The sequence below is a fragment of the Candidatus Chlorobium masyuteum genome, from assembly GCF_011601315.1.
Taxonomy (GTDB): Bacteria; Bacteroidota; Chlorobiia; order Chlorobiales; family Chlorobiaceae; genus Chlorobium; species Chlorobium masyuteum.
Map to the genome: position 1 here is coordinate 1 of NZ_JAAORA010000006.1, position 112,368 is coordinate 112,368.

The window sequence follows — 112,368 nt, forward strand, 5'->3', positions numbered from 1 at the left end:
CATCTCGAAAAAATGGACGATGCCGATTCGGAACTGGGGCTCGGTTATCAATCAGCTTTCCATTAAATTTGAGGGCAGAATTCCGTTATGACAAATGGCCGTTTACACAGTTTTCTGTACAGACCCTCTCCACCTTTACCTGAGCCTCCCGCCTTGAACACTAAGATCCTGAACTGCTTCCGCATGTTTACTGGTTATGAACGTCCCTGCTTCACTGTTATGCATTTATTTGCCCTGTACTTTTTCCTGCGTGAATGTAAACTCATGAGGCTCTCCGGCTACAGTTACAACAAGCTTAATTTCCTGGGGTTGCTGCACTACTTCAGGTAATGCAACTTTCACAATGCCACCCTGCCATGCACCTGGAAATATTGTTTCCTTTTTCAGAATTGTTGATGACAGGTTCTTCAGGTTTTCACGCCCCTCTACCTGCAAGCGAGCAAAGCGTGCTTCAGAATTTGCCTGTGCTGTATTTCGGGCGGCCTGTGCAGCAGCGGAGTTATAGGTGGTGCTTGAGTAGCTACCGTAAACATTCGCACTCTTGCCATAGTTAGAATATACCGAACCGGAATAGGTCCCACTGGTATTGGAGTAACCTGCATTTGCAGCATTCATTGAATCGGCGAAACCTTGCAACGCGGCTCCAACCGCAGCCCATGCTTGGCGTTTCTTTTCTTCAGCTATCAACTCATCGTAGCTAAAGACCTTAAGCATGCTGAGTTGGCCATTGGTATCTGCTGATGCAGTTATATGTTCTGTAGAAAAGAGGATGTCTTGAGATGTCCCGTTATTTACCGCTATGACGAAGTCACCTCGTTGGCCACTGGTAACGATTTCCGTATCAGGCGATACGGCTACGATATTTTGTTTTATTGATATGAGTGTCTTTCGACCATCTTTGAAGACTGATTTCTGTCCATCCGATGGCACTCCACTTAATCTTCCGTAGGTCGCACAGCCTTGCATTCCTACGATAAGCAATAGAATCCCTATCCTTGTGACTATTCTCATCAGAATCTCCTTTATTGCCACATATTAGTTATAAAGGTCTTCGTTAATCAGTATCCTAAATATCTTGCTCCTGTGAAGTTTATCCAATTTCCATCAATAATTGGCTCTTGAAATCCTTCTCAAACTAAGTGGGATTTTCTGCCTATGACAATCATGCAATTGAGAGAATGCTCCACGACACTTCATCACGTTGAAATCCGCTTCATTTCTCTGCTTGATGGGTCGTTGATAGCCATTCAAGAGATGAATTAGTTTTGGTAAAAGGATTTAGTTGAAGCAGTTATGAACGTCCCGGAACCACATTTATGTTATAAGCGAATTTAGGGCCTATTAGCTTTGAATCTATCGAGGTTTCGGCCTGTTGTACCAGCGTAGCGAATCAGCGGCCTTTCTTTTTTTTGCAAAAATAATTGCAAAGAGAGTGCTTTTCAGGTAAATTATGTCAAAGGATTGGGCTTTTCCCGGTCGACAATGAGGCTTTGGACTTTTTCCGAGGCCTTTTTGTTTTTATGGGAAAACTTTTCTATTCAGCTCTTTGCTTTTCAAGATTTCGTAGGTTCTGTTGGATTGAGTGGGCCGCAAGTACTGAAGTGCCAGTGGCCGCGCAACAAGGTCAGCTATTTGCAGGCCGGTTGAGTTGCTTGCTTTCGGTACAAAAACAGGCTCAAACTTCATTTTCTGAAAATCCGTCGATTTGTAATACCAGTCGCACTGATTGGCACAAATACGCCGGAACTCGAGCTCAAGCTGGGCATCTTCAATTTTTCCCCGTGCTTCGAGAAGCACATGTAATCGCTTCCCTGTCTCTCCCTGACTGCTCAAGTAGGTCAAAATCCTCTCCATACAGAAACGTAATGCCAACTCATAGGGGTTGAAAGGAGTGGCATACTTGCTCAGCAGTTTCGGTTTGTCAATGATTGATGTGATAAGCTGTATGGGTGCATCGGCAATGATTTGAGTAAGCCTTTCCAAAAACTCTTCTCGCAAGGCTCTGTTCGTTCTCAACGTTGCGAATATGCCGCTTTCTTTTCGGATATCCCGTTCATGCAGTATCACCTGGTCGTGACCCCATATATCAAGTTTCAACTTTTGAACAGTCGGCACAAGAAAGTTTAAATAATCGTGCTTGCTGATGATGCAAAACACCAGTGCAAACACGGGAAACTCCTTATCCAGCGTGACAAGGCCATGGTCGCCACTTTCATCGACAAAAATGAGATAATCGCTATAAGGAATACCATCCATCGGTAAAGAAATAAGGATTTATACCTTGACCTATACACAAAAATATTTGACTTACGGAAAGAAGACCCTAAGTATTATACGACTTTCATCCAGCGGACACCAGACAGCACCAAGCACCATTGCTTTATGTCGATCATTCTCCAAATGACAGGATTCGTCGCAGTAGATATTGAAAATCTCGCTCATAGTATCACTCCATCTCGGGAGAGATTGTTGTTTAAAAGTCTCCACTCAGGTTTTCATCCTAAAAAACTCATCGAACACACGTTCTGACATACTCATACACCGGCATCAAGCGATCAAAACCCTTTTGCATCAGTGTTTTTGCCTCCTCGACATCAGAGGGAAAGTTTGACCATATCGTCGTATAAATTTGAAGATGAGGAGATACTTCCATCATCTTGAGCATACCGCTTTTGGAAAGTGTTACTTCCTGTTTTGCTCGTCCTCTATGATTGTTTTGAGGATCAAGACAGGCATAAGCCTCATCAAGTGTTTTTTTCCACTGAAAACCGGTCATCTCTTCAAGCAAAATACCGCTACAACCAAGGCTTCGCTCTTCTATAGCAGGTCTATTGGTTACTTGCCACGCATCGCGAAAAAAACCAATGTAAATTTTATCTTTTTCAACCGGCAATGAAAGCAATGCTCTGCTTTTCAATTCGCCCTCAATGAATCTGGCGATTGGCCAATCATCATACTTCATGCCCTCAAGATTGACACCAAGCCTGGCTCGTTCCGGTTTATCCTTAAAAGTCGCAACATTCCATTGAACACCTTCGGCATCGTCACTCATACCATCGTATGGTTTGGATTTATCGCCAAATGCTCTTCCCGATACTCCCAAAATGGTTTTAAATGCATCGGTTAAAAGTTTGATAGACTTTTCAGTATCCATGCATTATTGATTATGTACCCGATTTTGAATTGGAATCTCTTTTTTCGTGTAGTAACGGTTCAGTTGAGCCATCGCATTTCGGGTGAATGGGTCGATGTCGGAAGCGTTAATAATCTCGATAATGTCTGACCACGTGACTGTGTTACTACCGGAAGCTTGCCGTTCCAGTTTGGCTTGCACCATTTTTCTTTTTTGGAATTCAGGGATAAGTTTTTCCCACAACTCAACAATCAACGGTAAAATGTCATACTGTTTGTAACCGGTTTCGTCTTTGCGGCCTTCGCCGGATTCGAGTTTGGCTTCGATTACAAGCATTGTTTTTGGGGAGACAAGCAAAATATCTGGCTTGGCGTTAAAGGCCCAGCGCACCTGCTTCAGCTTCTCCAGACCAGCGTTTTTCAGCTCTTCTATGCCCCAATGGCTTGGGCTCCAGAGTTTTTCTCTTTTGGGGGTGGTCCAGAAAAGCTCATGCTGATCAAGCGAGGCGAGTGGAACATCGCGAATTTCGAGGATCTTCTCAAGAACGACTCGTCTCAGGTTATGGGTGTCTTTTAAATACTCATCAGGTTTGCCAAGGTCGTACCAGTAATCTCGAAGCGCAGCTACTTCCACATAGACTTCAAGATTATCGGGATGAAGCGCTATATCACACTTACTTTTTGCAAGTTCAGCAAAACCAACTCTGACTGCCCTTGAAGATAAAAGCGCATGGGCAAACAAGAAGCAAAAGAACCGCTCTTCCCTGTTAACCACGGAATAAGAATTTTTGTTGAACATTATCAAGTTGAAATAGTTGTGAACTTCCCCGAGTTCTCTTTTAAATCTACGAAATTCAACCATGCGCACAACGTAAATTTATTGTACATTAAAGTATTACCTCTTCAACAGATATACCATCAATCATGGCTGGATACTCTTTTCTTGACCTGGCTTACGAGGTGCTGCTGCAATCTCCGGCTCCGCTGACCTATCAGGAGATATGGAACAAGGGAAAAGAGAGTGGGCTTACCGAAAAGATTCGGACGTCAGGTAAAACCCCATGGCAAAGTCTTGGTGCTCAACTCTACATTGAGGTGCGTGACAATGACCAGTCAAGGTTCATCAAGGCAGGTGAACGACCAGCCCGTTTTTTTCTTGCCTCACGCGAAAAAGAGTTGCCTTCTGATATCATATCGGTAATCGAAAAGGCAGAGGCCAAAACAAAGGATAACACTGTCAAATATCAGGAACGGGACCTTCATCCCCTTCTTGCCTATTTTGCCTATGCAAACCTTTCTTTCAACAGAGGCCGCCCGATCCTCACCAAAACGATCTTCCACGAAAAATCACAGAAAGCGGGTTATAACGAGTGGGTACACCCAGACATGGTAGGTTTTTACCTGCCTATAAAGGACTGGAAATCAGAGGTTATAGAGCTCAACCGGTTATCGGATAACAACTCACTCCGGCTATTTTCCTTTGAGCTAAAAAAACAGCTTAACAGGGCCAATTACCGTGAAGCCTTTTTTCAGGCAGTTTCAAACTCATCATGGGCTCATGAAGGGTATCTTGTTGCTCCGAACATATTGCAGAATGACGACTTCCTCTCTGAACTCGAACGCCTTGCCTCTTCATTCGGCATTGGAATCATCCATCTCGATCTCGCGGATATCGACGCATCAACAATTCTCTACCCTGCACACCGCAAAGAGGCTCTTGACTGGGAGACTATCAACAAGCTTTGCCTGCAGAACAAAGATTTTGAAAAATTTCTTCAGGATGTCAAGATAGACTTTGAATCAAAACGTCTCCATCGCTCGGAATATGACGAGGTGCACAAAGAGATCAAGGAGTACATCCGCTCGAAGTTGCACATTGACGTACTTGAATAGCTGCAAGAGCAAAAACACAATCACACAACACTCTTTCTGAAAAAGAGTTATCACTATTTTTTCCCGTAATACCAAGCAGTACCGCATCACCATGGCATCAAGCAATCATCAGGATCTCGCAGGATTTATCTGGAATATCGCCAACAAGCTCAGGGGCCCATACCGCCCACCACAGTACCGGCACGTCATGCTGCCCATGACCATTCTGCGCCGTCTCGACCTGGTGCTTGAGCCAACAAAAGATCAGGTACTTGCTGAGCTGGAGAGACTGAAAAAGAAAAATATGACCGGCCCGGCGCTTGAAGCCGCGCTCTCAAGAGTTGCCAACGGCGGCAACCGCAAGCAGGCGCTCTACAACACCAGCCCGTTCACGTTTCAGAAACTGCTTGGGGATGCTCCGAATATTGCTGACAATCTGATCTCCTACATCAGGGGTTTTTCACCCCGTGTCCGCGACATCTTCGAAAAATTCGAGTTTGAAAAGGAGATTGAAAAGCTTGACGACAGCAACCGCCTTTTTCTGATAGTGAAAGAGTTCTGCAGCACAGAGATTGACCTCTCACCTGCCAAGCTCTCGAACCTTCAGATGGGTTACCTCTTCGAGGAACTGGTACGAAAATTCAACGAACAGGCCAATGAAGAAGCTGGAGATCACTTCACCCCGCGCGAAGTTATCCGCCTCATGGTTGAGTTGATGTTCGTCTATGAGAATGAGGTTTTCAAAGCCGGAAAATACAGCTCCATCTACGACCCGACAGCAGGAACCGGCGGTATGCTCTCGGTTGCAGAAGAGTACATCAAGCGCAAAAACCGTGACGCCAACATTGAGCTTTTCGGGCAGGAGTACAACCCGGAATCCTACGCTATCTGCTGTTCCGACCTGCTCATCAAGGACGAAGAGATTGCCAACCTTGTCTATGGCGATACGCTCGGCATCAAGGATGCAAAAAGCCGAGCCTACAACTTTGTCCCGCAGGACGGCCACCCCGACAAAGAGTTTCACTTCATGCTCTCCAATCCGCCCTTCGGTGTGGAGTGGAAACCTGAAAAGAGTTATGTGGATGATGAAGCCGAACTTGGTTTCAGCGGACGTTTCGGAGCCGGAGTGCCGCGCATCAACGACGGCTCGCTGCTCTTTTTGCAACATATGATATCCAAATTCCACTCTTCCCCGCAGAGCGGTGGCGACGGATCACGAATTGCCATTGTCTTTAACGGCTCTCCCCTCTTCACCAGCGATGCCGGAAGCGGTGAAAGCAATATCCGGCGCTGGATCATTGAAAACGACTGGCTCGATGCGGTAATCGCCCTGCCCGACCAGATGTTCTACAACACCGGCATCTTCACCTACGTCTGGATTGTCACCAACAAGAAGCCTGAAGAGCGCAAAGGATATGTGCAGCTCATCGACGGAACCCGTCATTTCCGCAAGATGAAAAAGAGCATGGGCAACAAGCGCAACGAGCTCTCCGATGATCATATCAGTGAACTGGTAAAACTTTACGGCAACTTCCGGCAGAACGCTGAATGCACTACAGAGAACAACGGCAGTGAAGAGAAAAGAATATGCTCCAAAATCTTCCGCAACATCGATTTCGGCTATCTGAAAATGACCGTTGAACGCCCCCTGCGCCTCAACTTTCAGGCGAGCCCCGAACGCATTGAACTACTTAAAACCGAAACCGCATTCCATAACCTGATACTGAGTAAAAAGAAATCCGTCGAAGCACAGGCCGAGGCATTCCAGAATGGCAAAGTCTTACAGCAGGCTCTGCTTGAAGCCCTGCAAGGCATGGATAGTGAAACACTTTACCGCGACCGCCCTCTCTTTGCAAAAGCATTGGATGACGCACTGAAAAGTGCTGATATAAAAATTGATGCTCCGCTGAAAAAGGCAATACTCAATGCACTCGGCCAGCGTGACGAGAAAGCGGAAATCTGCCGTGACAGCAAAGGCAACCCGGAACCCGATCCTGAACTTCGCGACACGGAACTGCTCCCGCTTCCTGACGACACCTGCCTGCCGCTGCCGATCGGCTACGATAAAGACGCCAATAACAGCAAGCTCCTCAAGCTGGTGCAAAGCCACTGCGAAGAGTATCTCAAGCGAGAGGTACTGCCGCACGTCAGTGACGCATGGATAGACCACAGCAAAACAAAAGTCGGTTACGAAATCCCCCTCACCCGGCACTTCTACGTCTACAAACCACCCCGCCCGCTGGAAGAGATTGAGGCCGACATAAAAGCTCTGGAAGCAGATATTCTTGCCCTGCTCCGGGAGGTTGTTGAATGAGCCGCCATCAAAAATATCCGGCATACAAGAATTCCGGAGTGGAGTGGATCGGGGAAATTCCGGAACACTGGGAGGTAAAACAAACAAGACACGTTTTCAGGATTTTTAGTGGATCAACTCCAAAAAGCGGTGAAGAACTTTTCTGGGATGGCGATATTACATGGTTCACACCTGAAGATTTAGGCAATAACCAGCAAAACAATATCTCGGAGAGCAGAAAAAAAATAACTGAAGATGGCTATAAAAGCTGCGGCACTTCTCTTGCAAAAGCGAACAGTTTAGTTCTTTCAACTCGTGCACCCATCGGGCATATTGCTCTTTCAACAGTGCCGGCATGCTGCAATCAGGGATGCAGAATTCTTGAACCTGAAAACAGTTGTTCTGGATATTGGTATTACACCCTGTTATCAGCAAAACCAGCATTGCAAAGCTTGGGACAAGGCAGCACTTTTATGGAACTCCCCCGTCAAAGCCTTGCCAGTTTCAAATTACCATATCCCCCTCTCGAAGAACAGCAAGCCATTGCAAGCTTCCTTGACCGGAAAACAGCACAAATCGACGAACTGATTACAAAAAAAGAGGAGCTGCTCAAAAAACTCGACGAAAAACGCACCGCCCTCATCACCCAGGCCGTCACTAAAGGGATTGACCCGTCAGCGCCGATGAAAGAGTCTGGTGTTGAGTGGATTGGGAGAGTGCCGACACACTGGAAGGTGACACGTATAAAATTCCTATTTCCTCGTTTGTATTCAGGTGTAAGTGTCAATTCTGATGCATTTCCTTCTGACCAAGATTCGATTGGAGTCCTTAAAACAAGCTGTGTTTACGGAAACAGATTCTCTCCAGAAGAGAATAAAAAAGTAATTGATGAAGAGACGGAACAAGTCGCTTGTTCAGTAACCAAAGACAGTGTTATCATAAGTAGAATGAACACCCCGGACTTGGTTGGAAGCTGCGGTTATGTTGAGTTCGATTATCCGAATCTATTTTTGCCTGACCGACTTTGGATAGCACGATTCGAAAACCACAAAAAGATGGTCGGGAAATATGCATGGTACCTTATTATCTCAGATACTGTTATAAAACTTACAGGTGTTCTTGCAACAGGAACGAGCGGAAGCATGAAAAATCTTTCTCAGGATTCTTTTTTGAATATCGCCACAGCAGTACCCCCAATTGAAGAACAGCAAGCTATTACCAAATTCCTTGACAATACAACAGCGACAATAGATCGTCAGAAAGCACAAGTTACTGAAGCAATCGAACGACTCAAAGAGTACCGAAATGCGCTCATCACCGATACTGTAACCGGTAAAATGGATGTTCACTTGCATGGAAAAAAGTAAAGCCTGTCACCCTGAACAATAACGGAAACTGTACCATGAAAACAATAAAAATTTTCCTCGCCTCATCAAATGAGCTGAAACATGATCGCGAGCAGTTTGAAATCGAGATCAATCGTAAAAACAAAGCCTGGGCTAAAAAAGAGATTTTCCTCCATCTTGAAATCTGGGAAGACCTCTCTTCAAGAATTTCATGCACACGTTCACAGGATGAGTATAACAAGAAGATTAAAGACGCTGATCTTTTTGTGCTTCTTGCTTGCAACAAAGTCGGGATGTACACTGCCGAAGAATTTGATACCGCTTTCGGAGCATTCAAAACAACCAAGAAACCATTCATTTTTACTTGGTTCAAAGATCCGACGACAACCCCCGATCCAAGCCTGCAAGTATTCAAAAACAAACTTGCTGCATTAGGTCACTTTTATGCCACCTATACCGACAGCAATGACCTCTGGAACCAGTTCAATAAAGAGCTTGAGCGGCTTGAAGATGCGGACTTTAAGAAAAATGATATCGTTACCCGCACTATAAATCAAGGCAAAAAAAGTGTTTATATTGAAAACGGAGGTAATATAACTCTCACTGTACAGTAAACCATACCCATCATGGCTGAAGAGAAACGCGAAACAACATTGGGTGATAAATCAGTTTATATTGAAACATTTGAAAGCGGGAATATCAGCATACAAATATTTCAATATGATTCAAATGAAATAATTAAAGAGATAACAAGTGCAATTAATGAAAATACTCAACAAGAATTGTTTGTTATAATTCTCTGTGAAAACATAAATACTATAAGTCAAATTCCAGAACTTTCTTCAATTAGCAATTATTATAATAACAATTCTTTAGAATGGAAGCCGTTCAACGAAAAAACCATAACAGAGCTTCTTCTTGAATATGAAAAAGAATCAGGATATAAAGTTCGTTATTTAAATTTTAATTACGCTGAGACAACAGAAATCTCTTCAATCGTAGAATTTGAAGACGTTTTCCTGTCAAAAATAGTCATAATTACTGATGGCTTAGCTTTAGATGATAAAAAAATAAATTTCACAAATTCGATAGACCATAAAATGCATATCGGAGGATTTCTTTTACCTCTCGACGAGAACATTAATCCTAAAACTAAAGATTATTACAAAAAATATTGCGCTAATTTCTTCCCAAGAATGTGCGCGAGATATAAAAGCTATAATCAATCCTACTCTAACATTATTATAGAAGCAAAAGATAGTACACAATTTTTTAGGGGACTAACTTCGTTCGCAAAAATCCTAAAAATTAAATCGGCTAATTCCGGATCACTATTTGCTAAATTTAAAAACGAAGCATTAGACATACTAAGACCCGATGGGCGATGAATAAAAATAATATAATATCTTTTTACTCCTTCAAAGGAGGCTCAGGCAGAAGTCAACTAGTTGCAAATTTAGCCGCATATCTTTGCATATATGAGAACAAAAAAATACTTATTATAGATTGGGATTTAGATGCCCCGGGCATTGATTTATTCTTTAACTGTGAACGAAAAATAATCAATCGCGGCTTAATAGATGTTTTTGAAGATTACATCCACACTGTTCGGTCAGGCGAGATAATAAACGAAAATAATTTACCGATATTTGATTTCTCATTTAATATACTTTTAAACGGTAAAGGAGGAGAAGTCGACTTATTACCGGCAGCAAATTACAATAAAAGGAATTTTTCTATCGCAATAAATAACTTTGACTGGTTTGATTATTACGAAAACCTAGACGGCAAATACCATTTAGAATTTATTAAAGAAAAACTAAAAGAATCAAAATACGACTATATTCTTATTGATAGTAGAACAGGAAATAACGACTATCTTGGCATATGCAATATACAATTGCCTGATATAAACATAATTATTACCACACCAGCCCTACAAAATATTAATGGTGGATTTGAAATAGCATCACTTATTTTAGCGAATAAATTCACAAAAAACGAACGAGAGAAGCCAATCATACTGCCAATTCTTTCACGGCTTGATGCCTCTCATAGCAAGAAGTCAAACGAATGGAAAAATATATTTGTAAATAAATTTAAAAATATCATAAAAGAATCCCTAAACAATAATAGCGTCAACAAAGATATCTATCAATATATTCGAGATACATCTATTGATTATGTTATTGAGTTAGCATATGGAGAGACATTGATATTCGATAAGAAAAAAAAAGAAATAACTCCAGGCAGTATCCAAGAACAATTTATAAACATTTGGAATTACATAGAAAACAAACAATCTTTTAAAAAATTCCTTAGCATATCACCATTATTTCCTGATGCTTTTTTTGGACGCACAAGTGAACTAAAGGCAGTACGCGATATACTTTTTTCATCCGGAAATCTATTAATTATATCTGGTGAAGGAGGAATTGGCAAAACATCCTTCACATCAAAGTACTATCATACATATAGCGAAGAATATAATCACTTAGCTTGGATTTTTGTTGATAAAAACTTCGCTGATGCCATACTATCATTAGCACATGTGTTACACGTAACATTCCCTGATTTGATGACGAAAAATGATCGAATTAAGACTCTGCTCCCTGAAATGGCAAAACTGAAAAAGCCCTGCTTGCTGGTCATTGATAACGTAAATAACAAGGAAGATCTCGAAGCCTATTACCACTTCTTCGCGGAATTAAACAATTTTCATATTCTGATCACAACCAGAATATCATTTTTTTGGAAAGCTAAAAAATACACAATAACCCCTCTTGACAAAGAAGATGCATTCAAACTATTTAAAGCCCACTATCCAGCCCATAACCCTGAAGAAGATGGGTTACTAAATCAGATTTTGCAGGCAGTCGGATACAACACACTGGTTATTGAATTGCTGTCAAAAAACCTTAGCAACCTCAACAATCAGCTCCGCAAAAGATATACACTAAGTTTATTACTTGAAGATCTAAAAGGAAAAGGATTATTTGGAATAAGCCAAAGTGAAAAGATAAATACATCATATAATAACTATGGAATAAGGCTGCATAAAGAAAAACCGGAAGCAATTCTTTCGGTTATGTATAACCTCATGGAACTCGATGAGGTGGAAAAAGGTATGCTCTCGGTGTTTGCGCTGCTTCCGGCAGAACCGATAGCATATTCATCAGTTGAGGAGTTGTTGCCCAACATTGAAAATCTCGACAAAACTTTGCTAAACCTTGCCCAAAAAGGGTGGATAGAATTTAATGACAATTCCAACAGTTTTAAGTGCAGCCCTATTGTGCAGGAAGTTACCCGATTCCAGAACAAGGAAAAGCTTTTTGTGCATAGTGAACTTCTGATCACCACACTCACGAAAAAGCTTGATTATGAAGCAGGAACCGGCAATTTAGTAACAATCAGCTTTGATAAGGGAGCTCTTTATGCCCGATATGCAGAAAGCATACTTTGTCTTGCTGTTATTTTACAACATAAAGAAAACATAAGTCCACTATTAGGTCTCGTAGGTAATTTTCATAAAACAACAGGAAATCTCAACAAAGCTTTGACCTTTTTTGAGCAGAATGCCCAATTAAATAAAGAGCTCTATGAGGAATATCCACAAAATGTCTCCTTCAAAAATGGGCTCGCCATTTCGTATGAAAAACTCGGCGTAACTCACTCCGCTCTCGGCAATCTCGACAAAGCCCTGACATTCTTTGATGAACGATCCCGTTTAGGTAAAGAGCTCTATGAGGAATATCCACAAAATGTCTCCTTCAAAAACGAGCTCGCCATTTCGTATGAAAAACTCGGCGTAATTCACTCCGCTCTCGGCAATCTCGACAAAGCCCTGACATTCTTTGATGAACGATCCCGTTTAGGTAAAGAGCTTTATGAGGAATATCCACAAAATGCCTCCTTCAAAAACGGACTTGCCATTTCGTATGAAAAACTCGGCGTAACTCACTCCGCTCTCGGCAATCACGTCAAAGCCCTGACATTCTTTGATGATGAAACCCTTTTATTTGAAGAGCTCTACGAGGAATATCCACAAAATGTCTCCTTCAAAAACGGGCTCGCCATTTCGTATGCGAAGTTAGGGCTTTTCTACAGAGATGAGCGCGCCGATTGGGCAAAAGCTCGTCGATATTTTGAACAGGCAGAAGCATTTTTTAGTGAACTCGTAAAGAACTATCCCTTCTACGCTGAATTTCAAAAGAACTGGTCGTTGGTAAAAGATATTCTGAACGCCTTATAAACCTTATTTTTTGAGTTGGTAACACCACCCCTTATGCACAAAGAATCCGACTTCGAGCAATCCATAGAGCAATCGTTGCTGCTGCATGGCGACTATGTAAAGAGCGACCCGCTGGCTTTCGACAAAAAGCTTGCAATCTTTCCTGACGAGGTTATTGCGTTCGTTCAGGATACCCAGCCGGAGTTATGGGAGCGCTTCTCTGCACTTAACAACAGAAACGCAAAAGCTGTGCTGATCGAGAGCCTTGTACGGGAGCTGCGAACCAAAGGGATGCTCTCCATTCTTCGAAGCGGGTATATGTGTTTCCACACCGGTAAAATGGATGTTCACTCGTATGGAAAAAGGGAAAGCCTGTCAGCCTGAACAATAACGGAAACTGTGCCATGAACCTTTTACAATTAATAGATTTGGTTGCTTCGGGAGAAGATGGCGCCCGGCAGTTCAAATCCGATATTCGGAACGCTGAATCTCTGGCATCTGAAATGGCAGCTTTTGCCAATGCTGAGGGAGGCTCCATTCTCATTGGCGTTGCGGACAATGGCTCCATAAAGGGCCTTGAAAGCAGTGATGTTTCGCGCATCAACCAGCTTATCAGTAATGCCGCCAGCCATCTGGTACGTAGTCCGCTTACGGTACAAACTGAAAATATTCTCCTTGAAAATCGAAACGTTGTCATTGTTCTTACCGTACCCAAAGGCATTGATAAACCCTATTTCGATAAAAACGGTGTGATCTGGCTCAAATGCGGTGCTGACAAGCGACGAGTCAATACAAAGGAAGAGTTACGACGATTGTTTCAGATAACCAATCAGTTTCATGCTGATGAACTTCCCTCAAAAGCAGAAGTTGACTCTCTCGATAAGCTTCGTTTCAGGGATTTTCTTAAAACAACCTATCAACAGGAGTATCCTGAAACAGATGAAAAGCTGAAAAAGCTTTTGCAGAATATGAATCTGGCTACCGACACGGGAAAGCTGAACCTTGCTTGTGTACTTTTATTCGCCGAAAAACCGGAATGGATTGTACCTCAATTTGTTGTTAAGGCGGTTCGCTTTCCTGGCAATGAAATCCATCAAAGCGAGTATCTGGATATTGAGGATTTTACCGGAGCGTTAGGAGCCATTTTTGAGGGCGCGATGGCCTTTTTGATGCGAAACATGCACAAGGTGCAGGCTGGGAGGGGAATCAATGCACCCGGAACCCCTGAAATACCGCCGGTGGTCTTTGAAGAACTACTGGTTAATGCCCTGATACACCGCGATTATTTTGTAAGCGCCCCAATCAGACTGTTTTTATTCGATAATCGAATTGAAATTATCAGTCCGGGTCACCTGCCCAACAACCTGACTGTCGCCAAAATCAAAACTGGTAATTCCAATATCCGTAATCCCACTCTCGTCTCCTATGTTGCAAAGGGTCTGTTACCATACCGGGGGCTTGGTTCTGGAATCAAACGGGCAATTGATGCGTGGCCGGAAATTGACTTTATCGATGATCGTGATGGTTGTTTGTTTACCGCCATTGTTCACCGTAAAACAATTGACGGTTCGGTAGAAAGTTCGGTAGAAAGTTCGGTAGAAAGTTCGGTAGAAATCGATAATCCTGTGCTCGAACAGTTCAGACTGAATCCTGAACTGACTCTTCATGCATTGGCGAAAACGCTGGGCATTTCATTGAGGGCAACTGAAAAAAGGGTGGCTAACTTGCAGGAAAAAAAGCAATTAAAACATATCGGCCCTAAAAAGGGCGGTTACTGGCAGGTACTTTAATCGTATGCTCTTTCAAACATTTCAATCCAGACCCCCTCATGCACAGAGAATTGAACTTTGAGCACTCCATAGAACAATCCTTGTTGCTCCATGGCGGCTACAGCAAGGGCGACCCGTTGGCTTATGACAAGAAGCTTGCGATCTTTCCCGATGAGGTTGTAGCGTTTGTTCAGGATACCCAGCCGGAGTTCTGGGAGCGGTTTTCAACGCTCAACAACGGGAACGCAAAAGCTGTGCTGATCGAGAGCCTTGTGCGAGAACTACGAACGAAGGGAATGCTCTCCATTCTCCGGAGTGGATTCAAGTGTTTCGGCAAAACAGTGCGAATGGCCTTCTTTGCCCCGAATACCGGCATGGACCCTGTTGCGCAGGAACGGTTCAATAAAAACCGGTTCACCGTAATCCGCCAGCTTGAAACAGAGAGCGGAGCTATCCCTGACATGGTGCTTGCAGTGAACGGCTTGCCGGTGGTGTCGATGGAGCTGAAAAATCACCTGACCGGGCAGAACGTAGTACACGCCAAACAGCAGTACTGCGATCGTGATCCCAATGATCTCCTCTTTGCCTTCAAGCAGCGCTGCCTTGTCCATTTTGCGGTGGATACCGAAGAGGTCTGCATGACCACCAAACTTGAACGGGGAAGCTCGTACTTCCTCCCCTTCAACAGAGGATACAATCACGGCAAAGGGAACCCTCCGGTTGAGGGTGAGCTTCGCACTTCCTACCTCTGGGAGAAGGTTCTGGTAAAAAAGAGTCTGATGGATATTCTCGGGCGATTCCTCCACCTGCAGGTTGAGGAAAAAACTGTTCCCACCGGAAAAGGGCTGAAGAAGCTTCAAAGCGAAAGCATGATATTCCCCCGCTACCATCAGCTTGATGTGGTGCGCAAACTTGCCGAACATGCCAGGCAGCACAATTCAGGGCACAACTACCTCATCCAGCACTCTGCGGGTTCAGGAAAATCGAACTCCATTGCCTGGCTTGCCCACCGGCTTTCAACCCTGCACGATGCCGGGAATGAAAAAATCTTCCATTCAGTGGTGGTCATTACCGACCGTGTGGTGCTTGACCAGCAGTTGCAGGATACCATTTTCCAGTTCGAGCACAAGCAGGGTGTCGTGCAAAAGATTGACGAAAACACCCAACAGCTTGCAAAGGCACTCGCTGACGGCGTACCGATCATCATTTCAACCATACAGAAGTTCCCGTTTATCACACAAGCTCTTGCAACGCTTGAGAAGAAGGGTCAGGGCATCGACATCTCTACTACAGGCAGACGGTTCGCCGTGATTGTGGACGAAGCACACAGCTCGCAGAGTGGCGAAACCGCCATGGAGCTAAAGAAAATTCTGAACCGCGAAGGAATAGAATCGGCCATTGCCGAGCAGATACTCGACATGAACGATGAACCTATTTCAGACGAGGCCAAACGCTCCATGCTGCTGGAGCAGATCAAGCGCACGAAACAGCCGAACCTGAGCTTTTTCGCCTTTACCGCGACACCTAAGTTCAAAACGCTTGCGGTGTTTGACGAGCCCGGAGAAAACGGCACCTCTCCGTTCCACCTCTACAGTATGCGTCAGGCCATTGAAGAGGGGTTTATTCTTGATGTGCTGAAGGGATACACCTGTTACAAACGATATTATCAATTGGTCCGTACGGCAGAGGATGATCCTGAACTGCCGAGAAGAAAGGCGGCGCGGGCACTTGCCCGTTATGTTGACCTGCACGACTATAACATTACGCAGAAAGTTGAAATCATCGTTGAGCATTTCCGCACACACTCCCGCCACAAAATCAGCGGTCAGGCCAAAGCTATGGTGGTAACCGGATCGCGCGAACATGCCGTGCGCTATAAACTCGCGTTCGACAACTACCTGAAAGCAAAAAAATATCACGACATCAAAACGCTCGTCGCTTTCTCGGGCGAACTCTCTCTTAACGACCACCCCGGTATCAGGTTTACCGAAACACAGATGAACCATGGCATCAGGGAACGAGAGCTGCCTGAGCGGTTTGCTTCAGATGAGTATCAGGTTTTACTGGTGGCGGAAAAGTATCAGACAGGATTTGACCAGCCTTTGCTGCATACCATGTACGTCGATAAACGGCTCTCCGGCATTCAGGCCGTTCAGACCCTCTCACGCCTGAACCGCACCTGCCCCGGCAAGGAGAGTACCTTTGTGCTTGATTTTGTTAACGATCCGGAAGAGATCTACCTCTCCTTCAAGCCCTATTACGAAACAACCGGGCAAGGCGAAGAAACCGACCCGCACCAGCTCAATGAACTGGCACACAAACTCGACCAGTGGAAGGTTTATGACCAGTCGGAGGTGAACGCGTGGTGCGAAATCTGGTTCAGCAATCGTATGCACCCTACCGGTACCGAACATAAAAAGCTGAACAGCATCCTCGATGTCGTGGTTGAACGGGTTATCAAGCTTGAAGAGGAGGAGATTGAACTCTTCAAAAGCCAGTTTACGAGCTTCCGGAATCTCTACGGATTCCTTTCGCAGGTAATCCCCTATCAGGATTCAGGTCTTGAAAAGCTCTACACCTTCGGGCGCTACCTGCTCTCAAAGCTCCCTCGCGGGACAGGAAAGAATGTCAGAATAGATGATGAGGTGCAGTTGAAATACTACCGGCTGGAGAAGTACAGCGAAGGCTCCATTTCACTCCGGGAGGGAGATGCTCCCCCTTTGGCTGGCCCAAAGGAGGTCGGTACCGGAAGCGCTGATGAAGAGGTGCCGCTCTCCACGCTGGTTGAGCAGCTCAACGAAAGGTTCGGCACCGATTTCACCCCTGCCGATCAGCTCTTTTTCGATCAGGTGCAGGCTGCAGCCACAGAGAACGAAAAGATCCGGCAGGCCGCAGAGGCCAACACCCTCTCGAACTTCGAACCGGTATTCAACCAGCACCTCGAAACCCTGCTGCTCGACCGCATGAACGGCAACGAAGCCATATTCAACCGAATCATGAACGACGAAGCCTTCAAAACCTTCATTGCTCAGAAGCTGATGCACAACGTCTTCGAAAAGATAACGCGGCAGGCGGGATGAACAACTGAAGCTGGAGGCCTGTTCAGTTAAGGCAAGCTTTTTTCTCAAGCTTGCGCCTGAAATCAGACTCGGCATCAAGAGAAGAGATCATGGTATCGCTCACATTTGTAAGCCGGGCAAGATCGGCGCGAGGCAGAGAGCTTTGATCGGAAAACACGAGCACACTGTCAAATTTTGCCTGGGTTCTGAGCAGATGCTCAAGGATAATGGTAACCGTCTTTGCCTTATCCCGATTAGGAATACCAAAGAGAAAAACCGGCGCATCCTTTCCTTCGATCCTGTAGTCAATCGGATAATCTGAGGCATTTTCCATCCCTTCGTAGAGATAATCCTTTGTGACATTTTCAGAAGGAACAAACCTGAAGAGAGTCTCCCTGAGGTCTTCGTAGAATGTGGACTCTACCCGTGATCTTTTTAAAAACGTCAAGTCACTGATACTCGTAATCGCCTGCCCCAGACGAAAAATATCAGAAGCAAGTCGCTCAGAAGTCGAATCAATGCAGAGGGAACCATCATGTTCCTCAACAGATGTTTCGGACTTTATCTTCTCGTAAAGAGCGCCCCTCGTTCCTTCGCGGAACTTGTCGATATCGTGCTCATAGCTCAGATGCATCAAGGTATGACCCATATCGGTAAGCCTGAGCAGTCCCCCCGGCATAACCTTGATGTACAACTGGTACTGATCCCCGTCAGGAAATGTAAACGGAGTATCAACAGCAAGCAGTCCAGCGGTTTTTTCCCTTATCTGCACTTCGCTGCACATCGCCTTGCAAAGTGTGTTCTGGAGTATTTTTACATCAATAACCATCAATCAAACAAATCAATCTGGTTTATGCCGACTTCATCTGAAGTCATGCCCTCAATACGGCAATCCTTGAGCAGGCAATAGAGTGCTTCATTCAGATTATGGTATTTATCTGTCTCACAAGCAAATCCATCAGGTTTCTGGTTTGCTGCGATATATCTCTCTGCGGGGACTCCGGGACGATCATGATTTACTGTACTTTCGAAGGGTACCGAAACAAAATCGCTTACCTCATTCCGTTCTCTCAGAATGCTGTGCAATGGGTTATGATATGTTTCCCGGAGGTTTTCGAGGCTTGTGGGGATTGCTCTACCTTTCCCTCCCTTCACGGATACAATCAACAATCTCTTTCGTCGAAATTTGAGCTTTAATGGTTGGGGCCGATAATGATTGACGTATGGGCTCGCGATTAACCAACTTGGAGGAAATCCGGAAGGGGCTATCTGGTTGTATGGGCAAATTACGGGACGGTATTCACCGGTAACAGTTATCGGCACAAACCGCATTGCACAGAGATGCCTCCCACCGGTTCGGCATGACACGAACGCGAACATCCCGAGACTATTCGATACTTTGCAGGCCCTTTCCGTTTTCACCTTTCTCCAGTCAAGTAAGTAAGGCAACGCATTGTTCAGAAACAAAATATACGATTGCCCGCAAACCACGGAAAGAAATTCGGTCGTAATTATCCGGTAAATTTCAGGCCTGAAGAGATTTTGAATGTTGGATGATGGATTAAGAGGAAAAGGTCGGAGAGGATTCGGGAGGTGAGAAAGAGGAAATTACTCGGTTTATAGTGATTTATTCTAAATTATTATCGATATTCCGATAATAGCCACGGTAATTTCACAGACTCGCACAACCATGGAACAAGCTTGCTCGCTCGGTACCCGCATCAAATCGGTGCGTGATCACTTCGGTCTTCGCCAGGAGGAGTTTGGCGAAAAAATAGGGCTCTCCGGCAACAGGGTATCTGAAATTGAAAATGACAAGGGTGGCACCAAAGCCTCTGTTTTGATCTCAATATGCCAGGAGTTCCCCCTCAATCCGGAGTGGCTTCTCTCCGGGGAGGGATCCATGCTGAAAAAACCGGAAGAGAGCGGCATCTCCCCTGATGAATTCAGCCGGAGAATCACCATGCTTGAAAAGCAGATGCAGCAGTTCGTCATCAACACGATCGAGCCTGAAAGTCCCTCTCTTGCCAAAGTGCCGCTCTACAGCTCCGCAGTTCCGGCAGGGATGCCTGATCCCGCTTCGGATGAAATCGAAGAGTACCTTGATATGCCTGCATCATGGGCCCAGGGTAAAAAGAATATCTATGCCCTGAAGGTCAACGGTGACAGCATGGTTGATATCGGCATCATGCCGGGAGATCTCCTTATGGTTGAGGCGAGAACGACCGCACGGGACGGCCAGGTGGTGGTTGCCTGCATAAACAGTGAGGTAACCGTCAAAACGCTCTGCATCAGCAATACCGGCACCATCTCTCTTATGCCTGAAAACAAGCGCTATCCGCCGATAGCAATCAACCCGGAGATGGATTTCAGAATACAGGGTGTGGTTATGGCCGCAGTGCGCCATTACGCTTAGGCATCTCTATTACTTTGTTCCGAAGTAACGATAACGCAAGATCAGGAGACTGTCGTTAGTGGCCCATCGCTGTATATGCAAAAGGGGCAACGCTAAAAATCGTCGTGAGCAGTTTGAGTGCAAGGCGGATGGAGCGCAGATACCGGAGTGTACTCGTAGTACATGAGGATATCGAGCACCACCCAACGCAGCAATCAAATTGCGGAACAGATCTATAGCTGTGCCCTACATGTCCATGAGACGGATAAACTCCAGTGCCTTCTCTCTCATTTCATCCTCGCCCTCATCGGAGAGCGGTGTTGAGTAACGGATCGAATAGCCGTATTTCCCCATGTTCTGCACCAGACGGAACCAGTCGTGCGTCAGAACCCTAAAGGTGACAATCATCCCCTCCCCTTCTGAATCGGCATGGTAGAGGCCACTGCTGAGAACGGTGGCATCATTTTTCTCAATCGAGGCTATGACTTCGGAGAGCTTAAGGCCTGAGGAGGGCACGTCAAGCTCAAGCGTCAGGCTCTCCTCTCCGAGATGAAACACCTCTGCAATTTTCTCAAGAACCACCTTTTTTTCAATCGTTCCGGCGTAGCTGCCGTCATCACGGGTAACCGGAATGATGGTTCCGGGAAAGAGGAGCGCTCCTGGAAAAATGTCAAAGAGATGCTCATGAACTCCGATACCGCCCTGCTCCGGCAGCGCGAGATCGCGCAGCGAGAGCGCAGCTGTTTTTTTCGACTGGACTGCCGTCACAAGATCCGGAATCGTAACCATTGCGCAGACCTTTCCCTCATGCAGTACCGGCGCAGACGCAAGGTGCCCCTGACGCATAAGCGCGTAAACTTCAGCCGCAGGAGCATCATCCGTGAAAAACGGATAGGTGGTATCAAGACGGCGCTCTATACACTCACTCAGCAGCATGGTTCAATTTTTTCAACTCTGCGTTCATGGCGTCCCCCTTCAAATTCGGCGGCAAACCAGTTCTGAAGGCTTTGTTCAATGGTCGCTTTATCGCTGAAGCGGGCGGAAAAACAGATAATATTGGCATTGTTATGCTGCCGGGCAAGGGTGGCAAATTCAGGGTTACAGGCAAGGGCAGCACGAATACCCTTGACTTTATTGGCGGCTATGGAAACTCCGATTCCTGTTCCACAGAGCAGAACACCCTGATCAAACTCACCAGCCGCTACCCCTTGTGCAACCTTACGGGCAAAATCCGGATAGTCGACAGACTCTTCATTATACGGGCCCATATCACTGCACGCATAACCGTGCTTTTCAAGCCATGCGACAACGGTTTTCTTTGACTCAAAACCGGCATGATCACTTGCAACTGCTATTTTCATAATTCTTTGACTTTAAATTTGAACGATGTTTTTTTGATGGTAGATCGGCTTAAAAAGAGTGACTGACTGTTGATTTCCGGCGCATCATTATCAACAAGAGAGTAGGTTCCGTCGGCCTGCATCTGCCATGCCTTGACATTATCAGAGAGAATCAGGTCAAGATCGGATTTAACCGAACGGATGCATGCTTTGTCAAAAACCGGAAAGAGGGTCTCAACCCGGTGATCAAGATTTCTCGGCATAAGATCGGCACTGCCCAGAAAGAGTTCCGCCCTGCCTCCATTTTGAAAATAGTAGGCCCGGCTGTGCTCAAGAAAGCGTCCCGTAATACTGATAACGCGGATATGTTCACTGACTCCCGGAATGCCGGGTTTAAGACAGCAGATACCCCGGACAATGAGATCAATCTTCACCCCTTCACAGGATGCTTTATAGAGTGCGCGTATGGTCTGCGCATCGACAAGGGCATTCATTTGCATGATGATTCTCCCCCTGTCCGATTTCCGGCTCCACTCTGCCTCCCGCTCAATCAGTTCAATGATCCGTTTTCTGGTGTTGATCGGTGAGACAAGCAGCTTTTTATATCCGGTGTGCCGGGAATACCCGGTCAGGGCGTTGAAGAGCTCAGCGATATCATTGGCCAGACGCTCATTGACCGTAAAAAGCGAGTAGTCGGTGTAGATTTTACCTGTTACCGGATTATAATTTCCCGTACCAAGATGCAGATAGCGTTTCAGGCGGTGCTGCTCACGGCGCACAATCATGGTAAGCTTGGCATGGGTCTTCAGGCCGGGAAGACCATAGACGACATGCGCACCGACATCTTCAAGTGCCCTTGCCCAGACAATATTGTTCTCTTCGTCAAACCGTGCCTTGAGTTCCACAAGTACAGCCACCTGTTTACCCTCTTCAGCCGCCTTCATCAGTGCCTTGACAATCGGAGAGTTGCCGCCTACCCGGTAAAGTGTCTGCTTTATGGAGAGCACATCAGGATCCACTGCGGCCTGGTTGATAAAATCAACAACCGGCTGAAAGGAATCATATGGGTGATGAAGCAGCTGATCTTTGGCCTTGATGGCTCCGAACAGATCCTCTCCGTACTCCTCCTCAATCCGGTTATAGGGAACAAACGGTTCATCCTTGAGTTCAGGCTTGTCAATCTTCAACAGATCAATGAGACAACCCAGACCGAGCACTCCGCCGATCTCGTAAACATTGCGAGATGTCACCTCGAGATTTTTCATCAGCAGCTTTCTGACCGACTGCGGCATATCGGGAGTAACATCCAGCCGCACAACCTTTCCATACCTGCGTGAAAGAAGACCCTGCTCTATGGTTTCAAGAAGATCACCTGCTTCATCCTCCTCAATTTCAATATCCGCATCACGAATCAGCCGGAAGAGATGTGACTGGATAATCCTCATTTTCGGAAAGAGCTGCTCCAGATTATTCTCAACGAGATCTTCAAGCCAGATAAAGCGGATGATTTCGTCGCCCGCTTCAAATCCCTCGATATCATTCAGACGGAGCAACCGCGGCAGTATGCTCGGAACCTTCACACGGGCAAACTTCAACGCCCGGTTCTCTTCATCCTCCAGCTCTATGGCAAGATTCAACGAGAGATTGGACATGAAGGGAAAGGGGTGTCCGGTATCGAAAGCAAGCGGAGTGAGTACCGGAAATATCTCCTTTCGAAAATAGTGACGTAACACCTCCTTCTGGGATACAGAGAGTCCGGAAAAACGCAGAAACTCAATACCATGACGTTTCAGCGCCGGAATGAGGTCATTATAGAAGCACTCATTTCTCTGGCTGAGCTGCTGCAGTACCATGGTGCGGATCTTTTCAAGCTGACGTGCCGGAGTAAGTCCGTCAATGGTTCTGTCCTGAATACCGGCTTCATACTGATCCTCAAGACCGGCAACCCGGATCATGAAATATTCGTCAAGGTTCGAGCTGAAAATCGAGATAAATTTCACCCTTTCGAGAAGCGGGTGAAAATCGGGTTGTAACGCCTCTTCAAGGACCCGCTGATTGAAATAGATCCAGCTCAGCTCCCGATTGACATAGTAAGCGGTATCAAAAAAATCCGGTTGAACCCTCTCCGGTCTGCTCACCTCACTCCCTTGCAGCATAGTTAGCCTGAAATTATGTAAATCTGATAAATCCTTCTTCATGAACAACTCCGTCAAGGGGCTCATCCCATGGATCATGAGGCACTGTGTCAATCATCTGCATAGTGAAAGCAAGTCCGATACGCAAGGGGCGAAAACCCTCCAGAGAGAGCCGGTGAAGAAACCGGTCATAAAAACCTTTGCCATAACCAAGACGATATCCGCTTCTGTCAAAAGCAAGCAGCGGGATAAGCACAACATCAAGCATCGATTCATCAGCCTTCACCAACACTTCAGGTTCCGGCTGGCCGAATCTTGCTACCCTCAGGGGTTCACCTTTCCGGTAGAGCGCTGAACAGAGATCCTGATCCTGCACAACAGGAACAGCAAGCTGTTTATTCAGGAGGGTCAACGCTTCAACAAGCGGCCAGGTGTTCACCTCCGGTTGAGCGGGCAGAGGAATATAGAGATCAATAAGACGGGCACTCATAACCTCCGGCAGAGAGAGCACATGAGCGGAAATGGCTTCGCTCATGATACGCCTGCGCTCTAAACAAATCGCTCCTCTCATCTCCGCCATCAGGGCTCTTGTCACTTCTTTTGCCGCTGCTACAGAGCTCTCCCGACAGCCGGGAGGGTTCCACCCCTCACTCCTCATGATTCTTTTCCAATAATATGGAACAGATCAGCTACATTATAAAATGTAAAATAATAAAATAGTGTTCTTTCCTGCATGCCGTACTCCCCAGGAAAGGGCGCCCGGAACGCCATAGAGAGCAGACAACAGCATCACAATCCCAACCTGGTGAACGCGTGGAAAACCTGATCCTCCGAAACTCCATTCATCCCGGTGCCATCTATTGTGTCGGGAAAAACTATTCCGATCATGCCCTTGAGATGCAGCAGCTCGAAGCAGCGGCAATGATAGCTCAGAGCCGGCAGAGTGCGGAACCGATTATCTTTATGAAGCCCCCTACTGCCCTTGAAACTGATGGCATGATTACCATACCTGTTTTTCATGGCAGACCGCTTTCTGAAAACATGCATTATGAGGCAGAACTTGTGCTGCTTGTCGGCAAATCAACCGATGGCTGCTCCATTGAGGAGGCTGCAACTTTCATCAGCGGATTTGGTGCAGGACTTGATATGACCCTGCGTGACGAACAGCTCTCGGCCAAAAAATCGGGCAACCCGTGGCTCAAGAGCAAAGGGTTCCGCAAAAGCGCCCTGATTTCCGATTTTGTTCCCTTCAGTGAAGCGCTCTTTCCTCTCGATCTTGAAATTTCGCTGGAGCTGAACGGCAAGCCGGTACAACAGGGGGCGGTTTCAGAAATGCTCCATCCCCCGGCCATGCTTATTCATTATTTGTCGTATCTTTACGGATTAAGAAGCGGTGATCTTGTTTTTACGGGGACACCCGCAGGAGTAGGCGCCGTCAGGCCGGGTGATGCACTGAAATGCCAGGTTTCCCGACCGGGAGCCGGAAGCCGTGAAGTGGTTGCTGAACTGCGAGCCAACGTTTTCTGACACCAGTAAATAATTGAACCGGAACCATGAGTTATATTTTTCAGCAGGCCCGTCTGCTCAATCCTCTTGAAAAGCTTGACCGCACCGGATCCATAAAGGTCTCCGATGTAGGTATCATTGAAGCGCTCGCCTTCGATAATGACACGCTTCCCTCTTCACCCGAAGACCGGATTGTTGACCTTCGGGGCCAGATTCTCGCTCCGGGCCTTTTTGATATGCACTGCCATTTCCGGGAACCCGGTCAGGAGTACAAGGAGACGCTTGAAAGCGGTTCGGAAGCTGCGGCTGCCGGAGGTTTTACCGGGGTCGCCCTGATGCCGAACACAAAACCGGTTATAGACAGTCCGCTGGGCGTCGCTTATATCCGTCATCACGCCGCAAATCTGGCGGTCGATCTTGAAGTTGTCGGTGCGATGACTGTTGAGAGCCGCGGAGAGCATCTTGCCCCCTTCGGAAAGTTCCGATCCTATGGAGTAACGGCCATATCAGATGACGGAACGGCTATTCAGAGCAGTCAGATCATGCGGCTCGCTTTTGAGTATGCATCAAACTTTGATCTCCTCATCATTCAGCACTGCGAAGACAAATCCCTTACCCAGGGTGCGGTCATGAATGAAGGTGTTTTTTCAGCACAACTCGGTCTGAAAGGTATTCCGGACATATCCGAAGCCATTACCCTCGGAAGAGACCTGCTGCTGATGGAGTACCTGCAGAAGCACAAACTGCATGAACCGCTGGGAAAACCACGCTATCATGTTGCTCACATCAGTACCGGAGCCGCACTTGATCTTGTGCGCAAGGCAAAGCGTGAAGGACTGGCTGTGACCTGTGAGGTTACACCCCACCATTTCACCCTCTGTGATGAGTCGCTGTTTCAGGCTGAAGATAAAGGCAACTATCTGATGAAACCGCCGCTTGGCTCAAGGGAGAATCTTGAAGCCATTCTGCAGGGGCTGGCCGACGGAACGATTGATGCCATTGCCACAGACCATGCCCCGCATGCATCACATGAAAAAGAGTGCCCCCTCGACCAGGCGGCGTTCGGCATTATCGGACTTGAAACATCGGTTGGCCTTACCCTGACAGAACTGGTAGAAAAGAGGATTATCTCCATCTCTCGGGCCATTGAACTGCTCTCGGTCAACCCGCGGAGAATCATGAACCTCAAACCGATTCTTTTCGCGCCGGGCGAAGTTGCCAATTTCACCTTCATCAATCCCGAAAAGGAGTGGCGATGCACTCCGGAATCGATTCGCTCCAAATCATCAAACACCCCCTTTCTTAATCGCACGCTGAAAGGAAAATCGAGCGGAATATTCCACAAGGGGAGGCTTCTCTTTTCGGAACCGGAGCGGCACTGATTCCTTTATACAGATTACTTGCTTCCGGTTATTATTTTCATTACTTTCTTGTTCATTTTTGGCAAAATCTTTTAGTGCCGAGTATTAACAACAAGAACTAACGCACACGTCATGGCAAAGAAACAAACGTTTGGAGATAAAGGTAAAAAAACCGGTGTCAGCGACTTCAAAATGGCCAAGCTTGTTTTTTCCGTAAAATCCGAAAAGAGCAATGCATGGAAATTCGTTGAAAAACATGTCAGAATCCCGAATGGCGAGAATGAACAGCCTATTCTGGCAAAAGCTATCAGCGATTACGCAAAATAATTGCCCGGCAGATCAGTACAGGGCATTGCAATTGATGCCCTGCACTCCCTCCTTTTCCCGTCTCTTTTTTCACCGCCATACCCGAGAGTTCCGATATGCAGGGAACAGAAAATCCATCAGCGTGGTTCGAGGAGTGGTTTAACCATCCCTTCTACCTTCAGCTCTACAGTCACAGAAACAGGGATGAGGCTGAACGCTGCATCCTCACCATTCTCGCTCTGACAGAGCTTGACCGCAAGCCCTGTCACTCGGTTTCCGTCCTTGATATTGCCTGCGGAGCAGGCCGTCACGCTCTTGAATTTGCCCGTCTGGGCTACACGGTAACCGGAAACGATCTCTCCCCTTTTCTGCTTGAAGAGGCCAGAAAAGAGGCGGCGAACGGCTGCCTCAACGTACAGCTTACCGGCTGCGATATGAGGGCGATCAAGGAACAGGAGCGGTTTGATCTGGTGGTACAGCTCTTCACCAGTTTCGGCTACTTCACGACCAAAGAGGAGGACATGCTTGTTCTTCAAAGGGTTTATGACGCGTTGAAGCGCGGAGGGTGGTATGTGCTCGATCTGATCAACCCAATCCATCTTGAGCGGACGCTTGTTCCGCATTCATGCAGGATGGCTGGCGATCTGACGGTTAACGAGGAGAGGCGTCTGGAAAACGGGAGAATCACCAAAACCATCACCATCACCTCCCCTTCGGAAGAGAGGCTGAACTTCAGTGAATCAGTTAGAGTCTACGCAAGAGAAGAGATAGCGTCAATGCTGAGTGAAACGGGATTTTCACTCAGCACGATTGCCGGTGACTATGACGGCTCCCCTTTCGAAGCAACGCTTTCGCCGAGAATGATGCTCTTCTGCCGCAAACCTTAAAGCAGATTCCGATCGCGATACCATTCATAGGCATTTCGAATACTGTGTTCGTGCGGCTCAAACCGCATGTTTAGCTCACGAATTGCCTTGGACGAATCAAAATAGAGATACTCGGAGGCAACCCTGAACATGGAGAGGTTGAAGAGCTTCGAGATACTGTTTTTATTCTTGTACAGATCAAGAATCGACTTCAGTATCCTTGCCATCCAGAATGGGAGCGGAAAATGGATTTTCGGTGCTCCGGTAATCCTTGAAATCGTGTCGGCCAGCTGCTTGTAGGAGACATTTTCTCCCCCGATAATGTAGCGCTCGCCGGTTCTCCCTTTTTCCATCGCCGCGATGATGGTCTCGGCCACAATTTCAACATCGACAACACAGATACCGCCAAGCGGGTAAAAAGGGAGTTTCCGGTTGTAGACATCCTTGATAATACGTCCGGCATTAAAGTTTATATCACCGGCTCCGAAGACGAATGCGGGATTGACAATAACACAGTCAAGTCCTTTTTTGACGGCAGTTGCCACTTCAACTTCAGCGATATGTTTTGTTCTGGCATACTCCAGGCTGATTGAGTCAAAATTCCAGACAACCGATTCGTTCACCGGTTTTTTGTCAAATGCTATCCCGACGGCCGTTATGGAGCTGACATGAATAACCCGTTTAACTCCGGTAGCAAGGGCTGCGCGCAGAATATTTTTTGTTCCGTCAACATTGATTTTGTAAAGCAGTGCATTTTTCTTGTCGCCCATATAGGTAAGGCCTGCGGTATGATAGACAAGATCAATCCCCTTCATCGCCTCATGGATCGAGTCACTGTCTGTTATATCGCCATAGAGAAGATGAATGCGGTCCAGGACATCAGAGAGTGAGGTCAAATCAGAGGTTTTTCTGACAAGGACAAAGATTTCATCAGATGAGGCTGCAAGCTTGATAACAAGACGGGAACCAATAAAACCGGTAGCTCCGGTTACCAGAATTTTTTTATTCACGAATCAAATGCTTCAAAATAATTAACAAACCTTCATTTCTCTGTTCTGCATAATTCTGATAACCGGCCATTCCGGAACCGCACGTTATGCTGCTGTTATTGTGCGGTGCTGTTTTCTTCAACCGAAATTTCTCCGCTCACGATTTTATTACGAAGAGTCTCTACTTTTTCATGATTTGCCGCTCCGATCAGAGCCGAATTCTTCTCATTGTAGACGTAATCGGTATAGCGGTCGGCCAGACCGAAAACAGCAACCGACCCGCCTTTGAACGAGCCATCAAGTGCACGCTCAACCGTTTTCAGCACAGCACGATCCACAGCCTTGATCATGCTGCTCAACACAAAGCCCGGAGCATCCGGCTCCTGATCCCTGTCGGTGCAGATAACAAGCTTCCTGGTCTCTCTGGCAGCTTCAATGACGCCAAGACCGCTCGCTCCGGCGGCTTCATAGATGATATCGGCTCCCCTTGCAAATTGGCCAAGAGCCAGCTCCTTACCCTTTGAGGGGTTGGCAAAGGCACTCCCGGTCATACCGATATAGCCGGAAATAACCTTGATGCGGGGATCAACTGCATGAACACCGGCAATAAAACCGGTCTCGAATTTTTTAATAACCGAAGACTCCATTCCGCCAATAAAACCGACTGTTTTTGATTTGCTCACCAGTCCCGCCAGAGCGCCTGCAAGGTATGATCCCTTCTTCTCCTCAAAGACAATTCCCTGGAGATTAGGAGGAATAGCTGCTCCGGGCTTGCTGATATAATCGATGCATGCAAATTTCTTGTCCGGGAATTCAGCCGCAATCCTTGTGATATCATCACTGAAAAGCAGGCCCACTCCTATTACCAGATCAATATCCGGATCCGAAGCCATCTGGCGCAGAGCTGCTTCACGATCAGCTCCCTCTCCCTGTGGTTCAACATAGAGAAAATTAATGCCATGCTTCTTTTTGGCCATTTCCAGACCATTGTATGCTGAATCATTGAATGATTTATCCCCTCTTCCGCCTATGTCAAAAACAAGTCCAACCTGCAGTTTATCACCGGATGAGCTCTCTTTCCCCTGTTTTTCATCTGTTTTACCGGAACAACCGGAAAGAAGAAGAAAAAAGGTGAGCAGATAAGGAAGCAGATGTTTCATTGGAGTGGATGAAAAAGGTTGAAACTGCTATTAACTTGCTGTTTTCATGGCCTTGAAAATATGAAATTTTATCTCCATTTAAAACCCTGCTGGAACGGATGCCTGTTTTATCAATTCAGCAGCACGGTCTGCATCCCAGGCTATACGGCGGTTGACCTCGCGATACCGGCAATGAGCTTCAACAGGGTAAACGCAAGCGACCGGTAGCGGAGCTCTCCATCCAGACCTCTTACGGCGCGGATTTTCGGCACCAGTACCGAAGCAACCTTTTCCGGCTCTTCAGCAATGAGTTTCAGAATCCTCTGCGACGAAGCCGGAGCATCGACGAGCAAAAGGTCCGTCAATACCAATCCAGGGCTCAATTCATGAACGCCGATACCTGTTTTCCCGGCGCTTTTCAACTCTTTTGCAAGAAAACGGGTCAACTCCGCCACCCCCCTTTTTGAAGCCTTGTGAGGAACAGCACTTCGGGAAAATGCGGCTCCGGGAGATGAAAAACCCATATTGAAGATATGATAGCGCGCTTCGCCTGACAGGGGCTGACGATCCATAAGCCGGACCGCTTCTGCACAGAGCAGAAGCGAACCGCTCATATTGGTTGCTGATGTCTCAAGGATATCGGGCAGCTCCAGCTCCCATAACGGACGCTTCAGGCGGCCCGCAGTTCCGGCGTTGTTGATCCATCGGTCTACCTGACCGAGGCACTCGGAGGCAAACCCGGCAAAACTCCCTACATCTGCCGGATCGGCAACATCACAACGGAACCCGTAAACCTCTCTCTGCGGAAAAGATTTTTTCAGGGAGCAGAGTGCCCGGTCCAGTCGCTGCTGATTGCGTCCGCAGAGAACGACCCTGTCTCCGGCCGAAAGAAAAGCTTCCGCAAAAGCATAGCCCAGTCCTTTGCTGCCTCCGGTGATGACAATACCGAGAGATCCCGGTTCACTCTTCTCTTTATGCATAACGCTGATCCCTGTATCGCATATAGTTTCAACCGCTCACTCGTTTCGCCGATCAGGAGTGTACTTTGTTTTTCTCTTTTCGGACAACGAAAAGAGAGTACAATCCATTCATGGCGTCTCTGTTTTTTTTTCGGGCTGCTCACCTTAATAAAAAGCGGTGCCTTTATCGGAGCAGTAAAAAAATATTCCTCCGTATGCTCTAAATCGTTAGAATCTTTGCTGATATATGCTTATAATTAAAAATATGCACTTTATCAGCAAGACAGCCGCACCTTAACCTAAAATAAAAGGCTATCGCGTATGCCACCTGAACAGAGTAAGCGCTCACCATTTTGTGTGATTTTCCCCCTGAACAGATTCTCCAGATTACTGCGTATTGCTCTCCTCAGCGTCACCGTAGCCGCTGTGCAACTGCCGGAAACGGCTCATAGCGAGGTCACTTCCGACATCGCTCAACGGCAGGTATCGGATCAGAAATGCGAGCAAACCTGCAGGATCTCGGGATCCATGCAGAAATTTTTTGTCCATGTCACCCAGTATTTCGGAACCCGCTACCGTTCCGGCGGTCAGACTCCCGCAGGTTTTGACTGTTCGGGTTTCGTTCGATTCATGTTCAGCAAGGTCTTCAACATGGAGCTCCCCCGTTCTTCAAGAGAGATGGCCGCAATCGGCAATAAAATCGGAAAAAATGAGCTGCAGCCCGGTGATCTTGTGTTTTTTCAGACATCCGGCAGCCGTATCAACCATGTCGGCATCTTTATCGGCAATGATACCTTTGTTCACTCCTCCCTCACCAAGGGCATTACCGAAGACCAGCTCAAACAGAACTACTACGAAAAACGGTTTGCCGGTGCTGTTCGCCTGTTTGATGCCTATTCGGGCATAAAGCAGAAAAGCGCCAATATCGATAGCGAGCCATCCTGATATTCCGCGCTTCATCCCTTCGGGGATATCGGCTCCGGAGATTACAGCGATGACAGTGAGGTAAAGCAAACAATACTCATCTTTCAAACATAACCGTTACGTTCATGAAAAAAAGAGTGATGAAACGGGCAGTGCTTGTGAGTCTGCTCTCTTTATGCCTCTCTCCTTCTGCATTCGCCGATACCGGTGATGTCGCCGGTACACTCAAAGGGGGAACATTAGGGCTGGGTGCTGAAGTAACCGTCGGCCTTACCTCCTCCATCAATGCAAGGGCTGGATTTAACACCCTGAACTATGACGGAAGTACAACAGAGAGCGATATCAAATATGATTACACCCTGAAGCTCCAATCCATTCCGCTGCTGCTCGACTGGCATCCGTTTGATGCATCAGGATTCAGACTCTCATCGGGTGCCGTATTCAACAGCAACAAGGTGAATGCTACCGGTGCCCCCCAGGGGACCTACACCATTGGAGGAACAACCTATACCACTGCGCAGATTGCCACACTCAGCGGTGATGTTACCTTCAACAACGTTTCGCCCTATGCCGGAATCGGATGGGGAAATGCTGTCGGCACCGACAGCGGCCTCTCCATAGCGCTTGACCTTGGCGTCGTCTTTCAGGGTACCCCGAACGTTTCGCTTGCTGCAAGCGGCCCTATTGCCACTGATGCCACCTTCAAAACCAATCTTGCCAAAGAGACCACCGATCTTGAGAGTAACATCAAAAGTCTGAAGTACTACCCGGTTATCTCTCTCGGCTTGGCTTACAAGTTTTAATATCAGCTCCCTCTCTCAATGCATCAGAGGGAAGCGATCTCCTCTGATGCATTGACGCTCTTTTGCCCTCGCTCATCCTCCGGCATCACTTCATCGAATAATGAGCTCCTTCTGCGGGCTCAGATACCCTTTGAAATGGGCCAGCTGTTCAATAAATGGTTCGGATTTCACCCTGATGATCCCCTTGTAAGGATTGTCAAATGCAACAATCACCAGCAGAACCAGCGTAATGATACAGGCCAGTGCGCCGACCATCAATGACTGTGCCATGGAGTTACTTGTACCGAAAAGAAAACTGAAGCCGATGGTGACAATACCGCCAATAATCATGACACTCCACATGAATGGCGGAATTACCCCCTCCTTTCCTGCCAGAATTCTCTGGTTTCTTGCATCGCTGAAATCATTGAGGTTTGAAACAATCTCCCGGTACCAGATGCTCTCATATTCATTCTGCGGTCTGAGCCGGAGCGTGAGATCAAATATCCGGTGAACGGAGCGGAGTGCTTCAGGACTTGAATTGCCTTCAGCCATCATCGGCCACTCCTCATTGATAACCCGAGTGCTGTAGGCGATGATCTCCTCCTGGATCGCGGCTGCCTCCGGCCTTCCGCTGAAAGCCCTTACATCCCTGAATACCGATGCCATGCAGCGAACCTCTTCATGCGCCCTTGACTCTGCATCCCGATATAACTCCCACTCCACAATTACAACAAAAGCCAGCAGGACAGCATAGATAACCCCGACAACGGAATAGATAAAGCCTGCGACATCATTATGCTTTGAGAGTTCCGCCACCCCGAACCGCCTGCGGACCATCATCATGCAAAAGATCGAGCAGAACATGACAAAAGCTGTAATGCCGGCAATAAACAGAATGTCGTTCATCTCGCGAGAAGTTTATTTTTGAGAAAAGAAGCGCAATCCTTCATGTCATCATCAACAACAGTGTCCACTCTTTACCCCTTTTCCGCATGCAGGAGCGCATCGGTCAGCCCCGAGTTGCGAACACTCTTTTGCCTGACGGCTGAAGTAAAGAGCTCTTCATCTCCCCAGATCTCTACACCGGATCGTGCCCTTGTTATTGCGGTATAGAGCAGCTCTCTGGTAAGAATATCGGAGAGTGCCGGAGGGAGAATCAACAGAACCCTCTCAAACTCCGAGCCCTGGCTCTTGTGAACGGTCATGGCAAATGCGGTCTCATGCTCCGGAACTCTTACGGGTGCCAGCTTTCGTATTCCCCCCTCAGCCGCGGGGAAAAATGCACGCAGCTCACCCTGACTCTCCGGATCGGGAAAAAGAATTCCGGTATCTCCATTGAACAGCTGAAGTCTGTGATCATTAGCTGTAACCAGAAGAGGCCTGCACCGGTAGTCCGGTCCGGAAGCGGAAATCAGATTCGCACGGCGAAGAATCTTCTCAATCTCCCCATTGAGGCCGCTTACACCAAACGGACCGTCGCGAAGTGCACATACTATCCTGAAACGTTCGAACCGCTCAAGCGCCTCTGCGGGTGTCGTTGCTTCACTATAGCTTCGATATCCATCAACAACCTTTTCGGGCAGCAATCTGTTCAGCTCTTCAGGGGAGGTGAGCTGTTGCCATGAGAGCGTACCCGGTGGACTGCTTTTCAAGAGATGCATGGCATCCTCCCCTCTGCCGGCATTGATCAGGCGGCTCAGCTCTCCAATGCCGCTCTTCTCGCTGAAGCGGAAATTTTTTTCCAGCATCACCATTGACCGGCCAAGCGGTGAGGCAGTGCTCATCTCTCCGGCAGTGCAGATATCACCGAGCACCGCCCCTGCCTCAACCGAAGCGAGCTGGTCCCTGTCGCCAAGCAGGATGAGGCGGGCTCCGGGCCTGAGTGCGTGGAGAAGAGCATGCATCAGAGGCAATGCAATCATGGAGGCCTCATCAACGATGACAAGATCATAAGGGAGCCGGTTTGAGGCACCATAACGGAAACGGTGCGATCGGAAAGCTGTTCCGAGGAGACGGTGAATGGTAACAACACTCTCGGGGATGGCACTCCTAACACTCTCGGAACAGTCAAGATCACGACGGATATCACTCACCGAAGCCCTGAGTCTTGCTGCGGCCTTGCCTGTAGGAGCAGCCATGGCAATGCGCAGATTCAACCCGCCCTCCTGCATAAGCAGCAAGGCAAGAATCCTGACCACGGTCGATGTCTTGCCGGTGCCCGGTCCCCCGGTAATAATGCAGAGCTGCCGACGAAGGGCAATCGCTGCGGCTGCTTTTTGCCGGTTATCCGCACCGGGCACGGTGTCAGTGAAGAGTCGCTCAAGTGCTTCTGCGAGAAGCTCCTCATCCACACACCCTGCCGTGCCTTCCGCTTTTTCAAGAAGTGCAACGGCAAGATCATGCTCATATCGCCAATAACGATAGAGATAGAACCGGCTTTTTGTGTCAAGAATGAGCGGACGGAACTGCCCCGGAACTCCTGTTGTAGCGGTGCTCATCAAGAGTTCTCTCAACGCGGAAAGAGCGGGAAGATCAAAGCTTTTCCCCTCAACCGTGAGGCTCTCTCCGGCAAGATCTTCAAGATTGAGGCATATATGGCCGTTTCCGGGAGCATTGCTTGCCATGGAAATCAGCAGGGCAAACAACTCATCATCGTTTCCGGCAATACCAGAGATAAACCGGGCAAATTGGCGGTCAATCAACCGTTCATGAAACTCTCTGTTCACCCTTCATCCTCCCCGTCTTCAATAAGAATATCCGTCAATGCCTCAATCAGCCCGGCGGAGGGCAGATCGCGGAAAAACCCGGCTGACTCCCCCTCTTGCGGGCTGACCCCGCGTAAAAAGATGTAGATTACCCCTCCGAAATGTGAAGCGTAGGTGTAGCCTGCCACCCGAAGAGCAAGATAACGGTTCAGCGCTACGATGTAGAGCAGATACTGGAGCGGATAGAGATTCTCCTGCATGGCTCTTTTCAGGGAGTCACTGCGGTACTCTTCAACACTATTGCCAAGATGGTTCGATTTCCAGTCAAGCAGATAGTATCGGCCCTCATGCTCGAACACCATATCGATGAACCCCATAAGCATCCCCTTGACCTCCCTGAAATCGAGCACTCCGGCAAGGGCGACAAGATCAACACCTTCTGAAGAGAGGCCATAACGCTTCAGCACTTCACCGAGCGCTTTGGCGTTCACCTGCCTGAGCGGAAAGAAAAACTCCAGCTCCGTTACCCAGCTTCGGGGCTTGAGAGCGCCAAGCGTGAAAAAGCCGGTTCCCGAAGAGAGCGGAGTGTTGAGGACATCAGTGATCATCCGTAAAAGAACAGGGAGCCACTCCCCTGCAAACCCGTGCCGGGCAAGACTCTGTTCGGAAAGGAGCGCTACCGACTCCCCGGAGGGGGAGGCAAAATCAAGCTTTTCAAATATTGAGTGCATCATGATCCCCGCTCCCGCCCCGCGTGGAAACGAAAAAATGCTCCGCTCTCCACTCTTCAGTGGTGCGGCCTGCACCATCGCCCCCTCCCGGTCATCCCGGTCAGGAAGTTCAGTCGCTTTCGGTTCATGACGGCTGAAGGAGGTGAAACTCGAAACCCGCCATACACGTTCGATCTGACCCCTGAAGGAGTGTACCTCAGGAGTATAAATCTCCTCTCCGAAAGAAGCGGGAAGGTGCTCCATGGGCAGAGCTTCAGCCGCTTCAATCGTGCGAACCCCTATCGAACCCCCGGAGGCATCTGCAAGCTCTGTGAGCTGCACGGCCATCTCACCGGCACCGAGAGCGCGTATCGATTCGGTTACCGCCCTCACAAGCCCGGGCGAGCGTTTTGCCTCTGCTGAGGCGTGAAACAGATAGGTTAAGGGTGAGAGGAGTGTGCTCTCTTTTTTCCGTCCGTCAACAACTCTGGCACTGAAAAGATAGCATCGGTACTTGGCCCTGGTCAGTGCAACATAGAGAAGCCTGAGGTTTTCAGCCAGTGTCTCTTTTTCGGCAGCACTCCGGTTTTCAGCAATGGTGTCTGAACCGAAATCCTTTACCAGCTTTCCCTTTTCATCATGAAACTGCACAACATCCTTTCCGGCATTGATCCCGCCGAAGAGGAATGGCGCAAACACAACCGGATACTCAAGTCCCTTGCTCACATGAACGGTGACAATTCTGACTGCCGCCTCATCGCTTTCAAGTCGAATCTGGTACTCGTCGGCACTCTCCCCTGCGGCAATCCGTTCACTGAACCATGATGCAAGTGCTTCAACACCAAGCCGCCGCGCCTCTGCCTCCCGATGAAGCAGCTCAAAGCAGTGCAGCACGTTGGTCAACCGGCGTTCACCGTCGGAAAAGCGTAAAAGACGGGCGCGAACCGCTTCATTACTCATGAACTCACTGGCCATTGCCATGAAACCCCGTTCAAGCCAGATTCGATGGTAACGGTGAAAGCGCTCCAGACAGGGAATCCAGAGGGTCTCATCACGATTCAGGCGGTCAATATCGTTACCCGACAGACCGAGGATATCGGTCACCAGAGCCGTCCGCACGAGGGTTTCTGCACCGGGATCGGAGAGTGCTGCGAGCAGAATTCGAACCTCCTCGGCCTCGCTTGAAACAAAGATGCTCTCATCACTCCGCATTACTCCGGAGATTCCCCTTGAGCGCAGTGTTGATTGCACCATGCGAGCCTGACGGTGCGTACGGACAATAACGGCTATGTCACCGGCATTCAGGAAGCAATCCGGAGGAAAGGAGCTTCCGTTGAAACCGTTACAGAGCAGTTGCTCAATTTCAGATGCGCAGGCCTCGGCGGCAAAACGCTCCGCACTGCCGGTCGTAAAGGTGCCACTCTCATTTCCGGGCTCCATCAGGCAGATCTGCATCGGCCGCTCCCCTGCTCCAGCCTGGTGCTCAACAGATCCGGCCGCCTCCCGGCTCTCTCCGGGAGTGAGCGGATGATAGACAATACCCTCAAAAAGAAAAGGGAGGCGCTGCTGATCAAAAATGGTATTGAAGGCATCAAGCAGTGAGGAATCGGAACGCCAGTTTGAGGTCAGGGTAAAACGCCGCTTCTCCTCTACCTCTTCGGCGGCCCTCAGGTAGGCAAAAATATCTGCCCCCCTAAAGCTGTAGATCGCCTGTTTGGGATCGCCAATCAGAAAGAGCGGCGCACCGGAGCCACCGTAGATCTTTCTGAAAATCTCATACTGAACCGGATCGGTATCCTGAAACTCGTCAATCAGGGCGGCCCTGTATTGTGTGCGGAGTGCTGAGGCCAGCTCTTCGCTGTCGAGCGCATGATAAAGGTCAGCGAGCAGATCATCGAAAAAACGAACATTTTTAGCCTTCTTTCGAAGCGGCATATTCTCGTGATAAAAGGCTATAAGCTCGAACTTCAGGGCAACAAAGCGCTCGAAAACCAGCGCGTTCAAGGCTTCGCATAGCTGAAAAAGAGGGTGCTGAGGCGCACTGCCTTTGGGTTTGGTGCCTCCCGCAAGACCGCTCTCTGTGAACTTACCGAAACCGGTGAAGAGGTCATAGGGATTTGCCGCACGTACAAAGCGGTCCATCGAGTCAAAAAGATCCGGCAGCAGATCCGTCCGATAGTGCTCTCTTGAGCGGCTGAGTCCCTTGTCGGTCTGAAGCAGAAACTGCACACTCATACCCTCATCCCGCCAGAGATCTGAAATCTCATTGAAGCGCTGCATGCATCTTTGTTCGATGGACAGAATCTCCATCGGAGTGAATTGCGGAACAATCTCACCGCCTCCTGAGGAGTGCACCCCTTTGAGAAGTTTCATGAAACTCTCGGGAGAGCTCTTCTGCTGCAGGACAAAACCGAGAAGATCCGGAGTGTCAGAAAAAAAATGGTGCCGCCAGAAGTCATCGACAATCTCCCGCAACAGTTCACTCTCATCAGTTACAAGCTCGGTGTCGTAGAGTGAACCGCTTTCAAAGGCATTCTCCTGAAGGGCTCGGAGGGAGAAGCCGTGAATGGTAAATATCGCGGCCGTATCGAAAGCGGCAAGAGCCTGGTCGAGCACTCCCTTCTCCCTTCCGGTGCCGGCCTCCCGGGCTCTTTTTGAGAGCTCGGTCAGAAAGGGATCACCGGTGCCGGCTCCCTCCAGAACATCCAGCGCCTCGCGTATCCGGCTTCGGATCCTTGAGCGAAGCTCCTGCGTAGCGGCTTCGGTATAGGTCACCACAAGGATCTGCTCCGCCTTCAGCCCGGACTCCAGAAGAAGGCGAAGATAGAGCGATGCGATGGCATAGGTCTTTCCTGTACCGGCACTGGCTTCGATAAGATTCATTCCGGCAAGTTCAACACTGCCGAGTTCAAGCTGTTTCATACTCATGCCTTTTCTCCGCACTCCAGCATGGGAAGAAGCAGCTCATCGGCGATGGTTCTGAAACGATCAGTGAACGGGGGCTCGGAACCGAAGCATCGCTGAATTGCCGGATCGGCACCCTCACCGCTTGACAGGTAACCCGCACTCCATGCCGTGTCAGCCGCTTCAAGCCGGATGGCAACATCCTCTCCATATTTTCCGGCCCATGCAAGCGATGCCCCCGGAAAAAAGGGCAGCGGCTCTCTCTGACCTTCCCAGAAGTAGTCGAGCACTCGCTGAAGAAGCAACGGGGCATCCTGAACCGATCGGTATCGTTTTGCCTTATCCTGCATCACCAGCACACTCTCATGCGGGTAACCCTCCGGCGCAACGGCATTGAGCACCAGATGTTCAATCCAGCTCCGTATCTGATCTCTCGGCTTCATGGATGCACAGCGCACCTGCATCCGGCAGGAGGCGGAAAGCCGCTCAAGAGAACCGGTGAGCCGGAAAGTACCAAGATGAAGCTCTGCATTGAGCGGGGGAAGAGGAGCTCCTCCTCCGGTTTTCTGTCGCACCACTCCGCCAAAAGCCTTTACCTCATCAACCATCTTCCGGAACACCATCTCGCCGTGCCGGGCAGGAGGAAGGAGACCCCTGGCGCGAAAAATCGGCAGCAGACGTTCGGGATTGCCTGCCTGTAGCTCCTCATCGAGCAGCTCCTGCTTCATATAATAACCGTCAAGCCCGCCGACAGAGAAGGGTTCCCGCTCTTCCAGCGGCTTTATTGACCCTCCGAATCGTATCCCGAGGCGTTCGGAGAGAAAAAACGCCGCCGGGTTATCATAAAAACGGATCAACCGGTCAAGGGAAACGGTTTTATGCTCTTCGGAGAGCTCCTCTATCGGCTCATCAAGAAAGGAAACGGAGCTACTGTCTGCTGAAGCAAAACCCGCAAGCGCCTGAAAGTTCTCCCGTGAATAACTGAAAAGAGGTGACCCTTTGGTAAAATATGCCAAATTGAAGGCCTGGAGGCGATGGCGGACAACAAGGTGCTTTTCAGCACGCTCATTGCCGGAAAAGAGAAACCCCCTCTCTATGGCGTCGAGCAGTTCGCTTATGAGCACAGAGGGGGGAATTTCACTGTTATCCCGAACACTCTGACCCACATAGCTCAGGTAAAGCCGATCACGGGCTGAAAGGATGGTTTCAAGAAAAAGGTATCGGTCCTCGCTCCGTTTCGAGCGATCCCCCCGGCGGGGCTCCCTGGCGATAAGATCGAAGCCCGGAGAGCGATCCTGACGTGGAAATGCCCCGTCATTCATGCCCAGCATGGCAATAACCCTGAAAGGAATGCTCCGCATCGGCAGCATTGAGCAGAAGGTTATTGCGCCGGTCATAAACCCCAGACCGTGCTCCTCCTGTTCAAGATTCATCCGCAGCCACGAAAGCATCACCGCAGGCTGAACCTCCCCTGTAAAACGGGATTTCGGGCCAAAGTCGCTGATTGTGTTCACCACACCATGAATGGCCGCAAGTTCTCTTTCGGACTCATCATCGGCCATGATAAACTCATTGAGCATGGCAAGAAAGAACTCCTGCCACTCTTCAAGAGTACGCGCACTCCTGATCCGGATTGCAAGCCTTTCAATGGAATCGATAAAACCGGCAAGGATTCCGAGCAGTTCAATAACCCCTCCCTCCATATCTTCACAGGGAAGAATTCCAGCAAACAGCTCGCCGCTTTCCGGCATGGCGCAGCCCAGAAGGAGACGGTCAAGACCGGCCCGCCACGAGTTCTCCCGGTATGCGGGAAGATCCCTTGCCTCCCGGTCCGATTCGTTGATACCCCACCTGATGTTTGTTTCCTCAATCCACTCCCGTATGGTTTCCAGGCCGCTCTCTTCAAGGTTGAATCTTCGGCTCACCGGTGGAGTGGAGAGCAGGTCAAAGAGCTGCGGCGCCGTCATGCGGCTCCCCTCGATATCGAGCAGTTTGAGCATCGATGAAGCAATCTCACCCTCATTGAGAAACTTGCGATCGGCGATGGTGTATGGCAGAGCCGGAACCCCCTCTCCGCTCCGGCCAAATACCGTTGAAATATATGAAGAGTAGGCTTCAACATCCGTCAGCATCACAAGGATATCTCTGGGTTTGAGACCGGGCAGTTCGTCAAGCATGAACAGCAGGTTATCATGCAAAACCTCAATCTCTCTGAGCGGGCTGTGACAGGAGTGAATCTGCACGGAGCGATCCACTGCATCAACCTTACGCCGTACGCCATCCGACCCCGCATCAGCGAGATTGAGCATATCTGACTGCACGAGATGGAGAAGCGAATCCTCTCCCGGATCAACATAGAGCTCCTCCTCTACGACGGCATCATCGTTCAGCTCAAGAACCATCCCGGAAAAATCGCGGCCAATGGTGCCAAGTGAAGCAAGCAGCGGATTGCCTTCGGTATGCAAAGCCTTTTCGGCAGCAGGCATCCCGGCAACCCTTCTTCTGGAGACAATATCACCCCAGTACTCCTTTGTCGGGCTCAGGATAAAAAGATTGACGTCAACGATTTCCGAAACCGCAGAGAGCATCTCCAGATAAAATCCGGGAAGAGAGGAGATACCGAAAAGAGCGATCCGTTCAGGAAACCGGGCAACGTGACCCTGGCGGCTTCTGATCGTTCTGCAGAACTCATCCTTCAGGCTCCCCCGGTGTTTTCCGGAAGCCTCATCCACCAGCTTACGCCACAGTACCGCCTGCCACTCCCCGGCCCCGGAATCCTCCATCACCTCCCAGCCTGCAAGCAGGTCGGAGCGAAAAAGGGTGTACTGGTCAAAGGTATCGGCAATTTTACCGGCAAGCTGGAAGCATTTCAGACCGTTCCGGTCATCGGCAAGATAGTTTTGAAGCGGCCTGAATACCTCAAGCTCTGTCATCTCCCCGAGAAGGCGGATAATTTTCCAGGTCATCACCTCCTTTGAAAACGATGAACTGTCAGGTTGATCGAGCTGCATACACTCAAACAACCCGGTAACCATGGCATTTGGAAAGGGATAGTGACCATTGGCCCAGACTCCGAAACGACTGGCAAGCTCCATTGAAAGCCAGCGCTGCATACCCCTGCTCTGCAGAACGATCATCTCGCTCTGCAATGCAGAGGTCAACGGCTTGCTAAGCGTATCGCCAAGAGTAGCAACCAGAACTTCCATCCGGTTGCTTGTGTAGAGATTAAGTGGCATGGAGCAGGTTCAGGGGGTTTATCAGTTCAGAATGCACAATAACCACTCAAATTCATCTCTTCTTGACCTTCAGCATTAAACGGCAGTTACCGTAATACGATGGGTAAGGGAGGAGAAGCATGCAAAGCAAAATCTGCTCATTGCCCATCCATCTCACTCCGCTTGTATCAGCATAAAAAATAGATCACTTTGCACAAAATTGATGCTGAAAATATGGTCTGTATAACAATATTTATGGAAAAGGTATAAAATAATGGCAGGAGCGGCGTATTGGTTGCGTATAACGACAGCGTGAACTTTGAAAGTTTATATATATTTTGGTTTATTTTATAATAAGCGAGCACAATCACAGCATCAATGACGCTGCCGCTCCTGTCTCAAAACCGGTTTTGCAACAAACGAGCAGCGGATTTTGCTCAGGGAAAGAGGATCAGCCCGCTCCTGCACGTTCATAACAGAGGTACTGACACAATAGGTAATCGCCAATTTGACCTGATACATGCTTTTTCCTTAACCCTAAAAATATACACCCTATGTCTAAAGCCGAATTAATCGAGAAAATTGCCGCGCAGGCCAAACTGACCAAAGCAGATGCTGACCGGGCTCTCACGGCCTTTATCGGTATTGTAAAAGCCTCTTTGAAAAACGGTAACGATGTGCCACTTGCCGGTTTCGGCACTTTCGCAACTGTAGACAGGGCTGCTCGTCAGGGACGTAATCCCCAGACCGGCAAAACCATAACCATTGCCGCAAAAAAAGTGGTAAAGTTCAGACCCGGAAAATCGCTGAAGGATGAAGTTGGCGGTTAAGAGGAGCGTTTTGCAGTTTTTATAAAAAAGTCCATCATGCAACGAGGCATGATGGACTTTTTTTTTGCGGTGTTCAGCGCTCAGGAGGCAATGGAGATCTCTTTGACATACCTGGCCTGTAATCTCTGCTTGGAATCATCAAGCTCAAAATCCACTTCAGCATCCTGATTGAGAAACTTGAAGCGGTGTACGGAATCAATGGTGGAGTAGTGAACAAAAATATCCTCTCCCCCGTCAGGATTGACAATAAAGCCGTACCCTTTTTTGCCATCAAACCACTTTACGACACTTTTTGCCATAAGAGTACTATTTCAGATTGAATGAAGTCTATTGAACCAGCCCATACCCTCATGTATATCCCGCTTGCTCAACGAAGAGCGAACTGAAACAGGAGCGTTACAATCTGCTGCAGAAAAAGAGCGAGTGAGCATACCGGATAATCAGAGCGTCCGGATGCTCCTCATACCGCCCGCTGGTGCTTCAACTCGTTGTGCGTAACGTTGACCGATTAAAATTGACGATAAAAACAAAAGAAGTAAATACCGGTTATACGGCATATTGCATACCATATTCATTCAGTAGAGCATGGGCTATTGAGGATAAACCCCGACCGTCATCTACAACGAGTGCGGTCACGCTATAGGGAAAAATACCATTTACGCCATTATCGCGCAAGCTTTACGTACTCACACGCCAGTAAAAAGAGACGTACACCAAGCCTTTCGTTATGGAAAACCCGGTCAACAAATGGTGCGACTGAATTCCGACGTACTAACCGCCAGAGGGAACGTTTAGTGGCGGATTCTTGTAAATTATGGTAGAACAACGAAATATATGTTGAACTAATTTATTTGGATCAAACACGTTAAGAACGAGAAAATAATCTATATTGCCCTGCCTTTCATTCACCCTTTCCGCAGGTACGTTATTTTTTGGAAAGCTTGAGGGCTTTCAGAGAAATACTCAGTACAAGAGCTGAATTCACCACATTTACCTTTAAATCTTCACAGGAAACCCGGGTTCCTGAACAAAATGAACTACTCCAAAGAGTCAATTGCACTGCACCTCAAATCAAGAGGTAAAATCGAAATCCGATCAAAGGTCAGCCTTAAAACCAAAAACGATCTCTCTCTGGCCTACACTCCGGGAGTTGCTGCGGTCTGTACTGAAATCGGTCATGATAAAACCAAATCCTTCACCTTGACCAACCGGGCCAATCAGGTCGCGATAGTCTCTGACGGAACGGCTATACTGGGTCTGGGAAACCTCGGGCCTGAAGCAGCCATGCCGGTAATGGAAGGCAAATCCATAATCTTCAAGTCATTCGCAGATATTGATGCCATTCCCCTCTGCATAAACTCTACCGATGTCGACGATATCGTAAAATTCTGCAAGCTTATCGAGCCCAGTTTTGGAGGCATCAATCTGGAGGATATTTCCGCTCCGCGCTGTTTTGAGATACTTGAACGGCTTGAAAACGAACTCTCCATTCCTGTTTTTCATGACGACCAGGACGGAACAGCCATTGTCACCCTTGCGGCAATTATCAATGCCTGCCGTGTAACCGGCCGGAATCTGAATGAACTCCATATCGTCATCAATGGCGCCGGTGCTGCCGGTATTGCAATCGCAAGACTCCTGATCTATGCCGAAGTCAAGGATGTTGTGCTCGTTGATACCCAGGGCGCGATCTACGAAGGCCGGCCGGGAATGAATCCGATCAAACAGGCCATTGCCAGAGTCAGCAACAGGGCGAAGCATAAAGGTGATCTGCAGAGCACCATGACGGGTGCTGATGTTTTTGTCGGAGTATCAAAAGGAAACATCGTGACCGAGAGCATGGTGAAAGGGATGAAGAGTGAGCCGTTCATCTTTGCTATGGCAAATCCTACTCCTGAAATCATGCCTGATCTCGCATTCAGGGCCGGAGCATCCATTGTCGGCACCGGCCGATCCGACTTTCCGAATCAGGTCAATAACGCCCTGGTCTTTCCCGGACTCTTCAAAGGATTGCTGAAGACGGGTATCAAACAGGTCACACCGGAGATAAAAATGGCTGTAGCCTCCTCAATCGCCTACTCCATCAAGCCTACACACGACAAGCTTATGCCGACAGCTTTCAACAAAAAGGTTGTCGAAAATATTGTTGCCGTCATTTCTGAAATCTCGCTGAACAGCGTCATTGCTCCGGCGGCCTGAAAACAAACCGGAAAAGGTTCTGCTTGCAGACGGTCGTCACCTGTTCAGATGATCGTCTGCAGTGAACCGGTTATGCGCAACCTCGGAATATGTGGTGAGCATAACAATCATACATATAGTCGAAGTTACCATAACGAACAATTGAACAATTATTTACCATATGCAATTTCACTCTTTGGACATTATAGAGCCAATTTTAAAATCTCTTCAGGAAGAGGGGTATACAACCCCAACCCCGATACAGGCCGAAGCGATTCCGATTGTACTTCAGGGCAATGACCTTCTGGGCTGTGCCCAGACAGGCACAGGAAAAACAGCGGCGTTTGCCATTCCGATTCTTCAGCTGCTGAGCGCGAGCCATAGCAATGAGAAAAAACGGAAAATCAGAAGCCTTATTCTCACCCCGACCAGAGAGCTTGCCATCCAGATCGGTGAAAGCTTCAGGGCCTACGGTCGTCATACCGGACTGAACAATACGGTCATCTTCGGAGGGGTCAATCAGAACCCCCAGATTTCAGCCTTGAGAAATGGAGTCGACATTGTTATTGCCACACCGGGCCGACTGCTTGATCTCATGAATCAGGGATTTCTCAATTTGCGGGATGTTGAAATATTTGTGCTGGATGAAGCTGACCGCATGCTCGACATGGGTTTTATCCACGACATTAAAAAAGTACTGACCGTACTGCCAAAGAAGAAACAATCCCTCTTCTTTTCAGCCACACTGCCGCCTGAAATCGTCAAGCTTGCAGGTACCATACTGCATAACCCTTCCGAGGTCTCGGTAACCCCGATATCGTCAACAGTTGATATCATTCAGCAGCACATCTATTTTGTTGACAAGGGAAATAAAAACAGCCTCCTGGTCGATATCCTCAACAATCAGCGTATTAAAACTGCTCTGGTCTTTACCCGCACAAAACACGGTGCTGACAAGGTCGTTAAATTCCTTTCGCATCATAATATCCGTGCCGAGGCCATTCATGGTAACAAGGCACAGAATGCCCGCCAGCGAGCTCTGTCAAACTTCAAGAACCAGACTACCCGTGTTCTGGTGGCAACGGATATCGCCGCCCGCGGCATTGACGTTGATGAACTGGAGTATGTGATCAACTTTGAGATCTCAAATATTGCTGAAACCTACGTCCATCGCATCGGAAGGACAGGAAGAGCCGGAGCAAAAGGCACGGCGTACTCTTTTTGCGATGCCGAGGAGAAAGAGTACCTGCGGGATATTGAAAAACTTATCGGCAAAAAAATACCCGTTATTGACAATCACCCCTTCCCCCTGATGGATCATAATCCGGTCAAGGCACCGAAACAGAACGGGAGAGGAAATTCAGGCCACCCGGGTCCGAAACCTCCGGCCAAAACTGCGCCGAAACGCTGGTCATCCGGACCGGGACGCACCAGGTAACCGGGAAGAGTGGCGCGTTCCTCCTGAATAGAGCAGCAATCCCCGGCATCGGATTTTCTGAAATCCCATGCCGGGATATCTCTTCTCCCCCACCCCTCTCCTCTTTGTCCTATTGCCGGTCTGAGCGCAAGTGCATGGCCTTCAGGCACCATCTCCATAAATAAAGGAAAATAATCCACCAATTTGGTATTATTGAAAGAAGCGCTACGCTTCACCTCTTCAGGAGCCTGAACACCCGTTCATGAATAAAAAGAGAGTCCCTGCAGAGCCATCATCAGAACTCCGGCTTCTGGCTGAAAAACGCCTGCGGGACAAGCTGAGTATTGATCCTGATGCATTGACTTCACCCCAGGATATGCGCCGTATTATCCATGAGCTTTCGGTTCATCAGCTTGAACTTGAAATGCAGCAGGAAGAGCTTCGGCATTCAAGAGCCGAGCTTGAGAGCTCTCTTGATCGTTACACGTCGCTTTATGACTTCTCCCCTCTCGGCTATCTGACTATTTCCAATGAGGGCTCAAACGCCTCCGCAGGGTCACAACGTTCGTGTGGAGGCTGTGTACCTCAGCAAGAGTGATGAATGCCAGCTGATTCTCTCCGATATTACCGAACTTCATAAGCGGAGCCGTGCACTTCAGGCTATCAACAACTGCAATCAGGCTCTTCTGCATGCCCAATCCGAAGAGGAGCTCTTGCAGGAGATCTGCACCATTATCGTTGAAACCGGAGGGTACCGCATGACCTGGGTGGGTTATGCGCTGGATGACGAGGAAAAACGTATTCTGCCTGTAGCCAAAGCCGGTTACGATGCGGGTCATCTGGAGAAGCTCAAGGTCTCCTGGGCAGATATTGAACATGGACAGGGGCCCGGAGGGAGTGCAGTTCGCACCGGCAGGCCATTTACCACCCGGAACATGCAGGCCGACCCCCGTTTCGCTCCATGGCGCAGAGAGGCTCTGGCACGCGGATATATCTCATCACTGGGCCTTCCTCTGAAAACAGATGATCATGTATTCGGGGTGTTGAATATCTATTCTGACAAGACCGATGCCTTTAACGATGAAGAGACGGAGCTGCTCTCCTCCATGGCCGGCAATATGGCCTACGGAATCACGATGCAGCGAAACCGCAAGGAACATGAAGAGGCGGATCTCAAAATAAAGCAGAGTGAAGCCCGCTACAGAAGCCTCTTTCAGAACAAACATACCGTCATGCTGATTGTGGATCCGGATAACGGCAGTATTATTGATGCCAATCCGGCAGCCGTAACCTACTACGGCTGGACGCTTGAGGTGCTCTGCCGGATGAATATCAGTCAGATCAACATGCTGAGCGCTACCGAAATTCAGGCCGAAATGCAGCGAGCCAAAAAAGAGGAGCGTAACTATTTTATTTTCCGCCACTGTCGCGCTGACGGCTCTTTCCGTGATGTTGAGGTTGTAAGCGGCCCGATTACCATCCAGAGCAAGTCCCTGCTCTATTCGATCATCATTAACTTCACCGAGCGCAAACAATTCCAGGAGTCACTGATTGCCATCAATGAGCGGATGCATCTCATTATGTCGGCAACCAATGCCGGCACCTGGGAGAGTATGCTGGAAACCGGTACCAACATCTGGTCTGACGAATTATGGAAGCTCTTCGGACTCGAAGCGCACAGCGTTGAAGCTACCATTGAAAACTGGCTGCAGACCATCACTCCGGAAGACCGGGAAAAGACACAGAAGGAGTACTTCGACGCAATAGAGAACGGGAGTGAATTCAACAGCATCTGGCGTACACGTCAGGTTGACGGCTCCTTTCGCTGGCTGATGTCAAGGGGAACGCCATACAGGAATGCCAGGGGAAAGGTGTTCCGTTTTGCTGGTATTGTGATTGATATTACCGGGAGGAAAAAGGAAGAGGAAGAGAAAAACATGCTTGAGGCACGACTCCGCAAGTCCCAGCTCCTTGAAACCATAGGAACACTTGCCGGAGGCATTGCCCATGATTTCAACAACCTGCTCACCCCGATCCTCGGGTATACAGAAATGGGGGTAATGAGCCTGTCGAGTGAGGAGCCGATGCACGAATATTTCAATGAGACCATGCTGGCGGCCGAACGGGCACGGCATCTGGTATCGCAAATCCTGACCTTCAGCAAGTCTCACGAGAGCATTACAGCAATCGTAAGCGTTCAGGCCGTTATAGAGGAGGCCCTGAAACTTCTCCGGCCATCAATCGGGTCGGTATCACCAGGACACTGAATAAACCGGTTCAGATGGTGCAGATAGCATCAGCAATACATGAAGTGCTGCCGGTCACGCAAGGATCCGGTTCCCTGAAAAAGGGGCTCTATCTCGAAAAATGACGAAACGGGAAGTATCGAGCCCTCACGCTTCCAAAACGCCCGAACAGCAGGGAGAAGAGATAAAATCCCCCGAGTATCAGAATTATGGAGGGTCCGGAAGGGAGATTACAGCTGAAAGCAAGGATAAGGCCGAGCAGTGATCCGCTGACCGCCAGGACAACAGCGAGAGCAAGCATGCTTCGCAGATGTTGTGTCCAGAACTGCGAAGCAATAGCCGGAACAAGCATCAGCCCTGCCGACATCAGCGTCCCCATTGCCCGATAGTTTGCGACCATATTCAGTACGGTAAGGGTAATAAAAACCGCATGCACCACGCCTCCGTTTCCCCGTACGGTACGCAGAAATACAGGATCAAATGACTCGACAACAAGCGTACGATAGATCAGCAGAAGCGCCAGAAGCGTCAATGCACTGATAACCGCCATAACGGAAAGGATCTGTTCATCCAGTAATCGGGCATCACCAAAAAGAATATCCTCCAGATCCTGAGCCGTCCCATGCAGCGAGATCATCAACACGCCCGAGGCCACGGCTATCAGATAGAGCGCTGCAAAAGAAGCATCTTCACGCAAGGCGGTAAAACGCGATACCACCCCGGCCAGCAGTGCAACCGTCAACCCCGCAGCCAAACCACCGATACTCATTGCCGGAATCGACATGCCGAAGAGAATAAAAGCTGCCGCAACACCGGGCAGAATGGCGTGCGCCATAATGTCACCGAGCAGACTCATGCGGCGAAGGACAAGAAATACACCCAGCGGGGCACTGCTGCATGAGACCAGAACCGCTCCAGTCAACGCCCGCTTCATTGCGGGATCCAGCAATAATTCACTATGCACTCCGCTCCTCCCCGTTGATTGCACAGCGTTCAAGTGACTCCTGCCAGCTCCCCCTTCGTTCAAGCGCGGCTTCAAGATTTTCCTGACTGAGCACATCGGCAGTACTACCCCAGGCAATAAGCTCTCTGGAGAGCAGCAGTGATTGAGGAAAATGGGCACGAACCAGATTGAGATCATGCATGACGCAGATGATCGTAACGCCATTTCGACACCACTGTTTCAGCTGCTGCATTAATTCAAGGGTTGTATGACCGTCTATTGCCGCAAAGGGCTCGTCAAGCAGAATCAGGCGTGCGCGCTGCACAATAATGCGGGCAAAAAGCACACGCTGCCACTGACCGGTGGAGAGCGAAACAACAGGTCGGGAGGCAAACGCCGCCATATCAACCTCGGCAAGAGCATCCAGAGCCTCTTTTCTGTGCAATTTACCCATAGGTGCAAAAGCGCCGGTTCTCGACCAGTTACCAAGCAGAACAACATCAATAACCGAAATCGGAAAGGTACGGTCAATTTCAAACTGCTGCGGCAGATAGGCAATTTCATCAGGCTTGATGCCGCCAAAATCAATACGGCCGGTCATCAAGGGAACAAAGCCGACAAGGGCTTTAAGCAGGGTGCTCTTCCCGCCTCCATTGGGCCCCGCAACAGCCGTTAATGAGGCATCAGCAAACGAACCGCTGAGATGATGTACAACCGGATGGCGGTCATACCCCGCGGTTACATTGTTTATTGTTATGCTCACTGGCATGCGGTATAACTCATGGTTCAAGGTAAAAGCAAACCTTCAGGGCTCTCCCTGAACGGTATTGTCATAAACAGGCACCGGAGCGATTGGTAAAAAGGTAAAGTGATGGTAATTTAACAGCACGACACTCTTTCATTTCAAGCATAACACAGACTCAATTTTCATCAAAGGGAACCAATGAAGAAAAACATAGGGAAATATGATAAAGGCATCCGCATAATCATTGGCGTGTCGATTATGTTTATCGGCATCATAAACCAGTCATGGTGGGGAGCGATCGGCCTCATACCTGTTCTGACTGCACTTGCCGGATTTTGCCCCATCTATACGCTTCTGAAAATTTCCTCCTGCAACTCCTGTACGGTCAATGAAAAACCGGTAAAAACAGGCACACCCAAACCCTGACAAGCATAGCCACACTGCCTGACCCCTCTTTTTCATCGATCATAACGCACTCGATTCAGCAGTTACAGCCGGTTATTGGAACCCAGCTGTAACTGCTTCTTTTATCATGCTCCCAACCATACCCCCGAGAAAGCATGGCAGACACGAGCGCGCTCTGACGCCCCGCACACTTCTTCATCTGAATATAGAACACTAAATGTTCATAAGTCGCTGAATATCAAGCAGTTGCTCGTCAATTCGGTGGCAAAGCTTTACTGCGGTTTTAAAGGGTACCTGTACAATTTTATCCCTGGCAAGTCCGATCATGATATTTTTCTCTCCGGCAAGCAGGGCCTCAATAGCCGCAACACCCATTCTTGTCGCATTGATCCGGTCATCAGCTGTAGGGTTTCCTCCCCGCTGTATATGGCCGAGAATGGAAACCCGAACTTCCAGCTCCGGATGATCCCGGCGCACACGTTCGGCAATTTTCATGGCGCCACCGGTTTCATCACCCTCTGCAACAATGACAATTCCGCTGCTCTCCTTGTTTTTATAGCCGTGTTTCAGAAAATTATGCAGCTCTCCCCCCTCCGCACTCGACTCGGGAATCAGTATCACCTCTGCCCCGCAGGCAATTCCGCTGTGCAGAGCAAGCTGACCGGCCTCCCGACCCATCACCTCCACAAAAAATATCCGGCCATGCGAGCGCGCTGTATCCCTTATTTTATCGACCGCCTCCACAACGGTGTTCAATGCCGTCTCAAAGCCGATGGTGTAATCGGTACCATACATATCATTGTCTATGGTGGCCGGAATACCGACAAACGAAACCGGATACTCCTGTGACATCTCCTGAGCCCCTCTGAATGAGCCGTCGCCGCCGATGACCACAACGGCATCAATAGCAGCATTTTTCAGCTGCTCATAGGCCCTGCTGCGGCCTTCCGGAGTTCTGAAGGCATTACTCCGGGCCGTTCGAAGCATGGTTCCGCCCAGATGAATAATACCGCTCACATCCGAGGCATAAAGAGGCAGAAAATCCCCTTCAATCATCCCCTGATACCCCCGGCGGATGCCGATCACCTCAAGATTGGCGGCTATGGCGGCTCGCGTTACCGCCCGAATGGCAGCATTCATACCCGGAGCATCACCACCGGAGGTAAAGAGTGCAATCCTGCTGAGTGCCGATCGGTTCATCTTTTCTGCTGTTTTCATCGTTTCTTCGCTTGAGATCTGTTGTGAGTACCGCCGCTCATGATAGGGTGCGGCTCGGCGTTGTCAAGCCGCCTGGCGGATCCTTATTTTCTGGCGCCTGCCGATCGTTGTGCTGCCGATAGTTTCCCGCCATAATGACCGAGCAGCACCACCACCGGCAGCATGGATACGAGCAGTGCAATATAGAGCCAGTGCAGCATACCCTCCTGATGCATCACCCCGGGCACGCCCAGACGGATAGAAACTGTCGTAGTACAGAGTATAAACAGCAGAATGGAGAGGCGGATTTTTTTTATAAATATGGGCGCTTTTGCCGCCTTGTACTTCGTTTTCCAGTCATAAATGCCGGAAACAAAGGAGACCGGAATGGCCATCAGCACGATAACAAGCAGGTGACTGACGGTATGCTCAAAATACACATCGCCTGAAGAGAGTGAGAGCAGAAGAAATAGCACGGCAACGGGAATCAGACCGTTGCTGAAATGGGCAGCAATGGCATGCGGGAAGAGGGTCTTTTTCATCTCCTTGAGAAAGGCTTTGAGCATAGAGGCATTCGTTTGAAATGAAAAGAGCCGCCGGCGGCAAAAAAAACGTGTTGACCATCCTCAGAACATGGAGTGCTCACCGAGCTCCTGGCCTGCAAGCCCCTCCTGAAGTACCCGCTTGTAAAAATCGCGCAGGGTATCGCTGCCGTAGGAAGGGGTGATCTCTGCATCGTACTTGCCGGTAACCGGGTTCAGCACCAGCATGGACTCCGAACAGTAGTATTTGCCGATACGGGCAAACTCGGCCTTGTCCTCAAGTTTCGGAAAAATCCTGGCAAGCAGGGTCAAGACAGGAATGATAACATCAAACATCTGTATCGGCATGTTTTTGAACTTAGGCGGAAGACCGAGAAGTTCAAACAGCAGTTCGCCCTGCTCCCTGGCAGTAATAGCCCTGCCCGGTCCGCCGATGGGGAGAATCCTGTTTTGCTTTGAGGGATCATCAAGGCAATCGGCAATAAAACGGGCCAGATCCCGCTCGCTGATCGGCTTGCAGGCGGTCAATGCGCCGTTGCCGAACACAACATAGGGTTTTCCTTTTTTTACCGCTTCAACCTGACCGGCAATGGATTTGAAAAAAGCGGTCGGTCGCACAATCGACCAGGTAAGCCCGGACTCCTGAAGCTCCTTCTCGAACTTCAGCTTGGCTCTCTGGAACTCGAGCAGCGGCTTCTGGACACAGATCGCCGAGAGCAGCACAAAGTGCCCTGCTCCGGCCTCTTTGGCTGCATCAAGCGCATTGCGGGTTGCCTGATAATCGATATTCCATGAATCCTTCACTCCCCCGTTGCGAGAGGTCAGGCATGAGACCACAACATCAAAATGCTCGCCCCGGATACCGCTCTGCAAGAGTGAGTCAAGGCTGCTCACATCACCGAACCGTACTTCGGAGCCCTTGAGCTGCACGCGAAGCTCATCCGCTTTGGTCATGGCTCCGACCCCCGAGCGCTCCCGGGCAAAACTCACCACCTCATAGCCTCTCGATACCAGTTCACGGACAACAAATTTGCCGATATAACCGGTGGCACCGACAACAAACAACCGTTTTGGAGTTACTGCCTGAGAGTGGGATGAAGTATTCACGTACAGGAGATGGTTTTTAAATTCATTGCAGGAAACTTCCCTGCAAGCGAGATGCAATAGCTGAAAATACAGCTTATTATCCGCTCTTCAAACCCCCACGGCTCCGTTAATGCCCACTCATTCCGCTCTCCCGGCAACAGAGCCCGATGAGCTCACTCCGGATTCTCCGAACGAGAACAGGGAAGAGGGTGCAATCAATAGAGGGTAAAGAGTGTTTGAGTTCATGCAAACCGGATTCTGGTGCGGCATTGCCGTCAAATGAACACCCGGAACAGTGAAAGCATGCGCACAACTCGTTTAATGTGAACAACCGGGGAGATGAAAAAAGCACTCCTGATCACCACCCTTCTCCTGGGACTCCTTGCTTCGGGACTCTACTATCTTTTGAGAAAGAATAGTGTTGTGCCCCCCGCTGCGATCAATGAAAAAATCATCATCGATATTCCGCAATCCACCTTCAATATTCCGATCATTATTGAGGTTAAGAGCCTTGCCGACTACCTGAACCAAAAAATCACAGGAAAATTCCTTGAGACAACCCTTTTTCTTCAGGAGTCCGAAAAAGAGCAGATCCTGCTCACGCTCACCAAAGCCGGCAGCATAACCATCACCTCCACCGGCCGGGAACTGCTCTGCACCCTGCCATTGACCGTTGATGCCACCCTGCTCGACAGCCGGTTCGGCAAAACACTCTCCGGGCTCGTCTCCCCCTTTCACACCGGCATTATCCTCACGCTCTCAACGCCCATCGATCTCGACAGAAACTGGCGACTGAAAACGAAATTCACCATCAGGGAGCATCAATGGTTAAGCGAACCGGTCATCAAATTGGGACCATTCAAAAAAAACATCCGGAAGCAGCTTGATGATGCCATAAGCCTGAACAGCAACAGCCTGACATCAATGGTTGACCAGGAGATCAACAAGGCCGCCTCACTGCGAAAAACCGTTGCCCATGTTTGGCATGACCTGCAGAAGCCGATTCGCATCACCAGCTACCCGGCTCCGGTCTGGATACGGTTCAACTGCAACGATATCAGCGGCAACATCAAGCTGCAGAAGAGCGACATTGTCTGCTTTGCCAGCGTAAAGGCAAAAATGCTTCTTGTAACCGACACAACCGCACAGAGAGCTCACCTTCGTCTGCCGGATTACAGAGAGCTGGCTACCCGGGAGAAGCAGCCGGAATCGGATCTTTTCATCTATGCAAGCACCTCATTTGATGAAATCAATCAGCAGTTAAACAAAATACTGCACGGAACTGAAATCCTCTCAAAGGGATACCGCATCGCCATACTTGATATCCGAGCCTACACCTCGACGGAAGGATTAACGGTGGCGGTAGATACCGGAGGGGATCTTGATGGCCGTTTTTATCTGACCGGCCGTCCGGTTTTTGATATTCCGACACAGAGGCTGAAGGTGCAGAATTTTGACTTTACCGTCAACTCCGGCAGCCTGCTGGTAGAGAGAGGGGATGAGGTGCTGCACAATCTGTTGCGGGAACGTATTGCATCGAAGCTTAACCTTGGACTGGATACCCTGATTATGAAATTGCCCGCGCTCATCAACCATGCCATCGCAAAGGGAAAGACCGGGCGGACCATAGACCTCAGGGTTGAAAATCTGGCTATCAAACAGTGCGACATCCTGATGGGAAAGGAGATGATCCACTTTATCATCAACGCGGAAACCGAAACGACAATCAGGCTGAAAAAAATCAAGGCAGGCAGGCCAATAAGGATCCACTGAAAAGAGGCCTGGCGGCTTCACAATCCCGGAAATACCGGAGCTTCCCACTCATCGCACAGATCCCAGTCCCTACCCTTTATTTCGCCCGGCTGGGTTCCCCTCAGATAGAGTGTGCGGTTTGCAGGATCCTCTCCGAGCCACTCACAGGGCATCTGCAATCCCCCATGCAACCCTTCATAGACACAGAGATCCTTCCACTGCCGTACACCATCCTTTTCGGTGTAACACTCAAACCCCATCTTCCACCACGCTTTGAGCAGCGCATCCATCGCATCGGGGTTCATGGCACCATCACGAAACAGATGGTCATCAAACCAGACCCTGCCGCCGATCGCCCGCTTGTGATCGCTGAGGCATTGTTCCCACCCTCCGGGATACTTCTCTTCAATGATTGCAACAGGTACAATCAGATCGATAAACTCGGTCATGACAGCCATAACTGTAATCCTATACCTCTTCGCCGTTAATAAGCAGGATTACCGGCCGGTCATCACCCAGCAACTCCGTCACCTCCTGTGACCACTCACGGGAAGCAACTTCAAGTGCATCAATCACATAGTCCTCAAATTCATCAAGGAGTGTTTCTGCCCCGTTAAACTCTTCGGGTGAAGTAACCTGGATGAGAATACTCGGCTCGGCTTCCTTGCCCTCACCATAGGAGTCAAAGACGATGACCACGTCACCATCCTTTGAACCTGTCAACGGAAGCAGCTTCCCCTTTGCGATAATCTCCTGTCGTATGCGCTCCAGATCGGCTGCTACGGCGGCAAATCTTGGATCTTCATGAAGATGTATACGGTCACTCATTTGTTATGTTTTTACGTTAAAATCAATCATCAATATTTTGTAAAATAACCATTTACCGCCTAAAATCTATTGCAGGCGGAATATTGGATCAATCCTTCCCCCTTAAGTCAGCCCCCCTTCTCGCCTTGAGTCAGGACAACCTTGATCGATAAATATATATGTCGTAACTTTCTGATATATATGTCATAGACAAATCATCATTTATCCTCTTTTACCAAACATTAATGGAGGAATTATGAAAAAAGGATGGAAAATTCTCACCGGCATTGCCGCGGTGATTGTCCTTCTTCTTGCTGTAGTGATGTTTGCCACTTCGGGAATGAGGTCAACGGCCGATGACTTTTTCGGGTCCGTGAAACAGCAGGATATGACCAAGGCCCGGACCTATCTCTCCGAGGAGTTCAAGGCAAGTACCAATGAAGAGGCCCTGAAAGAGTTTCTGTCAAGAAGTGCCCTCCTGAACTTTAAGGAAGCTAAATGGGCCGAGAGCAGCATAAACGGCGGAAGGGGTGAACTCAACGGCACCATTACCACTGAAACAGGCGGCAACATCCCCATCAAGCTTATGTTCATCAAGGAGAATGATGAGTGGAAAATTTATGCCATGCAAAAACCGACCGCCGGTCTTCAGCCATCTGAATCTTCAGAAGCCTCTGCAGGAACCACACCGAAAAAATCGGCGACAACCGTTCCCGGCAAAGCTGAGCAGATAGCCCTCGCCAGACAGTCCATGCATGACTTTGCGCTCTCGATAAAGAGCAAAAACATGGGGCACTTCAGAAACACTATCTCAAACATGTGGCAGTCGCAGTTCACGACGGAAAAGCTGAACGAAGGCTATGCTCCGATAATCAAAGCCGATATCGACCTGACCGTGCTTGATCCCCTTGTGCCGATCCTTGACCAGGAGGCATCAATCAATCAGGACGGAGTTCTTATAATCAGAGGCCACTACCCGACAAAACCAAGTGTAGTCTCATTTGAATCCAAGTATATCTATGAAGGTGTTTCATGGAAGCTGATCGGATTTTTCCTCGATGTCAAATGATCCATCCTGCGATCTTCTGAAACACCCCATTTCCGCTCTCTTCAAGGCCGTCCGTTGCGTTAACGGACGGCCTTCCTTTTGTTGTTGATCACTCCACAAGCGCAAATGACTCATGACAGCTCTGCATGTGTATCGATTTTTTCAAATCTGTTGTAGGCAAAGGTGATGCCGATGGCAAAAAGCATTGCCCCGACACCGAGAAGCACAGCAATGTAGGGCGGAGCGGTAAGTGCGAGCCGTACAACCACCGTGGCCACGGCAAACCCGGAGTTACGAAATACAATCTGATAGTTTGAACTGTAGCGGAGCGAAACCAGTACCAGCAGCACATCGCTGAAAACAAGAATCGTGTAGAAGAGTGCAAAAAAATCAAATACAGGCTCCCCGCCCAGATAAAGGAGCGCATCGGCAATACCCATTCCGCTGAAAATGCAGAGAAGCAGCAGGGATACTAATTTTTTGGAGGAGATAAACTCGGTTGTAACGGCGATGCTTTGATTCAATACGCGGTGTTTCTGGAGTTTGTAATAGAGTCCGAGCAGGAGAAAGAGCAAAAGCGCGCCGCCGGCATAGGAGAGGATATGCATAACCGGTTCCGGGGCCTCTGCCCATATAAGCGGCTCTTTAAAGTAGATGATCTCCTTGAACGAGTGCCGCAGCAGAATCAGTGAAAGAATCTCGAACTGTTTGCCGACCGAATCTGAAACCGAGTTCGCAAGGCTGAATACCAGGGCAAGTACTTCAATGGCAAGCAGCATGGAAAAGGCAATATTGATGGCATAATAGTGGCTTGTGGGCAGAACTGAGGCTACGGCATCCGGAAGCCATCCCTGACGGCGAAGCTCGATCAGGAGAAGTGCTCCGAGAAACGTGACAATCAGGAGGTTGGCCGCTGCCCGTTCGGTGCGCTTGTGCTCCCAGAAGTGCTCCAGGCTGTCAAAGAGAATGTCAACCCGATTCAGAATTGTGATCATGCCCCCTCTCCCTGTTTGTTGAATCAATCGGTAACGCCCCGTCTCATTACCCCCTTACCTCATACCCCTGGATGGCAGCTTCAGTACTGCTAAAAATATCGATAACGCTTTGGCTGTTCCCCTGACCCTCCATTGCACTACAAATAATCGGCAGATAACGGTGTATCGAGAAATAATCAGTGAAGAAATAAACCAGCTTTTCGCCGCCAAAACAACACAACCATTGCAAGCCGGAAGATCATTTATACTATATTTACCCTTATGGCTGCAGGGCGCTTTTTTTTCAGGGAGCTGCCGGCAGTTTTACACCATTTTTTTTTACCGGTACAACTCACCTCATAAACATAAACAACCCTTCAATTATGGCAAACGAAAACGGCGGCGTCTTTTCCGACCTCTTTAATGCATTCGGCGCTCTGGTACAGAGTCTTGCTGACACCCTGACCAGCAGCGTATCTTCTGCATCGACGGTCGTCCAGTCATGCACAGAGCTCTGTGTCAACATCGTCACAAACACGGCCAACACTGCCCTGCAGCTTGTCCAGAATGTAGCAAACGGCATCTCTTCGGCCATCACACCGAAAAAGTAAGCACGTTCACGATGCCAACAAGCGCCCTTTTCCTCACGGTTCAGGGCGTTTGTCTTTTTGCGGCGCATAGCGCATTGTTCATATCGTTCTGCACGCTCTCTTATGCGCTAAAACCCACCCCTTCTGCATCCCCTTGAGCCCCGCTTCAATGTATCATGATATCGGCCGAAGCACGGGAACCTTTGCCCGCTTTGGAAGGTACTCTTTGTAGAGAAGGATAAACAATACAAAGACTCCCCTTTATGAAGCAAGCGATCCTTGAAGCAAGCCGCTCGTTCCTCAAAGACACTATCCGTCAGCAGGTCGATTTCTCCCAAACCGATCAGAACCGCCGGATTCCACCCCCGCCAATTGAAAAACCCTGCGGACAGGATGTTCATCCCATAGAGCTTCCGAAAATCGGGAGCCTGAAGGATATCGGCAATATCGACCTCAAAACTGCTATCGGGCGCCGCGAAAGCTGCCGCACCTACAGCGATCTCCCCCTCTCCCTTGAGGAGCTCTCCTTCCTGCTCTGGGCTACCCAGGGAATAAAGCTCAAACTCGATGCAGGCCATGCCCTGAGGACGGTCCCCTCAGCAGGATGCCGCCACGCTTTTGAAACCCTGCTCTGCATATTGAACGTAACCGGTCTTGAAAAAGGGATCTACCGCTACCAGCCCGTTGAACACCAGCTCATCCTGGAACAGCAGGTTGAACACCTGGAAGAGAGGGTAACGAGAGCCGCGCTCGGCCAGCCATTCCCCGGAGATGCCGCCGTCACCTTCATCTGGACAGTCATCCCCTATCGCATGGAGTGGCGATATGGTCTGGCCGCCCACAAGGTCATTGCCCTTGACGCCGGTCACGTCTGCCAGAACCTCTACCTGGCATGCGAGGCAATCAACGCCGGAACCTGCGCCATTGCAGCCTACGACCAGGAGGGAATGGACCGGCTGCTGCATATTGACGGAGAGGAAGAGTTCACCATCTACCTCGCCCCGGTTGGAAAGAAACGGTAACTCAAGGCATCGCTGCGAACACTTCAAGCTCCCTTTTCAGGGGTGAACCTTCGCAGAAGGTGCACTCCATGCGCTTCCATGCCGGAAGCACATCATGCTCGATCCACTGCCAGCGGTGGCGGGAATCGGTAACACTTTTCATGCCGGTCAGGGTTTCGAAATAACCCGAATAGGTTGAAAATGAGGCTCTGACTCCTCCGGAAAAATCAAGCTCGCTGCCGAAGGAGATTAAAATCCTCCCCTGCTGGCTGATAGCATCAAAAATCGGCTGCAATGTCGAGATCTGTTCATGGCGCAACAAAAGCACATTGCCCTCCCAGATGAGTGCGTGCGCCCGCTCCTCGTCAACTCCACGGCGAATCAGCTGATCACCCTCATCAATCAGCCTGAAGCCCTCAAAGAGAAACTCCTGCTCCTTCAGGCCGCAGCATTTTTCCAGGGCACCAAACCCGCTTTCAAGAAAAAGTGCATGGGCCCACCCGATATCGGCAAAGATATTGTTGTTGCCGAGCCGCAGCTGATCAAGATCGGCAAGAAAAAACTGCTGAGCGGCAACCGAATGCATAAAGGATGGAATAAAGAGCAGGTTGTTGAAGGTGTTCTGCAACAGTTTGCCCGCATCAAATGAGGAGAGGCCTCCTTCTTGCTCATCGGTGTTCTCTCTATGTTCCGGAGCATGAAGCAGCTCGCAAACCCCAAGAGCCACACCGACCTGCCGCGAGGCAAAAGCAGCCATGCCGCTCCACTTGAAGAGCTCCGGCTTCTCAAGATACCAGCGGGCATAGTGCGCGGTGATGGCCCGGTTGCGATCCGCTATCTTGTCGAGCGGCGGAAGCCGGTGTTCAAGCAGTTCAATCCACTCCTCTTTTGATCGGGCCATAGTATTGCAGTCTGGTTCAATGAAGGATATGCTCTCAGCATTCTAAACAGAGAAGAGCGCCGAATAATTTACCTCGCAATAAAATTGGCAAAAAAAACGGCAGCCCGATAGAGTACCGGACCAACGAAGCAATCATCACGCGAAGTAAATTTATAGCGCAGCTTATACGACCGCTCCGAAAATCCTCCCCACCCCCGCCGTCAACCCCATGGCAAGTGCACCCCAAAAGGCAACACGGAGAGCTCCTTTCAGAAGCGATGCCCCGCCTGCCCAGGCTGCCATTCCACCCAGAAACACAAGGGAGACCAGCGCGGTTGCGGAGGTAACTTCGGCGATATATGGTGCCGGGGCAAGCAGAGCTGCGCCTATCGGGATAACCGCACCGGCAACAAACGAGAGTGCGGAGGAGAGTGCCGCCTGGATCGGCCGTGCCCGCAGGGTATCGGTAATGCCGAGCTCATCACGGGCATGTGCTCCGAGAGCATCCTTCTGCATCAGACTCACCGCCACGCGCAGTGCCAGCGGCTCTTCAAGTCCGCGACTCACATAGATAGCGGTCAGCTCCTCCAGTTCATGCTCCGGATCCTCCGCCAGCTCGCGCTTTTCGCGTGCAATATCGGCCTCCTCGGTGTCGGCCTGCGACTGAACCGATACATACTCCCCCGCTGCCATCGACATGGCTCCGGCGACAAGACCAGCTACCCCGGTCAACAAAATACTCTGCTCGGAGGAGCCTGCAGCAGCTACGCCTATCAAGAGACTTGCTGTCGAGATGGTGCCGTCATTTGCCCCAAGCACGGCAGCGCGAAGCCAGCCGATTCGATCCGAGCGGTGTGACTCCCTGTGAATAAATGACATAGTCAAGATCTCCGGTTATGACTGTTTACGGAAATAGTGCAAAAATTCGGGCTGGTGAGCCGGTGCCATCCTTTATCAGCATCGGCATAACATAGAGCATTGCGCCCTTTTCGGGCAATCGGTCAAGGGAGGCAATATTTTCAATCGCGAGTTTATCGGCCGCAAAACAGATCCGGTGCACCTGAAAGTCCTTTGAGTCGCCGGGATCAATGCTCGGTGTATCGAGCCCTATCCCCTTGATCTTACGCTCTTTGACAAGAAACGTAGCAACCTCGGGCGAAAAGCCCGGAAAGCTAAGCTCCGAAAGAGCCGAGGCTCCTGTTTTCAGGGTTCCAAGCACCAGTTTCCGGTCGGGATAGTATTTCGTATCCATGCCGGTGTACATGAGTACCCATGCATGCTCCGGCAGGCGGCCATGTCTGGCCTCCCATTTCAAAACATCGTTTACCGTCAGCCGGTATGCCCTGTTCTTCATACATGCGGCAACAACATCAATTTTAACCGCCGGACCGATCCATTCGTCAAGCGCAATGCTGTCAATGGTCCGGCCTTTTTCTGCAAAATGTACGGGGGCATCAACATGGGTGCCGCCGTGCTCGGCAGCTCCATAGTTATTGGAGGCATACCACCACCCGCCCGGAGTAACCTTCCAATCCAGTTTGGTCAGGCTAAAGGGCTCGGCGGTCGGCCAGTAGATGGTATTTTCGTCAAACGGATAGGTCATGTCAAGCAGTTTTTCACCCGAAGGTGCAACCGCATGGGGTGACGCGACAGAGGGAGTTCCGCCAAGCAGCATGACTGAAAAAAGAACCGGAAGTGTATACTTCCTGAAATCGCTGAAATTGAGCATAGCCATCATCACCTCCCTGTTTAGCCGTTCAGCCGGGAACTGCGCTGTACATACAAGTTACAAAAATGCGATCGGAGAATCTCATGCCGTACTCTCCTCAATAAAGCTCCCCGCAATGCTCTGCTCAGCTGTCATCTACCGTACACTTGCAATTTTACTTTGCTTCTCACTGCATTCATGCTATAATTCAAAAAACAATCGCATCCAAAACTATCCACTGCCCCATGAAGAACAGACCATTACGAACACTTGCCCTCATTTTCGGGCTTCTTGCCACCCTGCTCCCTCTCTCTGTTTACGGTGCACCGGCACTGGATCGTGCAAACTCCATCTACCTTGACCTTCCATCCGGACGGGTTGTCATCCGATTGCTTCCCGATCTCGCCCCCCGCCATGTAGCCCGCATCAAGGAGCTTACCCGTAAAGGGTTTTATGACGGACTCTCCTTCCACCGTGTTATTCCCGGATTTATGGCCCAGACCGGCGATCCGCAGGGCGACGGTTCAGGCGGTTCCGGACAGCAGCTTAAAGCGGAATTTTCTCGACAGCAGCATATCCGTGGCACCGTCTCCATGGCCCGCGCTTCTGATCCGAACAGCGGCGACAGTCAGTTTTTCATCTGCTTTGCACCGGCACCCTTCCTCGACGGGCAGTACACAATATGGGGGCAGGTTGTATCAGGAATGGAGTTTGTCGACAAGGTCAGGGCCGGTTCGCAATTCAACAATGGCATGGTCTCCAATCCTACCAGAATCGTGAGGATGAGGGTCGCCTCGGATGTTAAACCGTGAGTTTGAGTAATGGGAAAGGAACTTGCGGGATGAAGCAGTAAAAGCAATCGAGAAGAGAGTCAGCGAGGCTTGTAATCCGGAGGGAGGGGTGCGCACTCTTTGTAGCCTTACTCTACGGCGATATAATCAGTTGCTTTTGACGGGTCCTCAATTACCGGCAGTCCGAAAAACAGCTCCACTCCGCCAACACGTTTGGGCGCGGTCACCTTTTTGCTGAAATCGTCCCGTATCCGCTTCATCAGTTCAGGATGAACCGTTACGGATACGGGATTTTTGATGGCACGAAATCCATAAAACATTGCGGCTATAATCTTTTCACGAAAAAAATCTCCACCCACCTCATACTTCGTCTCCATAAGCCTCCCTGTTAAATTTTTCGAGGAATATAACTGATTCCCGACTAAAACAGCATCTCCCAGCTCACGGCACCTCTTTTGTTGAACTCCATATCTGGCGGGCAGCATACCCCTCAAGCTTGAGCCCCATGGAGAGCATCTCTACACGGTCGGGTATTACCTCAATCATCTTGCCGAACCAGTGTTCAGCCCACACCTGGGGACGACCAAAAAGGTTGAACGCCTCGTTAAAACCGGGATCCTCCTTGCCGAGCAGCCTCGCATGAGCGCTTATCTGCAGGCCGGTGATATCCTGTATCTCATCGGAGAACTCCGCTTTCGGATCGAAGATACCAACGCTGACGCTCGGGTTTTGCATGATGTTGCCGAGCTTGAGACCTGGTTCGCCGGCCATGTAGAGGGTGAACCCCTTTGAGCGAAAGAGAATGGGTGTTGAACGCGGCTCATTGTCACGGCTGGTAGAAAGCACGCAGAGGCGCCGGGAGGCGAGAAACTTCAGGATACGCGCTTCAAGCTCTTCGGGTGCAAGCAGCCTTTCGACTTTTTTTGTAAAGATTTCGGGAACCTGTTCACTCATCTCCGCTCCTCGGTTGTGAAGGTTGAAAATGCCTCTCCTCTATCATGAAGATCACTAAATTCCGCGATTATACGCAAGATTTTTTAGCTCCGCTCCCGGATGAGGAGCATCAATATTTGAACATCCGCCCTGCACCCCGTACATTGATTATACAGTGTTCTGTGCAATAGTGCACGCTATTAACGGTAATCAAGGAGAAAATCCATGAGTAGGAACGCTAACACGGAGTTGCTTGAATCCGCCAGAAAGAAGTTTGCGAGATTCAGGGAGCTCAGCAATGAGTTCGGTGAGGAGATGGCATGGGAGACGATGCTCGAAGGGTTCCCCGAGCTGCAGAAGGAGCGCATGGGGCCGCTGCTTGCACTGCCAACCCTCATAGACGGGTTCCGGAAGTCCATCCCCATCTTTAATGCAATCGGTATGGATATGGTAGCCGTGGACATCTCAAACCGGGGTATCGATGCTGCCCTTGAAATACAGAAGGTCTGCCCCTACCTGGAAGCTGGCAATGAGTTCGGGTTCGATATACCCTGCCATGTGATCTGCGAGCTTGATATGGAGGCAACCCGCAGGGCTTTCCCGGAAATGGAGGGAGAGATCCTCAGCCGTCAGGCATACGGTAGCCCGGTCTGCATCTTCAAATACGAACGTCCGGCAAAACAGGAGAGTTAAGCTCTGCTCCAACAACCATGCAGGCTTTTGGAGGGCTCCAGACCATGCTTGCTCTCACTCGGATCGGAGTGGAGCAGGAGATAATGCGGGCTGGAGATCCACACTCTTTATTTTCATCATGAACAGCATGGCAGAAATCTTCTCCATACCCGACCTCCACATACTTGCTTACGGCACCACCATTGCCTGCGGAGTGCTCTTCTGGATCATCGAAGGGCTCAAGCCCTTCTTCTCCACTGTGCAGAAGCGCGCCCTCCATGCCAGGCTCAACCTTTCTTTAGCCGCCCTGAACCTCTTGATCCTCCTCCCTTCGGGTTTCCTCATGGCATTCATGCTGGAGTGGTCGAAAAGCCTCTGGCCGGGTATCGGGATGCTGAACCTTCCACCCGCTCCAGAAGCGATCCTGATCATCCTGCTTATCGACCTGTGGATGTACCTCTGGCATCGTCTCAACCATGAAACAAGAATGCTCTGGCGCTTCCACTCCGTACACCACAGCGATGCCACCCTCGATGTTACGTCGAGCTGGCGCTTCCACTGGATGGAGATCCTCTTCTCGGAGCTGCTGCGCCTCCCCCTTTTCATGCTGATGGGGGCGGGTATCGAACACCTGCTGCTCTACTCGCTCCTCATGACACCGGTCATCGAATTCCACCACAGCAACCTCTCCATTCCGCCCGCACTGGATCGTCTGGCCCGGCTCATCATCCCGTCCCCTATGATGCACCGCCTGCATCACTCGAAGCTCATGAGCGAACACAACACCAATTACGGCAGCATGCTCTCCCTTTGGGACCGTCTGTTCGGCAGCTTCCTCGTGAAAGAGAATCTCGACAATCTTCAAGTCGGACTCGACGGTGAAAGCGATTCCCGGAATCAGCAGCTCTTCGCCCTGCTCCAGAGGCCGTTCCGTTCGTAGCAAGACTACCGTCGCTCTTCAACCATCATACCCCAGATCGGATCGTAGCGGTGGATATCATCCGTCACACCCCCTGCATTAATGACCGTCCTTCCCTCATTATACCATCGAAAGATGCCGCCCCGAAGGTTACGCAAGCTTCTGGCCCCCGCTTTCAGGCACACGCTCTCAACCCGCTCAAGCAGATCCGAACTGCGCTGGCCAACCGAACAGTATACGACAGTGTTACGACCCGCTACAAGGAAGGCGTAGCGATCCTCGAAAGCTTCCAGAGTGATATCCTGATCAAGACGGAGGGCGGTCGCGATATGACTCATTTCATACTCCTCTATGGTGCGGGTGTCAAACAGTAACGGCGGAGCTGATCCGGCAAGCATAGCCGCCAGTTCATCACTCTTCAGGTGTTCAACCCGGTGTGTCCGCTCAATGAAGGTGATGGCTCTGTCGAGCAGCCAGTCAGGACCAAACATCCCCGTCCTCCTCTCCTGTTTTCGCAGAAGCCAGGTTAGTAAGATACCGGTGAGTATAGAGTTTATCGACCCGTGAGAGTTCACAAAGCTGATCAAAGAAAACTATCGGCATTCTGTATTGCCGGCGAATCCGCTCGATCATGGAGAGCCACAATTGCGCGGTCATCTCGGCATCTGCGAGTGCGCGGTGAAACACGCCGGTCTGCCTGATGCCCGCATGCGACACAAGCGTCTGCAGCTTGTGGTTCGGAGAGTCCTGATAAATCCTTCTTGAGACAAGCAGAGAGCAGCAGCAGGAGCCATCGTATGCCCGTTTCGCCCGTTTCAGCTCGAAATCAAGAAACCGTCGGTCGAATGCGGCATTATGCGCAACGAAATTGCGTCCGGCTATGAACTCTGAAAACTCAGCCATCACCTCTTCACAGCAGGGCTGGCCTTTGAGCATCTCATTGGTAATGCCGGTATAGCCTTCGATAAACTGGCTTATCCGGAAACCGGGATTCATCAGCTTCTGAAAACGCCCGATAATCTCCCCCTGCTCCAGAAGCACCGCACCGATCTCGATAGCCCGGTCACCATACTCCGGTGACAAGCCCGTCGTCTCGAAATCAAGCACTACCACACTCTCCGCCAACATTCGCTGCATTGCACATTGTTTATCTGTTCTTAAGAAACGAGCCTTAGGGGACGTAAGTGACAGAGGTAACAAAACAAAAGAAACATTTAGCCCAAAAACCTCCGGCTCGTCAGCGTAGCAACATCTGACTCACGCCTGCCCTTGAAATCCCCAGCATTCGGGCTACATCTGCATGCGACAATCCGAATTCGATAATCAGGTTCCTCGAAAGCTCCCTTCGCAACGCAGAATATTCTCTGCTTCGACTCCCTCCCTGCAGGGCATCGATCGACAACCCCCTTGCGTTACACTGCTGTTCGATCAACTCATGAGCATCTGCCTGCCTCATCCTCACCGGCATCATCTCCTTTTGTTCATCACCTACCTCTCCGAGCACCTCTTCTACGAACGATCCGCTGCCCAGTATCCTTTCATCGCTGAACCGACGCTCTCCCCGTTTTCTCATGGACAGCACTTCAGACCAACCGCCTGCTGAGCGCACCAATCCGCCTCCCGTCAACTCCGGCTGACGACCATGCTGGATTTGGTCCCGAACAAACTCAAGATAGAGCTTCCGCGCCTTTCCTGCTGAAATGCCAAACTGTTGCAAAACATATTCCGTCTCCTGCCAGGGATATTTGGTCAATCCCATAAGCGCCTTATGGCCGCTCCACGGATACCGATCCAACTCTTCCAGTGAATCGACCAATCCGGCTCGCAAGGGGTTCAGATGAATATAACTCACCAGCTTGACGAAATAGGGCTCTTCTTCGCAGAGTATCGATTTGTAGCGATTCTGGAACAGATGCCCCGTACGATGATGCCTCATGTTAAACGATACCGAATACCCCGTCAGCACCTTTCGCATGAAGGTCGGTAAACCCGACGATCCGCTTCTGAGCAACAGATGTGTATGATTGGTCATCAACGACCAGGCATATATCACTGTTCCGGTTTTTTCTGCTGCTTTGCCAATCCGGTTTAATAGATCCTGTCGGTCTTTTTCATCAAATACAATAGCCGTCCGCTCAATTCCGCGAACCATCACATGATGCAACGATCCCGGTGCATCCAGTCTCGCTCCTCTTGGCATGGCTAACTCTCCTTTACGGGTTCACTGCCTATAACTGCTCCTTTCCACGAAGATAGGAAATGATTTATTAATTACCTTTGTCACTTACGTCCCCTAATTGTCAGCGAACGGTAAGATGTTTTTGTTTGTTTATGGTGCAAGGTATTCAGGTTGTTTGGTTCCTGTTAAAATAACGTATCGGGTGTTCATGTTTAAAAAACTGTTTATGAACAAGGTGTGGACGGTGTCCGTCCTTTTTGCCATCTCGGTGGCTCTTTATGGTATTGACTTCAGCATTTTCGGCAACCTGAGGGAGATATCAGCCAGCTTTCTCGGCAATCTCGCCTTCCTGCCAATTTACATCATAGTCGTCACGCTCCTCTTCGAAAAAGTGCTCAGGGAGAGGGAGCGCCAGTCTGTCATGAGAAAACTGAACATGGTTATCGGCGTTTTTTTCAGTGAATTCGGCAACCACCTGCTGAAAGAGTTGTCGGTACACGTGGCCGGAAGCGAGGAACTGAAAAAACACCTGCGAATGACAGGCTCATGGAAAAAAGAGGATTTTGACGCGTCGCTCGACTTTCTGCGCCAAAGCAACCAGAGGATCAGCATCGATAGAGATGCCCTCACCTCGCTGAAGCAGTTCATGGCCGGAAAACGAAGCTTCCTGCTGAGTCTGCTGGAAAACCAGAATCTTTTTGAGCACGAAAATTTTACCGACCTTCTCTGGGCAGTGTTTCATCTCACTGAAGAGCTCAAGGCCCGGGAGTCGTTCGATCGTATGCCGCCGAGTGACAAAGAGCACATCAATGGGGACATTAAGCGGGTTTTCGCTCATCTCATCCGTGAGTGGATCCTCTATATGCAGCATCTCAAGGAGGATTACCCCTATCTTTTCTCTCTGGCGGTTCGTCTCAATCCCATGATCGACTCACCGGATCCGGTGGTGTATCAGGAGTGAGTACCGAGCGTAGTTGATGTTGCCGGCTGGGTTCATCTTCAAGAGGGAAAGCGTAGAGAATGTCGGGAAAACCAATCGTTGCAATGCTTTGTGATGAACCAAGCAAGTTGGAAGCCTGAAAAAAAGAGCGGAACAGCCCTCAAGCGGTTATCTTTTCCTGTTATTCAGGAGGGGCCGTGAATTACCAGGTAATCAGTGCTGAGGTTGTGAAACGCTGGCAACTCTTGCCGTGTTATGTGTTATGGGGCTGCCGGAGCGGCAGCAGGCTCCTCCTTGATTACGTTCTGCAGGCCCGCTGCACCGGTATAGAATACGGCAAGGGTGACTGGTTCAGGGCCGGAGTTGGTGCCGTTGTGAAAGGTATTGACCACTTCGACAAGTGCATCTCCCTTGTTGAAGGTAAAGGTTCTGCCGTCTTTTAACGCTACCGTAAGCCTCCCTTCGAGCACATAGGCGTAAACCGGGACCGGGTGCTTGTGCCATCCGGTTGAACCTCCGGGAGGAATGCGTACCGTGAGGGCGGTAACCTCGGGGTTTTTGCTGTTGAGGTATCTTATCTTCTCACCGCTGGTTGTCGTTTTGGTGGCGGTAAGAAGCTTTTTCACCTCCACATTCTGGTACTCCGCCGCATGCAGCGTCCCTGCCTGCATGAAGAAAAGCACAATCGACATCATCAGGTATCTCTGCATTCTCACTCTCCACTGTTCAGTTCATGTTCCGCTGCACATCACCCGAATAACCCGCAGTGCAGCGATAAATATTTGCTAAAAAATAAAATATACAATCAGCAGGTATGAGCAGCAATAAAATCACCAAAACGATAATCCTGAATGCATGGGAAGGATGTTGGGGAGTGAAAGAATTTCCGGATTATCTATATTGCACGATTACTAACTATTGAAAGGATTTATGGAACGACAGGGCGCAGGCAAAAAGCCGGAGTGGCTGAAAATCAGGATGGCTTCAGGGGCTTCGTTTGCCTCGACACGTCAGCTGCTGAACCGCCACAGCCTCAACACGGTCTGCCGGTCGGCACTCTGCCCGAACCTGCAGGAGTGCTGGTCGAGAGGCACCGCAACCTTTCTGTTGCTTGGCAATACCTGTACACGTACCTGCCGCTTCTGCGCGGTCGGCACGACCGCACAGCCACCATCCCCCGACCCTCTGGAACCTGAGAATATCGCCATGGCGGTTGAATCCATGCGCCTCAAACACGTTGTACTCACCAGTGTTACCCGTGATGACCTCCCCGACGGAGGGGCCGGGCACTGGGTAGCAACCATAAGGGCAATACGCGCAGTCAAGCCTGCGCTCACCATAGAGTGCCTTATCCCCGATTTTGAGGGCAATGAGCACTCGCTTGACCTGGTGATGACTGAAGCTCCGGAGGTGCTGAACCACAACATTGAAACCGTCCCCTCGCTCTACAGCAAAGTGCGACCGCAGGCAAGCTACAACCGCTCAATGGAGCTCTTGCAGCGGGCAAAAGAGGAGTTCGGCCTCTCAACCAAGTCAGGGCTGATGGTCGGTATGGGTGAAAGTGCCGATGAGGTGGCAACCGCTCTCGTTGACCTTGTCCGCCACGGGTGCGATATGGTCACCATCGGCCAGTATCTTCAGCCATCTCCGGCCCATCTGCCGGTCGCGCGCTATGTTACTCCCTGGGAGTTTGACGACTACAGGGTGGTCGCTGAAAAGGCAGGGTTCCGCCATGTGCAGTCCGGCCCCTTTGTGCGCAGCTCCTATCATGCCGAAGCATTCAGCAATACCATCGAAGCACTACCCAAACCCTTAACCTATACAGAGTAATGGAACTATCGGTACCGATGATGATCTATGCCTACTGGGCCTTTGCGCTTCTGGTCGGATTTCTGTTTTTCAAAAAGGATATCCTTGCTTTCAACCGCGAGTTCGACACCCGGAGGATAGCGCTGCTCGGGGCATCACTCCTGATCATAGCCATCAATGCCTGGGTCTACTCCCACTCCACCACCGACGGGGGGCGCGCGCTTGATCCCCTGACTGTGCTGGTGTTCAGTATCGGTAACGGCATTGCCGAAACCTTCATGTTTTATGCCGTCTTTCAGCTCGGCGCCACGCTTACAGGAAAGGTTACACAAAACCCGTGGGCCATATTCCTTGTCGGTTTCTTCTGCTTTATGGTCTACAGCGGCCTGATTCACGGCCTCTTCTGGATCAATATCCTCCCTGAGCATGTGGTACAGACGAGCCCCTACAAACCATTTTTCATGCCGGTTCAGCTCCTTATCGCCTCAAGCTGGGCGCTCGCCTTCTTCTGGTACCGCGACATCAGAACCGTCATCTTCCTGCACGCGCTGGTGGATCTGACCATGGTCATGAATGTGAAGTTTTCACTCTTTAACTGAATTGAAAACATGAACCTATGTTTTCAATTCATCCCGATCCAACGCAGTTGTGTGAGGGATCTATTCCGGGGAATGTCATCCCGATCCAACGCAGTTGTGTGAGGGATCTATTCCGGGGAATGTCATCCCGAATCCGATGCAATCGGTTGAGGAATCTTTTCCGGGGAACCATCAGGAGATGCCTCTCGTTGTTCGACATGACACTCTTTGAAGAGATTTTGGATTGAATCTTTAGAGGCAGTCCCTTGTGATTGCCCTGCTGAATAGCGGGTAAAGGTTCCCAACCCTCTTCGTCGTTGTAGTCCATAAAGTCGTCTTAGTCCTTTTCTATATAGACAAAAAACCATACAAACCCCCTGAACATGAGTGCATTCAAGGGCAGTGTACTGGTAGCGGGAGCTACCGGAAGAACCGGGGAGTGGGTAGTGAAGCGCCTTCAGGCTCACGGCATTGCGTTTCGGCTCTTTGTACGATCTGGCGAAAAAGCAATAAGGCTTTTCGGGCCTGAAATCATTGACCGGTTGACTATCGGTTCTGTAGAGCATCCCGAAGAGATCAGGGCTGCGGTGCAAAACGCACAGGCCGTCATCTCTGCAATCGGAGGAAATGTAACTGACCCGGCTGCACCCCCGCCCTCGGCAATCGACCGTGACGGCATCATCAACCTTGCAACCATAGCCAAAGAGGAGGATGTAAGGCACTTTATTCTTGTCAGCTCGCTCAGTGTTACCAAGCCTGATCACCCCCTGAACAAGTATGGCCGGGTACTCTCCATGAAGCTCGAAGCTGAAAACGAGGTCCGCAGACTCTACTCCGAACCCGGCTTTACCTACACCATTCTCAGGCCCGGAGGGCTGCTTGACGGAGCACCTCTTCAGCACAATCTGCTGTTTGATACCGGCGACAACATCACCACCGGAGTTATCCAGAGAAGCGATGTTGCAGAGGTTGCCGTCCTCTCTCTCTTCACCCCTGAAGCCCATAATCTGACCTTTGAACTCATCGAGAAAGAGGAAGTTTCGCTGGCCTCACTCGCACCATTCTTCAAGCAGATTCACTCCTGACCTCATCCTGAGAGCAGGAGATCCATAATTCCGGAGCTCTACCAAAGAGCAACAGCCATCCGGTTATCACACACCTATAACCACCAGACACAAAAAATTTACAAAACCTTATTAAGAACGACTAAGCAGATTAAACACAGAAACAATCAACCAACTCATTATGATAACACTTGCATATATTACACCTTATAATCGTTTTTTATCAGCGACTCGTGTTAATACGCAGTAAATGTTATAACCACACTCAGCACCAATCTTATACAAGGCTCACAATCGCACATAATTCAACTATCAAACACGAATAAAGAATAAATAATAATGATTAAAAATATCAACATTATCATTTTAATGCCAATAAACAAGCCAATTAAAACAACCAGTAACCACACAGCACAATAATTAAAATATTTTTATGTAAAAGCATATATATTATTTCATTTTAATGCTTTAATAGGCAAAGAATCATAAGACTTATGAAGTGTGAGACAGTTCGTTTTTTATCTCTTAAACACAATAACAAAAAATAATTGTACAGGTTTATTATAAAATCATGTTCAACGTGTGATCTTCACGGAACACTTTTCAGCGGCCAGTCTTTTATGTGGAATAATATTGATGCTGGCTATGATTATTACGCATCAATCATTGATTCATCAGCTGTATTCATAAGGAAGTTATCATCACATGAATTTGAGGTTTATTCTGATTCTTCAATGATATACGGCATATCAGTTCCTTCATTTATTACGAGCTACCTCTCGATTGATATTGATATTAACAAGGTTTTTCATGACCGTTTCCAGAAGAGCTATCCGGAGCTCTGGAAACTGCTCTCGGGATATTTTTCGCTGCGGGTTTTGCGACAGGATTTTTTTGAGACCATGATCACCTTCATGTGCGCCCAGGGAATCGGCATGCATCTGATCAGAAAACAGGTGACCATGCTTTGCCAGATGTATGGCGAAAAGAGAGCCCTCCTGTTCGGAGAGAAATTGATCAATCTTTACAGCTTCCCCACTCCCCTCTCACTTGCCGAAGCTGATATTTCCATACTGAGTCGATGCACCAACAACAACCGCATCAGGGCAGCAAACATCGCTCGTGCAGCAAGAGCTTTTAGTGAGGGGGTAATTGATCACGAGATGCTCCGTAATCCGCAGCTCCCACTGCCGGAACTGCGCCGCGTCCTCTGCCTCAACCCGGGCATCGGTTACAAAATCGCTGACTGCATCGCACTCTTCGGTCTTGGGCGTTTTGACGCATTCCCCATCGACACCCATGTCAAACAGTACCTTGCCCACTGGTTCAGGAGCCCTGAAGCGCTTAAACCCCTTACGCCCGCTCGCTATCTTGAGCTTGACCGTGAAGCCCGTACGATCTTCAACCCGGAGTTTGCCGGATATGCCGGGCATCTGCTTTTTCACTGCTGGCGGAGGGAGATCAAGAAACTCCGAACGTTTTAACCGTCCTGACGCTTGTTTCTACTGTTCAGTGGATCTCTTTGTTTAAAACAGCAGCGCAACTCGCAACTATCATGACCATCGAAAAAACAGTACTGATTGCCGGTGCATCCGGATATCTTGGACGATATGCCGTGTGTGAGTTCAAAAAAAGGGGCTACAGGGTCCGGGCACTGGTACGGAACACTGAGAAGATCAAAACCGCAGGCCCTCATGGCGAACCGGCAATCTACGATCTGGTGGATGAGATTGTGATTGGTGATGTGACTGATCCGGCAACTATTGAAGGCGTATGCAACGGTGTTGATATCGTCTTTTCCGCTCTCGGCCTTACTGCGCCCGACCCGAAACTCACCAGCTATGATGTTGATCACCTCGGCAACGGCCGCATTCTTGAGCAGGCTGTCCGCCAGAAGGTGTCAAGGTTTATTTATGTTTCGGTTTTCAACCAGGATAAAATGCCTGACATTCCGACTATAAAGGCTCATGAACAGTTTGCTGCCGATCTGAAGGCTTCAGGCCTCTCCTGGGCGGTCATGCGTCCGAACGGTTATTTTTCCGATATGGGCAGATTCTTTTCGATGGCCCGAGGTGGCCACCTCTTCATGGTGGGTGAGGGTGATAAAAAAATCAACCCGATCCACGGCGCTGACCTTGCTGTGGTGTGTGCCGATGCAGCAGAGGGAGAGAGTCGCGAAATTCCGGTTGGCGGCCCCGACATCTATACCTTCAGGGAGGTGATGGAGATGGCGTTTTTTGCCTGCGGAAAATCCCCATGGATAACCTCACTGCCGATGTGGCTGGCTGAAGGCTCGCTCATGGTGGCAGGGCTCTTCAACCGTAATCTGGCCGATCTGCTCTCCTTTGCGGTTGAAGCACTCAAATTCGATCATGTGGCACCTTCTTACGGCTCACGTCATCTCAAGGATTTTTTTGCGGAGCTGGCCTCTTCATCCAAACATGACTGAAGAGGAAAGAGAGAGTGCTGAACAGTGGAGAATCGGAAAAAAGTGGACCGTGTGGACGAAGAAATGGTGGACAGAAGTGGACTTGAGTGGACAGGATGAAGAGATTTTGAATTTTGGATTATGGATTGCCTGTAGGGGCGATCCTGCGAGTTCGTCCTCTTTTGTCATACCGATCTGCAGGGATCTGAATTCTGGAAAAGAGAGATCTCTCACTGCGTTCGAGATGACAAGATGAAAAGAGATGTGAAGAGTACTGTTCTCTTCGTCCTTGCAGTCACTGAACTCCTTTTGGTCGTTTTTTTAAAAAATGGGCCTCCGTTTCAGCAGCGCACTCCCGACTTTGCCGGGGCTTTTCTCTCCCCTTTTTTTTTAGTAGCAACCCGCTTTTTTCTCAATAGCTAATTCAATACCTTAAGGAACGAAAGGATATAGCGAAAAGTGCGTTGTTTCCCCTTTCTGATCAATGAAATTCAAGAGCGAACAAAACCCCGTACATGTTGAAAATTTTTGAAAAGATCTTCGGCTCAAAGCACGACAAGGATATCAAAAAAATCCAGCCCGTTATCACCCGTATCAATGAACTCTATACCTCCCTGAACCCGCTGAATGACGATCAGCTCAAAGAGAAGGGCCGGGAGCTGAAAAAGAGGGTGCGCGGGGTTCTTGAGCCGATCGAGCTTGAGAAAAAAAATCTCTTTCTGCAGCTTGACAATGGCGACATAACCCTTGAAGAGGCTGATGCAATCAATGACAAGCTTGACGCGCTTGATGAAGCGTATGAAAAAGCAACCGCGACCGTGCTTGATGAGGTGCTGCCGGAAACCTTTGCGCTGGTCAAAGAGACATGCAGGCGACTGAAAGGCCATGTCTATTCGGTTGTCGGACGCGAGTTCACCTGGGATATGGTGCCTTACGATGTGCAGCTGATCGGCGGAATGGTGCTCCATTCCGGTAAAATCTCCGAAATGGCTACCGGTGAAGGCAAAACCCTCGTCTCCACGCTTCCGGTCTTTCTCAATGCCCTTACCGGCCGTGGTGTCCATGTTGTTACGGTCAATGACTACCTTGCCCAGAGGGACAAGGAGTGGATGAATCCGGTTTTTGAATTTCACGGCATCACGGTAGGCGTTATTCTCAACACCATGTTCCCGGAACAGCGCAGGGAGCAGTACCACTGTGACATCACCTACGGCACGAACAACGAATTCGGTTTTGACTATTTGCGCGACAACATGGCTGGAACCCCGGACGAGATGGTGCAGCGGAAGTTCTACTTTGCCATTGTTGATGAGGTGGACAGCGTACTGATTGATGAGGCCAGAACACCGCTCATCATATCCGGTCCGGTTCCCAATGCCGACAACAGCAAGTTCCAGGAGATCAAGCCCTGGATTGAGCTTTTGGTTCGTGCCCAGCAGCAACTGGTTGGATCATACCTCTCGGAAGCCGAAAAGGTATTGAAAACAAAACCCGGAGACAGTGATGCTGGTCTTGCCCTCCTGCGGGTAAAACGCGGACAGCCTAAAAACTCCCGATTCATCAAAATGCTCTCCCAGCAGGGCGTAGCCAAGCTGGTGCAGGGTACCGAAAACGAATATCTCAAGGACAATGCAAGCCGGATGCAGGAGGTTGACGACGAGCTCTATTTCGCTGTTGACGAAAAGGCCGGTACGATTGATCTGACCGACAAGGGACGGGAATTTCTGAGCAAACTGAGCCATCAGGACAGCGATATCTTTATGTTACCCGATGTCGGCACCGAGGTTGCAGCGGTTGAATCCGATGCAGCGGTCAGCACCGCAGAGAAGGTGCATAAAAAGGATGCCATCTACCGCCTCTACGCCGACCGTTCCGAACGGCTGCATAATATCAGCCAGCTTCTGAAAGCCTACTCGCTCTTTGAACGCGACGATGAATATGTGGTACAGAACGGTCAGGTGATGATTGTTGATGAGTTCACCGGTCGTATCCTGGCCGGCCGCCGGTACAGCGACGGACTGCACCAGGCAATTGAAGCCAAGGAGAATGTGAAGATTGAAGGTGAAACACAGACCATGGCGACCGTCACCATCCAGAACTTTTTCCGCCTCTACAAGAAGCTTGCCGGTATGACCGGTACGGCTGAGACCGAAGCCTCTGAGTTTTACGAAATCTACAAGCTCGATGTTGTTGTTATTCCGACCAACACCGCCATTGTCCGGAAGGATTCGGACGATCTGGTCTATAAAACCCGGCGTGAAAAGTACAACGCCGTGGTGCTGAAGGTTGAGGAGCTGCAAAAAAAGGGGCAGCCGGTACTGGTGGGGACCACGAGTGTGGAGGTGTCGGAGACCATCTCACGCATGCTTCGTGCAAAAAAAATCCCCCACAATGTCCTGAACGCCAAACAAAATGACCGCGAAGCCGATATTGTCGCCGAAGCCGGGCAGAGAGGTGCGGTAACCATTGCCACCAACATGGCCGGACGTGGTACCGATATCAAGCTCGGAACGGGCGTAAAGGAGCTTGGCGGGCTCTTCATTCTCGGTTCCGAACGCCATGAGTCACGACGCATTGACCGTCAGCTCCGTGGTCGTGCCGGTAGGCAGGGAGATCCGGGCGAATCGGTCTTTTTTGTCTCCCTTGAGGATGAATTGATGCGTCTCTTCGGTTCCGACCGGGTTATTTCGGTGATGGATCGCCTCGGCCACGAGGAGGGTGATGTAATTGAACACTCCATGATCACCAAATCGATTGAACGGGCCCAGAAGAAGGTTGAGGAGCAGAACTTTGCCATCCGCAAACGGTTGCTTGAGTATGATGATGTTCTCAACCAGCAGCGCGAGGTGATCTACTCCCGCCGCAGAAACGGCCTTGTCAAGGAGCGCCTGACCAGTGACATCCTCGACCTCCTGAAGGATTACTGCGAAACGGTCATCAAAAATCATCACCGCCATTTTGATGTTGCTGCGCTTGAAGAGGAGGTGATGCGCGAGCTCTCCATCGAGTTCAAGCCTGAACGTGACGAGTTTGAACGTGACGGCATTGAGATAACAGCCGGAAAGCTCTACGACGCAGCCCTGGCCTTCTACCGCCGCAAGGAGGAGGCGATGGCGGAGGAGATCATGCAGCAGATCGAGAAGTATGCCGTTCTCTCCGTTATCGACCAGAAGTGGCGAGAGCACCTGCGCGAGATCGACTCGCTGCGCGAGGGCATCAATCTGCGCGCCTACGGCCAGAAAGACCCGCTGCTCGAGTACAAGCAGGAGGCTTACAAGCTCTTTATCGAGATGCTTCGTGAGATCGAACTTGAAACCCTCTCGCTTGCCTTCAAGCTCTTCCCCATCAATCCGGATGAGGCGAGAGAAATTGAAGAGCGCCAGCGGCAGGCCGCCGGAAATCTTGACCGGCTTGTGGCACAGCATGATGAGGCCCAGAGCGTCTACACTGCATCATACGAGATTGAGCCGGGTACCGGTGTTGCAGGTGAAGAACCTCACGAAAGTATTCAGCAGCCGGTTGTAGTCGATAAAAAACCGGGCAGAAATGATCTCTGCCCCTGCGGAAGCGGAAAGAAATATAAAAACTGTCACGGCCAGCAGCCCTGACCCCCAGATAACGTTTACCGGTAACCATGAAACACACTGAACTGGACGTCACCCTTGCTCTTGCTGAAGAACATGGACTCAATGCTGAAGAGTACGGCAAAATATGCACCATTCTCGGAAGAACCCCTACCTTTACCGAACTGGGAATCTTCTCGGTCATGTGGTCGGAACACTGCAGCTATAAAAACTCCATAGCGGTTCTTAAAACCCTTCCAAGGGAGGGCGGTGCACTGCTTACGAGCGCCGGCGAGGAGAATGCCGGTCTGGTCGATATCGGCGACAACCTTGCCGTTGCCTTTAAAATCGAGTCACACAACCACCCCTCCGCCGTGGAGCCCTACCAGGGTGCCGCTACCGGTGTCGGGGGGATTCACCGCGATATTTTCACCATGGGAGCCCGGCCAGTCGCCTCGCTCAACTCGCTCCGGTTCGGCTCGCCCAAAGACCCGCATGTCCGCTATCTGGTAGACGGCGTGGTGCGCGGTATCGGTGATTACGGCAACTCGTTCGGTGTGCCGACGGTCGGCGGAGAGATCTATTTTGAAGAGGGATACACCGGCAATCCACTGGTCAATGCCATGTCGGTCGGTATTGTCGAGCACCACAAAACAGTCAGTGCAACCGCTCTCGGAGAGGGCAATCCTGTGCTGATTGTCGGCTCATCAACCGGACGGGATGGCATCCACGGCGCAACCTTTGCATCGGAAGATCTGAGTGAGGCATCGGAAGACAAGCGTCCGAGCGTTCAGGTCGGCGATCCTTTTGCTGAAAAGCTGCTGCTTGAAGCCACCCTTGAAGCCATTGCCACCGGCTATGTAGTCGGCCTGCAGGATATGGGTGCGGCGGGCATCACCAGCTCCACTTCCGAGATGAGCGCACGGGGCATTGAAAAGACCGGTTCCGGCGGCATCGAGATCGATCTGGACCTTGTACCGATCCGTGAGGCCGGAATGAGCGCCTACGAGATCATGCTCTCCGAGTCTCAGGAGCGGATGCTGATTGTGGCCGAAAAAGGGTTTGAAGAGAAGATTATCGAGGTCTACCGCAAATGGGATGTTCTGGCGATTGTAATCGGCCGCGTCACCAGTGACAACCTGCTTCGTGTCAGCCAGCATGGCAAGGTGGTAGCGGAAATTCCGGCTGAATCGCTCGTTCTGGGAGGCGGAGCACCGGTCTATATCCGTGAGGCAGTTGAAAAGAGGCCCGACACCGCGGCGGCAAAGCTTCAGGATGACAAAAATTTAGACTTCCGCGCGCTTACCCTTGAACTGCTTTCGCGCCCCAATATCGCAAGCAAACAGTGGGTCTACCATCAGTATGACTCCATGGTGCAGACCAATACCGTTACCCCGGTCGGCCATACCGATGCGGCAGTTATCCGCATCAAAGGCACAAAGAAGGCACTGGCAATGAAAACAGACTGCAACGCCCGTTACGTCTACCTCAACCCCGCAAGAGGAGGCCGGATAGCTGTTGCCGAATGCGCCAGAAACATTGCCTGTTCGGGTGCCAAACCGCTGGCCATCACCAACTGCCTGAACTTCGGAAACCCCTACAAACCCGAAGTTTACTTCCAGTTCAAGACATCGGTTGAGGGGATGGGCGAAGCATGCCGGGTATTCAACACTCCGGTTACCGGCGGCAATGTGAGCTTCTATAACGAATCATCCATCGGCGGTGTGCGCACAGCCATCTACCCGACTCCGACCATCGGCATGATCGGTCTGCTTGATGATATCGACAACCTTGTCGGCTCCACCTTCACCCATCCGGGAGATGCCATCCTGCTGCTTGGAGAGCCTGATCTCACGCTTGAGGGTTCAGAGTACCTGGTCATGCACTACGGAACTCCCGGTGAGGATGCTCCCCCGGTTGATCTTCAGCATGAAAAAAACGTGCAGGAGCTGCTTGTAGCGCTTGCTGCCGGAAAACTGGTGCACTCCGCACACGACATCTCCGACGGCGGTCTGTTTGTTGCCCTTGCTGAAAAAGCGATCATGAATGAAGAGGCGCCGCTCGGATTCAGCGTAAATATTGAAGCGGCTGAAACGAGTCCGGTACGGATTCAGAGGGCACTCTTTTCCGAGGCACAGGGTCGGGTTCTTTTAAGTATCGCGCCCGAGAAGGCCAAAGAGGTGATCAGTGAGGCGGTAAAACATCAGGTGCCTGTGCGCGTTATCGGAAAGGTAGTGCCCGGAACAGCAACCATCGCAGTGAACGGCCAGGAGATCCTGCACTTCACCACCGCTGAACTTGCCGGAGCCTACTACCATTCGCTGGAGCATGCGCTGCACCTCGACGAACTTTAATGGCAACTGACAATCAAGAGAGCTGACCTTTAAACAAGAAAAGGAGACCTGTTATGCTGCCAGTTCTGACTGCTCTTGAGATGCAAAAAGCCGACAGGAAGGCAATCGAAGAGCTCCATATCGGCGAAACCCGTCTTATGGAGCTGGCCGGTCGGGAATGTCTCCGCATGATCTCCGAAACCCTCCACAGAGACTCCCTTGCCGGGACATCCTTTCTGGTGGTGGCCGGCAAAGGCAACAACGGCGGTGACGGTTTTGTACTTGCCCGCCATCTGCTCAACCTTGACGCTTCGGTCGATCTCGTCCTGCTCTACCCGGAATCCCTGCTCAACGGCGTCAACCGGGAAGGTCTTGCCATTCTCAAAGCCTACGAAACCTTCGACACTCCCCTGCGCATCTTTCACAGCCTTGAGGAGGCCCTTCCGTTTGCCGCAGAGGGGTCCTACGACGCCCTTGTTGACGCCATTACCGGAACCGGACTGCGCCTTGAGGCCGGGTCAATGGAGCTTGCTGCTCCCCTCTCCTCCGGCATAGAGCTTCTCAACGCACTCCGCATAGAGAGCGGGGCTCCTGTTATAGCCGTTGATATTCCTTCCGGGCTTGACGCAACAACAGGCAGAGCGGCAACGCCGGTTGTCGTGGCAGATGCGACCGTTACCATGGCATTTCTGAAAACAGGCTTTTTCCTGAACGAGGGGCCGAAGTGCTCGGGAGAGCTCCATGTTGCGGAGATCTCCATCCCCGGCTTTCTTGCTGAACACGCCTGCGCACGGCTTACGGACAAGGAGTTCGCCGCCGAACAGTTCATACTCAGAGAGCCCTCAAGTGCCAAACACACCAATGGCCGGGTGCTGATCATTGCCGGTTCACAGAGTACGGAGAGCTCCATGCTCGGCGCGGCAATTCTGGCCGCCAGGGGTGCGCTTAAAACCGGAGCGGGATATGTCGCGGTCAGCATGCCGATTGCACTTGCCGGGGCCATGCACACTGCTCTGCCGGAAGTTGTGGTTATCGGAAGGGATATGGACTCGATTACCAAAAAAGCCCGCTGGGCGGATACGATACTCATCGGTTGCGGCCTGGGACGCGATAAAAGCGCCGTTGATTTGGTTGCAACACTTCTGGAAACTGAGGATATCACCAATAAAAAGCTGATTCTTGACGCAGACGCACTCTATGCTCTCTCGGTAATCGGCACAGCGTGTCTCCTGAACCTCTCCGGTGAGGTGCTGCTGACACCGCACTACGGCGAAATCAGCCGTCTCTGTGGAATTTCCACAGAAGAGATTGCCCGCAATCCCATTGAGACCGCAAAAGCCGTTGCAGGAGAGAGAGAGGTGAACCTGCTCCTGAAGGGTATACCTACGGTGATTGCCGGACCGGATGGTGCGGTAATGCTCAACACCAGCGGAACTGAAGCCCTTGCCTCCGCCGGAACAGGCGATCTCCTTGCAGGCATGATTGCCGCCCTGGCGGCCAAAGGGGCCTCTCTCTTTGATGCCGCCGGTGCCGGAGCATGGTTCCACGGCCGGGCCGGAGACCTTGCCGGAGATATCTCCAGCCTGGTCTCGTCGGGTATGGTCGCTGATGCGATTCAGCTTGCTATAGGAGAAATTTTTGAAGTGGAGAGTGAAGAGTAAAACCTGAACGTTACGCTTCAGGGGTACGGAGGAATTTTTTGATGTTGCGGGCTGCCTGACGGATACGCTCTTCGTTCTCAATCATCGCCACACGCACATACTCATCGCCATAGGCACCGAACCCGATGCCGGGGCTCACGGCAACCTTGGCCTCCATCAGCAGCTTTTTGCTGAATTCAAGACTTCCAAGGTGACGGAATGGCTCGGGAATATGAGCCCAGACAAACATGCTCGCACGCGGAGAGACAACCGGCCAGCCTGCATTTTCAAAACTCTTGACCATAACATCACGCCGCTTGCGGTAGACTTCAGTGATTTCATGCACGCAGCTCTGGTCTCCGGTGAGGGCGATGGTTGATGCTACCTGTATAGGGGTAAAGGTGCCATAGTCGAGCCAGCTCTTGATTTTTTCAAGCGCACCGATCAGTTTTGCATTGCCGACCATAAAGCCGACGCGCCACCCTGCCATGTTGTAGGTTTTCGACAGGGTGTAGCTTTCAACCGCTACATCCTTGGCTCCCGGAACCTGAAGAATCGAAGGGGTGACATAGCCGTCATAGGTGAGTTCGGCATAGGCAATGTCGCTGATGATGTAGAAACGCTCCTGGCGGGCAATATCGACCAGCTTTTCATAGAACGGAAGTTCTACGGTTGCGGTTGTCGGGTTGTTCGGAAAATTAACCACAAGAAATTTCGGCTTCGGAGAAGATTCACGCAGCGCTTTTTCGATGTTTCTGAAAAAGCCGGCCTCATCAAGCGTCAAATCGTCGTTCAATTCAAGTTTCAACCGGTGCACGTTGCCGCCGGCAAGAATAAATGCCTGGGAGTGGATCGGATAACAGGGATCAGGCACCATAGCCAGATCACCCGGATTGGTGATTGCCTGGACAAGGTGGACATACCCCTCCTTGGAACCCATCGTGGCAACAACTTCCCGATCGAGATCGAGATCAACATTGTACTTCTGCTTGTACCAGGTTCCTACCGCTCCGCGGAGCTTGTAGATCCCTTTTGAAACCGAATAGCCGTGTGTCCGTGGTTTATTGATGCTCTCGACCAGCTTGTCCACAATATGCTGCGGAGTGGGGCCGTCAGGATTACCCATGGAAAAATCGATAACATCCTCACCCGCGCGCCGTTCTGCCATCTTCAGCTCATTGACCGCAGCAAAAACATATTTCGGAAGTCGTTTGATCTTGTCAAACTCTATTTCGTCGAACATAGGCTTGTCAGAAAATAATTCATGATACAAAAAGGAAATATCACTGTTATCATAAGCAAAAAGAGTATCATATCAATGCGCTCTGAATATTTTTCACCCTTCACCGGCCTCTCCGGTCGCCAAGCAGCGGTACTGATAAAAAAATGCTGCATTAAGATGATTTCGGGATTTTTTTTGTCCTCTTTTTTGTACTATAGAAGATATACCGGAAACTGTTATACTTCTGGTTCTTTTTTAACAATTGTTACTCGTGCTTTACCGATAATCCGTTTACCGTAGTTCTTTTGCACATAGTGAAAAGTGATGGCTGCATGGAATAAAACCTGCATAAAAATTTGACATTATTGTATTTTTATGTAACATACCATGTTTGTGCCATTTAGCTCCCCGCTCCACGAAAAGCAACATATACCACGTGTCAAAAATCAACATGACAGAAACGGACGCGCTCAAGCATCAGCTTGAGGAGTCCACCGGGAACGACTACAACTGCTGCTACCAGTGCGGAAAATGTACGGCTGGATGTCCGGCTGGCGGAGTTATGGATAATCCCCCTGCAAGGATCATGCGTCTGGTGCAGGCAGGCTACGTTGAGGATGCTCTGAGAAGCGATGCGCTCTGGTACTGTCTCGGGTGCATGACCTGTACATCCCGATGTCCGCAGAATCTTGATATCGCCGCCACAATGGACTCACTCAGGGCGCTCGCTCTTGAGAAGAACATAGTCTCAGAGGAGCGATCAAAAAAACTGGTTACCGCATTTCATGTCTCATTCCTGAAAAACGTACGCAAACACGGCCGTCTTCAGGAGCTTTCACTGGTTAACAGCTACAAACTCCGCACAAGAACCTTCCTGCAGGATGCCGTACCGGGTGTCAAGATGATCACCCAGGGAAAGATCAATCCAATGCATACGCTCACCGGAAAAGGGGGAATCAAGGGAAAGGATCAGATAGAGAAAATCTTCCTTGCTTCCGAAGAGGAGTCCCATACGCCTGCACCGAAACGACGCCCGAAAAAGAAGGAGTTTGTTGAGAATGCTCCCCTCTCGGTCAAACCCGGCATGACTATCGGCTACTACCCCGGCTGTTCTCTTGACGGTACCGCACAGGAGTACGGCATTTCGGTCAAAAAAATGTGCTCACTGCTCGGTCTTAACCTCAGGGAGATCGAGGACTGGAACTGCTGCGGAGCAACATCGGCACATGCCACCAATCACAAACTCTCCCTGCTTCTGCCTGCCCGGAACCAGGTACTCGCCGAGGCCCAGGGGCTTGATATTGTACTTGCTCCCTGTGCTGCCTGCCAGAACCGGCAGGTCACCACTCGCAAAGCCCTGATGGAATCAGAGGAGCTGCGCCGGGAGGTACGCTCCATTACCGGCATTGAACCGGCCTGCACCACGCAGTTCATCGGCGTCACCCAGCTGCTTGAAGCCATGGATCCGGAAGAGATTAAAAAACGGGTCAAAAAACCGCTTACCGGCCTCAATCTTGCCTGTTATTACGGCTGCCTTCTGGTTCGTCCGATGGAGGATATGGGTTTTGACGATCCTGAAAATCCGGATAAAATGGAGGCAATTGTTTCGGCTCTTGGTGCCTCACCGGTTGATTGGGCATTCAAGATCGAGTGCTGCGGAGCCGGCCTTACGCTTGCCCAGCAGGATCTGGTTGAGGATCTCACGCATAAAATCGCCAGAAATGCAGCGGCAAACGGAGCTGAAGCATTTGTTGTTGCCTGTCCCCTCTGTCAGGCCAACCTTGATATGCGTCAGGAGAGCATGATCAAGCGATTCGGTGACGTGAAGCCGATGCCTGTTTACTATATTTCGGAGCTGGTAGCTATCGCCTGCGGTGCAGCACCTTCCGAAGTTGCCGTCGGCAAACATTTTGTGCCTGCTCTTGAGCTTGTATCGAAATTCTGAACGGATAACAGCAAGTTAACCGCTCTCCTGCCCGATCTTCTTCATGACCGGGCAGGAGGGCCGATAGTGACGATTACGTTTTCGGGAAATGTCCGGGTACCTGCAGAAACAAACTGATATCATTACCTTTGCGAGCCTTATCTGCTCAGTGCACAGTCAATACATATCAGACGACGGAATCACCGGAAAGACAGAGACGATCATCCCCGATCCACAAGAACTGCGATGGCTTGCGGGGAATTTTCATGCCTTGTTGAAAATGATGAAACCGGAGTGAGCTGCTGTCACCCGCTTCATTGCAGTACCGTGCCGTTATGCGGCTTCATTCTAAACGATTGAACCATGTCGAAAATAGGTGTATTCATTTGTCACTGCGGTGAAAATATCGCGGCGAAGGTTGATTGTACAAGACTTGCCTCAACTCTGGGAGATCATCCGGGCGTAGCCTCTTCCATCGAATACAAGTATTTCTGCTCCGACCCCGGTCAGGAGAGCGTCAAAAAAGCCATACGCGACAACAATCTTACCGGTGTCGTCGTAGCTGCCTGTTCACCGAGAATGCATGAGGCAACCTTCCGCAAGGCCTGCGCTGAGGCGGGTTTGAACCCTTACATGTGTGAGATCGCCAACATCCGCGAACAGTGTTCATGGGTGCATAATGACGGTGAAAAAGCTACCGACAAAGCAATCGACATTGTGCGTTCAATGGTTGAGAAGGTAAAGCGCAACAATACCCTGCAGCCCATCGAGGTTCCGGTAACACGCCGTGCACTGGTTATCGGCGGCGGTATTGCCGGCATCCAGGCGGCTCTTGATATTGCCAATGCCGGCCAGGAGGTTGTGCTTGTCGAACGCGAGCCCTCTCTCGGCGGCCATATGGCCCAGCTTTCGGAAACATTCCCGACCCTTGACTGCTCGCAGTGCATCATGACCCCGAGAATGGTTGAAGCGGCCCAGCATCCCAAGATCCGCCTGCTTACCTACGCTGAAATCGAGAGTGTTGACGGCTATATCGGCAACTTCCAGGTGAAGGTTCGTCTTAAGGCCCGCTATGTCAACAAGAGCACCTGTACAGGGTGCGGAGAGTGTATAACCAAGTGTCCATCCAAAAAAATTGCAAGCGAGTTCGACTGCGGAATCGGCCGAAGAACAGCAATCTACACCCCTTTTGCCCAGGCCGTACCCAATATTCCGGTTATCGACAAGAATAACTGCACCTACTTTAAAAACGGCAAGTGCAAAATCTGTGTCAAGAGCTGCCCGCTCGACTGTATCGACTTCGAGATGCAGGATGAGTTTGAGGATCTGGAGATCGGCGCCATTGTGGTTGCAACCGGATTTCAGGTTCAGAATAATGCGATGTACGGCGAATACGGGTTCGGCAAGTATCAGGATGTCATTACCGGACTCCAGTTTGAGCGCCTGGCCTCCGCCAGCGGCCCGACAGCCGGAAAAATCCAGCGCCCTTCAGATGGAAAAGAGCCGGAGACGGTGGTCTTTATCCAGTGTGCCGGATCACGCGACCCCTCCAAAGGGGTAAAGTACTGCTCCAAGATCTGCTGCATGTATACCGCCAAACATGCCATGCTCTACGCTCACAAGGTTCATGGCGGCAAGAGCCGGATCTTCTATATGGATATCCGCGCTGCGGGCAAGGGGTATGACGAGTTTACCCGACGGGCGATTGAGGAGGACGAGGCCGGCTATCTGCGCGGCCGCGTCAGCAAGGTGTGGCTTGAGAACGGCAAGCTGATGGTGCGGGGTGTTGATACGCTGCTCGGCAAACCGGTTGAAATTGCCGCTGATATGGTAGTTCTTGCTACAGCGATGATTGCCCAGCCTGATGCCAAGGAGTTTGCCAAGACCATCGGTATCGGCTATGATGAGTATGGATTCTTTAATGAAGCGCACCTCAAGCTTCGTCCGGTTGAGTCGTCGACCGCCGGCATCTACCTTGCCGGAGCATGCCAGTCTCCGAAAGACATTCCTGACTCGGTTGCACAGGCATCGGCATCGGCAGCCAAAGTTCTTGCGCTCTTCAGCAAGGAGAAACTTGAGCGCGAACCGGTTATTGCCGTGAACAACGAGTCGACCTGCGCGGGGTGCTGGGGATGTGTGCTTGCCTGTCCCTACGATGCAATCGAGAAAAAGGATATCAAGGACCGCTCGGGCAAGGTTATCAAACGGGTTGCATCGGTCAATCCCGGCCTCTGTCAGGGATGCGGAACCTGCGTCACCTTCTGCCGCTCGAACAGCATCGATCTGGCAGGCTTTACCGAAAAACAGATCTTTGCTGAAGTAATGGGTCTCTGAAAAGAGGCACGCTTTTTTCGTGAATGAACAGAAATTTGCTACAGGAGTAAGCTGATGAGTGAACCATTTGAACCGAAAATTACAGCTTTTGTCTGCACCTACTGTACCTATGCCGGAGCTGATCTGGCGGGAACCAGCAGGCTGAAGTATGCACCCAATGTGCGCATTATCCGGCTTCCCTGCACCGGAAGGATAAGTCCGATGTTTATTCTCAAGGCCCTGCAAAAAGGGGCCGACGGCATTCTCATAAGCGGCTGCCACCCCGGTGACTGTCACTTCACCCACGGCAACTATCACGCCCGGCGCCGCTGGATGGTTTTTCGCGCCCTGCTCTCCTTTACCGGTATTCCCGAGGAGAGGATCAAGTACTCATGGATCAGTGCTGCCGAGGGTCTCAAGTTTGCCGATCTCATCAACAATATCACTGAAGATATCCGTAAACTCGGTCCGTTTGATCAGTACCACAAATTGATCGAAGAGACCCAGGCCCAGGCTTCACTCTAATAATCAACATTACGCAATGAGTATCGAGCAACAATACAGAACGAGGGCAAAAGAGCTTCTTTCAGCCGGTGAAGTAAAAATGGTTATCGGTTATGGTGCGGGCACTACCGCTGAGCGCCGTCGTCCCCTTTTTATCACCTCTCCTGATGAGACCGAACGGCTTGTGCTGGACAGTGCCTGCATCGCCAACCTCTCCGGTTATCTGGTTACCGAAGGGCTCCTGAGCGATGAGAAGCGTGTCGCTGTTTTTCTCCGCCCCGAAGGTATCCGCGCCCTGAATGTGCTGGCTGCCGAGGCCCAGCTTGATCCGCTGCAGGTCGTCATTATCGGATTTGACCTTCCAAAGGGGGAGCTGAAGGCGCTCCAGGGCAGTTCGGTTGATGATTTTACCGCTCTTCTCGGTGCACTGAAGGAGAGCACTCCTGATGTTGACGGCAGGGAGCTGCTGGAAAAGATTGAAAAGATGAGCCCCGAGGAGCGGTTTGCCTTCTGGCAGGAGGAGTTTTCAAAGTGCATCAAGTGCTATGCCTGTCGCCAGGCATGTCCGATGTGCTACTGCCGCCGCTGTATTGTGGACAGCAATCAGCCGCAGTGGGTTAACACCTCATCCCATACACTCGGAAATTTCGAATGGAATATCGTCCGGGCATTTCACCTCTCCGGCCGTTGCGTAGAGTGCGGCAACTGTGACAGGGCCTGCCCGGTCAACATTCCGCTCCGCCTCATCAACCGGAAGATGGCCCAGGAGGTGCTGGACTCTTTCAACCATTTCGCCGGTACCAGCAAAACCCAGGAGCCGGTGCTTGCAAGTTTCAAAAAGGACGATTCCGAGACATTCATTCTCTAAGTAACCAACGCGTATGACTAAAATCCTTTTTACCGATAAACTGGACAGTTGTGTCGAACGATGGCGCTCGGCAGGCATGACGGTGATCGGTCCTGTTCAGAGAGCCAACAGTTCGGTCTACGGCGCGGTTAAATCCGCTTCGGAGCTTGATCTCAATCTGGTTCTCACCGACCGTTCAATCAAGGAGCTCTTCTTTCCGCAGAGCGAACCGATGTTGCGTTACGCCATTACCAAAGCGGAGATCAACACCGATGAGTTCCTCCCCCCTTCCGGCCCCCGTATCATCTTCGGCGCACGGGCGTGTGATGCTTCAGGACTCGCTATCGACGATCCGCTGTTCGGATGGGATTACAAGGACGAGTACTGGTTTCAGCGGCGCAATGAGTCGGTGATTGTGACCATCGCCTGTACCAAAGCCGACGAGTTCTGCATGTGCACCTCCCTGAAGCTTTCGCCGGACAGCACCAAAGGTTCCGATATCCTGTTGCGTCCCCTTGAGAACAATAAAGGGTGGCAGGTTGAGGAGCTGACAGATCGCGGACGCGAAGCGTTCAAGAGCGTTGCCGATCTCTTGCAGGAGGGTTCCGATCCCGCTGCTGCTACCGTCACGGTACCGGAAAAGTTCAACGCCGATGCCTGTGCCGAGTGGCTGAAAAACCCTGAAAACTTCGAGAGCCGGTTCTGGAAGGAGATTTCGGCCCGTTGTATCGGCTGCGGCTCCTGTACCTACCTCTGTCCGACCTGTCACTGTTTTGACATCCAGGACGAAGGGGGCAGTTTTGAAGGTATCAGACGCAAAAACTGGGACAGCTGCTCCTTTGCACTCTTTACCATGCATACATCGGGTCATAACCCCCGCTCAACACAGTCTGCCCGCTGGCGCCAGCGCATCATGCACAAGTTCAACTATTTTCCCGGGAAGTTCAGTGCAAACAGCTGCAGCGGATGCGGCCGATGCACCAGAGAGTGCCCGGTTGACATGGGAATAACAGAAACTTTACAAGAGATCTCAAAATTATCGCAGTGACAGAAAACAACCACAACGCGGCACAGAACATCTACAAGCCGGCCACCATGAAAATCGTCGACCGCCACGACGAAGCGCCCGGCGTAAGAACCATGAAGCTGGAGTTTCAGGACCCGGCCGATCATGAGCTCTTCAAGGAGACCTACCGTACCGGCATGTTCGGGCTCTACGGTGTTTACGGAGAGGGTGAGAGCACCTTCTGCGTGGCAAGTCCGGAGACCCGCAAGGAGTACATCGAGTGCACCTTCCGTGAGTCGGGAAGAGTAACCTCGGCGCTTGCACGCGCCGATATCGGCGACCTTGTAACCTTCCGGGGGCCTTACGGCAACCGCTTTCCGCTTGAGGAGTTCTACGGCAAGAACCTGCTCTTCATTGCTGGAGGAATTGCCCTTCCTCCCACCAGAAGCGTTATCTGGTCATGCCTTGACCAGCGCGAGAAATTCGGCAAGGTAACCATTGTCTATGGCGCCCGCACTGTAGCTGATCTGGTCTACAAGCATGAACTTGAGGAGTGGATGCAGCGCGACGATGTGGAGCTGGTACTGGCGGTCGATCCGGGTGGAGAGTCGCCCGACTGGAAGCATCGTATCGGTTTTGTGCCGACCGTGCTTGAAGAGGCTGCCCCATCGCCCGACAACTGTGTTGCCGTGCTCTGTGGGCCGCCCATCATGATCAAGTTCACCCTGATATCGCTCAAAAAGCTCGGCTTTGATGAGTCAAATGTCTATACAACCCTTGAAAACCGCATGAAGTGCGGACTCGGCAAATGCGGCCGCTGCAATGTCGGTTCGATCTATGTCTGCAAGGAGGGACCGGTATTCACGGCTGAAGAGGTCTCCCGCATGCCGGCAGCTGATCTGTAACCGTAAAAGCAAATCAACAGAGCATTACCCTGAAAAACCGGTCCGGCTGATGAAAATCGGCCGGTTTTTTCGGATTGTTCCACCAGGGAAAGAGTCCGTACTCCCCCCTCCCCGTCGACATACAGCACTGCAGGGAGAGTCTTCCTTCTGAAATAAAGGGCTGAAGCAGTGTGTAGCTGAACTCCATACCAAAGCTCCCCTCATCGTTTACCATCGTCATTGTACGCATCCATGGATCCGCCGAGAGTTCGGTGTACCCCGCCGCCCTTTTTCTCGGCCCCTCAAATCGTAGCGCCACCCAGTGCCCTTCCGGAGTCATTTCAAATTCAAGATATGCCTCTCCGGCACCCCCATCACCGATAAAGAGTTCGGAGACCCCGTACTGCCACAAACCGTCAACAAAAGTGCCTCCATGGCTGGTTAAGGGCGGTTTACAGGCAAAGAGCGCTGAATCGGTGTGCATGGTTGTCCAGCGGAGAAAGGGAGCTTCGGGATCGGAGGCTCCATCGGCAAGTGAACGGAGCTGAGTCACCGCAACAAAAGCCGTGGCAGGCAGCTCCCGATCAAGAGCGGAGTAGCCGACGAGCGGCCCGTTGAGGAGAGTCCGGGGAAAGTGCGGCGGTAAAGGATCATCATCATCCGGGCAGTAGAGAAGTCCGGCCCACCCTTTAGCGGGATCACTCCGGTCCGGCTTACAGTCGACACCGCAGGAGTCAAGCAGCGTTTGCTCAAAACGTCCGATGCACTGCACTTCAAGATCGAGCCTGATACCGGCTTGCTCCAGGGCAGCGGATTTCATGCGCGAGGCTAACCGGAGCACATCAACAGCCGTTGCCCCTCCCGTATTGTAGATGAAGTTGGCATGATGCCGGCTGACCATGGCCCCGCCTTCAACTGCTCCCTTGAAGCCGAGCTCCTCAAAAATCCTGCCGCTTGATCGACCGGCCTCATAGTTGTTCTTGAAGGTGGAGCCACAGCTCGGATAATCGAAATGATGCTTGTGATCCCGCTCCAACTCATGCGCCTGCATCTGACGCCGGATCTCCTCCTGCGGGTTCTGTGCGGAAAAACGAAGCAAAACAGCAATTACCATTTCCGGGTTCTCCATCAGGGCGGTATGCTTGTAGCCGTGAAAGACCTCTTCGGGCGGCTTCCAGGAGAGCCGGCCGTCCAGCGAGAGCGTCAGAATCCCTGCGGTGATCGCAGAAACTTCGCCGCCGAAACAGCGGGCATTCATTCTGACGGTTGATCCTATCTGACCGGGAAGACGGTAGAGCCACTCCCCGCCGCTCCTTCCGCTTTTCAGCAGCTCTTCGGCAATAAGGGTGTTGTCTGCTCCCGCTTCACAGAGGAGCTCCTCGTCAGAGAGCCAGATGATCCTCTGCATCCCTTCAAGAGAGAGTACAATCCCGGGAAAATCCTCATCGGAAAAGATGATGTTGCTCCCTTTTCCCATAATGGCAAGAGGTAGCCGGTGCTCGCGGTTCCAGAAGAGAAGCGCGGCAAGATCAGCGATGCTTTCTGGCCGGGCAAGAAAACGGGCAGTGCCGCCAATGGCATAATAGCCCCGCTCCCGGAGAGGGACATTGGATTCGAAAAAAGAGGGCAGGATTAACTCACGCATGGAAAGAGCGATCGGTAGAAATCATTACAAGGGCACGCCGGACTTTGGATAATAACATAACCATACAGAAAGAATTCAGCAATCCAACCGTTATAATCGTCAGCAGGAAAACAAATAAAGAGCACTTTCAGATATATTCCATATTTTCCTCCCGCTCAGCAAAAAGAGCGAACTGTTCCTTACCAGCATCAGCACACCTTAAAGAAACACCATGCCTGAAAACAACAGCCGACAGGTTAATTTTGCTCTTGTCCAGATTACAACGGAGCAGCTTGATCTCTCTATGGATCTCTATAGTGAGGAAAAACCGGTAACCATGAGTGCCGGTCTCGATTTTGGCATACAGAGCAGCCAGAACCTGCTTAAAGTGCTCTTTAAAACCACCTTTCACCAGGAGAATATCCCCTTCATCACCATTGAAGCCGGATGTGTCTTTGCCATTGACCCTGAATCCTGGAACCTTTTCTGCAGCGAAAAGGATGGCTTTTTAACGCTTCCAAAAAACTTTGCCGGCCATCTCGCAACACTCACTTCAGGTGCGACTCGGGGAATATTGCACAGCAGGACTGAAAATACACCGATGAACCGCTTTTTCATTCCTGTCAGCAATATCGACGAGATGATACCGGGCAATCTCTCCCTGCCTCTTGACCCCGAGAAGTGAACGGTGAACAGGCAGAGGGGTAACCGTTCACGCTATCCGGGTAACCGTGCCGGGTTTTCTTGGTGCGGCATCCGGCCAGGGCTGGGCACTGTAGCCGAAAACAGCTGAAGCATAGGGTTGATGACCCTCCGGGAACCGCACGCCGATTTCAGCAAAAGTCTGGGGACCACCGTCACTCTGGTAGAGGATGAGGGGTGAATGGACCCAGCAGGAAGCGATACCGAGGGAGGCGGCAGCAAGCAGCATATTTTCCATGGCGAGCACACAATCCTCCCGGGGAGCAACGGCATAGCTGTCGGCGGAGATGATGAGAAGCATCGGCGCATGGTAAAAGACATGATAACCATCCTTGGCTGCCGTTTCGCGGAGTGCTGCATTGTCAGAGTAGAGAAAAACATTTTTGCAGGCCCTCTGAAAGGTTTCAAGCTTGTCGTGATGCTCTATTACCGTAAAATGCCATGGCTGCTGGCCCATGGCACTCGGAGCATACTGCCCTGCCTGGAGAATGGTGTTCAGCGCATCTTCTTCAAGCTGCCGCGGCTCGTAAGCGCGGATACTCCGTCGCCTGAGAATTGTTTCTATGGTATTGTTCATATCTCTGGTCATTTTGGTTACTCCCCCTCTCCCACCGGCTCGGTTGATGTCGAAAGAAAACCTCTCCCCTGGGCAAAATAGATATAGACCGGTTTTTCGTTTCGCAGCACGTCAAGCACACTCTGAAACATGGAAGATGGCAGATGCATGAAAATAGTGCTTCCGGACTGGCTGTCATTTTCAAAAAGCATCCCCGGATCATTGAACCTTATGTAACCGGCGACAGCTCCGTCTGGCCCGTAGAGTGCAATCTGGGCACGGTTTGTCTGGTACCCTTCAGGAGAGCCATAGAGAAGAATGTGATAGTTTTTAACTTCAGTGGTCATCGTTTTCTCCGGTTAATGGTTGACAGTTTTCTCTAAACGAGTGCGAAGATTTAATAGTTTTACCTCCCTGAAAAGAGTGATAAAAAGCGTTCAGCACTCCGGAGTGGTATTCTGCAGGCTGGGCCATTTATCAGCTCTTGTACTTTGCTTTACAAATAACGATATTGCGGAATACTCCGGATATGCTGCCGGACGTGCAATCACCAAAACCGTTCGGAACCTCATGAAGACAGCTCTCCCGCTTGCACTCCTCCTGCTTTTGCCGGCAACGAAGCCGCTGGTTGCAGAAAATGTAGTTCCGGCAAGCTCAGCGATATATCAGACCGGCTCAATCACCGTTCATATCAAGGGGCTTAAAAATCCCGACGGCATGCTTGGCTTTGCACTCTATACCACCAAGAGAGGCTTTCCCGACAAACCTGATTGCGCCTTTGCAACAAAAGTATGTAAAAACGGAAGTTCCTCAATTGACGCCACATTTGAAAATATCCCCTACGGATCCTATGCCGTAAGTGTGCTGCACGATGAAAACAGCAACGGCAGAATGGACAAGAACTTTATCGGCATTCCAAATGAGGGGTTCGGTGTTTCAAACAACCCTAAAATCAGGCGTGGTCCGCCATCATTCAGTGAAGCACTTTTTTCGCTTGACACCTCAAAGCTTGAGTTGAGTATTTCAATGAACTATTTCTAACCGCAGAGTTACCCTTAACAAAAGGAACCGTAATGAAGAAATCAACCATCCGTCTGTTAACCCTCTTCTCTTTTACTTCAGCTGCACTCCTGAGTGCGTGCAGCCCGACGGTAAAAGTTGAAGCTCCCGATAAACCCATTGTGATCAACATGAACATAAAAATCGATCACGAAATCAGAATCAGAGTTGACCGTGAACTGGACAACCTGCTTGACACCAAAAAAGGATTATTCTAACCCGGAGGAACACAACCATGAGAACCATACAGCGAATTGCGTCCAAAACAGCCCTCTTGATCATGCTTGCGCTCAGCATTACCCTCCCGGCATATGCGCTTGACCTTGAAACTGCCCGATCCAGCGGTCTTGCCGGAGAGGTGGATAACGGGCTGCTTGCCCTTCCTCCCGGAGCCTCATCTGCTGCTCAGGAGCTGATTACCACCATCAACAACTCCCGCCGCGCAGAGTATGCAAAAGTTGCAGCACAGAACAACCTGACGCTTGATGTCGTCGGTGCCATGATGTACGAAAAAATCTACTCACGGCTTCCGGCAGGTACGTGGGTTCAGGTCAGGGGCAACTGGGTAAAAAAGTAAACAACCCATGGGTATCGCTGTTCATTGTCCGGATAACGACGTATCGGAACCGATAACGGAATCGTACTGCGGAATCAATTAAGAGCGACGCACCCATAAAATTTTCTGTCCGTGAAAAAATGGCTGCCAGGCACGCTTGTTTTTCTCCTTCTGCTGCTGGTACTCCTGCCGGTGGCAGCATGGTTCTCTTTTCCCTTTGTGGTGCCATTGCTGCTCAACCGGGCTCTGGAAGGAAAACCGTTCCGGATTGAACTTTCCGGTCTTACATCTCCCGGCCTCTCTGGCTTGGGATTCCGCCAGTTGAAAGCCTCGTTTACCCCCCCTCCGGACGGGTGCAGCGATGAGCCGATAACCTTCACTCTCTCACTCATTAACGGCCGGCTCTCTTTTCATCCCGTGCTCACATACGGCCCAGCATCATGGGGGTTCATACCGGACAATGTTGATACCGAGATCTCCCTGCTGGCTGACTCTCTCTCTCTGGGCACCAATCCCGAGCTTTTTGTATTCAGTGACAGAACTCCCCGGATAACCGCCAGGATAAAAGCCTCCCGAAGCCGGGGGCTCTCCATCACACCGCTCTCTCTCTCCTACCCGGTAATTGATGGGAAGGCAGGTCGTGAAAAGCTTCGACTGGAAGGAGTAAACTACAGGGTAAAACTCAGTGAAGGGGGAAAGTGGCAGCAGGCCGTGGATACGCTCCGTGTTGCAGCTCTCTACAGTGACGGTACAGCTTCGCCAATCAGTAACTTCACGGCCCTTTTCGGCTCCAGGCGGGATCCGCTCAAACCCTGCACGCTGACGCTCAGCAATTGCTCCGTTGACCTCTTTGAGTGGCAGGCTTCATCACAGAAAATCGATTACGACCTTAAGGATAAAAAGACCAGTTTTACCCTCTCTCTGGCAGAAATTCCGCTCACCGGACTTCCGGGTTTTGACCGGGGCGGAAGCAAAACCCCTGCCGCCAGCGGCAGGGTAAGCGGATCACTGCCTATCGAGTTTCAGGACTCGACAGTAACCGTCAGAAATGCTGCGCTTGCGGCCACAAAAGGCTCCCGGATCATCTTCTACAGCAAAGAGAAGAGAGCCCTCTTCTCTTTTGATATCGGCGACGCCAAAGGGGGCGACAAGCTTCTGCATGAGCTCAACGCAACCATAAAACTTAACAGCAGCAACAAAAAACTTTCAGGACTTGCAATTCGAAGCATGTCGGCAACACTGCTCGGAGGAAAAATCTCCTCAACACCCTTCAGTTTCGATCCATCAACCAGAAGCAGCCGATTCACCATCAAACTGAACAATATCAAAGCTCTTGAACGGGTAAAACTGCACGGCGATTTCAAGGGATCACTTCATGGCTCCATCAGCGGAGTAGTGCCGATAACCATCGAAAAATCTCGCTTTGCCATCAGCAACGCCCGGCTCTACTCATCGGGAGGAGGAAAAGTAACCATTACAACTCCCCGCAAAAAGCAATCCACAGAGGAACGCATGTTCAGCGGTGCAAACCCCGATGCAAGCTACACTTTTGCGGAGCCTGATATCGTGCTCACCCGCTCGCTTGATGGAAGTCTCACCATCCGCTTTAAACTCAGCCGCCTCGACCGGAAAACATCATCAGGAGAGCTGCTGCTGATTGCTCCTCTTGGAACGATTACCCTCTGGAAGAACAGGCTTCATCCTGATATTGTATCACTGACTGACTTCAGTTCGGGATTGCTTGACGGTTCGCTCTCTATCGCACGCGTCGACTACGATATGGCAAAAAAAAGCGCGGAAACCACCCTTCACGTGAACAATATTCCCCTGCAGAAACTGCTGGATCTCCAGGGAACGAAAAAGATTTTTGCAACCGGTACGATCCAGGGCGACATCCCCATTGCCTTAAAGAATGAGTTGTTTGAAATTCGAAATGGAGGAATGAATGCCGAACAGAACGGTCAGATCATCTATGCCTCGACTGCGGAGGAGCGGGCTGCCGCCAACCAGGGGCTGCGCACAACCTATGAGGCGCTTTCAAACTTTCTTTATGTGCATTTGAATTCATCATTAAGCATGACCCCTGACGGCAAGTCTGTCATTGCTGTCCAGCTCAAGGGGAACAATCCCGATTTTCAGAATGGACGGGCGGTGGAGTTGAATCTCAATGTCGAACAGAATCTGCTTGAACTCATGCGAAGTCTCTCCATCTCTTCAAATGTCGAAGAGATGATTTCGGAGAAAGCACTGAAAATGCAGAAAAAATAGCTGCCCCACTCCTCTTCAGCTTCGTCAGAAGTTGAAGATTTTCACTTTTCCCTCCGTTATTCTCCTCACTGACAGACAAAACAAAACGAAGAAGCTCCTGAAACTGTTGTTGAAAGGTAATGTGTTGATGCAGGCTAATCAAACCAAACCCCGGCACTATGGAACGGAAACTATTCATCAGCAAGTTCGACCGCCAGCTCAAGGCGTGGGACCGCGATATCGCAAAGCTTGAAAAGAAAGCGGAAAAAATCACACAGAACCTCAAGCAGCATATCGAAACCGTAAAGCATCAGCGGGAAGCAGCTTCGACAAAAGCAACCGATCTTATGCACAGCAGCGAGGAGGCGTGGAATGAAGTTAAATACGGTGCTGAAAGGGCGATGACCGACCTGAAAAAGGCGTTCAAAAAAGCAAAATCGAAGTTCTGAAACCCTGAGCCGGAAAGAGATTCCGGGAGTATTGCGCATAATCGCCCGGGTGATCCGCCATAAAAAGGATCATTAGAATCCTGTTTTCTACAAATGAGTAGCAGTTGATAGAGATTCTACAAATATGTATGAATTTATCCGCATCAGCCGTCCGGGTCACAGCTCATAATTATTTGTAATAATTATAGTTAAAAGATCATACTTTTTACGGCACGGTTATTGCTTTAATAAAAGCATGCAGACGAAGTGATCCAGACAACCCTTTTAATACAGCAGTAATCATGAGCAGCGTAAATACTCTGTACGGAGATCTTTCGGGAGTGGAGTTCCGCACTCTCTTTTCAAACGGCAAGATGGACGGTTGTCTTGTCACAGAGCCCAACACCCTGACAACGCCCTACGGCACCCTTGTTCCCCAGTATGAAGCAGAGGATATGGGACGGCGAGCGGTAAAACCGATGTACTTCTACAAGGACGGCTCGCTCAAATCGATAGCACTGCAGTCACAAACCATGCTTGAAACACCAGTTGGAGCTATCCCTGCAGAACTGGTCACCTTTCACAAAAACGGCAGCATCAAGCGGATCTTTCCCCTTGACGGAAAGCTGAGTGGATTCTGGTCATGGAAAAACGAGTTTGCCCTTGCCGACCCAATTACCTTCAGCTCACCTGCAGGAGAGCTGACCGCGAAAATCATTGCCCTGCAGTTTTATGAGGGCGGTGCACTGAAAAGCATAACCCTCTGGCCCGGTCAAACCCTCAAGGTGGCAACCCCGGTTGGAGAGATCACAATCCGGACGGGACTGGCTTTCTATGAATCGGGCGAAATACGCTCGTTTGAGCCGCTTAAAAAAATTGATATCCCGACGCCAATCGGCATACTGACTGCTTACGATAACGAGCCGAACGGCATTCATGGCGATATAAACTCCGTCCAGCTCTCGGTGGATGGATCGGTTGAAGCCCTCAGTACGGTTGATCATGCCGTAGAGGTTTCAATACCGGGTTCCGGCAGTGAACTTTTTCGGCCCGGAGTAAAAAACAACGTGTGCGGTGATGAACGCAAGGTAAGCGTGCCGATGAAAGTTCGATTCGAAAAGAGCGCTGTTGTTTTTCACGACAATCCGGAATTCTCCTTCGATCTGGAAAAAAGCCGTTTTGCCATCATGCAGATGGACAGCGTAACCAAAGAACCCCTCTACTCCTGCGGGTAAAAAGAGATTTTGGATTTTGGATTCTGAATGTTGAATGGGTTTTTTCGATGTCATCCCGAACTGAAAGGAAGGATCTGCTTTTCGTAAAAGGAGATGTCTCTCGTTGATCGACATGAAAAAACAGAGGGAATTTTGAATTCCGCATTGTTGCAGTTGCAAACCTGCGTCTTTGCCCTTTGGTATTATTGTTTATAGGTCCTATAGGTCTCATGGGACTTATAGGACCTATAAAATTCAGAATTTTAAACTCTTCACCGCATTCTGGCCGGCCATCCAACCGGTTGAAAATGCTGCCTGGAGGTTGTAGCCTCCGATCTCTCCGGCATAGTCGAGCAGTTCACCGCATAAAAACAGCTTCGGCATGACCCGTGACTGCATGCTCTTCGGGTTCACCTCTGCAAGTGAAACACCGCCGGCCGATACCTCACCCTGATCAAGCACCGTTTCACGAACGCTTCCAAGCGGAAAGCGCTTCAGCACAGCAAGCAATGCGAGCCGTTTCTCTTTTGGAAGTATACTCCAGGTCACCTCACTCTGAATGGCGGCATGACGCATGATCGAGGGCACAAGAGCGGTAGGTATAGTACCGTGGGGTGCCGTGCCGAATGCTCCCTCGGGCGGCGCTATCGGGCAGATCTGCAGGAATTTGCGCACCATCTGTGCGCCATTTTTTTTGGTCTGGCGAAGCAGAAACTGTTCGAGTTCTGCAGTAGTATGATCAGGAAAAAGATCGGCAAAAAGCTGGCAGCTGCCCGACTCCCGCATAAGCTCTGCAATATCGCGTGAAAGCGAGAGCGCCGCAGGCCCGCTGAAACCGCGATGGGTGAAGAGCAGATCTCCTCGCCGTTCGACACTCCGGCCTCCCCCGGATGCGACAAGTCCGGCCGAACGCAGGGCAACTCCTGCAAGAGAGGCCGGAGGAGGCTTGATGGTGTAAACCGGAGTGAGTGCGGCCGAAGGTGCCATGATCGCATGACCGAATGCCTTTGCAATCGCAAGACCGTCTCCGGTTGTTCCTGTTCCGGAGTATGAAACACCGCCGGTAGCCAGAATCAGGGCATCTGAAGTGAACAGTGTAGCTGCACTTCTGACCTGAAACAGGCCATCCCTCTGCTGAACACTTTTGACTCTGCAGGAGGTGTGCACAACTACCGACGAGATCCGCTGCAGCTCCTCAAAAGCAATCGCTACCGTTGAGGCTTCCCCGTTTTCGGGAAACACCTTTCCGTCGGCTCTCACCTCGGTGGCAACACCTCGTGCAAGCAGCAGCTGAAGAAGGTCACTGCTGGTAAAACTGTACAAGGCATGGCGCAGAAAACGCTGTTCATTGCGCCGGATAAACCCTTTTTCAAGAAGCTCTTGCGGGCTGCCCTCGTGGGTGACATTACATTTGCCTCCGCCGGAGAGTCTGAGTTTTGTTCCGGTACGGGGGTTGCGCTCAAGCAGGGTGATGGTACAGGCTTCAGTGCCGATACCGGCATCTTCGGCGGCCCGCCTCGCCGAAACGGCGGCCAGCAACCCTGAGGCACCCCCTCCGATAATGATAATAGAGCTGTGAGAGGCGATTGGGGTTCGCTCTCTCTCCTTTACTGGTGCAGTTTTTTTCATGGGGGTAAAGTTACACCGGCAGGGGGAATGTGCAAGTGTTCTTTTTGAGATGAAAGTTCATTGCAAACGAGGTGTACAACACTCCACCGGGAGCTACTCCTGGATCTTTACCCTCATGCCGTCACGAAGTTCATTGGTGGGATGCACAACGACCTGCTCCCCCTCCCTGAGCCCGGAGAGCAGCTCGGCCTGATAGGTCCCACGCATGCCGATCCTGACGGCCTTCTCGACAGCTTTGCCTCCATCAATGACGAAGAGGTGCCACTCATCCTTTCCCCTGAAAAGGGCGCTTACAGGCACCTGGAGCACATTATTTGCTTCACTGAGAACAATCTCCGCCTGAACACGGAAATTATCGCCGAGAAGCGGTTCATACGCATTCAGGAGTGCTACAATATTGACCCGTTTCTCCTCGATGCCGAGTGCAGAGACTTTGGTGTATGCCGCAGGTTCTATGCTTTTCACCACTCCCTGCAGATCCTTCCGGCCACCCCATGCGGTAATCACAACACGGTTTCCGGGACGCACCTTTGTGGCATCACTTGAGAGCACGTCAATGACAATTTCGATTGCCGAAGGGTCGCCGATATCGACAATCGGAGATCCGGCAGTGATGAGCCTCTCACTCTTTTCATGGATTCGCAGTACCCGTCCATCAGCAGGTGAGATCACCGCCAAAGGCTTTCCTGATATCTGACTGCTGGTAAAAGTCTGAAGCGCATTTAGGCTGTAACGGGCAGCTGTTGCTGCCGCTCCGGCGGCTTCGGCCTCTTTGCGGGCAATTGCCGCCTCACTCGCAGCAAGTTCAGCGGCTTCAAGTGAAACGGCACCCTCCTGCTTGAGGTTCCGGTAACGCACAGCGCGGCGGTCTGCCTGTTCACGAGTGAGCAAAGCACGACGGTGACGTGCATTCGCTTCAACAAATACAGCACGGGCGGCTTCGGCTTTTGCCGCCACTTCCTGCCCGGCTCTTGAGTCAAGTTCGGGCGGAAGAAGTGAGGCAAGCACACTGCCTTTGCGGACACTGTCGCCCTCCTGGATGGTCATTCTCAAAAGCTTTCCGGTTACCGGAGCGGCAAGAACATACCGGTCGTTTACGCGCGTCACACCTTCACCGTCAAGCGTCACCTGCAGGGCTCCGCGACGGACAACCGCGGTATCAACGGGAAGCGGAGAGGGTCTGAATACAAAAAAAAGGATGAGAGCAACCGAAGCAAGCGAGAGCCCTGCAATTCTCTGTGTTTTCGATAAGGTCATAATCTATTCTCTTGTTTTTAATACCTCTACAAGGTCGAGCGATGTCAGTCGTTTTTTTACCGCAAGAGCGGAGAGAAACGAAACAATGACGATAACAATAAAAGCAAACAGAAAGTTATAGGCGCTGAAAACATAAGGAAGCCGGTAGAGCTCGGAACTGAGCGCACGGGCAAGAAGTGCGGAGAGCGCTATACCGATCAGAAAACCGACCGGTATGGCGGCAAGAGTAAGAAGTGCCTGTTCGCCGAGCAGAATAAACGATATCTCGCCTTTGGTCATGCCGAGCACCCGCAGGCTTGAGAGTTCACGTGCCCGTTCGGAAAGCGAAATACGCGCTCCGTTGTAGACCACGGCAAAGGCAAGCACACAGGCAAATGAGGTAAGAATAATCGTGGAGGTGGTCATACTTCTTGCTATCAGCTCATCGAAACTCTCTTTGAGCGCTTTGAGCATCATGATGCCGGCAACTTTTGGCATTTTTTTAAAGGTGGTATTGAGTTGCGCTCCCTTTAACTGATCGATCCGCAGATATGCGGCATTCAGGGCACCTCCGTCTCCTGCAAGCCGGTTCAGCTCCGCAATGTTCATGTACGCTGAAAGGCCGAGTATCTCATCGATAGTGCCGCTGACAAGAACCTCCCGATGGAGCTGTTTTCCCTGCAGAAACTCAATCTGCATCCTCTCTCCCGGCTTTACGCCGAGAATCTCCGCGAGGGTTTTGGTCAGGAGTATGCCGGTTTGCGGGAGGATGACCTGCCGGTTTGATTTGTCAACCAGCCGCTGCAACCCCTCTGCCGACTCCAGACCCTTGATGGACTGACGGCGGGATCGATGAAAAAAACGCATCCTGACCGGTTCTTCACGGTAGAACTCCTGTTCAAGAACTCCGTCCAGGGATGCAAAATTATAGGCTATGGAAGGGGGCATGGGATCATTGAAAATAACCGTAACATCCTCGCGGTGTTTCCGGCTGAACTCCACCTGAACCATCCTGTCGACCGCATCGTAGGTGTAACGACCGGCAATAAGAATGGCAACGGCAAGAGAGATCATGAGCACCGACAGCGCTGATTTCCATTGATGCCGCTCAAGGTTCCGGACAATAATCCTGACCGGTACCGGCATTTTATGACGAAGCGGTTCACGGTCAAAGAGACCCGGTTTGTAGATAACCGGAGAGTCGGGACGCATCGCTTCGGCCGGAGGCAGCATGACGGCACTGCGGACTGCACCAAGTGCACCGAAAAGAGCCGCGCTGAAGCTCAGAATGACCGAAAGGGCCACATCCTCGATTCGGAAGTAATAGACCAGTTCGGCAAAATTATAGAAATCAGCATAGATGTTCATCAGATTACGGCCGAGCCAGGCACCGAGAGCTGTGCCGGCAACGGCACCAACAGCAACAGGAATCAGGGCAAAACCGAGGTAGTGCAGACCGACATCTTCATTTGAGTACCCCATTGCTTTGAGCACAGCTATCTGGTCACGCTGGGTGGCGACGATGCGACGAAGCACAATGTTGAGCAGAAATACGGCAACAGCAAGAAAAACCAGGGGAAGAAAGGTTATCTGGATGCCGACCTGCTTGATTTCGTCGACAATGAAGCGGTCGGAGAGCTGTTCGCTCCTCCCGTATGCCCCGAGGGAACCATATCGCCGGAAAAGGTTGTCGAGCTGCATGATAACATCTTTTTCCGATGCTCCATGAGCCAGCGTAAGCGAGAGGTCATTGAAACCTCCGGTCATATCAAGTGCAGATTCGAGTGCCTTGCGGCTCATCCAGAAAACGCCGAACCGCCGTTTGTCAGGGAAAAAGGCCCCGGGCTGAACCTCGTAGATATATTCGGGTGAGAGGCCCATACCGACGATGAGCAGCTCCTTTTTATGCCCGTTAATCACCGCACCGATACGGTCGCCCGGCTCAAGCTTGTTGGCTTCAAGAAAGGGCTTGCTGGCGATCACCTCTTCAGGCTTTCCCGGTTCAATGTAGCGTCCTTTTTTAAGAAAAACATCGTTCAGAACAAGTGTTCCACGATACTCGGGAATTGAGACCAGCCGTCCGGTTGCCGGCTCATCAAGACCCGGAACATCAAGCGTGACGTCCGTTGTGATACGGGTTGTGACTGATGCTACACCCTGAATACGGCTCACCGTCTCCCGATAAAATTCCGGTGCGCTCTTGACCTGCAGAAACACATCGGCAAAGCGAAATCGGCTGTAGTAGCGCTCACGGGAGGCCTCAAGCGAATATTTCACACTGCTCATGGAGACAAACACGGAGATACCGCAAGCAACAACAGCCGCCACAGCGAGCATCTGACCTTTGTGACGCAATAGATCGCGCAGCAGTTTTCTCTGAAGTTGCTTCATCCCGGCCTCTACCAGACAAGTTCCGACGGGGATACCCGGGTCAGGTTCCTGCGATCTTCGGAAACCTCCCCGCTTCGAAGGCGAACGACACGGTCGGCCATACCGGCGATGGATGCGTTATGGGTAATGACAAGGGTTGTTGTGCCGAGTTCACGGTTGACATTTTCAATGACATCAAGAACCAGCTTCCCGGTCTGAAAATCAAGCGCTCCGGTCGGCTCATCGCATAAAAGCAGTTCCGGCCGCTTGGCTACAGCCCTTGCAATAGCCACCCGCTGCTGCTCCCCTCCGGAAAGCTGCGCGGGAAAATGGTTCAGCCGGTCACCCAGCCCAACCAGACGAAGCGCCTCATCTGCCTTCATCGGATTTTCAGCAATCTCGGTAACCAGTTGCACGTTTTCAAGTGCGGAGAGGCTTGAAATCAGATTGTAGAACTGGAAAACAAAGCCTATTGAGCGTCGCCGGTAGGCCGTCAGCTCCGCTTCCGTAGCGGCGGTAATTTCACGACCATGAAAAAACAGTTTGCCTGACGAGGGAGTGTCGAGACCGCCGATAATGTTGAGAAGGGTTGATTTGCCACTGCCGGAAGCGCCAAGCAGCACTGCGAGCTCTCCGGCATAAAAATCAAGGGAGACATGTTTGAGTGCATCGACCTGCACCTCTCCCATGATGTATGATTTTGAAAGATCGCTGATGCGGAGTACCGCCGGTGGTTCACCACTATCAGAACTTTCGGCGTGCATAACCATTATTTTGAAGGTCCGGACCAGTAACCGCTGTAAACCAGTCGTCCGGTTTTTGAACGAACCAGCTTTAAAAGTCGTTTGTAGACCCGGTCAAAATGTTCTTCTGACTCTTCCGCCCATTTAGAGTATACCCGTTCATCACCGTTTTTCATTGCTACTCTGATTGTGGGACGTGACTCATCAGGCATACCCTCCCTCACGGTCTCCTGGTAGTGCTCAAGTTGGGGAAGGTCAAGATCGGCGACTGTTTCCGGAAAATTCAGACGACCGGAATATCTCTTTTCGTAAAGCCTGTTTTTGAATGGCTTGACTATTCTCGTCAGAATTTCGCCGTTGGACTTGAACGTCAGCTCCTGACCTCCGAACATGCCCTGGATATCCCTCAGCTCGATTTTGGCATAGTTTGCTGCATAAGCTCTGCCGCAAAGAAGCAACAAAAGAAGAAAGGTGATCACTACTCTTTTCATGACATCCCCTGAACAGTGCCCTGGATTATTGAAAGCCGCACCTGTGTAAGCGATCTGGACGAAGACTACCGTGTTCAATAAAATACAAAACCTGCTCCGGTTCATGAGCAGTGAAATCCGATATTTTTACTGCTATGCATATTAGATTTAAAAAACAAAGCGAATTGCATGCAAGCTGAAACTGCATAATTATGCCGAATTTTTGTAACATGCATAACTACAACGATATATACCTATGGATCTCAATTCCACCATTCTTACAGCTCTACTGTTCAGTACAGGTATACTCTCCGGTTTTTTGATCAGCCGGTATTTTAATAAAAGAGGGAAGCAATCCATGAAGCACAATGTTACCATTGGAGCCTCAAGCGTCAGCGGACGGGGTGCGTTTGCTTCTAAAAAGATTATGGATGGTGCGGTGATTGAGCGCTGCCCGGCACTTGAGGTAACGGACAAAGATATCGGTGGAGAGCTTCTGAACTACGTATTCTACGGGAGCCGGGAGAACTCACGCCTCGTGGTGATGGGTAACGGTATGCTTTTTAACCACTCGTTCACACCCAATGTTGCCTACTATCTGGAGCAGACCGATATTGGACCTGAAATGATACTTTATGCACTGCGCGATATTGAAAAGGGTGAGGAGCTCTTTTACAATTACGGCGACGAGTGGTGGGCAACCCGTCAGGTATCAACGTAATCGAGGTCAGATGCGTTTTAAGAGAATCCGCTTCATTGCCGCCTCATCAAGCTGTACGGCATTGCTCTTGCATCGGGTGATACTGACAATATGATCAATATCAAGGCTCTCCAGACCGTAACGACTCAGGCGAGGAAAGCGGAGCTGCTCCTGCCAGGCCTCAAGTCTCTCAAGCAGCTTTTCACATCCGGAATGAACGTCACCATGTGCAGAACCTGAGAGCAGGGCTCCCGCTCTGGCATATTTATGCAGAACAGGATGGCCGGGATCAACCAGACGCAGGGCGGCAATATTCTCTCTGGTTGCCTCAAGAAGAAGTGTTGCACAGAGAGTGCCGTGCGGTATGTTGACAAGTCCGCCTACCGATGAAGCAAATCCGTGCACAACTCCCAGACCGGCATTGGCAAGCACGATACCGGAGAGGAGGGCTGCCCAGGCGATATCTCCCCTTGCACTGCTATCAAGAGCGCGATCAGTGCAAACTCCCGGAAATGACCGGCTGAACCGTTCGAGACCGCTGCATGCCAGGGCATCGGTGTATGGTGAGGCAAATGGCGATGTAAATGCTTCAATCAGCTGGGTGCAGGCATCCATTCCTGACGCGGCGGTCATCTCTTCCGGGAGTGTGAGCATGAGTTCCGGATCGATCAGGGCAACATCGGGTACAAACGCCCTGTGGCGAAGGGAGCGTTTGAAGCCTCCGGCTCCGACCCTGCTGATTACGGCATTATTGGTTACTTCGCTGCCGGTGCCGGAGGTTGTGGGAACGGCTATAAAGGGAACCTTCCTGCCGTCATGAGCGGTAAAGGCCTCCTGCCCCTCTATGAACAGCTCAACCGGAAGAGTCTGGAGCAGCATTGCCGAAATTGCCTTTCCTGCATCCAGAACACTGCCACCCCCGATGGCAAGAACAGCGTCCACGGAACAGTCCCTGAATCTGGAAACCGCATGGTTGACCAGTTCAGGAGATGGCTCCCGATCAACAGCAAGATGGTGTACCCTCAACCCGCTCTGCTGAAGGCTTTCAATGAGCTCACTCAAATGACCGGAGTGCCGGAGAGCATGCGAGCCGGTAACAACCAGAATTGTTCTGCCGAATGGAGCGATATGCTGAGCAAGCGAAGAAAACCGGCCCGCTCCAAAGTGAATGGCCGGAAGCGGAAGAAGAGAAAAATCCTGTTCACTCATCTGGACAGTACCTTGAGGTTTTGAAAAAAGGTATCACCCGTTTCCACTCAACAGCAGGTAGAGTGCCGCCGAAATCCAGACAAAAAGCTCGGTCAACTCGCTGGCGGCTCCCAGCACATCGCCCGTAACCCCCTGGATTTTTTTATAGCTCAATAGGCCGGTCATCCCCCCTGCCGCAATTGCGGCTGCAAGCAAGGCAAGCAGCGCAAGCATATCCTGATGGAGAAGCGGGAAAAGAAAAAGAAGGGTAAGCAGCAGTGCGACTAAAATATGCATCCATCCGGCACCGGTCACAAAAGCCTGGGCTGTGCCGCCCTCACTGCGGGCATAAGGGAGCAGCGAAGCCAGACCCACCTGCATCAGACGGGCAAGGAGCACTCCTGCAGCAATAAAGGTGAAGGCTCCGAACTCAACGAGTTTAAGCACGGCAATCCATTTGAGAAGCAGAAGCATAGAGAGCGCAATGGAGCCAAAGGAACCGACATTCGGATCCTTCATGATCCTCAATGCCGACTCTCTGGTTCGGCCGCCCCAGAAGCCGTCCGAGAGATCGGCAAGCCCGTCAAGATGCATCCCTCTGGTCAGAATAACTCCACCGAACACGACAAGTGCGGCCGCGAGTTCATTCCATCCAGAGAGATGGCCTGCATAGCCGAGCAGCGCCTGCAGCACACCGAGCAGAAGCCCGACAACGGGAAACCAGAAAAGGGTGTTGCTGAAGCTGTCGGTATCGCGTCCGGGAACAGAAAAAACCGTCAGTGTTCTGAGGGCTGAAACAAAAGCGCTCAACATCAGGCTTTGCTTTTTTCACTGATTTTTGCCGAACTGAAGGTTGCCATCTCTTTATAGATTTTAACGGATGCCTCGATAACCTGCATGGCCAAAGCGGCACCGGTTCCTTCGCCAAGCCGGAGATCGAGATCAAGAATCGGCCTTGCGCCAAGCTTCTGCATGATAACCCTGTGCCCCTGCTCGTTGGAGGTATGGCTGAAAAACAGGTAGTCGTCTACTGCCGGGCAGAGTTTAAGAGCAACAACGGCTCCTGCTGACGAAATAAAGCCGTCAACCACAACAGGCAGTTTCAGGGAGGCAGCCCCGAGAATAAAACCGGTGATGGCGGCAATTTCATAACCGCCGAGTGCAGCAAGCGTTTCGAATGGTGTTGTGCAACGGTCGGCGTTGATCACAAGAGCCCTCTGGATAACCTCTTTTTTATGCTGGAGCCGTTCATCATCAATACCGGTTCCCCTGCCGGTTATGCTCTCAACCGGAACATCGAGAAGAACAGAGTAGAGTGCGGTAGCCGGAGTAGTGTTGGCAATACCCATCTCTCCGGTTCCAAGAAGATGATAACCCGCTTCATGAGCATCGCCAGCTATTGAAGCTCCGCGAAGCAATGCCAGCAAAGTATCCTCCTCACTCATGGCCGGACCTGATGCCATGTTGGCGCTCCCCGGTTTAACCTTGTATTTCAGAAGCCCCGGTGTGTCCGGAAAGTCATGATTGACACCCATATCAACAACCGCCAGATCAGCACCTGCATGACGTGAAAGCACATTGATCGCTGCTCCGCCGTTGAGCATATTGTAGACCATCTGGGGAGTCACCTCTGCCGGAAAAGCCGAAACACCTTCCGCAGCAACCCCATGATCGGCGGCAAAACAACAGATTTTCTTTTTTGAAAGCTCCGGATCAAGCTTGCCTGTCGCCAGCACATATTTCAGGGCAATCTCCTCAAGTCGGCCAAGACTCCCCTGGGGTTTGGTAAGGTCATCAAGATGTGCCTGCGCCGGGGCTCTGAGCGCCGGATCAGCAGGATGGATAGCGGTCAACAGTTGCAGCAACTCGTTATGCATAGGATATATCACTCGATTTACGTTGTTCTGTGGTACTGTTCTTTACAGCTTCAAACAGAGTGTACTGTGTTCATGTCCTGAAGTGCCGGACAAGATACAAAAAAAAAGGAGGCGGCGTAAGCCCCTCCTTTTTGACTGCCATGCTCTTGAGATTACTTCAACCCCTTTTTCACTGCACTCTCCCTTGCCGTTATTTCAGCCGAACCGAGAGGCCGCTGCAGAGAAACCATGCCTCTGTGGCAATGGCGGCTACCTTCTGGTTTATCATACCGGCTGCATCCCGGAATTGACGGGAGACTGCATTCTCGGGCACTATACCCATCCCTATCTCTTTTGATACAAGAATAACATCACAGGGCGGCTTTCGAAGAACATCAAGAAAATGCGCGATCTGCTCATCAATCGCCCGGTGATCTTCCAAATGATGCGTAAGATTTCGCGTCCACATCGTCAGGCAGTCGAGCAGAACAACATCGGTGCCGAGAGGCAAATTCCGGAAAGCACGCTGCGGAAAAAGGGGCTCCTCCAGTGTCATAAACCGGTTGCTCCGCTCCTCCTGATACCTGCCGATACGATGCTGCATCTCATCATCAAACGGCTCAGCCGTCGCAACAAACACCCTGTTCCGGTAGTCAGCAGCCAGTTGCAGGGCAAATGTGCTTTTGCCGCTCCTCGCCCCTCCCGTGACATACATTACCTTACTCATTATCTATATATATAATTAACATTTAATCGAATAACGCTCAAGATCAGATCCACTAACCTCCATAACCCTGATGACTCCCTGTACTCTTTGCCGCTGATCAGCCGATCAGGAGCTGGAGAGATTCACTTCCCAACTCCTGTTTTTATCCTGCACCCGAACCTTGATATTGAAAGACTTCTCAGGCTGACTGATGATTTTGAAAGAACGGCTTCCGGAATCATACTGAAGCCATGACGGGAGAGGCGCTCCATTATCCAGGGTAACCTTCTCGTTTCCCGTCCCCTTTGAAAGACCCGCCGTAACATTATCAGGCAGAGGTATAACAGCGTTTTGTGACTGGCGAACGAGCTTTCCTCCGACAGAAACATTGATCACTCCCGTAAACGGTGCCGGAGTTTCGCCGGCTGATGCCGTCCCGCCAAGAGGAAGACTCGCCTGATTGATATCCGAAGCCTGGTTCGTACTGCCGCTCGTAACAGCCGTTGTACTTCCGGTATCAGCAACCGTCAGGGTGTTGCCGCTGCTGTTTTGCGTCCCGGTGTTCGTGGGGGCAGTTGCTTTATTCTCCGGCACAACACTACCGGATGTCCCCGCTGATGCTACAGTTGTAACAGAAGGTAAAGAGAGTGACGTAGTCGTTGAATTTGAAAGCGCCCTGCCAATCGACATCGAACCGGTCGGGAACTGTGTTGTTATGCCTGCCGGAACGACACTGGGGACATTGATTGTAACCGTGATAGTCGGGATAACAGTCTGCGGAATATCCTCTACCCGCAACTTGCCGTCTACATAACTGACCGTATAGTTGCTCAGCGAGAAGGTTCCTCCCTCGGCATTACCTGGAGTAATCGGGTATGGACTGCCTGCAACCGATGCTGTTGCAGCAGACCCTGCGCTTGTCAGCGTTACACTGCCGACTGTTTCGCTGCCTATCAGTCCGCTGATCGAGAACAGGGTTAAGGAAGGAACCGTACCATACTTCTTGCTCACATCACCAGCCGTGACCGTCAGATTGGCCTTTGTAATATCAGCTGAAAGACCGCTCTGCTGCAAGAGGGTGTAGTTTCCGGCATCAGTGCCGCTTATTGTATTGCCGCTCACCGTTACCGCTTTGGAGGTCCCGACATTCTTGTCCGCAAACGTACCCGTCGCACTGCCGCCTAAACTCACAACATCGCTTCCAAGCGGTGTAACCTTTGCCGTACCGGTCAGCGTCGCTGCTGTCGTAGCATCATAAACCTTGTTGGAGGCCAAAAGACCGCTAACCGTCAGATTGGCCTTTGTAATATCAGCTGAAAGACCGCTCTGCTGCAAGAGGGTGTAGTTTCCGGCATCAGTGCCGCTTATTGTGTTGCCGCTCACCGTTACCGCTTTGGAGGTCCCGACATTCTTGTCCGCAAACGTACCCGTCGCACTGCCGCCTACACTCACAACATCGTTTCCAAGTGGTGTAACCTTTGCCGTACCGGTCAGTGTCGCTGCTGTTGTCGCATCATAAACCTTGTTGGAGGCCAAAAGACCGCTAATTGTAAGATTGGCCCTGGTGATTTCTCCGATATCACCTGTCACTGTTGTTGGCAAGGTGTAATTTCCGAGGTTTGTGGAGCCTGTCGCGAGATAGTCACCGGAAAGGAGGCTAACCGTTATCGTCTTGTTTGTGCCAACGTTTTTATTGTCATATGTTCCCGTTGTTTTGGTAACTGTTGCGCCTTCACTTCCCACAAAACCATTCAACAGATAGTTCTCAGAGGTAAGCGTAGCGACAGTTGTACCATCATACACTTTCTTGCTGCTTCCGGTGAGGCTTCCCGTTACTGTCAGTGCTGCCGCATTGATCGTCACGCTGTTCACTCCCGCGCTGTAACCCGTCAGGCTCGGCAACGCATAGTTACTCGCAAGACCCGTTCCGTCACTCAACGTTATCGCACTGATATAATTCGTGCCGTTATCCGATACATTAGGACTGTTTGACGTCGCTCCGCTATAGCCCAGCGTCTGGCCGCTCAACAGGCCACCTATCGTTACCGACCCACTCAGACCCGTCGTCCCGTCATACGTCTTCATGCCACTCAGCGTTACCGACTTCGCCGTTATCACCGCCGACACATCCTTGCTCGTCGCGTCCAGCACGTAGTCACTCGCCGCTGAACTGTTCGTGCCCGTTATGCTCCCTATCGACAGACCGCTTACCGTGACCTTGTTGGCTCCGACGACATTCGCACTG

General features: G+C 50.5%; 101 protein-coding genes and 1 pseudogene. 52 read left to right on the plus strand and 50 right to left on the minus strand.

The window, feature by feature from the left end; translation table 11 throughout:
- Positions 1–225 precede the first annotated feature (225 nt).
- The 5 genes and pseudogenes from G9409_RS09815 to G9409_RS11955 form a co-directional block, all read right to left on the minus strand.
- Positions 226–1,011, minus strand: a complete 786-nt coding sequence (locus G9409_RS09815) for a hypothetical protein (protein ID WP_166808594.1) — start codon at positions 1,009–1,011, stop codon at positions 226–228.
- A 507-nt stretch (positions 1,012–1,518) separates the two neighbouring features.
- The gene (locus G9409_RS09820; RefSeq protein WP_166808595.1) at positions 1,519–2,256 is read right to left on the minus strand and encodes a DUF3800 domain-containing protein; all 738 of its coding nucleotides are present in this window, start codon (positions 2,254–2,256) and stop codon (positions 1,519–1,521) included.
- 72 nt (positions 2,257–2,328) lie between these two features.
- A pseudogene (locus G9409_RS12215) lies at positions 2,329–2,442 on the minus strand (DUF3800 domain-containing protein); the annotation flags it as partial.
- Positions 2,443–2,509: 67 nt separating this feature from the next.
- Positions 2,510–3,154 (minus strand): hypothetical protein, encoded by a 645-nt coding sequence (locus G9409_RS09830; RefSeq protein ID WP_166808597.1) that lies wholly within the window; start codon positions 3,152–3,154, stop codon positions 2,510–2,512.
- Positions 3,155–3,157: 3 nt separating this feature from the next.
- The gene (locus G9409_RS11955; RefSeq protein ID WP_208019709.1) at positions 3,158–3,994 is read right to left on the minus strand and encodes a hypothetical protein; all 837 of its coding nucleotides are present in this window, start codon (positions 3,992–3,994) and stop codon (positions 3,158–3,160) included.
- A 62-nt stretch (positions 3,995–4,056) separates the two neighbouring features.
- On the opposite strand from G9409_RS11955, the gene G9409_RS09840 reads away from it, so the two are divergent.
- The 9 genes from G9409_RS09840 to G9409_RS09880 all read left to right on the plus strand — a co-directional run bounded on the left by G9409_RS09840 (position 4,057) and on the right by G9409_RS09880 (position 17,723).
- Positions 4,057–5,025 carry a COG2958 family protein gene (locus G9409_RS09840; RefSeq protein WP_166808598.1) on the plus strand — a complete coding sequence of 323 codons (969 nt, stop codon included), beginning with the start codon at positions 4,057–4,059 and terminating at the stop codon, positions 5,023–5,025.
- Positions 5,026–5,116: 91 nt separating this feature from the next.
- Positions 5,117–7,318 carry a type I restriction-modification system subunit M gene (locus G9409_RS09845; protein WP_166808599.1) on the plus strand — a complete coding sequence of 734 codons (2,202 nt, stop codon included), beginning with the start codon at positions 5,117–5,119 and terminating at the stop codon, positions 7,316–7,318.
- Positions 7,315–8,664 carry a restriction endonuclease subunit S gene (locus tag G9409_RS09850; RefSeq protein WP_166808600.1) on the plus strand — a complete coding sequence of 450 codons (1,350 nt, stop codon included), beginning with the start codon at positions 7,315–7,317 and terminating at the stop codon, positions 8,662–8,664. The genes G9409_RS09845 and G9409_RS09850 overlap by 4 nt, the downstream gene beginning before the upstream one ends.
- A gap of 35 nt (positions 8,665–8,699) precedes the next feature.
- Positions 8,700–9,257 carry a hypothetical protein gene (locus G9409_RS09855; RefSeq protein ID WP_235923295.1) on the plus strand — a complete coding sequence of 186 codons (558 nt, stop codon included), beginning with the start codon at positions 8,700–8,702 and terminating at the stop codon, positions 9,255–9,257.
- A 12-nt stretch (positions 9,258–9,269) separates the two neighbouring features.
- Complete coding sequence (locus tag G9409_RS09860) at positions 9,270–10,031, plus strand: hypothetical protein (protein WP_166808601.1); 762 nt, start codon at positions 9,270–9,272, stop codon at positions 10,029–10,031.
- Positions 10,028–12,895: a KGGVGR-motif variant AAA ATPase gene (locus tag G9409_RS09865; protein WP_166808602.1), complete on the plus strand. Its 2,868-nt coding sequence runs from the start codon at positions 10,028–10,030 to the stop codon at positions 12,893–12,895. Before G9409_RS09860 ends, G9409_RS09865 begins: the two co-directional genes overlap by 4 nt.
- 33 nt (positions 12,896–12,928) lie before the next feature.
- Positions 12,929–13,258 (plus strand): hypothetical protein, encoded by a 330-nt coding sequence (locus tag G9409_RS09870; RefSeq protein ID WP_166808603.1) that lies wholly within the window; start codon positions 12,929–12,931, stop codon positions 13,256–13,258.
- A 20-nt stretch (positions 13,259–13,278) separates the two neighbouring features.
- On the plus strand, positions 13,279–14,664 hold the full coding sequence (locus G9409_RS09875) for an RNA-binding domain-containing protein (protein WP_166808604.1): 1,386 nt from the start codon (positions 13,279–13,281) through the stop codon (positions 14,662–14,664).
- A 38-nt stretch (positions 14,665–14,702) separates the two neighbouring features.
- Complete coding sequence (locus tag G9409_RS09880; RefSeq protein WP_166808605.1) at positions 14,703–17,723, plus strand: type I restriction endonuclease subunit R; 3,021 nt, start codon at positions 14,703–14,705, stop codon at positions 17,721–17,723.
- A gap of 22 nt (positions 17,724–17,745) precedes the next feature.
- On the opposite strand, the gene G9409_RS09885 is transcribed toward G9409_RS09880, so the two are convergent.
- Positions 17,746–18,531, minus strand: a complete 786-nt coding sequence (locus tag G9409_RS09885; RefSeq protein WP_166808679.1) for a DUF1828 domain-containing protein — start codon at positions 18,529–18,531, stop codon at positions 17,746–17,748.
- 861 nt (positions 18,532–19,392) lie between these two features.
- On the opposite strand from G9409_RS09885, the gene G9409_RS09890 reads away from it, so the two are divergent.
- On the plus strand, positions 19,393–20,118 hold the full coding sequence (locus tag G9409_RS09890; protein ID WP_166808606.1) for a S24 family peptidase: 726 nt from the start codon (positions 19,393–19,395) through the stop codon (positions 20,116–20,118).
- Between the two features lie 225 nt (positions 20,119–20,343).
- Here the strand turns inward: G9409_RS09890 and G9409_RS09895 are convergent, their stop codons facing one another.
- The 4 genes from G9409_RS09895 to G9409_RS09910 are packed head-to-tail and all read right to left on the minus strand — an operon-like array spanning position 20,344 to position 24,230.
- Positions 20,344–21,033, minus strand: coding sequence for a CBS domain-containing protein (locus tag G9409_RS09895; protein WP_166808607.1), 690 nt, complete (start codon positions 21,031–21,033; stop codon positions 20,344–20,346).
- On the minus strand, positions 21,024–21,458 hold the full coding sequence (gene rpiB, locus G9409_RS09900) for a ribose 5-phosphate isomerase B (RefSeq protein WP_076791043.1): 435 nt from the start codon (positions 21,456–21,458) through the stop codon (positions 21,024–21,026). The genes G9409_RS09895 and rpiB overlap by 10 nt, the downstream gene beginning before the upstream one ends.
- A complete protein-coding gene (gene ppk1 / locus G9409_RS09905; RefSeq protein WP_166808680.1) occupies positions 21,455–23,593 on the minus strand; it encodes a polyphosphate kinase 1 in 2,139 nt (712 codons plus the stop codon). Before ppk1 ends, rpiB begins: the two co-directional genes overlap by 4 nt.
- 13 nt (positions 23,594–23,606) lie before the next feature.
- Positions 23,607–24,230 (minus strand): 5-formyltetrahydrofolate cyclo-ligase, encoded by a 624-nt coding sequence (locus G9409_RS09910; RefSeq protein WP_328700136.1) that lies wholly within the window; start codon positions 24,228–24,230, stop codon positions 23,607–23,609.
- Positions 24,231–24,385: 155 nt separating this feature from the next.
- Between G9409_RS09910 and G9409_RS09915 the strand changes: the two genes are divergently transcribed.
- The 4 genes from G9409_RS09915 to G9409_RS09930 all read left to right on the plus strand — a co-directional run bounded on the left by G9409_RS09915 (position 24,386) and on the right by G9409_RS09930 (position 27,632).
- Positions 24,386–25,099 carry a fumarylacetoacetate hydrolase family protein gene (locus G9409_RS09915; protein WP_166808609.1) on the plus strand — a complete coding sequence of 238 codons (714 nt, stop codon included), beginning with the start codon at positions 24,386–24,388 and terminating at the stop codon, positions 25,097–25,099.
- A gap of 26 nt (positions 25,100–25,125) precedes the next feature.
- Entirely contained in the window at positions 25,126–26,460 is a 1,335-nt protein-coding gene (locus tag G9409_RS09920; protein ID WP_166808610.1) for a dihydroorotase, read from the plus strand.
- A 111-nt stretch (positions 26,461–26,571) separates the two neighbouring features.
- Positions 26,572–26,766 carry a hypothetical protein gene (locus G9409_RS09925; protein ID WP_006366652.1) on the plus strand — a complete coding sequence of 65 codons (195 nt, stop codon included), beginning with the start codon at positions 26,572–26,574 and terminating at the stop codon, positions 26,764–26,766.
- Between the two features lie 95 nt (positions 26,767–26,861).
- Positions 26,862–27,632: a class I SAM-dependent methyltransferase gene (locus G9409_RS09930; protein WP_166808611.1), complete on the plus strand. Its 771-nt coding sequence runs from the start codon at positions 26,862–26,864 to the stop codon at positions 27,630–27,632.
- Here G9409_RS09930 and G9409_RS09935 read toward each other — a convergent pair.
- The 4 genes from G9409_RS09935 to G9409_RS12165 all read right to left on the minus strand — a co-directional run bounded on the left by G9409_RS09935 (position 27,629) and on the right by G9409_RS12165 (position 31,247).
- Positions 27,629–28,621, minus strand: coding sequence for an SDR family oxidoreductase (locus tag G9409_RS09935; protein WP_166808612.1), 993 nt, complete (start codon positions 28,619–28,621; stop codon positions 27,629–27,631). The two genes, G9409_RS09930 and G9409_RS09935, sit on opposite strands and share 4 nt — an antisense overlap.
- A gap of 95 nt (positions 28,622–28,716) precedes the next feature.
- The gene (locus tag G9409_RS09940; RefSeq protein ID WP_166808613.1) at positions 28,717–29,760 is read right to left on the minus strand and encodes a BMP family lipoprotein; all 1,044 of its coding nucleotides are present in this window, start codon (positions 29,758–29,760) and stop codon (positions 28,717–28,719) included.
- Positions 29,761–29,900: 140 nt separating this feature from the next.
- Positions 29,901–30,719: an SDR family oxidoreductase gene (locus G9409_RS09945; protein WP_166808614.1), complete on the minus strand. Its 819-nt coding sequence runs from the start codon at positions 30,717–30,719 to the stop codon at positions 29,901–29,903.
- 366 nt (positions 30,720–31,085) lie between these two features.
- Positions 31,086–31,247, minus strand: a complete 162-nt coding sequence (locus G9409_RS12165) for a hypothetical protein (RefSeq protein ID WP_328700137.1) — start codon at positions 31,245–31,247, stop codon at positions 31,086–31,088.
- Between G9409_RS12165 and G9409_RS09950 the strand changes: the two genes are divergently transcribed.
- Together G9409_RS09950 and G9409_RS09955 are read left to right on the plus strand one after the other, a co-directional pair.
- The gene (locus G9409_RS09950) at positions 31,227–31,643 is read left to right on the plus strand and encodes a C40 family peptidase (RefSeq protein WP_328700138.1); all 417 of its coding nucleotides are present in this window, start codon (positions 31,227–31,229) and stop codon (positions 31,641–31,643) included. The genes G9409_RS12165 and G9409_RS09950 overlap by 21 nt on opposite strands.
- 104 nt (positions 31,644–31,747) lie before the next feature.
- A complete protein-coding gene (locus G9409_RS09955; protein ID WP_166808616.1) occupies positions 31,748–32,425 on the plus strand; it encodes a hypothetical protein in 678 nt (225 codons plus the stop codon).
- 90 nt (positions 32,426–32,515) lie between these two features.
- On the opposite strand, the gene G9409_RS09960 is transcribed toward G9409_RS09955, so the two are convergent.
- From G9409_RS09960 to recC, 4 genes are all read right to left on the minus strand, one after another.
- Positions 32,516–33,313: a bestrophin-like domain gene (locus tag G9409_RS09960; protein WP_166808617.1), complete on the minus strand. Its 798-nt coding sequence runs from the start codon at positions 33,311–33,313 to the stop codon at positions 32,516–32,518.
- A 71-nt stretch (positions 33,314–33,384) separates the two neighbouring features.
- Complete coding sequence (gene recD / locus G9409_RS09965; RefSeq protein WP_166808618.1) at positions 33,385–35,133, minus strand: exodeoxyribonuclease V subunit alpha; 1,749 nt, start codon at positions 35,131–35,133, stop codon at positions 33,385–33,387.
- Entirely contained in the window at positions 35,130–38,750 is a 3,621-nt protein-coding gene (recB, locus tag G9409_RS09970) for an exodeoxyribonuclease V subunit beta (RefSeq protein WP_166808619.1), read from the minus strand. Before recB ends, recD begins: the two co-directional genes overlap by 4 nt.
- Entirely contained in the window at positions 38,747–41,962 is a 3,216-nt protein-coding gene (gene recC / locus G9409_RS09975) for an exodeoxyribonuclease V subunit gamma (RefSeq protein ID WP_166808620.1), read from the minus strand. The genes recB and recC overlap by 4 nt, the downstream gene beginning before the upstream one ends.
- A gap of 524 nt (positions 41,963–42,486) precedes the next feature.
- Here recC and G9409_RS09980 point away from each other — a divergent pair.
- On the plus strand, positions 42,487–42,771 hold the full coding sequence (locus G9409_RS09980) for an HU family DNA-binding protein (RefSeq protein WP_255372200.1): 285 nt from the start codon (positions 42,487–42,489) through the stop codon (positions 42,769–42,771).
- A gap of 80 nt (positions 42,772–42,851) precedes the next feature.
- Here the strand turns inward: G9409_RS09980 and G9409_RS09985 are convergent, their stop codons facing one another.
- Positions 42,852–43,070, minus strand: coding sequence for a cold-shock protein (locus G9409_RS09985; protein ID WP_006366640.1), 219 nt, complete (start codon positions 43,068–43,070; stop codon positions 42,852–42,854).
- A 733-nt stretch (positions 43,071–43,803) separates the two neighbouring features.
- Here G9409_RS09985 and G9409_RS09990 point away from each other — a divergent pair.
- The 4 genes from G9409_RS09990 to G9409_RS10005 all read left to right on the plus strand — a co-directional run bounded on the left by G9409_RS09990 (position 43,804) and on the right by G9409_RS10005 (position 48,633).
- Positions 43,804–44,970 carry an NAD(P)-dependent malic enzyme gene (locus tag G9409_RS09990; protein ID WP_166808621.1) on the plus strand — a complete coding sequence of 389 codons (1,167 nt, stop codon included), beginning with the start codon at positions 43,804–43,806 and terminating at the stop codon, positions 44,968–44,970.
- Between the two features lie 160 nt (positions 44,971–45,130).
- The gene (locus G9409_RS09995; RefSeq protein WP_166808622.1) at positions 45,131–46,387 is read left to right on the plus strand and encodes a DEAD/DEAH box helicase; all 1,257 of its coding nucleotides are present in this window, start codon (positions 45,131–45,133) and stop codon (positions 46,385–46,387) included.
- Positions 46,388–46,628: 241 nt separating this feature from the next.
- The gene (locus G9409_RS10000; RefSeq protein ID WP_166808623.1) at positions 46,629–46,964 is read left to right on the plus strand and encodes a hypothetical protein; all 336 of its coding nucleotides are present in this window, start codon (positions 46,629–46,631) and stop codon (positions 46,962–46,964) included.
- The gene (locus G9409_RS10005; RefSeq protein WP_166808624.1) at positions 46,945–48,633 is read left to right on the plus strand and encodes a PAS domain S-box protein; all 1,689 of its coding nucleotides are present in this window, start codon (positions 46,945–46,947) and stop codon (positions 48,631–48,633) included. The genes G9409_RS10000 and G9409_RS10005 overlap by 20 nt, the downstream gene beginning before the upstream one ends.
- Positions 48,634–48,721: 88 nt before the next feature.
- Here G9409_RS10005 and G9409_RS10010 read toward each other — a convergent pair whose 3' ends face one another.
- Both G9409_RS10010 and G9409_RS10015 read right to left on the minus strand, forming a co-directional pair.
- Complete coding sequence (locus G9409_RS10010) at positions 48,722–49,576, minus strand: metal ABC transporter permease (protein ID WP_328700139.1); 855 nt, start codon at positions 49,574–49,576, stop codon at positions 48,722–48,724.
- The gene (locus G9409_RS10015; RefSeq protein ID WP_208019710.1) at positions 49,569–50,324 is read right to left on the minus strand and encodes a metal ABC transporter ATP-binding protein; all 756 of its coding nucleotides are present in this window, start codon (positions 50,322–50,324) and stop codon (positions 49,569–49,571) included. Before G9409_RS10015 ends, G9409_RS10010 begins: the two co-directional genes overlap by 8 nt.
- A gap of 174 nt (positions 50,325–50,498) precedes the next feature.
- Between G9409_RS10015 and G9409_RS10020 the strand changes: the two genes are divergently transcribed.
- A complete protein-coding gene (locus G9409_RS10020; RefSeq protein ID WP_166808625.1) occupies positions 50,499–50,726 on the plus strand; it encodes a YgaP family membrane protein in 228 nt (75 codons plus the stop codon).
- Positions 50,727–50,918: 192 nt separating this feature from the next.
- On the opposite strand, the gene pfkA is transcribed toward G9409_RS10020, so the two are convergent.
- The 3 genes from pfkA to G9409_RS10035 all read right to left on the minus strand — a co-directional run bounded on the left by pfkA (position 50,919) and on the right by G9409_RS10035 (position 53,551).
- Positions 50,919–51,923 carry a 6-phosphofructokinase gene (gene pfkA, locus G9409_RS10025; protein WP_166808626.1) on the minus strand — a complete coding sequence of 335 codons (1,005 nt, stop codon included), beginning with the start codon at positions 51,921–51,923 and terminating at the stop codon, positions 50,919–50,921.
- An 83-nt stretch (positions 51,924–52,006) separates the two neighbouring features.
- Positions 52,007–52,468, minus strand: a complete 462-nt coding sequence (locus tag G9409_RS10030) for a hypothetical protein (protein WP_166808627.1) — start codon at positions 52,466–52,468, stop codon at positions 52,007–52,009.
- A gap of 60 nt (positions 52,469–52,528) precedes the next feature.
- Entirely contained in the window at positions 52,529–53,551 is a 1,023-nt protein-coding gene (locus G9409_RS10035; RefSeq protein ID WP_166808628.1) for an NAD(P)-dependent oxidoreductase, read from the minus strand.
- Between the two features lie 318 nt (positions 53,552–53,869).
- Here G9409_RS10035 and G9409_RS10040 point away from each other — a divergent pair, with 318 nt between their 5' ends.
- Positions 53,870–55,303: a DUF4403 family protein gene (locus G9409_RS10040; protein ID WP_166808629.1), complete on the plus strand. Its 1,434-nt coding sequence runs from the start codon at positions 53,870–53,872 to the stop codon at positions 55,301–55,303.
- 17 nt (positions 55,304–55,320) lie between these two features.
- Here the strand turns inward: G9409_RS10040 and G9409_RS10045 are convergent, their stop codons facing one another.
- The gene (locus tag G9409_RS10045; protein ID WP_166808630.1) at positions 55,321–55,740 is read right to left on the minus strand and encodes a hypothetical protein; all 420 of its coding nucleotides are present in this window, start codon (positions 55,738–55,740) and stop codon (positions 55,321–55,323) included.
- A gap of 10 nt (positions 55,741–55,750) precedes the next feature.
- On the minus strand, positions 55,751–56,110 hold the full coding sequence (locus tag G9409_RS10050) for a hypothetical protein (protein ID WP_166808631.1): 360 nt from the start codon (positions 56,108–56,110) through the stop codon (positions 55,751–55,753).
- A 235-nt stretch (positions 56,111–56,345) separates the two neighbouring features.
- Between G9409_RS10050 and G9409_RS10055 the strand changes: the two genes are divergently transcribed.
- Positions 56,346–57,158, plus strand: coding sequence for a nuclear transport factor 2 family protein (locus G9409_RS10055; RefSeq protein WP_166808632.1), 813 nt, complete (start codon positions 56,346–56,348; stop codon positions 57,156–57,158).
- A gap of 110 nt (positions 57,159–57,268) precedes the next feature.
- Here G9409_RS10055 and G9409_RS10060 read toward each other — a convergent pair whose 3' ends face one another.
- A complete protein-coding gene (locus G9409_RS10060; protein ID WP_166808633.1) occupies positions 57,269–58,132 on the minus strand; it encodes a hypothetical protein in 864 nt (287 codons plus the stop codon).
- A gap of 362 nt (positions 58,133–58,494) precedes the next feature.
- On the opposite strand from G9409_RS10060, the gene G9409_RS10065 reads away from it, so the two are divergent.
- Both G9409_RS10065 and G9409_RS10070 read left to right on the plus strand, forming a co-directional pair.
- Positions 58,495–58,722 carry a hypothetical protein gene (locus tag G9409_RS10065; RefSeq protein WP_040433469.1) on the plus strand — a complete coding sequence of 76 codons (228 nt, stop codon included), beginning with the start codon at positions 58,495–58,497 and terminating at the stop codon, positions 58,720–58,722.
- A gap of 242 nt (positions 58,723–58,964) precedes the next feature.
- Positions 58,965–59,723, plus strand: coding sequence for a SagB/ThcOx family dehydrogenase (locus tag G9409_RS10070; RefSeq protein ID WP_166808634.1), 759 nt, complete (start codon positions 58,965–58,967; stop codon positions 59,721–59,723).
- Position 59,724: 1 nt separating this feature from the next.
- Here the strand turns inward: G9409_RS10070 and G9409_RS10075 are convergent, their stop codons facing one another.
- The 3 genes from G9409_RS10075 to G9409_RS10085 form a co-directional block, all read right to left on the minus strand.
- On the minus strand, positions 59,725–60,603 hold the full coding sequence (locus G9409_RS10075; RefSeq protein ID WP_166808635.1) for a DUF2515 family protein: 879 nt from the start codon (positions 60,601–60,603) through the stop codon (positions 59,725–59,727).
- A 162-nt stretch (positions 60,604–60,765) separates the two neighbouring features.
- Complete coding sequence (locus G9409_RS10080) at positions 60,766–61,461, minus strand: VIT1/CCC1 transporter family protein (protein WP_166808636.1); 696 nt, start codon at positions 61,459–61,461, stop codon at positions 60,766–60,768.
- 25 nt (positions 61,462–61,486) lie between these two features.
- Positions 61,487–62,320: a cyclase family protein gene (locus tag G9409_RS10085; RefSeq protein ID WP_235923299.1), complete on the minus strand. Its 834-nt coding sequence runs from the start codon at positions 62,318–62,320 to the stop codon at positions 61,487–61,489.
- A gap of 215 nt (positions 62,321–62,535) precedes the next feature.
- Here G9409_RS10085 and G9409_RS10090 point away from each other — a divergent pair, with 215 nt between their 5' ends.
- Positions 62,536–63,102, plus strand: coding sequence for a peptidylprolyl isomerase (locus tag G9409_RS10090; RefSeq protein ID WP_166808637.1), 567 nt, complete (start codon positions 62,536–62,538; stop codon positions 63,100–63,102).
- A 107-nt stretch (positions 63,103–63,209) separates the two neighbouring features.
- On the opposite strand, the gene G9409_RS10095 is transcribed toward G9409_RS10090, so the two are convergent.
- Together G9409_RS10095 and G9409_RS10100 are read right to left on the minus strand one after the other, a co-directional pair.
- Entirely contained in the window at positions 63,210–63,458 is a 249-nt protein-coding gene (locus G9409_RS10095) for a hypothetical protein (RefSeq protein ID WP_166808638.1), read from the minus strand.
- Between the two features lie 64 nt (positions 63,459–63,522).
- Entirely contained in the window at positions 63,523–64,035 is a 513-nt protein-coding gene (locus tag G9409_RS10100; RefSeq protein WP_166808639.1) for a pyridoxamine 5'-phosphate oxidase family protein, read from the minus strand.
- Between the two features lie 204 nt (positions 64,036–64,239).
- Between G9409_RS10100 and G9409_RS10105 the strand changes: the two genes are divergently transcribed.
- Positions 64,240–64,707 (plus strand): transcriptional regulator, encoded by a 468-nt coding sequence (locus G9409_RS10105; protein ID WP_166808640.1) that lies wholly within the window; start codon positions 64,240–64,242, stop codon positions 64,705–64,707.
- A 127-nt stretch (positions 64,708–64,834) separates the two neighbouring features.
- Positions 64,835–65,626 carry a sterol desaturase family protein gene (locus G9409_RS10110; protein ID WP_166808641.1) on the plus strand — a complete coding sequence of 264 codons (792 nt, stop codon included), beginning with the start codon at positions 64,835–64,837 and terminating at the stop codon, positions 65,624–65,626.
- A 5-nt stretch (positions 65,627–65,631) separates the two neighbouring features.
- On the opposite strand, the gene G9409_RS10115 is transcribed toward G9409_RS10110, so the two are convergent.
- From G9409_RS10115 to G9409_RS10125, 3 genes are all read right to left on the minus strand, one after another.
- On the minus strand, positions 65,632–66,096 hold the full coding sequence (locus tag G9409_RS10115) for a rhodanese-like domain-containing protein (RefSeq protein WP_166808642.1): 465 nt from the start codon (positions 66,094–66,096) through the stop codon (positions 65,632–65,634).
- A complete protein-coding gene (locus G9409_RS10120) occupies positions 66,083–66,742 on the minus strand; it encodes a 3'-5' exonuclease (protein WP_166808643.1) in 660 nt (219 codons plus the stop codon). The genes G9409_RS10115 and G9409_RS10120 overlap by 14 nt, the downstream gene beginning before the upstream one ends.
- 100 nt (positions 66,743–66,842) lie before the next feature.
- Positions 66,843–67,805: a transposase gene (locus G9409_RS10125; protein WP_166808644.1), complete on the minus strand. Its 963-nt coding sequence runs from the start codon at positions 67,803–67,805 to the stop codon at positions 66,843–66,845.
- Positions 67,806–67,992: 187 nt separating this feature from the next.
- Between G9409_RS10125 and G9409_RS10130 the strand changes: the two genes are divergently transcribed.
- Positions 67,993–68,745, plus strand: a complete 753-nt coding sequence (locus tag G9409_RS10130; protein WP_166808645.1) for a hypothetical protein — start codon at positions 67,993–67,995, stop codon at positions 68,743–68,745.
- Between the two features lie 239 nt (positions 68,746–68,984).
- Here G9409_RS10130 and G9409_RS10135 read toward each other — a convergent pair whose 3' ends face one another.
- Entirely contained in the window at positions 68,985–69,434 is a 450-nt protein-coding gene (locus G9409_RS10135; protein ID WP_166808646.1) for a cupin domain-containing protein, read from the minus strand.
- Between the two features lie 220 nt (positions 69,435–69,654).
- On the opposite strand from G9409_RS10135, the gene lipA reads away from it, so the two are divergent.
- The 8 genes from lipA (at position 69,655) to G9409_RS10175 (ending at position 82,160) form a co-directional block, all read left to right on the plus strand.
- Positions 69,655–70,554 carry a lipoyl synthase gene (gene lipA, locus G9409_RS10140; RefSeq protein WP_166808647.1) on the plus strand — a complete coding sequence of 300 codons (900 nt, stop codon included), beginning with the start codon at positions 69,655–69,657 and terminating at the stop codon, positions 70,552–70,554.
- On the plus strand, positions 70,554–71,132 hold the full coding sequence (locus G9409_RS10145) for a hypothetical protein (RefSeq protein ID WP_166808648.1): 579 nt from the start codon (positions 70,554–70,556) through the stop codon (positions 71,130–71,132). The genes lipA and G9409_RS10145 overlap by 1 nt, the downstream gene beginning before the upstream one ends.
- Before the next feature lie 362 nt (positions 71,133–71,494).
- Positions 71,495–72,196: an SDR family oxidoreductase gene (locus G9409_RS10150; RefSeq protein ID WP_166808649.1), complete on the plus strand. Its 702-nt coding sequence runs from the start codon at positions 71,495–71,497 to the stop codon at positions 72,194–72,196.
- Between the two features lie 527 nt (positions 72,197–72,723).
- Complete coding sequence (locus G9409_RS10155; protein ID WP_208019711.1) at positions 72,724–73,659, plus strand: DNA glycosylase; 936 nt, start codon at positions 72,724–72,726, stop codon at positions 73,657–73,659.
- 71 nt (positions 73,660–73,730) lie between these two features.
- Positions 73,731–74,624: an SDR family oxidoreductase gene (locus G9409_RS10160; RefSeq protein WP_166808650.1), complete on the plus strand. Its 894-nt coding sequence runs from the start codon at positions 73,731–73,733 to the stop codon at positions 74,622–74,624.
- Positions 74,625–75,118: 494 nt separating this feature from the next.
- Entirely contained in the window at positions 75,119–78,211 is a 3,093-nt protein-coding gene (gene secA, locus G9409_RS10165; protein ID WP_166808651.1) for a preprotein translocase subunit SecA, read from the plus strand.
- Between the two features lie 26 nt (positions 78,212–78,237).
- Positions 78,238–80,520: a phosphoribosylformylglycinamidine synthase subunit PurL gene (gene purL, locus G9409_RS10170; RefSeq protein ID WP_166808652.1), complete on the plus strand. Its 2,283-nt coding sequence runs from the start codon at positions 78,238–78,240 to the stop codon at positions 80,518–80,520.
- A gap of 53 nt (positions 80,521–80,573) precedes the next feature.
- Positions 80,574–82,160 carry an NAD(P)H-hydrate dehydratase gene (locus G9409_RS10175; protein WP_166808653.1) on the plus strand — a complete coding sequence of 529 codons (1,587 nt, stop codon included), beginning with the start codon at positions 80,574–80,576 and terminating at the stop codon, positions 82,158–82,160.
- A 10-nt stretch (positions 82,161–82,170) separates the two neighbouring features.
- Here G9409_RS10175 and G9409_RS10180 read toward each other — a convergent pair whose 3' ends face one another.
- The gene (locus tag G9409_RS10180; protein ID WP_166808654.1) at positions 82,171–83,382 is read right to left on the minus strand and encodes an LL-diaminopimelate aminotransferase; all 1,212 of its coding nucleotides are present in this window, start codon (positions 83,380–83,382) and stop codon (positions 82,171–82,173) included.
- A gap of 430 nt (positions 83,383–83,812) precedes the next feature.
- Between G9409_RS10180 and G9409_RS10185 the strand changes: the two genes are divergently transcribed.
- The 6 genes from G9409_RS10185 (at position 83,813) to G9409_RS10210 (ending at position 90,860) form a co-directional block, all read left to right on the plus strand.
- Positions 83,813–85,306 (plus strand): heterodisulfide reductase-related iron-sulfur binding cluster, encoded by a 1,494-nt coding sequence (locus G9409_RS10185; RefSeq protein ID WP_166808655.1) that lies wholly within the window; start codon positions 83,813–83,815, stop codon positions 85,304–85,306.
- Between the two features lie 342 nt (positions 85,307–85,648).
- Positions 85,649–87,619 carry a CoB--CoM heterodisulfide reductase iron-sulfur subunit A family protein gene (locus G9409_RS10190; protein ID WP_166808656.1) on the plus strand — a complete coding sequence of 657 codons (1,971 nt, stop codon included), beginning with the start codon at positions 85,649–85,651 and terminating at the stop codon, positions 87,617–87,619.
- A gap of 54 nt (positions 87,620–87,673) precedes the next feature.
- The gene (locus G9409_RS10195) at positions 87,674–88,123 is read left to right on the plus strand and encodes a hydrogenase iron-sulfur subunit (protein WP_006366815.1); all 450 of its coding nucleotides are present in this window, start codon (positions 87,674–87,676) and stop codon (positions 88,121–88,123) included.
- 16 nt (positions 88,124–88,139) lie between these two features.
- Positions 88,140–88,970: a 4Fe-4S dicluster domain-containing protein gene (locus tag G9409_RS10200; RefSeq protein ID WP_166808657.1), complete on the plus strand. Its 831-nt coding sequence runs from the start codon at positions 88,140–88,142 to the stop codon at positions 88,968–88,970.
- A 13-nt stretch (positions 88,971–88,983) separates the two neighbouring features.
- Positions 88,984–89,997, plus strand: coding sequence for a 4Fe-4S dicluster domain-containing protein (locus G9409_RS10205; RefSeq protein ID WP_166808658.1), 1,014 nt, complete (start codon positions 88,984–88,986; stop codon positions 89,995–89,997).
- Positions 89,998–90,044: 47 nt separating this feature from the next.
- Positions 90,045–90,860 (plus strand): FAD/NAD(P)-binding protein, encoded by an 816-nt coding sequence (locus tag G9409_RS10210; RefSeq protein WP_166808685.1) that lies wholly within the window; start codon positions 90,045–90,047, stop codon positions 90,858–90,860.
- Positions 90,861–90,873: 13 nt separating this feature from the next.
- Here G9409_RS10210 and murB read toward each other — a convergent pair whose 3' ends face one another.
- Positions 90,874–92,484 carry a UDP-N-acetylmuramate dehydrogenase gene (gene murB, locus G9409_RS10215; protein WP_166808659.1) on the minus strand — a complete coding sequence of 537 codons (1,611 nt, stop codon included), beginning with the start codon at positions 92,482–92,484 and terminating at the stop codon, positions 90,874–90,876.
- Between the two features lie 211 nt (positions 92,485–92,695).
- Here murB and G9409_RS10220 point away from each other — a divergent pair, with 211 nt between their 5' ends.
- Positions 92,696–93,148 carry a hypothetical protein gene (locus G9409_RS10220; protein ID WP_166808660.1) on the plus strand — a complete coding sequence of 151 codons (453 nt, stop codon included), beginning with the start codon at positions 92,696–92,698 and terminating at the stop codon, positions 93,146–93,148.
- Positions 93,149–93,175: 27 nt separating this feature from the next.
- Here G9409_RS10220 and G9409_RS10225 read toward each other — a convergent pair whose 3' ends face one another.
- The gene (locus G9409_RS10225; RefSeq protein WP_166808661.1) at positions 93,176–93,754 is read right to left on the minus strand and encodes a nitroreductase family protein; all 579 of its coding nucleotides are present in this window, start codon (positions 93,752–93,754) and stop codon (positions 93,176–93,178) included.
- 5 nt (positions 93,755–93,759) lie between these two features.
- Entirely contained in the window at positions 93,760–94,068 is a 309-nt protein-coding gene (locus tag G9409_RS10230) for a hypothetical protein (RefSeq protein WP_166808662.1), read from the minus strand.
- Between the two features lie 223 nt (positions 94,069–94,291).
- On the opposite strand from G9409_RS10230, the gene G9409_RS10235 reads away from it, so the two are divergent.
- From G9409_RS10235 to G9409_RS10260, 6 genes are all read left to right on the plus strand, one after another.
- The gene (locus G9409_RS10235) at positions 94,292–94,762 is read left to right on the plus strand and encodes a DUF2141 domain-containing protein (RefSeq protein WP_166808663.1); all 471 of its coding nucleotides are present in this window, start codon (positions 94,292–94,294) and stop codon (positions 94,760–94,762) included.
- Between the two features lie 32 nt (positions 94,763–94,794).
- Positions 94,795–94,998 carry a YnbE family lipoprotein gene (locus tag G9409_RS10240; RefSeq protein WP_166808664.1) on the plus strand — a complete coding sequence of 68 codons (204 nt, stop codon included), beginning with the start codon at positions 94,795–94,797 and terminating at the stop codon, positions 94,996–94,998.
- A 17-nt stretch (positions 94,999–95,015) separates the two neighbouring features.
- Complete coding sequence (locus tag G9409_RS10245) at positions 95,016–95,357, plus strand: YdbL family protein (RefSeq protein ID WP_166808665.1); 342 nt, start codon at positions 95,016–95,018, stop codon at positions 95,355–95,357.
- A gap of 111 nt (positions 95,358–95,468) precedes the next feature.
- Positions 95,469–97,604 (plus strand): intermembrane phospholipid transport protein YdbH family protein, encoded by a 2,136-nt coding sequence (locus G9409_RS10250; protein WP_166808666.1) that lies wholly within the window; start codon positions 95,469–95,471, stop codon positions 97,602–97,604.
- A gap of 158 nt (positions 97,605–97,762) precedes the next feature.
- Positions 97,763–98,032, plus strand: coding sequence for a sll1863 family stress response protein (locus G9409_RS10255; protein ID WP_166808667.1), 270 nt, complete (start codon positions 97,763–97,765; stop codon positions 98,030–98,032).
- 281 nt (positions 98,033–98,313) lie between these two features.
- Positions 98,314–99,246, plus strand: coding sequence for a hypothetical protein (locus tag G9409_RS10260; protein WP_166808668.1), 933 nt, complete (start codon positions 98,314–98,316; stop codon positions 99,244–99,246).
- Positions 99,247–99,480: 234 nt separating this feature from the next.
- Here G9409_RS10260 and G9409_RS10265 read toward each other — a convergent pair whose 3' ends face one another.
- The 5 genes from G9409_RS10265 to G9409_RS10285 all read right to left on the minus strand — a co-directional run bounded on the left by G9409_RS10265 (position 99,481) and on the right by G9409_RS10285 (position 105,694).
- On the minus strand, positions 99,481–100,854 hold the full coding sequence (locus G9409_RS10265) for a BaiN/RdsA family NAD(P)/FAD-dependent oxidoreductase (RefSeq protein WP_166808669.1): 1,374 nt from the start codon (positions 100,852–100,854) through the stop codon (positions 99,481–99,483).
- Between the two features lie 93 nt (positions 100,855–100,947).
- Positions 100,948–102,111, minus strand: a complete 1,164-nt coding sequence (locus G9409_RS10270) for an efflux RND transporter periplasmic adaptor subunit (RefSeq protein ID WP_166808670.1) — start codon at positions 102,109–102,111, stop codon at positions 100,948–100,950.
- 3 nt (positions 102,112–102,114) lie between these two features.
- Entirely contained in the window at positions 102,115–104,481 is a 2,367-nt protein-coding gene (locus G9409_RS10275; protein WP_166808671.1) for an ABC transporter permease, read from the minus strand.
- A gap of 8 nt (positions 104,482–104,489) precedes the next feature.
- The gene (locus G9409_RS10280; RefSeq protein ID WP_166808672.1) at positions 104,490–105,224 is read right to left on the minus strand and encodes an ABC transporter ATP-binding protein; all 735 of its coding nucleotides are present in this window, start codon (positions 105,222–105,224) and stop codon (positions 104,490–104,492) included.
- Between the two features lie 5 nt (positions 105,225–105,229).
- On the minus strand, positions 105,230–105,694 hold the full coding sequence (locus G9409_RS10285; protein WP_166808673.1) for a hypothetical protein: 465 nt from the start codon (positions 105,692–105,694) through the stop codon (positions 105,230–105,232).
- Positions 105,695–106,031: 337 nt separating this feature from the next.
- On the opposite strand from G9409_RS10285, the gene G9409_RS10290 reads away from it, so the two are divergent.
- Positions 106,032–106,394: an SET domain-containing protein-lysine N-methyltransferase gene (locus G9409_RS10290; protein ID WP_328700140.1), complete on the plus strand. Its 363-nt coding sequence runs from the start codon at positions 106,032–106,034 to the stop codon at positions 106,392–106,394.
- Between the two features lie 6 nt (positions 106,395–106,400).
- Here G9409_RS10290 and G9409_RS10295 read toward each other — a convergent pair whose 3' ends face one another.
- The 5 genes from G9409_RS10295 to G9409_RS10315 all read right to left on the minus strand — a co-directional run.
- Positions 106,401–107,582 carry an iron-containing alcohol dehydrogenase gene (locus G9409_RS10295; protein WP_166808675.1) on the minus strand — a complete coding sequence of 394 codons (1,182 nt, stop codon included), beginning with the start codon at positions 107,580–107,582 and terminating at the stop codon, positions 106,401–106,403.
- Positions 107,583–107,615: 33 nt separating this feature from the next.
- A complete protein-coding gene (cobS, locus tag G9409_RS10300) occupies positions 107,616–108,374 on the minus strand; it encodes an adenosylcobinamide-GDP ribazoletransferase (RefSeq protein WP_166808676.1) in 759 nt (252 codons plus the stop codon).
- Positions 108,374–109,438, minus strand: a complete 1,065-nt coding sequence (gene cobT, locus G9409_RS10305) for a nicotinate-nucleotide--dimethylbenzimidazole phosphoribosyltransferase (protein WP_166808677.1) — start codon at positions 109,436–109,438, stop codon at positions 108,374–108,376. Before cobT ends, cobS begins: the two co-directional genes overlap by 1 nt.
- A 190-nt stretch (positions 109,439–109,628) precedes the next feature.
- The gene (cobU, locus tag G9409_RS10310; RefSeq protein ID WP_166808678.1) at positions 109,629–110,144 is read right to left on the minus strand and encodes a bifunctional adenosylcobinamide kinase/adenosylcobinamide-phosphate guanylyltransferase; all 516 of its coding nucleotides are present in this window, start codon (positions 110,142–110,144) and stop codon (positions 109,629–109,631) included.
- Positions 110,145–110,249: 105 nt separating this feature from the next.
- Positions 110,250–112,368 (minus strand): beta strand repeat-containing protein (locus tag G9409_RS10315; RefSeq protein WP_208019712.1); only part of this gene is annotated, 2,119 nt, incomplete at its 5' end.

What these genes read in the sequence shown, in the direction of transcription:
- G9409_RS09815 (WP_166808594.1), bottom strand. Translation starts at nt 1,011, where the DNA reads ATGAGAATAGTCACAAGGATAGGGATTCTATTGCTTATCGTAGGAATG.
- G9409_RS09820 (WP_166808595.1), bottom strand. Translation starts at nt 2,256, where the DNA reads ATGGATGGTATTCCTTATAGCGATTATCTCATTTTTGTCGATGAAAGT.
- G9409_RS09830 (WP_166808597.1), bottom strand. Translation starts at nt 3,154, where the DNA reads ATGGATACTGAAAAGTCTATCAAACTTTTAACCGATGCATTTAAAACC.
- G9409_RS11955 (WP_208019709.1), bottom strand. Translation starts at nt 3,994, where the DNA reads ATGGTTGAATTTCGTAGATTTAAAAGAGAACTCGGGGAAGTTCACAAC.
- G9409_RS09840 (WP_166808598.1), top strand. Translation starts at nt 4,057, where the DNA reads ATGGCTGGATACTCTTTTCTTGACCTGGCTTACGAGGTGCTGCTGCAA.
- G9409_RS09845 (WP_166808599.1), top strand. Translation starts at nt 5,117, where the DNA reads ATGGCATCAAGCAATCATCAGGATCTCGCAGGATTTATCTGGAATATC.
- G9409_RS09850 (WP_166808600.1), top strand. Translation starts at nt 7,315, where the DNA reads ATGAGCCGCCATCAAAAATATCCGGCATACAAGAATTCCGGAGTGGAG.
- G9409_RS09855 (WP_235923295.1), top strand. Translation starts at nt 8,700, where the DNA reads ATGAAAACAATAAAAATTTTCCTCGCCTCATCAAATGAGCTGAAACAT.
- G9409_RS09860 (WP_166808601.1), top strand. Translation starts at nt 9,270, where the DNA reads ATGGCTGAAGAGAAACGCGAAACAACATTGGGTGATAAATCAGTTTAT.
- G9409_RS09865 (WP_166808602.1), top strand. Translation starts at nt 10,028, where the DNA reads ATGAATAAAAATAATATAATATCTTTTTACTCCTTCAAAGGAGGCTCA.
- G9409_RS09870 (WP_166808603.1), top strand. Translation starts at nt 12,929, where the DNA reads ATGCACAAAGAATCCGACTTCGAGCAATCCATAGAGCAATCGTTGCTG.
- G9409_RS09875 (WP_166808604.1), top strand. Translation starts at nt 13,279, where the DNA reads ATGAACCTTTTACAATTAATAGATTTGGTTGCTTCGGGAGAAGATGGC.
- G9409_RS09880 (WP_166808605.1), top strand. Translation starts at nt 14,703, where the DNA reads ATGCACAGAGAATTGAACTTTGAGCACTCCATAGAACAATCCTTGTTG.
- G9409_RS09885 (WP_166808679.1), bottom strand. Translation starts at nt 18,531, where the DNA reads ATGGTTATTGATGTAAAAATACTCCAGAACACACTTTGCAAGGCGATG.
- G9409_RS09890 (WP_166808606.1), top strand. Translation starts at nt 19,393, where the DNA reads ATGGAACAAGCTTGCTCGCTCGGTACCCGCATCAAATCGGTGCGTGAT.
- G9409_RS09895 (WP_166808607.1), bottom strand. Translation starts at nt 21,033, where the DNA reads ATGCTGCTGAGTGAGTGTATAGAGCGCCGTCTTGATACCACCTATCCG.
- rpiB (WP_076791043.1), bottom strand. Translation starts at nt 21,458, where the DNA reads ATGAAAATAGCAGTTGCAAGTGATCATGCCGGTTTTGAGTCAAAGAAA.
- ppk1 (WP_166808680.1), bottom strand. Translation starts at nt 23,593, where the DNA reads ATGCTGCAAGGGAGTGAGGTGAGCAGACCGGAGAGGGTTCAACCGGAT.
- G9409_RS09910 (WP_328700136.1), bottom strand. Translation starts at nt 24,230, where the DNA reads ATGAGGAGTGAGGGGTGGAACCCTCCCGGCTGTCGGGAGAGCTCTGTA.
- G9409_RS09920 (WP_166808610.1), top strand. Translation starts at nt 25,126, where the DNA reads ATGAGTTATATTTTTCAGCAGGCCCGTCTGCTCAATCCTCTTGAAAAG.
- G9409_RS09925 (WP_006366652.1), top strand. Translation starts at nt 26,572, where the DNA reads ATGGCAAAGAAACAAACGTTTGGAGATAAAGGTAAAAAAACCGGTGTC.
- G9409_RS09930 (WP_166808611.1), top strand. Translation starts at nt 26,862, where the DNA reads ATGCAGGGAACAGAAAATCCATCAGCGTGGTTCGAGGAGTGGTTTAAC.
- G9409_RS09940 (WP_166808613.1), bottom strand. Translation starts at nt 29,760, where the DNA reads ATGAAACATCTGCTTCCTTATCTGCTCACCTTTTTTCTTCTTCTTTCC.
- G9409_RS09945 (WP_166808614.1), bottom strand. Translation starts at nt 30,719, where the DNA reads ATGCATAAAGAGAAGAGTGAACCGGGATCTCTCGGTATTGTCATCACC.
- G9409_RS09950 (WP_328700138.1), top strand. Translation starts at nt 31,227, where the DNA reads ATGCAGAAATTTTTTGTCCATGTCACCCAGTATTTCGGAACCCGCTAC.
- G9409_RS12165 (WP_328700137.1), bottom strand. Translation starts at nt 31,247, where the DNA reads ATGGACAAAAAATTTCTGCATGGATCCCGAGATCCTGCAGGTTTGCTC.
- G9409_RS09955 (WP_166808616.1), top strand. Translation starts at nt 31,748, where the DNA reads ATGAAAAAAAGAGTGATGAAACGGGCAGTGCTTGTGAGTCTGCTCTCT.
- G9409_RS09960 (WP_166808617.1), bottom strand. Translation starts at nt 33,313, where the DNA reads ATGAACGACATTCTGTTTATTGCCGGCATTACAGCTTTTGTCATGTTC.
- recB (WP_166808619.1), bottom strand. Translation starts at nt 38,750, where the DNA reads ATGAGTATGAAACAGCTTGAACTCGGCAGTGTTGAACTTGCCGGAATG.
- recC (WP_166808620.1), bottom strand. Translation starts at nt 41,962, where the DNA reads ATGCCACTTAATCTCTACACAAGCAACCGGATGGAAGTTCTGGTTGCT.
- G9409_RS09985 (WP_006366640.1), bottom strand. Translation starts at nt 43,070, where the DNA reads ATGGCAAAAAGTGTCGTAAAGTGGTTTGATGGCAAAAAAGGGTACGGC.
- G9409_RS09990 (WP_166808621.1), top strand. Translation starts at nt 43,804, where the DNA reads ATGAACTACTCCAAAGAGTCAATTGCACTGCACCTCAAATCAAGAGGT.
- G9409_RS09995 (WP_166808622.1), top strand. Translation starts at nt 45,131, where the DNA reads ATGCAATTTCACTCTTTGGACATTATAGAGCCAATTTTAAAATCTCTT.
- G9409_RS10000 (WP_166808623.1), top strand. Translation starts at nt 46,629, where the DNA reads ATGAATAAAAAGAGAGTCCCTGCAGAGCCATCATCAGAACTCCGGCTT.
- G9409_RS10015 (WP_208019710.1), bottom strand. Translation starts at nt 50,324, where the DNA reads ATGCCAGTGAGCATAACAATAAACAATGTAACCGCGGGGTATGACCGC.
- G9409_RS10020 (WP_166808625.1), top strand. Translation starts at nt 50,499, where the DNA reads ATGAAGAAAAACATAGGGAAATATGATAAAGGCATCCGCATAATCATT.
- pfkA (WP_166808626.1), bottom strand. Translation starts at nt 51,923, where the DNA reads ATGAAAACAGCAGAAAAGATGAACCGATCGGCACTCAGCAGGATTGCA.
- G9409_RS10030 (WP_166808627.1), bottom strand. Translation starts at nt 52,468, where the DNA reads ATGCTCAAAGCCTTTCTCAAGGAGATGAAAAAGACCCTCTTCCCGCAT.
- G9409_RS10040 (WP_166808629.1), top strand. Translation starts at nt 53,870, where the DNA reads ATGAAAAAAGCACTCCTGATCACCACCCTTCTCCTGGGACTCCTTGCT.
- G9409_RS10045 (WP_166808630.1), bottom strand. Translation starts at nt 55,740, where the DNA reads ATGGCTGTCATGACCGAGTTTATCGATCTGATTGTACCTGTTGCAATC.
- G9409_RS10050 (WP_166808631.1), bottom strand. Translation starts at nt 56,110, where the DNA reads ATGAGTGACCGTATACATCTTCATGAAGATCCAAGATTTGCCGCCGTA.
- G9409_RS10055 (WP_166808632.1), top strand. Translation starts at nt 56,346, where the DNA reads ATGAAAAAAGGATGGAAAATTCTCACCGGCATTGCCGCGGTGATTGTC.
- G9409_RS10060 (WP_166808633.1), bottom strand. Translation starts at nt 58,132, where the DNA reads ATGATCACAATTCTGAATCGGGTTGACATTCTCTTTGACAGCCTGGAG.
- G9409_RS10065 (WP_040433469.1), top strand. Translation starts at nt 58,495, where the DNA reads ATGGCAAACGAAAACGGCGGCGTCTTTTCCGACCTCTTTAATGCATTC.
- G9409_RS10070 (WP_166808634.1), top strand. Translation starts at nt 58,965, where the DNA reads ATGAAGCAAGCGATCCTTGAAGCAAGCCGCTCGTTCCTCAAAGACACT.
- G9409_RS10075 (WP_166808635.1), bottom strand. Translation starts at nt 60,603, where the DNA reads ATGGCCCGATCAAAAGAGGAGTGGATTGAACTGCTTGAACACCGGCTT.
- G9409_RS10080 (WP_166808636.1), bottom strand. Translation starts at nt 61,461, where the DNA reads ATGTCATTTATTCACAGGGAGTCACACCGCTCGGATCGAATCGGCTGG.
- G9409_RS10085 (WP_235923299.1), bottom strand. Translation starts at nt 62,320, where the DNA reads ATGATGGCTATGCTCAATTTCAGCGATTTCAGGAAGTATACACTTCCG.
- G9409_RS10090 (WP_166808637.1), top strand. Translation starts at nt 62,536, where the DNA reads ATGAAGAACAGACCATTACGAACACTTGCCCTCATTTTCGGGCTTCTT.
- G9409_RS10095 (WP_166808638.1), bottom strand. Translation starts at nt 63,458, where the DNA reads ATGGAGACGAAGTATGAGGTGGGTGGAGATTTTTTTCGTGAAAAGATT.
- G9409_RS10100 (WP_166808639.1), bottom strand. Translation starts at nt 64,035, where the DNA reads ATGAGTGAACAGGTTCCCGAAATCTTTACAAAAAAAGTCGAAAGGCTG.
- G9409_RS10105 (WP_166808640.1), top strand. Translation starts at nt 64,240, where the DNA reads ATGAGTAGGAACGCTAACACGGAGTTGCTTGAATCCGCCAGAAAGAAG.
- G9409_RS10110 (WP_166808641.1), top strand. Translation starts at nt 64,835, where the DNA reads ATGGCAGAAATCTTCTCCATACCCGACCTCCACATACTTGCTTACGGC.
- G9409_RS10115 (WP_166808642.1), bottom strand. Translation starts at nt 66,096, where the DNA reads ATGTTTGGTCCTGACTGGCTGCTCGACAGAGCCATCACCTTCATTGAG.
- G9409_RS10120 (WP_166808643.1), bottom strand. Translation starts at nt 66,742, where the DNA reads ATGCAGCGAATGTTGGCGGAGAGTGTGGTAGTGCTTGATTTCGAGACG.
- G9409_RS10125 (WP_166808644.1), bottom strand. Translation starts at nt 67,805, where the DNA reads ATGCCAAGAGGAGCGAGACTGGATGCACCGGGATCGTTGCATCATGTG.
- G9409_RS10130 (WP_166808645.1), top strand. Translation starts at nt 67,993, where the DNA reads ATGTTTAAAAAACTGTTTATGAACAAGGTGTGGACGGTGTCCGTCCTT.
- G9409_RS10135 (WP_166808646.1), bottom strand. Translation starts at nt 69,434, where the DNA reads ATGCAGAGATACCTGATGATGTCGATTGTGCTTTTCTTCATGCAGGCA.
- lipA (WP_166808647.1), top strand. Translation starts at nt 69,655, where the DNA reads ATGGAACGACAGGGCGCAGGCAAAAAGCCGGAGTGGCTGAAAATCAGG.
- G9409_RS10145 (WP_166808648.1), top strand. Translation starts at nt 70,554, where the DNA reads ATGGAACTATCGGTACCGATGATGATCTATGCCTACTGGGCCTTTGCG.
- G9409_RS10150 (WP_166808649.1), top strand. Translation starts at nt 71,495, where the DNA reads ATGAGTGCATTCAAGGGCAGTGTACTGGTAGCGGGAGCTACCGGAAGA.
- G9409_RS10160 (WP_166808650.1), top strand. Translation starts at nt 73,731, where the DNA reads ATGACCATCGAAAAAACAGTACTGATTGCCGGTGCATCCGGATATCTT.
- secA (WP_166808651.1), top strand. Translation starts at nt 75,119, where the DNA reads ATGTTGAAAATTTTTGAAAAGATCTTCGGCTCAAAGCACGACAAGGAT.
- purL (WP_166808652.1), top strand. Translation starts at nt 78,238, where the DNA reads ATGAAACACACTGAACTGGACGTCACCCTTGCTCTTGCTGAAGAACAT.
- G9409_RS10175 (WP_166808653.1), top strand. Translation starts at nt 80,574, where the DNA reads ATGCTGCCAGTTCTGACTGCTCTTGAGATGCAAAAAGCCGACAGGAAG.
- G9409_RS10180 (WP_166808654.1), bottom strand. Translation starts at nt 83,382, where the DNA reads ATGTTCGACGAAATAGAGTTTGACAAGATCAAACGACTTCCGAAATAT.
- G9409_RS10185 (WP_166808655.1), top strand. Translation starts at nt 83,813, where the DNA reads ATGACAGAAACGGACGCGCTCAAGCATCAGCTTGAGGAGTCCACCGGG.
- G9409_RS10190 (WP_166808656.1), top strand. Translation starts at nt 85,649, where the DNA reads ATGTCGAAAATAGGTGTATTCATTTGTCACTGCGGTGAAAATATCGCG.
- G9409_RS10195 (WP_006366815.1), top strand. Translation starts at nt 87,674, where the DNA reads ATGAGTGAACCATTTGAACCGAAAATTACAGCTTTTGTCTGCACCTAC.
- G9409_RS10200 (WP_166808657.1), top strand. Translation starts at nt 88,140, where the DNA reads ATGAGTATCGAGCAACAATACAGAACGAGGGCAAAAGAGCTTCTTTCA.
- G9409_RS10205 (WP_166808658.1), top strand. Translation starts at nt 88,984, where the DNA reads ATGACTAAAATCCTTTTTACCGATAAACTGGACAGTTGTGTCGAACGA.
- G9409_RS10210 (WP_166808685.1), top strand. Translation starts at nt 90,045, where the DNA reads ATGAAAATCGTCGACCGCCACGACGAAGCGCCCGGCGTAAGAACCATG.
- murB (WP_166808659.1), bottom strand. Translation starts at nt 92,484, where the DNA reads ATGCGTGAGTTAATCCTGCCCTCTTTTTTCGAATCCAATGTCCCTCTC.
- G9409_RS10220 (WP_166808660.1), top strand. Translation starts at nt 92,696, where the DNA reads ATGCCTGAAAACAACAGCCGACAGGTTAATTTTGCTCTTGTCCAGATT.
- G9409_RS10225 (WP_166808661.1), bottom strand. Translation starts at nt 93,754, where the DNA reads ATGACCAGAGATATGAACAATACCATAGAAACAATTCTCAGGCGACGG.
- G9409_RS10230 (WP_166808662.1), bottom strand. Translation starts at nt 94,068, where the DNA reads ATGACCACTGAAGTTAAAAACTATCACATTCTTCTCTATGGCTCTCCT.
- G9409_RS10235 (WP_166808663.1), top strand. Translation starts at nt 94,292, where the DNA reads ATGAAGACAGCTCTCCCGCTTGCACTCCTCCTGCTTTTGCCGGCAACG.
- G9409_RS10240 (WP_166808664.1), top strand. Translation starts at nt 94,795, where the DNA reads ATGAAGAAATCAACCATCCGTCTGTTAACCCTCTTCTCTTTTACTTCA.
- G9409_RS10245 (WP_166808665.1), top strand. Translation starts at nt 95,016, where the DNA reads ATGAGAACCATACAGCGAATTGCGTCCAAAACAGCCCTCTTGATCATG.
- G9409_RS10255 (WP_166808667.1), top strand. Translation starts at nt 97,763, where the DNA reads ATGGAACGGAAACTATTCATCAGCAAGTTCGACCGCCAGCTCAAGGCG.
- G9409_RS10260 (WP_166808668.1), top strand. Translation starts at nt 98,314, where the DNA reads ATGAGCAGCGTAAATACTCTGTACGGAGATCTTTCGGGAGTGGAGTTC.
- G9409_RS10265 (WP_166808669.1), bottom strand. Translation starts at nt 100,854, where the DNA reads ATGAAAAAAACTGCACCAGTAAAGGAGAGAGAGCGAACCCCAATCGCC.
- G9409_RS10270 (WP_166808670.1), bottom strand. Translation starts at nt 102,111, where the DNA reads ATGACCTTATCGAAAACACAGAGAATTGCAGGGCTCTCGCTTGCTTCG.
- G9409_RS10275 (WP_166808671.1), bottom strand. Translation starts at nt 104,481, where the DNA reads ATGAAGCAACTTCAGAGAAAACTGCTGCGCGATCTATTGCGTCACAAA.
- G9409_RS10280 (WP_166808672.1), bottom strand. Translation starts at nt 105,224, where the DNA reads ATGCACGCCGAAAGTTCTGATAGTGGTGAACCACCGGCGGTACTCCGC.
- G9409_RS10285 (WP_166808673.1), bottom strand. Translation starts at nt 105,694, where the DNA reads ATGAAAAGAGTAGTGATCACCTTTCTTCTTTTGTTGCTTCTTTGCGGC.
- G9409_RS10290 (WP_328700140.1), top strand. Translation starts at nt 106,032, where the DNA reads ATGAAGCACAATGTTACCATTGGAGCCTCAAGCGTCAGCGGACGGGGT.
- G9409_RS10295 (WP_166808675.1), bottom strand. Translation starts at nt 107,582, where the DNA reads ATGAGTGAACAGGATTTTTCTCTTCTTCCGCTTCCGGCCATTCACTTT.
- cobS (WP_166808676.1), bottom strand. Translation starts at nt 108,374, where the DNA reads ATGTTGAGCGCTTTTGTTTCAGCCCTCAGAACACTGACGGTTTTTTCT.
- cobT (WP_166808677.1), bottom strand. Translation starts at nt 109,438, where the DNA reads ATGCATAACGAGTTGCTGCAACTGTTGACCGCTATCCATCCTGCTGAT.
- cobU (WP_166808678.1), bottom strand. Translation starts at nt 110,144, where the DNA reads ATGAGTAAGGTAATGTATGTCACGGGAGGGGCGAGGAGCGGCAAAAGC.